At 52.6% G+C, this 98517-nt stretch carries 89 protein-coding genes, 1 tRNA gene and 1 pseudogene; 69 read left to right on the top strand and 22 right to left on the bottom strand.

Annotation, left to right across the window (positions count from 1 at the left end):
• Positions 1-457 precede the first annotated feature (457 nt).
• The 5 genes from XYCOK13_RS13515 to rbsK all read left to right on the top strand — a co-directional run bounded on the left by XYCOK13_RS13515 (position 458) and on the right by rbsK (position 7246).
• The gene (locus tag XYCOK13_RS13515; protein WP_213412686.1) at positions 458-1387 is read left to right on the top strand and encodes a nucleoside hydrolase; all 930 of its coding nucleotides are present in this window, start codon (positions 458-460) and stop codon (positions 1385-1387) included.
• 275 nt (positions 1388-1662) lie between these two features.
• On the top strand, positions 1663-3315 hold the full coding sequence (locus XYCOK13_RS13510) for a glycoside hydrolase family 9 protein (RefSeq protein ID WP_213412685.1): 1653 nt from the start codon (positions 1663-1665) through the stop codon (positions 3313-3315).
• An 83-nt stretch (positions 3316-3398) separates the two neighbouring features.
• Positions 3399-5114 carry a putative glycosyl hydrolase gene (locus tag XYCOK13_RS13505; RefSeq protein ID WP_213412684.1) on the top strand — a complete coding sequence of 572 codons (1716 nt, stop codon included), beginning with the start codon at positions 3399-3401 and terminating at the stop codon, positions 5112-5114.
• A 202-nt stretch (positions 5115-5316) separates the two neighbouring features.
• On the top strand, positions 5317-6300 hold the full coding sequence (locus XYCOK13_RS13500; RefSeq protein ID WP_213412683.1) for an aldo/keto reductase: 984 nt from the start codon (positions 5317-5319) through the stop codon (positions 6298-6300).
• Positions 6248-7246, top strand: a complete 999-nt coding sequence (rbsK, locus tag XYCOK13_RS13495; RefSeq protein ID WP_244865145.1) for a ribokinase — start codon at positions 6248-6250, stop codon at positions 7244-7246. Before XYCOK13_RS13500 ends, rbsK begins: the two co-directional genes overlap by 53 nt.
• Before the next feature lie 119 nt (positions 7247-7365).
• On the opposite strand, the gene XYCOK13_RS13490 is transcribed toward rbsK, so the two are convergent.
• Complete coding sequence (locus XYCOK13_RS13490) at positions 7366-9162, bottom strand: ABC transporter ATP-binding protein (RefSeq protein WP_244865143.1); 1797 nt, start codon at positions 9160-9162, stop codon at positions 7366-7368.
• A 210-nt stretch (positions 9163-9372) separates the two neighbouring features.
• The gene (locus tag XYCOK13_RS13485) at positions 9373-9813 is read right to left on the bottom strand and encodes a hypothetical protein (RefSeq protein ID WP_213412682.1); all 441 of its coding nucleotides are present in this window, start codon (positions 9811-9813) and stop codon (positions 9373-9375) included.
• Between the two features lie 187 nt (positions 9814-10000).
• Here XYCOK13_RS13485 and XYCOK13_RS13480 point away from each other — a divergent pair, with 187 nt between their 5' ends.
• Together XYCOK13_RS13480 and XYCOK13_RS13475 are read left to right on the top strand one after the other, a co-directional pair.
• Positions 10001-10378, top strand: coding sequence for a DUF423 domain-containing protein (locus tag XYCOK13_RS13480; RefSeq protein WP_213412681.1), 378 nt, complete (start codon positions 10001-10003; stop codon positions 10376-10378).
• A 192-nt stretch (positions 10379-10570) separates the two neighbouring features.
• Positions 10571-12094, top strand: a complete 1524-nt coding sequence (locus tag XYCOK13_RS13475; RefSeq protein ID WP_213412680.1) for a putative bifunctional diguanylate cyclase/phosphodiesterase — start codon at positions 10571-10573, stop codon at positions 12092-12094.
• A gap of 173 nt (positions 12095-12267) precedes the next feature.
• Here XYCOK13_RS13475 and XYCOK13_RS13470 read toward each other — a convergent pair whose 3' ends face one another.
• Entirely contained in the window at positions 12268-12771 is a 504-nt protein-coding gene (locus tag XYCOK13_RS13470) for a hypothetical protein (protein WP_213412679.1), read from the bottom strand.
• A gap of 161 nt (positions 12772-12932) precedes the next feature.
• Between XYCOK13_RS13470 and XYCOK13_RS13465 the strand changes: the two genes are divergently transcribed.
• Complete coding sequence (locus XYCOK13_RS13465) at positions 12933-13238, top strand: YunC family protein (protein WP_213412678.1); 306 nt, start codon at positions 12933-12935, stop codon at positions 13236-13238.
• A 148-nt stretch (positions 13239-13386) separates the two neighbouring features.
• Here XYCOK13_RS13465 and mtnA read toward each other — a convergent pair whose 3' ends face one another.
• Both mtnA and mtnK read right to left on the bottom strand, forming a co-directional pair.
• The gene (gene mtnA, locus XYCOK13_RS13460; RefSeq protein WP_213412677.1) at positions 13387-14469 is read right to left on the bottom strand and encodes an S-methyl-5-thioribose-1-phosphate isomerase; all 1083 of its coding nucleotides are present in this window, start codon (positions 14467-14469) and stop codon (positions 13387-13389) included.
• Positions 14470-14472: 3 nt separating this feature from the next.
• Positions 14473-15693, bottom strand: coding sequence for an S-methyl-5-thioribose kinase (gene mtnK, locus XYCOK13_RS13455; RefSeq protein WP_213412676.1), 1221 nt, complete (start codon positions 15691-15693; stop codon positions 14473-14475).
• A gap of 164 nt (positions 15694-15857) precedes the next feature.
• Between mtnK and XYCOK13_RS13450 the strand changes: the two genes are divergently transcribed.
• From XYCOK13_RS13450 to XYCOK13_RS13420, 7 genes are all read left to right on the top strand, one after another.
• Positions 15858-16436, top strand: coding sequence for a DUF1802 family protein (locus XYCOK13_RS13450; protein WP_213412675.1), 579 nt, complete (start codon positions 15858-15860; stop codon positions 16434-16436).
• Between the two features lie 223 nt (positions 16437-16659).
• Positions 16660-17487: a Fe-S cluster assembly ATPase SufC gene (sufC, locus tag XYCOK13_RS13445; RefSeq protein WP_213412674.1), complete on the top strand. Its 828-nt coding sequence runs from the start codon at positions 16660-16662 to the stop codon at positions 17485-17487.
• 22 nt (positions 17488-17509) lie between these two features.
• Positions 17510-18814, top strand: coding sequence for a Fe-S cluster assembly protein SufD (gene sufD, locus XYCOK13_RS13440; RefSeq protein ID WP_213412673.1), 1305 nt, complete (start codon positions 17510-17512; stop codon positions 18812-18814).
• Complete coding sequence (locus tag XYCOK13_RS13435; protein ID WP_213412672.1) at positions 18811-20037, top strand: cysteine desulfurase; 1227 nt, start codon at positions 18811-18813, stop codon at positions 20035-20037. The genes sufD and XYCOK13_RS13435 overlap by 4 nt, the downstream gene beginning before the upstream one ends.
• Positions 20024-20476 carry a Fe-S cluster assembly sulfur transfer protein SufU gene (gene sufU / locus XYCOK13_RS13430; protein ID WP_213412671.1) on the top strand — a complete coding sequence of 151 codons (453 nt, stop codon included), beginning with the start codon at positions 20024-20026 and terminating at the stop codon, positions 20474-20476. The genes XYCOK13_RS13435 and sufU overlap by 14 nt, the downstream gene beginning before the upstream one ends.
• A gap of 17 nt (positions 20477-20493) precedes the next feature.
• Positions 20494-21891, top strand: coding sequence for a Fe-S cluster assembly protein SufB (sufB, locus tag XYCOK13_RS13425; RefSeq protein WP_213412670.1), 1398 nt, complete (start codon positions 20494-20496; stop codon positions 21889-21891).
• Positions 21892-22170: 279 nt separating this feature from the next.
• Positions 22171-23364 (top strand): C40 family peptidase, encoded by a 1194-nt coding sequence (locus XYCOK13_RS13420; RefSeq protein ID WP_213412669.1) that lies wholly within the window; start codon positions 22171-22173, stop codon positions 23362-23364.
• Between the two features lie 134 nt (positions 23365-23498).
• Here the strand turns inward: XYCOK13_RS13420 and XYCOK13_RS13415 are convergent, their stop codons facing one another.
• From XYCOK13_RS13415 to XYCOK13_RS13405, 3 genes are all read right to left on the bottom strand, one after another.
• Positions 23499-24548, bottom strand: a complete 1050-nt coding sequence (locus XYCOK13_RS13415) for an HD-GYP domain-containing protein (RefSeq protein ID WP_213412668.1) — start codon at positions 24546-24548, stop codon at positions 23499-23501.
• A 133-nt stretch (positions 24549-24681) separates the two neighbouring features.
• Positions 24682-25710: a ThiF family adenylyltransferase gene (locus XYCOK13_RS13410; RefSeq protein ID WP_213412667.1), complete on the bottom strand. Its 1029-nt coding sequence runs from the start codon at positions 25708-25710 to the stop codon at positions 24682-24684.
• The gene (locus XYCOK13_RS13405; protein WP_213412666.1) at positions 25707-26450 is read right to left on the bottom strand and encodes a molybdenum cofactor biosynthesis protein; all 744 of its coding nucleotides are present in this window, start codon (positions 26448-26450) and stop codon (positions 25707-25709) included. Before XYCOK13_RS13405 ends, XYCOK13_RS13410 begins: the two co-directional genes overlap by 4 nt.
• 153 nt (positions 26451-26603) lie before the next feature.
• Here XYCOK13_RS13405 and XYCOK13_RS13400 point away from each other — a divergent pair, with 153 nt between their 5' ends.
• From XYCOK13_RS13400 to XYCOK13_RS13355, 10 genes are all read left to right on the top strand, one after another.
• Positions 26604-28073: a bifunctional metallophosphatase/5'-nucleotidase gene (locus XYCOK13_RS13400; protein ID WP_213412665.1), complete on the top strand. Its 1470-nt coding sequence runs from the start codon at positions 26604-26606 to the stop codon at positions 28071-28073.
• Between the two features lie 15 nt (positions 28074-28088).
• A complete protein-coding gene (bacA, locus tag XYCOK13_RS13395) occupies positions 28089-28913 on the top strand; it encodes an undecaprenyl-diphosphate phosphatase (RefSeq protein WP_213412695.1) in 825 nt (274 codons plus the stop codon).
• Positions 28914-29043: 130 nt separating this feature from the next.
• Positions 29044-30168, top strand: coding sequence for an HD-GYP domain-containing protein (locus XYCOK13_RS13390; RefSeq protein WP_213412694.1), 1125 nt, complete (start codon positions 29044-29046; stop codon positions 30166-30168).
• Positions 30169-30458: 290 nt separating this feature from the next.
• Positions 30459-31568: a radical SAM/CxCxxxxC motif protein YfkAB gene (yfkAB, locus tag XYCOK13_RS13385; RefSeq protein ID WP_213412664.1), complete on the top strand. Its 1110-nt coding sequence runs from the start codon at positions 30459-30461 to the stop codon at positions 31566-31568.
• A 318-nt stretch (positions 31569-31886) separates the two neighbouring features.
• The gene (locus tag XYCOK13_RS21935; protein ID WP_244865149.1) at positions 31887-32045 is read left to right on the top strand and encodes a spore coat associated protein CotJA; all 159 of its coding nucleotides are present in this window, start codon (positions 31887-31889) and stop codon (positions 32043-32045) included.
• Positions 32046-32247: 202 nt separating this feature from the next.
• Positions 32248-32511 carry a spore coat protein CotJB gene (locus XYCOK13_RS13375; protein ID WP_280520900.1) on the top strand — a complete coding sequence of 88 codons (264 nt, stop codon included), beginning with the start codon at positions 32248-32250 and terminating at the stop codon, positions 32509-32511.
• 12 nt (positions 32512-32523) lie between these two features.
• Complete coding sequence (locus tag XYCOK13_RS13370; protein WP_213412662.1) at positions 32524-33093, top strand: manganese catalase family protein; 570 nt, start codon at positions 32524-32526, stop codon at positions 33091-33093.
• 335 nt (positions 33094-33428) lie between these two features.
• A complete protein-coding gene (locus tag XYCOK13_RS13365; protein WP_213412661.1) occupies positions 33429-33668 on the top strand; it encodes a hypothetical protein in 240 nt (79 codons plus the stop codon).
• Positions 33669-33787: 119 nt separating this feature from the next.
• A complete protein-coding gene (locus tag XYCOK13_RS13360; protein WP_213412660.1) occupies positions 33788-34585 on the top strand; it encodes an N-acetylmuramoyl-L-alanine amidase in 798 nt (265 codons plus the stop codon).
• A 182-nt stretch (positions 34586-34767) separates the two neighbouring features.
• Positions 34768-35448, top strand: coding sequence for an HAD family hydrolase (locus tag XYCOK13_RS13355; protein WP_213412659.1), 681 nt, complete (start codon positions 34768-34770; stop codon positions 35446-35448).
• Positions 35449-35503: 55 nt separating this feature from the next.
• On the opposite strand, the gene XYCOK13_RS13350 is transcribed toward XYCOK13_RS13355, so the two are convergent.
• The 4 genes from XYCOK13_RS13350 to XYCOK13_RS13335 are packed head-to-tail and all read right to left on the bottom strand — an operon-like array spanning position 35504 to position 40502.
• A complete protein-coding gene (locus XYCOK13_RS13350; protein ID WP_213412658.1) occupies positions 35504-36601 on the bottom strand; it encodes a YheC/YheD family endospore coat-associated protein in 1098 nt (365 codons plus the stop codon).
• Positions 36602-36635: 34 nt separating this feature from the next.
• Positions 36636-37760 carry a YheC/YheD family endospore coat-associated protein gene (locus tag XYCOK13_RS13345; RefSeq protein ID WP_213412657.1) on the bottom strand — a complete coding sequence of 375 codons (1125 nt, stop codon included), beginning with the start codon at positions 37758-37760 and terminating at the stop codon, positions 36636-36638.
• Positions 37760-39127, bottom strand: a complete 1368-nt coding sequence (locus XYCOK13_RS13340; protein WP_213412656.1) for a YheC/YheD family endospore coat-associated protein — start codon at positions 39125-39127, stop codon at positions 37760-37762. Before XYCOK13_RS13340 ends, XYCOK13_RS13345 begins: the two co-directional genes overlap by 1 nt.
• 22 nt (positions 39128-39149) lie before the next feature.
• Positions 39150-40502, bottom strand: a complete 1353-nt coding sequence (locus XYCOK13_RS13335; protein ID WP_244865142.1) for a YheC/YheD family endospore coat-associated protein — start codon at positions 40500-40502, stop codon at positions 39150-39152.
• Between the two features lie 134 nt (positions 40503-40636).
• Here XYCOK13_RS13335 and XYCOK13_RS13330 point away from each other — a divergent pair, with 134 nt between their 5' ends.
• From XYCOK13_RS13330 to XYCOK13_RS22155, 3 genes are all read left to right on the top strand, one after another.
• On the top strand, positions 40637-41803 hold the full coding sequence (locus XYCOK13_RS13330; protein ID WP_213412655.1) for a DUF445 domain-containing protein: 1167 nt from the start codon (positions 40637-40639) through the stop codon (positions 41801-41803).
• Between the two features lie 126 nt (positions 41804-41929).
• Positions 41930-42211 carry a hypothetical protein gene (locus tag XYCOK13_RS13325; protein WP_213412654.1) on the top strand — a complete coding sequence of 94 codons (282 nt, stop codon included), beginning with the start codon at positions 41930-41932 and terminating at the stop codon, positions 42209-42211.
• Positions 42212-42253: 42 nt separating this feature from the next.
• Positions 42254-42382 carry a hypothetical protein gene (locus XYCOK13_RS22155; RefSeq protein ID WP_280520899.1) on the top strand — a complete coding sequence of 43 codons (129 nt, stop codon included), beginning with the start codon at positions 42254-42256 and terminating at the stop codon, positions 42380-42382.
• A gap of 2 nt (positions 42383-42384) precedes the next feature.
• Here the strand turns inward: XYCOK13_RS22155 and XYCOK13_RS13320 are convergent, their stop codons facing one another.
• The gene (locus XYCOK13_RS13320; RefSeq protein ID WP_213412653.1) at positions 42385-42597 is read right to left on the bottom strand and encodes a hypothetical protein; all 213 of its coding nucleotides are present in this window, start codon (positions 42595-42597) and stop codon (positions 42385-42387) included.
• Between the two features lie 198 nt (positions 42598-42795).
• Here XYCOK13_RS13320 and XYCOK13_RS13315 point away from each other — a divergent pair, with 198 nt between their 5' ends.
• Complete coding sequence (locus XYCOK13_RS13315; RefSeq protein ID WP_213412652.1) at positions 42796-44124, top strand: DRTGG domain-containing protein; 1329 nt, start codon at positions 42796-42798, stop codon at positions 44122-44124.
• Between the two features lie 490 nt (positions 44125-44614).
• Here XYCOK13_RS13315 and XYCOK13_RS13310 read toward each other — a convergent pair whose 3' ends face one another.
• Complete coding sequence (locus XYCOK13_RS13310) at positions 44615-44920, bottom strand: YtpI family protein (RefSeq protein ID WP_213412651.1); 306 nt, start codon at positions 44918-44920, stop codon at positions 44615-44617.
• Positions 44921-44961: 41 nt separating this feature from the next.
• On the opposite strand from XYCOK13_RS13310, the gene XYCOK13_RS13305 reads away from it, so the two are divergent.
• Positions 44962-45114 carry a hypothetical protein gene (locus XYCOK13_RS13305; RefSeq protein WP_213412650.1) on the top strand — a complete coding sequence of 51 codons (153 nt, stop codon included), beginning with the start codon at positions 44962-44964 and terminating at the stop codon, positions 45112-45114.
• Positions 45115-45152: 38 nt separating this feature from the next.
• Here XYCOK13_RS13305 and XYCOK13_RS13300 read toward each other — a convergent pair whose 3' ends face one another.
• Both XYCOK13_RS13300 and XYCOK13_RS13295 read right to left on the bottom strand, forming a co-directional pair.
• Positions 45153-45656 (bottom strand): sporulation membrane protein YtrI, encoded by a 504-nt coding sequence (locus XYCOK13_RS13300; protein ID WP_213412649.1) that lies wholly within the window; start codon positions 45654-45656, stop codon positions 45153-45155.
• Complete coding sequence (locus XYCOK13_RS13295) at positions 45653-45988, bottom strand: YtrH family sporulation protein (RefSeq protein WP_213412691.1); 336 nt, start codon at positions 45986-45988, stop codon at positions 45653-45655. Before XYCOK13_RS13295 ends, XYCOK13_RS13300 begins: the two co-directional genes overlap by 4 nt.
• Before the next feature lie 178 nt (positions 45989-46166).
• Between XYCOK13_RS13295 and XYCOK13_RS13290 the strand changes: the two genes are divergently transcribed.
• The 8 genes from XYCOK13_RS13290 to XYCOK13_RS13255 all read left to right on the top strand — a co-directional run bounded on the left by XYCOK13_RS13290 (position 46167) and on the right by XYCOK13_RS13255 (position 55878).
• Complete coding sequence (locus XYCOK13_RS13290; RefSeq protein WP_213412648.1) at positions 46167-49772, top strand: DNA polymerase III subunit alpha; 3606 nt, start codon at positions 46167-46169, stop codon at positions 49770-49772.
• Positions 49773-49846: 74 nt separating this feature from the next.
• Positions 49847-50317, top strand: a complete 471-nt coding sequence (locus XYCOK13_RS13285) for a phosphatidylglycerophosphatase A family protein (protein ID WP_213412647.1) — start codon at positions 49847-49849, stop codon at positions 50315-50317.
• A 93-nt stretch (positions 50318-50410) separates the two neighbouring features.
• A complete protein-coding gene (locus tag XYCOK13_RS13280; protein WP_213412646.1) occupies positions 50411-50602 on the top strand; it encodes a glutamate decarboxylase in 192 nt (63 codons plus the stop codon).
• Positions 50603-50661: 59 nt separating this feature from the next.
• A complete protein-coding gene (gene accD, locus XYCOK13_RS13275) occupies positions 50662-51528 on the top strand; it encodes an acetyl-CoA carboxylase, carboxyltransferase subunit beta (protein WP_213412645.1) in 867 nt (288 codons plus the stop codon).
• A complete protein-coding gene (gene accA, locus XYCOK13_RS13270) occupies positions 51521-52483 on the top strand; it encodes an acetyl-CoA carboxylase carboxyl transferase subunit alpha (RefSeq protein WP_213412644.1) in 963 nt (320 codons plus the stop codon). The genes accD and accA overlap by 8 nt, the downstream gene beginning before the upstream one ends.
• A 57-nt stretch (positions 52484-52540) precedes the next feature.
• Complete coding sequence (pyk, locus tag XYCOK13_RS13265; protein WP_213412643.1) at positions 52541-54295, top strand: pyruvate kinase; 1755 nt, start codon at positions 52541-52543, stop codon at positions 54293-54295.
• Positions 54296-55020: 725 nt separating this feature from the next.
• Positions 55021-55479 (top strand): acyl-CoA thioesterase, encoded by a 459-nt coding sequence (locus XYCOK13_RS13260; RefSeq protein WP_213412642.1) that lies wholly within the window; start codon positions 55021-55023, stop codon positions 55477-55479.
• Positions 55480-55482: 3 nt separating this feature from the next.
• Positions 55483-55878 (top strand): FxsA family protein, encoded by a 396-nt coding sequence (locus tag XYCOK13_RS13255; RefSeq protein ID WP_213412641.1) that lies wholly within the window; start codon positions 55483-55485, stop codon positions 55876-55878.
• 24 nt (positions 55879-55902) lie between these two features.
• On the opposite strand, the gene ytvI is transcribed toward XYCOK13_RS13255, so the two are convergent.
• Entirely contained in the window at positions 55903-57033 is a 1131-nt protein-coding gene (gene ytvI, locus XYCOK13_RS13250) for a sporulation integral membrane protein YtvI (RefSeq protein WP_244865141.1), read from the bottom strand.
• 175 nt (positions 57034-57208) lie between these two features.
• Between ytvI and XYCOK13_RS13245 the strand changes: the two genes are divergently transcribed.
• The gene (locus tag XYCOK13_RS13245) at positions 57209-59284 is read left to right on the top strand and encodes an RNA degradosome polyphosphate kinase (protein WP_213412640.1); all 2076 of its coding nucleotides are present in this window, start codon (positions 57209-57211) and stop codon (positions 59282-59284) included.
• Between the two features lie 33 nt (positions 59285-59317).
• On the opposite strand, the gene XYCOK13_RS13240 is transcribed toward XYCOK13_RS13245, so the two are convergent.
• A complete protein-coding gene (locus XYCOK13_RS13240) occupies positions 59318-60847 on the bottom strand; it encodes a Ppx/GppA phosphatase family protein (protein WP_213412639.1) in 1530 nt (509 codons plus the stop codon).
• A gap of 282 nt (positions 60848-61129) precedes the next feature.
• Between XYCOK13_RS13240 and citZ the strand changes: the two genes are divergently transcribed.
• The 9 genes from citZ (at position 61130) to XYCOK13_RS13195 (ending at position 71373) form a co-directional block, all read left to right on the top strand.
• Positions 61130-62242: a citrate synthase gene (citZ, locus tag XYCOK13_RS13235; RefSeq protein ID WP_213412638.1), complete on the top strand. Its 1113-nt coding sequence runs from the start codon at positions 61130-61132 to the stop codon at positions 62240-62242.
• Positions 62243-62413: 171 nt separating this feature from the next.
• Positions 62414-63712 (top strand): NADP-dependent isocitrate dehydrogenase, encoded by a 1299-nt coding sequence (gene icd / locus XYCOK13_RS13230; protein WP_213412637.1) that lies wholly within the window; start codon positions 62414-62416, stop codon positions 63710-63712.
• A gap of 87 nt (positions 63713-63799) precedes the next feature.
• Positions 63800-64744 (top strand): malate dehydrogenase, encoded by a 945-nt coding sequence (mdh, locus tag XYCOK13_RS13225; RefSeq protein WP_213412636.1) that lies wholly within the window; start codon positions 63800-63802, stop codon positions 64742-64744.
• A gap of 76 nt (positions 64745-64820) precedes the next feature.
• Positions 64821-65243, top strand: a complete 423-nt coding sequence (locus tag XYCOK13_RS13220; protein ID WP_213412635.1) for a hypothetical protein — start codon at positions 64821-64823, stop codon at positions 65241-65243.
• Between the two features lie 162 nt (positions 65244-65405).
• Positions 65406-65987, top strand: a complete 582-nt coding sequence (yfbR, locus tag XYCOK13_RS13215) for a 5'-deoxynucleotidase (RefSeq protein WP_213412634.1) — start codon at positions 65406-65408, stop codon at positions 65985-65987.
• A gap of 114 nt (positions 65988-66101) precedes the next feature.
• Positions 66102-67643 (top strand): fumarate hydratase, encoded by a 1542-nt coding sequence (locus tag XYCOK13_RS13210; protein WP_213412633.1) that lies wholly within the window; start codon positions 66102-66104, stop codon positions 67641-67643.
• A gap of 7 nt (positions 67644-67650) precedes the next feature.
• Positions 67651-68685, top strand: a complete 1035-nt coding sequence (locus XYCOK13_RS13205) for a bile acid:sodium symporter family protein (RefSeq protein WP_213412632.1) — start codon at positions 67651-67653, stop codon at positions 68683-68685.
• Positions 68686-68766: 81 nt separating this feature from the next.
• Positions 68767-70560 carry a two-component system histidine kinase PnpS gene (pnpS, locus tag XYCOK13_RS13200; RefSeq protein WP_213412631.1) on the top strand — a complete coding sequence of 598 codons (1794 nt, stop codon included), beginning with the start codon at positions 68767-68769 and terminating at the stop codon, positions 70558-70560.
• 90 nt (positions 70561-70650) lie between these two features.
• The gene (locus XYCOK13_RS13195; RefSeq protein WP_213412630.1) at positions 70651-71373 is read left to right on the top strand and encodes a response regulator transcription factor; all 723 of its coding nucleotides are present in this window, start codon (positions 70651-70653) and stop codon (positions 71371-71373) included.
• 18 nt (positions 71374-71391) lie between these two features.
• Here the strand turns inward: XYCOK13_RS13195 and XYCOK13_RS13190 are convergent, their stop codons facing one another.
• Complete coding sequence (locus tag XYCOK13_RS13190; protein ID WP_213412629.1) at positions 71392-72279, bottom strand: AraC family transcriptional regulator; 888 nt, start codon at positions 72277-72279, stop codon at positions 71392-71394.
• 140 nt (positions 72280-72419) lie between these two features.
• Here XYCOK13_RS13190 and XYCOK13_RS13185 point away from each other — a divergent pair, with 140 nt between their 5' ends.
• The 16 genes from XYCOK13_RS13185 to XYCOK13_RS13110 all read left to right on the top strand — a co-directional run bounded on the left by XYCOK13_RS13185 (position 72420) and on the right by XYCOK13_RS13110 (position 90874).
• Complete coding sequence (locus XYCOK13_RS13185; RefSeq protein ID WP_213412628.1) at positions 72420-73505, top strand: Gfo/Idh/MocA family protein; 1086 nt, start codon at positions 72420-72422, stop codon at positions 73503-73505.
• A gap of 126 nt (positions 73506-73631) precedes the next feature.
• Positions 73632-74180 carry an RNA polymerase sigma factor gene (locus XYCOK13_RS13180; protein WP_213412627.1) on the top strand — a complete coding sequence of 183 codons (549 nt, stop codon included), beginning with the start codon at positions 73632-73634 and terminating at the stop codon, positions 74178-74180.
• A complete protein-coding gene (locus XYCOK13_RS13175) occupies positions 74161-75096 on the top strand; it encodes a hypothetical protein (protein ID WP_213412626.1) in 936 nt (311 codons plus the stop codon). The genes XYCOK13_RS13180 and XYCOK13_RS13175 overlap by 20 nt, the downstream gene beginning before the upstream one ends.
• 138 nt (positions 75097-75234) lie before the next feature.
• Positions 75235-75987 (top strand): phosphate ABC transporter ATP-binding protein PstB, encoded by a 753-nt coding sequence (pstB, locus tag XYCOK13_RS13170; protein WP_213412625.1) that lies wholly within the window; start codon positions 75235-75237, stop codon positions 75985-75987.
• Positions 75988-76792: 805 nt separating this feature from the next.
• Complete coding sequence (locus tag XYCOK13_RS13165; RefSeq protein ID WP_213412624.1) at positions 76793-78067, top strand: methyl-accepting chemotaxis protein; 1275 nt, start codon at positions 76793-76795, stop codon at positions 78065-78067.
• A gap of 118 nt (positions 78068-78185) precedes the next feature.
• Positions 78186-79238, top strand: a complete 1053-nt coding sequence (locus tag XYCOK13_RS13160; protein ID WP_213412623.1) for a PstS family phosphate ABC transporter substrate-binding protein — start codon at positions 78186-78188, stop codon at positions 79236-79238.
• Between the two features lie 129 nt (positions 79239-79367).
• Positions 79368-80297: a phosphate ABC transporter permease subunit PstC gene (gene pstC / locus XYCOK13_RS13155; RefSeq protein ID WP_244865147.1), complete on the top strand. Its 930-nt coding sequence runs from the start codon at positions 79368-79370 to the stop codon at positions 80295-80297.
• Positions 80298-80328: 31 nt separating this feature from the next.
• Positions 80329-81177, top strand: coding sequence for a phosphate ABC transporter permease PstA (gene pstA, locus XYCOK13_RS13150; protein ID WP_213412688.1), 849 nt, complete (start codon positions 80329-80331; stop codon positions 81175-81177).
• An 18-nt stretch (positions 81178-81195) separates the two neighbouring features.
• Positions 81196-82002, top strand: coding sequence for a phosphate ABC transporter ATP-binding protein PstB (gene pstB, locus XYCOK13_RS13145; protein WP_213412622.1), 807 nt, complete (start codon positions 81196-81198; stop codon positions 82000-82002).
• Between the two features lie 36 nt (positions 82003-82038).
• Complete coding sequence (gene phoU / locus XYCOK13_RS13140) at positions 82039-82701, top strand: phosphate signaling complex protein PhoU (protein WP_213412687.1); 663 nt, start codon at positions 82039-82041, stop codon at positions 82699-82701.
• 631 nt (positions 82702-83332) lie between these two features.
• The gene (locus XYCOK13_RS13135) at positions 83333-85126 is read left to right on the top strand and encodes a bifunctional diguanylate cyclase/phosphodiesterase (RefSeq protein WP_213412621.1); all 1794 of its coding nucleotides are present in this window, start codon (positions 83333-83335) and stop codon (positions 85124-85126) included.
• Between the two features lie 115 nt (positions 85127-85241).
• A complete protein-coding gene (gene polA / locus XYCOK13_RS13130; RefSeq protein ID WP_213412620.1) occupies positions 85242-87893 on the top strand; it encodes a DNA polymerase I in 2652 nt (883 codons plus the stop codon).
• A gap of 57 nt (positions 87894-87950) precedes the next feature.
• Positions 87951-88820 carry a DNA-formamidopyrimidine glycosylase gene (mutM, locus tag XYCOK13_RS13125; protein ID WP_213412619.1) on the top strand — a complete coding sequence of 290 codons (870 nt, stop codon included), beginning with the start codon at positions 87951-87953 and terminating at the stop codon, positions 88818-88820.
• 73 nt (positions 88821-88893) lie between these two features.
• Entirely contained in the window at positions 88894-89568 is a 675-nt protein-coding gene (gene ytaF / locus XYCOK13_RS13120; protein ID WP_213412618.1) for a sporulation membrane protein YtaF, read from the top strand.
• Positions 89569-89687: 119 nt separating this feature from the next.
• Entirely contained in the window at positions 89688-90284 is a 597-nt protein-coding gene (gene coaE, locus XYCOK13_RS13115) for a dephospho-CoA kinase (RefSeq protein WP_213412617.1), read from the top strand.
• Entirely contained in the window at positions 90281-90874 is a 594-nt protein-coding gene (locus XYCOK13_RS13110; RefSeq protein WP_213412616.1) for a lytic transglycosylase domain-containing protein, read from the top strand. Before coaE ends, XYCOK13_RS13110 begins: the two co-directional genes overlap by 4 nt.
• Before the next feature lie 59 nt (positions 90875-90933).
• Here the strand turns inward: XYCOK13_RS13110 and XYCOK13_RS13105 are convergent, their stop codons facing one another.
• Entirely contained in the window at positions 90934-91158 is a 225-nt protein-coding gene (locus tag XYCOK13_RS13105) for an alpha/beta-type small acid-soluble spore protein (RefSeq protein ID WP_213412615.1), read from the bottom strand.
• A gap of 125 nt (positions 91159-91283) precedes the next feature.
• Between XYCOK13_RS13105 and nrdR the strand changes: the two genes are divergently transcribed.
• From nrdR to XYCOK13_RS13090, 3 genes are all read left to right on the top strand, one after another.
• Positions 91284-91760: a transcriptional regulator NrdR gene (gene nrdR, locus XYCOK13_RS13100; protein WP_213412614.1), complete on the top strand. Its 477-nt coding sequence runs from the start codon at positions 91284-91286 to the stop codon at positions 91758-91760.
• A gap of 699 nt (positions 91761-92459) precedes the next feature.
• A tRNA-Ala gene (locus tag XYCOK13_RS13095) sits at positions 92460-92535 on the top strand.
• A gap of 319 nt (positions 92536-92854) precedes the next feature.
• Complete coding sequence (locus XYCOK13_RS13090; RefSeq protein ID WP_213412613.1) at positions 92855-93529, top strand: hypothetical protein; 675 nt, start codon at positions 92855-92857, stop codon at positions 93527-93529.
• A 444-nt stretch (positions 93530-93973) separates the two neighbouring features.
• Here the strand turns inward: XYCOK13_RS13090 and XYCOK13_RS13085 are convergent, their stop codons facing one another.
• Together XYCOK13_RS13085 and XYCOK13_RS13080 are read right to left on the bottom strand one after the other, a co-directional pair.
• Positions 93974-94573, bottom strand: a complete 600-nt coding sequence (locus XYCOK13_RS13085; protein WP_213412612.1) for an HD-GYP domain-containing protein — start codon at positions 94571-94573, stop codon at positions 93974-93976.
• Between the two features lie 2 nt (positions 94574-94575).
• Positions 94576-95703, bottom strand: a complete 1128-nt coding sequence (locus tag XYCOK13_RS13080) for an HD-GYP domain-containing protein (RefSeq protein WP_213412611.1) — start codon at positions 95701-95703, stop codon at positions 94576-94578.
• Between the two features lie 210 nt (positions 95704-95913).
• On the opposite strand from XYCOK13_RS13080, the pseudogene XYCOK13_RS22360 reads away from it, so the two are divergent.
• Positions 95914-96459: pseudogene (locus tag XYCOK13_RS22360) on the top strand (ATP-binding protein); the annotation flags it as partial.
• Between the two features lie 273 nt (positions 96460-96732).
• A complete protein-coding gene (locus tag XYCOK13_RS21930) occupies positions 96733-97977 on the top strand; it encodes a LuxR C-terminal-related transcriptional regulator (RefSeq protein WP_244865140.1) in 1245 nt (414 codons plus the stop codon).
• Positions 97978-98517 lie beyond the last annotated feature (540 nt).

Here is a 98517-nt window from a genome sequence, read left to right as displayed (position 1 = left end):
TTCGGTTGGCAGTCATTCTCCGGTCAGCAGCAAGACATTCGGTAAGCGGTCATTCTCCAGGCACTGATCAAGACAACGCGCGAGCAGGCGGCCATTTGCTGGGCATCACCCATCACACAAAAAAAGGAAGCTTCCCTCTGAATTGGTGGGTTATTTTATAGGTTCGTATGAATTTTATGCAATGTTGCCGATACTTTGTTGACTCATTAGCCAAAGCTCTTTAATATTCGTAATAAAGGAAAATGGATACGCGTATGCTTGGATGACGAAGCTTGCTGTCAAGTGGTATGAACACGCGTTCACATGCACAGTATATCAAAACCGCAAGAGGTGCCCCTTAGATCCTTGCTGTCTCGCAAGCTGGGAGAAAGAAGCTGCCGAAAATCTAGTCCTATATATGCTGTTTGCAAAACGTACGAAGAATATTGGATATTCCCATCAACAGGAGGAAGCTGCCATGAACTTTCCAACGATTACTGAAGAACAAAGATTCGCCCGGCTGCAATTTCCGCAGGGCAAGGTTCGCATGGTTCTGGACACAGATACGTACAATGAAATTGATGACCAGTTTGCTGTTATCTACTCATTGTTGTCGGGAGAGAAGCTGCAGGTGGAAGCTTTCTATGCGGCGCCCTTCCACAACGAGAAGTCCAGCGGGCCGACAGATGGCATGCAAAGAAGCTACGACGAGCTCTTGCGCATTCGTGATCTGATGAAGCTGCCGGAGCATCCGCCTATTTATAAAGGCGCAGAACGGTATATGCCGGGAGCAAGCGAGCCCGTCATGAGCGATGCGGCTAGGGACTTGATCCGGCGTGCCCTAGATTCATCACCGGAAGAACCACTCTACGTAGTGGCGATCGGGGCGATCACGAACGTGGCATCGGCCATTGTGCAGGAGCCGTCGATTATCAACAATATCGTAGTTGTCTGGCTTGGGGGCCATGCCTTGAATTGGCCGGATACGCGTGAATTCAATTTGAAGCAGGATCCGCATGCGGCGCGAATTATACTGGATAGCGGTGTTCCGCTTGTGCTTGTTCCATGCATGGGCGTGGCAACGCACCTGACCACGACTTTGTCGGAGCTCCGCGATTATGTGAAGGATACCGGTCCGGTCGGCAGCTACTTGTATCACTCATTTGAAGAAACGGCTGCGGACCATAAAGGCCACTCCAGAGTAATTTGGGATATCTCGACAATTGCTTGCCTGCTGGATGAACGCTATGTCGAATCGGATTTCGTGCATAGCCCGCTGCTTACGGAGGAAATCACGTGGGGCCATGACACAACGCGCCACATCATCCGCTGTGTGCGCTTTCTGCATCGTGACCGAATATTCAAGGATCTGTTCGACAAATTGGAGCAATTCGGCAAGCGCAGCTAGCTCGAAAAATGTCATGAAACTGTTCGATGGGTCACCATTCTGTGTGGCATCGGTTTCACCTGTTGTGTATACTTGTGAAGGCGTTAGGGCCTATTAGACCGGAAAACGTTTCAGCAATACCATCATTGCGCTTTTCTCATTTCGCCATAGGTGAAGATGCATGTTGCAGGGCATTTTTACTTCGCAAGGGGCTTCCGAAGCTCAACGTGCAGGAGCATAGAGATAAATTTGCAAGGGTAACAACTTGCGGAAAAAGATAAGGAGAGAAGAGACTTATGACAGAAACGAACCGTTCAATCAGGCTGGGTCAGCTTGGTTTTCATCCCGGCGAGCATAAGATGGCTGTATTTCTGCAAGGGGAAGAAGGCGGTGCATTCGTTGTAGAAGACGCGGCAAGCGGCAAAGTCGTATTTCGCGGCAAGCTGCGCGGACCGATTCAGAGCGAAGCCAGCGGCGAGCAGCTGTATCAGGCTGTGTTCAGCGAGTTGGATCAGCCGGGAACTTATCGCATGAAGGGATCGCAAGGCGAGGCTTCAGCAGTGTTCGCCATCGGCGAGGAAGTGTTTCATGACGCACATCAGGCAATGCTGAAAGCTTTTTACTATTTGCGTTGCGGCATGGAACTGGAGGAGAAGCATGCTGCACCGTGGACGCACAAAGCGTGCCATCTGACGCCGGCAATTGTCTACGGTCAGGAGGACCGCCGGATCGACGTGTGCGGCGGCTGGCATGATGCCGGGGACTTCGGCAAGTATGTCGGGCCTGGCGCCAAGGCCGTAGCGGATTTGTTGCTTGCTTATGAAGATGCGCCTCAGGCTTTCGCGGCGCCGGTGCATATCCCGGAATCAGGATCGGGCGTGCCGGATGTGCTCTCCGAATGCCGTTATGAGCTGGAGTGGATGCTGAAGATGCAGGACACGGAGACCGATGGCGTGTTCCATAAAGTGACGACTTTGAAGTTTCCGAGCTTCAGCTGTATGCCGGAAGACGATTTGGCGGATCTATACTTGTCGCCGATCTCCGCAGCGGCGACAGGATGCTTCGCCGGTGTGATGGCGATGGCGGCGCGCGTGTATAAGCCTGTCGATCCGGCGTTCGCGAAGCGCTGCCTGGACGCGGCTATTCGTGCGTGGGGATGGCTTGTGCGCAACCCGGAAGTGCCGGGCTTCAAGAACCCGCCTGAAATCAAAACGGGCGAGTATGGCGACAGCAACGACCGTGATGAGCGGTTCTGGGCGGCAGCGGAGCTGTATCGTACGACGGGCGAGAGCGAATATCATGCCGCGTTCCGCAAGCTTGCGGAGGAAGCGAATTTCTACCTGTACCGCCTGGGATGGGCGGACATGGGCGGGTACGGGGTGCTGGCCTACCTGCGGCTGCCGGCTGCACAGCAAGATGCGGCGCTCGCAGGCAAGCTGAAGCAGGGCTGGATTGCCCAAGCGGATGATTTCTTGAAGCGCAGCGAACAAGACGGGTATGGCATCTCACTGCTGCCGAGCCATTATATCTGGGGCAGCAACATGCTGGTAATGAACCACGCGATGACGCTGCTGATTGCGCATCAATGGACCGGCAAGGAAGCGTACCGGGCATGCGCCTACAATCATCTGCAGTACATCTTCGGCTGCAATCCGGTCGATCTGAGCTACGTGACAGGGGTGGGCAGTCGGTATTTCATGGAGCCGCACTATCGTCCGGGTATTGGCGACGGCATCAAGGAGCCGGTTCCGGGCATGGTATCAGGCGGACCGAACAAGGGGCTGCAGGACGAGGTCGCGAAGAAAGAGCTTTCCGGCCAGCCGCCTGCCAAGTGCTTCCTGGACCATTCCGAAAGCTACTCGACCAATGAAATAACGATTTACTGGAATTCGCCGACCGTATATGTAACTGCGCAATTCACGAAATCCAGAGTAGCCGCGCATGCCTAGAGCGGCACCATATCTTTTCAAATCTTAAACGGTAACAGGAATCGCATCTTGAGAGAAACACCTAGAGGGAGAGGAGCTTGCATATGTCACAGTCTTACAAGAACTTTGATTTGGCGATTTATTGTACAGCAGGGGATCTGGAGAAGATCACCCGGGAGCAGCTGGAGAAGGATTTGGCTTTTTTCCAGAAGCATCTGAAGCTGTCCAAGGTTTACATTGAGAATCACAGGGGAGAAATCCATCTTTCCAGGGAGCGTCTGCAAGAGCTGAAGGAAATCTTCGAATCCAAAGGCATTGCCACGGCAGGCGGCATCACGCCGACTCTGCCGGCCTCCTATCGTCCGGGCTACAATCGGTTGTTCGGCGGCATCTGCTATACGGACGAAGCGTCGCGCAAGCAGTTCCAGGATGCGGTGGAAACTGCGGCAGCCGTGTTTGATGAAGTAATTTTTGACGACTTCTTCTTCAACAATTGCGCGTGCGATACCTGTTTGGAAGGCAAAGGCGAGCGGACTTGGGAGGAATTCCGCCTGGAGCTGATGACCGAGGTTTCGGAAAATCTGATTATCAAGCCGGGCAAGGCTGTGAATCCGAATGTGAAGCTCGTTATCAAATATCCGAACTGGATTGAGTCGTATCAATCTACCGGTTACAATACCGAAACACAGCCGAAGCTGTTCGACGGTATTTATACCGGTACGGAAACGCGCAATCCATACAACAGCCAGCAGCATATTCCGCGTTATGCTTCCTATTCGCTTATGCGCTGGATGGAGAACATGAAGCCAGGGCAAAACGGCGGCGGCTGGTTCGACAGCCTGGACTGCACATACATCGATTACTATTTGGAACAAGCGTACCTGACCGTCTTCAGCAAGGCGAGAGAGCTGACCTTGTTCTGCTACGGACTGCTCAAAGACTCGCTGTACATTCCGCCGCTCGGCTTCCAATTGGACAAGCTGGATGAACTCGCGCCCAAATTGGGCGAGGCTGTAGGCTTGCGCGTATATCAGCCGCATCACGCACGCGGTGAGGATCATCTGTACAACTATCTTGGCGGACTGGGCATTCCGTTCGAGCCCTCCCCTCACTTCCCTGAGAATGGCGAGAAGGTGCTGGTAGCGGCCGATGCTACAAGAGATCCGGACATTCTGGAGAAGATCAAGCGTCACATGCAGGCAGGCGGCGAAGTGATCATGACTTCCGGCTTCCTGGAGAAAATGGAAGGCAAGGGCGTGGAGCAGCTGACGACGCTTCGCACGACAGGCAAGCGCATTTCGGTGCAGAAGTATGGGATGGACACGCGTATTTGCACGTTCGACCGCTTTGCAGAAGGGGCTGAGCCTGTGCTGTTCCCGGTGCTGGAGTACAGCACGAACGGCACTTGGCAGATGATTATCGGCTTCAACAGCGACTACAACCTGCCTGTGCTGATGTATGACAACTACGGTAAAGGCAAGCTCTACACGTTGACAGTACCGGACAATATGGCCGATTTCCGCAAGCTGCCGCAGGAAACGCTGAATGCCCTGCGCCGTGCTTTGGTCGGAGAGCTGCCATGTGTGCTGGAAGGCAAGAATGAAGTAGGCTTGTTCGTGTACGACAACGGCACAGTTATAGTGGAATCGTTCCGCACGGAGCCGGAGCGCTGGGGAATCCGGGTGCCGGCTGACAGCGAAGTGGTGCGCGCGAAGACGGGCGAACCGGCGAAGCGCATCCGCGAGGAGGACGGTGCGGCAATCTATGAAGCGCTGCTGTACCCTTCCAGTTTCGAGGCTTTCCAAATTGTGAAGAAGTAAACAACCACAGATGATAGGGGAAGCTGCCTGCTCGCTCGTGCGGGGCAGCTTTCTCCGTTTTTCCGAAAGCTTGCTAGGCCGGGAGAGCGCTTGGTCGCATCAGTTACCTCGAAGTGAGCAAGTAAAGGCAACTTGATTATTTTACAGTAAGCGCTGTCAGTCTATAATGAAGAGGAGATTCAAACCAAGGAGGCAACTTGAAATGGAATATAGGGAACTGGGTTCAACCGGATTGAAAGTCAGTGAAATCAGCTTCGGCACATGGGCGATTGGCGGCGGCTGGGGGCAAGTCAACGACGAGGAGTCCTTCAAGGCGCTGCAGCGTGCGATGGACGCAGGCGTAAATTTTTTCGATACGGCGGATGTATACGGGGATGGCCACGGCGAAGAGGTTGTGGGCAAGGCGACGAAAGGATTGGAAGGCAAAGTGCATATCGCCACCAAGTTTTGCAGACAAGGGGATATTCATGATCCGAACAACTACGCCGAAGCGGCTGTCCGCAAGTACTGCGAAGACAGTCTGCGCCGGCTTCAGCGCGAGGCCATCGATCTCTATCAGGTGCACTGTCCGGCTACGCAAATTCTCCGTGACGGCGCAGTATTCGAGGTATTGGACAAGCTGCAGGCCGAGGGGAAGATCCGCCACTATGGCGTCAGTGTGGAAACGGTAGAGGAAGGCTTGATCAGCCTGCAATATCCGAATGTCAAGGCTATCCAGTTCATCTACAATATTTTCCGCCAGAAGCCGGAGCAGGAGCTGTTCCCGAAGGCGAAGCAGCAAGGTGTAGGCATCCTCGTGCGACTGCCGCTCGCGAGCGGTCTCCTGACCGGCAAGTTCAAGGAAGATACCGCCTTTGAGGCAGACGATCATCGCAACTTCAACCAGAACGGCGAAAGCTTTAATGTTGGCGAAACGTTCGCCGGTCTGCCGTTTCGCAAGGGCGTGAAGCTGTCTCGCCAACTTGCCTGGATTGCAGAAGGACGTGGCAGCATGACGCGTGCGGCTCTGCGCTGGATCTTGGATAATCCGCACATTTCTTGCGTCATTCCGGGCTTCAAGAACACGGAGCAGGTGGAAGACAATCTGGCGGCGGCGGATGTCCCATCCTTCACCGTGGAGGAGCGCCAGCGGCTTGCCGCGTTCTATGAGCAGGAAGTCAGGGACCACATCCGCGGGCCGTATTGAGATGGCGGCAGACATTCGGCAAGGCATTGCCGTCATTGGCAGTGTCAATATGGATATCGTCAATCGGGTGAAGGCGCATCCGCAACCGGGTGAAACCATTCATGGATTAGGCACTTCCTACTTTGCCGGCGGCAAGGGGGCCAATCAAGCCGTGGCCGCTGCACGCAGCGGTGCGGCAGTATGGATGGTCGGCGCAGTGGGAAAGGATGACTTCGGCAGGCAGCTGATGGATGGCCTGCAGAAGGATGGCGTTCAGGTGACCGCAATGGAGGTCAAGGAAGGCCATTCTGGCATGGCGTTCATAGCTGTAGATGATGGCGGAGAGAACAGCATTATTTTGTCCCCAGGCGCGAATGGAGAAGTGACTGCGGAGGATGTGGTCAAGCATTGGCCGGTTGTGCTGGAGCACTGCCGCGCCATCCTGCTGCAAAACGAAATTCCTTGGCCGGCAACGGCAGCGGCGATTCACGCTGCAGCCGAGGCCGGGGTGAAGGTGTATTTGAACCCGGCCCCTGCCTGTGAGGTGCCTGCCAGCGAGCTGTCCCGGATTGATGTGCTGATCGTGAATGAGAGCGAAGCGGCGGCGATTTGCGGCATCAGGCCGCATGATGAAGCAACTGCGCGGCATGCCGCGGCGGAGCTTGTACGCAGCGGCGTGAAGACAGCGATTGTTACGATGGGCGAGAGGGGAGCTTGCTATGCGGATGTCCGGGGCCAAGCTGCGTTTGTCCCGGCTTTCCGTGTCCAAGCCGTGGACACAACGGGCGCCGGTGACACATTCATCGGGGCTTTCTGTGCCGCCTATGAGACGAAGGGGATGCCCGTTCCCGAGGCGATGCGCTTCGCGGCGGCGGCATCGGCCATAGCTGTAACACGTTCCGGCGCGCAGGCAGCGATCCCGCGCGAGGCAGAAATCATTCGCTGGCTCGCAGCGCATGCGCGATAAATATAGGAGTGGAAACAGTCTGAAACGAACGGGGCTGGTTTCCTCTCTTTTTCAACGGCTTCCTCTGAAACAGCTGTCAACATAGAATATCTCGAACAACGCAAAAACAAGCGCGCTGATTACAGCGCGCTTGTTTGCAATGCTTCCATTTCATAAAATTCACCGCGGCGTTGAAGCAGCTCGTCATAGGTGCCGGATTCGGCGATCTGACCTTTCTTCATCACCACGATGCGGTCTGCATCGCGGATAGTGGACAGACGGTGGGCAACGACGAATGTCGTTCTGCCCTTGATCAAGCGGCGCATAGCTTGCTGCACCTTGTGCTCGGAGATGTTGTCGAGCGCCGAGGTAGCCTCATCCAAGATAATGATGCGCGGATCGCGGATAAGAGCGCGGGCAATGGCAATCCGCTGGCGCTGTCCGCCCGACAGCCGTCCGCCGTGCTCGCCGATCAAGGTGTCGAGACCGTCTGGCAGCTGTTCGACTACATCGCGCAAATTCGCCATATCGACAACTTCCCAGATTCGCTCTTCGCTAATGTCAGGCAGGCCGTAGGTGATGTTGTCGCGGATGGAACCGGAGAACAGGATGCTGTTCTGCAGGACAACGGCCAGTGATTTGCGGTATTCCAGCATGTCGAGCTCATTCATCGGGATGCCGTCGATGGAGATTTGCCCCTCGGTCGGCTTGTAGAAGCCAATCAGCAGATTCAGAATCGTCGACTTGCCGGCGCCGGATTCGCCGACGAAGGCTACGGTCTCGCCTGGCTTCACATGCAGGCTCATGTTGCGCAGCACGTGCTTGTCCGAATCCCGGTAGCTGAAGCTGACCCGCTCAAAATCAATTTCACCGCGGATTTGGCCAGGCTTGCGCTTGCCCTTGTACTCTTCCGTATCCTCGTTCAGCAAAATTTCTGTAACTGAGTGTATGGACTCGAATCCTTTGGCAATCATCGGATAGACGTTCAGCAGCTGGTTCACGGACATCATGATCATGTTAAAGAACCCTTGATAGAGAACGATGTCGCCAACGGGAATGGAGCCCCTATAGGCCAATACCGACGTGAAGCCCAGACAAGCCAGCTGAAACAGCTGAAAGGTAACCCAGTTAGAGGAGGAAAAGTAAGCCTCCAGCATGTCCAGACGAATGCCCCGTCCCTTCAAGCGGCGCAAGGAAGTGTCGACCTTGTCGATGGCGACTTTCTCCAGGCCGTGTGCACGGGTAACAGGGAGCATCTCCACCATTTCCGAGACGGTCCCGGACATCTCCTCGATTTCCTTCCGGAATTCGTTGTTCGTACGGCGAATGCGCTTGCGGAATTGGGAAATCAAGAAGACCGATGTCGGTATAGTCATGAAGAAAAAGGCGAACACGCTAACACTGTGCGTGTAGACAATAATGAGCGATACGGCCATATTCATGACGGCAGACAATACCGAGATCATCATCTGCTTCGAGAGAAATTCGATCGCTTCCACATCGCGCAGCACCTTCGCCTGAAGCTTGCCTGACTTCAGCTCGCCATGAGCAGCCATCGACAGATGCTGCAGCTTGCGCACCAGCGTGCTCCGCAAGCCGGCTTCCACGAAGCGGATCGCCTTGCTCGCAAAATGAATGTATAGCGAATGGGTAGGGATATTTTGAACCAATACAACAGCCATCACTATCAAGTTGATCCATACCGCTTTCATGCTGTGTTCATCCGGATGCGTGGCGATGTTGATCAGGTTGGCTGTGACGATCGGCAGCGCCCACGCGGGTGAGCTCTTAATGAGAAAAAAGAAAATCGACAGCAGGATTTTGCCAAGATGCGGCTTATACAGCGTCATCAAAAATTTGGCAGGTCTGCCTACGGCCAAAGAGCGGTCGTCGAACATTCGCTCCATGTCCAGCGTTTCGTTCAAGCTTCTATCCAAGGTTGATCCCTCCACAGGTGCGGCTTTTCTCTAGTCTTCAATTACTTAACCACGGAACAGGTCGCTTGTAAAGGGGAGAAACTTACACAAAATTCGAACCTGAGGATGTTATGCCGAAAAGCGTTCCAAACAAAAAAAACGCGCAGCCGGCAAGCCTGAATGGACAGGTTTGCCGTTGCGCGCATTCGCTTGAACCATGGAGCAAAGGCCTCAAGCGATGGAAGCTCCGATAATCGTATAGAAGAGAAACAGCACCAACGGCACTGCGGACAGGACGGTACCCAATATGGGAAACAGCTTCTTGCGCTGCTTATTGAACAAGCTGATAAGACCCATAATGATGCCGATGAGCGTAAGCAGGCCGCCGCCCAGGAAGCACAGACCAATCAGACCGAGCACCATGACGACCTGCTGTTCTTCGGCGGTCAAATTATAAGGATCGGCGATGTCTGGATCGAAGCTGCCCAGAATATCCTGATTGCTAAGCGCCATGCCAAAACCGATCATCGCCAGAATGATGGCGAGCACCCCAAGCACAGTAGCGGCTATTCCCAGGCCGGAATGCTTCTCAGGCGCCTGCATGCCCGATGCTGAAGGGGCTTCGGAAAATGCCGGCTGCTGCCCTTGCTGTTGCTGTTCATTAGATTCCATTACGTGTTGACTCCTTCCTTTTTCGGTGAACCGTCATTTCAGTTGTCGGATTCCCACTCTCGGATTTCTTATTTAACATTGTCTTACATTCTCGCAACAAATGCAAAATCCTGCTTGCGATTTATTTTTCGTCGATGATTCGTTATGATGGAAAAGAATACGGGACAATAACAGGAGGTTGAGAATTATGGCTGCCAAATTGATGTTCTGGGCAAGTATGCTGGCAATGCTGGCGGTAGCGCTGGGCGCATTCGGCGCGCATGCCCTCGAGGATCGGGTATCGCCGGAGCGGATGGGAACTTACGAAACAGCCGTGCAGTACCAGTTTTATCATGCGATTGCACTGTTCTTGACAGGCTTGGCTGCCAGAGGGCAGAAGCCGTCTTCACCACTGGTTTGGGCGGGGCGTCTGTTTGTTGCGGGGATAGCGCTTTTTTCTGGAAGTCTCTATATTTTGGTGGCTACAGGCGTGACCTGGCTTGGCGCCATTACGCCGCTGGGCGGTGTATCTTTCATTCTTGGATGGATTCTGCTCGGCTTGAGTGTGAAAAAATCAGAATTGTAAATAAAGAATATGATATTTTGGCGAGGAAATAGCAGGAATTTGTCAAAAAAACGAGAATAAGTGGTAAAATGGACTTGGAAAGCGTTTATCAAACAACCACTGCAGCGCATCCGAATGGGAGAAAGGAAAGAGGCTGGCAAGGAAGGCCGCTTTTCGAAGAGCGATTGTATTGGAGGGACAGGGGGGGTTCCATTGCGGAGGAAGACACGTAACCTGTACTTCCTGCCAGTTCTGGTTTTATATTTGCTGGGCAGTGCAGCGTGGGTATACTGGCAGCTGCAGCATGCATGGTTCGTCGGAATCACGGCAGCGGCTTGCCTGTACTTTATGGTGCTGTTTGCCCTGGATGCGAAGGAGAAGCGCCAGAAGGAACTGGATCACAGGCGGTCTGAGGCCAGAATCAAGCACATGGCCTATTACGACGACATGACGGGACTGCCCAATCGGCGCATGTTTCGGGAGAAGCTCGAGGAACGCTTGCAAATGCTGCGAAATCAGAACGAAACCGTTGTCGTCATTTATCTCGACATTGATCGCTTCAAGCTGATCAACGACTCATTAGGCCATGACAGCGGAGATATGCTGCTCTTGCAAATCGCCGAGCGGTTGACGCACTGTGTAGGGGTGAAAGACTTCCTCTCCCGTATGGAAGGGGATGAATACGCGATATTCTACTCGGGTGTGTACAGGCAGGAGGATATCGAGGAGCTGGTATCTGCCATCACAGACAGGCTGGAGCCAGCGTTCCAAGTACAGGATTATTCCATACATATCAGCGCCTCTCTGGGCATCTCCATGCGCATGGAAGATGACGATACGCCTGAGCTGCTGATGAAATATGCGGATCTTGCTTTGTCTCGCGCGAAAGAACAGGGAAGGAACAATTACCAGCTGTATACCCACAGCATGAACATGCGCTCCATGGAACGACTGCAAATGGAAAACGACATGCGGCGGGCGCTGGCGGACGAGCAGTTTATCCTTCATTATCAACCGCAGGTCAACGTGACGACAGGCGAGGTAATCGGGATGGAGGCTCTGCTGCGCTGGAAGCATCCGGAACGCGGGATGATACCGCCTGGACGGTTCATCCCTGTCGCCGAAGAAAACGGGATGATCGTTCCAATCGGGAAGTGGGTGCTGTATCAGGCCTGCAAGCAGAATAAAGAATGGCAAGATCTCGGCTATGCGAAGGTGCCGGTATCCGTGAATTTATCTACACGGCAGTTCGTTCAGCAGAACCTGCCCGAACAGGTGGCAGAGGTGCTCAGGGAAACCGGACTGGAACCCCGCTATCTGGAGCTGGAGCTGACCGAGAGCATGACTTTGGATGTGGAGTATACGGTCAAGACATTGGTGCAGCTCAAGCAGTTGGGCATTCAGATCAGCATCGACGATTTTGGCACAGGCTACAGCTCGCTCAGCTATTTGAAGAAGTTTCCGATCCACAAGCTGAAGATTGACCGCTCCTTCGTCCGCGACATCATGGATGATCCGAATGATGCTGCGATTGTCGCTACGATTATCGCCATGGCGAGGCACTTGAAGCTTCAGGTCATTGCAGAAGGCGTGGAAACAGTAGAGCAGCTGCACTACTTGCGCGAGAATCATTGCCATGAGGTGCAGGGGTATTATTTCAGTGAACCGATCCCGAAGGATAAGGCGGAAAGCTTCTTCAGCAATTGGAATGAAGTGGCAGCGGGTCTGCACTTGTAGCCGTGGTGCCAAGCGGCAATCGCGTCACAAGGCGTCCGGCAGGAAGGAACGGCCATAGAACAACAAAGATCTGTCCCCCCGGCCATAATGGTCCGAGGACAGATCTTTTGCATCCGGGAGGGCAACCAGAGCAAGACTGGCTGTCCTTCTTTTTTTTGGTTGATCAAGCTTCATCAGCTGATGCCGAAATCATCGATTTCATTCACATGCACGGTGTAGACGCATTTTTCATCTACATGATAAACCGCAACCAATCCGGTATTCTCATCGAAATTCAGAATACGGCAAGGGATGCTTTGCCGGACTCCCTTGCCCTTGAGCACAGACAGCCGGACGAGGGTATTGTTGTCGCGAAAGTGATATAGCAGCTCGGAGATTTGCCGATTGTTGTTGGCATTTTCCGGTTTGGATTCAGTGGAAGCGGCCTTGGAACCTGTCGGATTGGCAGCCGGCTCGGCTGCTTGAGTCAGAGGCAGTTCGGGCGCTTGCTTGAGCGACGCCTTGGCTTCTTGGATCAGGCTGCCTACTGGCACACCTGAGGTGATTTTATAATCGACAACTGCTTCTTGGTTCAGGATAGTAGAAACTTTTTGCATGGCTTCCTTCTCGTTGGATGCTTCCACGAGGAGTTCCAGGGTGAACAAATGATGGTTTTTCTTTCGTTGCACATGGCTCACTAGTCTTCAGCCTTTCTAACAGTTTGGTGTTCTGTAACACTTGCTTCTATCATACACCGAATGGGCGGGAGAAGGAAACACGATCGTCCCATTCTCTCATATACTAAAATGAACGATGGCGTCGGGTGCAGGTCAGACAACAGTGAAAGGAGATGGTGCCGATGATGCAGGTACAGCCGATTTCATTGGATGAAAGCAGCACAGTCATAGGGATCGAAGTCAAATTGCCAAAAACGACTTTGCTGGTTATTACCTCCGACAAAGGCTACATTATGTGCGGAGCGCTGGATGTAGCCCTGTTAAACGAGAAACTCCAGGATCGAAAAATCATCGCAGGAAGAGCAACGGGAGTCCGTACACTGGAACAATTGCTGGACGCACCGTTGGAGTCTGTAACGACAGAGGCAGAAAAGATGGGGATCGTGAAAGGGATGTCCGGAAGAGACGCTATGCTGAAGATGCTCTAGCTGGTGCAGGGGTCGGAAAGGAAGACGCGGTTGGCATAATAGCTTAAAACGATACTCCGATACGACTGAGTCAGTATTCTCGGCTGCACGCGCCGTGCGCATGACAGCTGGGCAGACTCAGCAGTCGTATCGGAGTTTTTACAGACGCTTACGAAAACAGCTTGGGCAGATTTTCCTGATAGGAAGGATAGACAATGCCCTTTTCTGTGATGATGGCCGTGACATATTCGTGCGGCGTAACGTCAAATGCGGGATTGTACACCTTGACCCCGACAGGCGCGGTGCGCTTGCCGAAACCGACTGTGATTTCATCCTCATGCCTTTCCTCAATCGGGATCTCCTTGCCTGTTGGCGTGTTCAAGTCGATCGTAGACATGGGGCAAGCTACATAGAATGGAATGCCGTGCGCTTTGGCGAGAACGGCAACGCTATACGTGCCGATCTTGTTCGCCACGTCGCCGTTGGCCGCAACCCGGTCCGTTCCGACGATAACAGCCTGAATCCAGCCCTTGGACATGACCATGCCGGCCATATTGTCGCAAATAAGGGTTACATCCACACCCGCTTGCTGCAATTCGAATGCCGTCAGGCGAGCGCCTTGCAGAACCGGTCGAGTTTCATCGGCAAATACCTTCAATGGCATGCCCTTCTCCTGTGCGAGATAGAAAGGCGCCAGCGCTGTTCCATATTTGGCGGTAGCCAAGCCGCCGGCATTGCAGTGCGTCAATACCCCCATGCCGTCCTTGAATAAAGTCAGGGCATGTTCGCCGATCAGCCGGCATGTTTCCTCATCTTCGGCTTGAATCTGGATCGCTTCTTGCAGCATCGCCTGCTTGAATGACTCTGCTTCCAGTCCCGCATCCTGGGCAAGGGAAGCTGCCTTTCCCTTCATGCGGTCCAATGCCCAGAACAAATTGACCGCAGTTGGCCTTGAAGTAGCGAGATAACTGCACGCTTTCTCCACTGCCTCCCTCAGTTCCGCTGTATTGCCCCGAGCGTGCTGAATGGCCAGATATACGCCGAAGGCAGCGCTGATGCCTATCGCAGGTGCGCCGCGCACCTTCAAGTGGCGAATGCCTTCCCACACTTCCTCGGGTGTGCGAAGCTGCAAATAAACAATTTCTTCAGGGAGAAGACGCTGGTCCAGCATTTCCAGATGGTCAGATGCCCAGCGAACCGATTGCAGCCCTTCTGTTTGTTGTGATGGTGTAGTCACCTGCTCATTCCCCATTTCTTATTTTCCCTGCTCGATGGCCGACCATTGCGTCTGGACGATATCCAACACTTCGTCAATGGAAGCGAGCGAACGGTTGCGCTTGATGAGCGTTTTGCCGATGGCCAGAGCCAGTCGCTGCGCCTTTTCTTTGCGGGAAGCGTCCGGTATTGTGTCAATATCGGCAACATGGGACAGACCGATAATGCGGCGTACCATCTTGCACCCGGCAAATCCGACTGTGTCCTGCAGCAGCTGCTTCATATAATGCTCCTTGTAACCGGGGGTAGCAGCCATCCGGTCAACAAGCTGCTCGTCCCAGAGCGAGGAAAATTTGACATGGAATTGTTCCCAGATGGAGGTCGCGGTCTGAAGCAGATACGAGCGGTAATCCGCCAGATCTGCGCCTTCCTTCCAGCCTGTCTGAGCGGCATAATTGAGCAGTAAATTGGCGATGATCGCTCCGACATCGAAGCCCATCGGCCCGTAATAGGCAAATTCCGGGTCAATGACCTTCGTGGATGTTTCCGTGACGAACACGCTGCCGGTATGCAAGTCTCCATGCAGAAGGGCTTGTCCTTCAGTCAGGAACTTCTGACGCAAGAGCATGACTTCCAGATGCAGGGCGCTGTCCTGCCAGATTCGTTCCACTTCATCGCGAATCGCTTCATCAAAGGAATTGTTCTCCGAATCGGTATAGGGATCGTCGAAAATCAAGTCTTCGGTTATTTTGCACAGCTCGGGATTGATAAACCTTCCCGTCTGGATTTTCTTCTCCTGTTGGTTCATTCCAAGATCCGAGGTGAAGAACAGGGTCCGCGCCAGAAATTCGCTGATGTGCTCGGCAAAGTGCGGATAGCGGCGTCCTTCTATCAGTCCGCGCCGCATGATGACGTGATCGCTGAGATCCTCCATTACGGTCAGTGCCAGCTCCGGCTCGTAGGCAATAAGCCTAACGGTAAGCTCCGGACACAAGCGTCCCTGAACGGCGAGGGCCTCGCTCTCAATGCGGGCGCGATCCAGCGTGAGCGGCCACGACTCTCCCACTACCTTCGCATAAGGCAGCGCTTGTTTCAGAATGACGCTTTTGCCAGAGCCCTGATCTTGAATGTGAAAAACGAGATTCAGGTTGCCGTCGCCGATTTCACGGCAGGAAAGCTCAGCGTCTGGCGCAAAAAAATCAGGAAGGCGTCGAGCGTATGCGGTCGCTTCCTGCTCACTTAAAGCATGGTATGAGCTCATAAGGCTGAATTCCTCCTCCGGGTACATTCCCTCTATTCTTTTTCTTAGTATAACGAATTCAGGATTTCTCGCAATCCCTGAAAGGGATCTCGGCATGGAGGATGTTTGCATTCCTTCCTGACATACCCCTATAATGAAGGTTGACAAGAGGGGGGAAAAACCAGATGCAAATGCCGAGAATAGCCTTGAAGGAGTGGGCGGCCGCTGTAAAAGCATTGGAGCAGGGAAAGCAGATGCTGCTGATGCGCAAGGGCGGAATTGCGGAAGAGACCCGGGATTTTCAATTGCAAAGCCGATATTTCAGTCTGTTTCCTACCTATGAACATCAGAAGCAACATCTAATTAAGGAAGCGGACCGCCACATCCTGGATGCGACACTGGAGGAATGGCCGAAGGATGAGAGCCGCTGGCCGATAACGATTGTGGCGGAAGCGGTCGAGGATTTGCTCATTCACGACGCGAATGAACTCCAAAAGCTGCAGGACGAGCATATTTGGACAGAATCATTTGCCGAAGAGCGCTTGCGCTGGAAGAAGACACAACCGCTTCATGTGCTCGTACTTCGCGCACACCGCTTGCGGGAGCCGATCTTCTTGCCGATGCTGGAGCAATACGGGGGATGCAAATCGTGGATTGAGCTCGCGGGAGAACTTCCGGAAAGCGTGGAGACTGAGCCGGTTCTGGATGATGCGGAATTTAACAAGAGATTGGATCGAATCCGGCGTGCTGTGGGCAAGATATAAGTGGAAGTTCCAAAAAAAATCCCGCGCAGCCCTTTATTCGACAGACAGGTTTCGTTATAATAGTTTTAATTAATGAGAATCAGTGAGAATCAAGTAAGAATGATTCTTATTAGATATAGAGCATAACTTCCCCGTTAGCCAGTTTCCGCAGACATGTGCTGAGGGCGACTGCCGATGCGGGGCAATGCCATTTACAACTATTCAATTCTGGAGGGAATATAAGATGAGCAACGTGCAATTTACCATCCAAGGCCTGAAGGCGCAGATAGAGGGCAAGGACATTTTGAAGGGTGTAGATATTGAAATAAAAGGCGGAGAAATTCATGCCATCATGGGCCCGAACGGTACAGGCAAAAGTACCTTGGCCTCTGCCATTATGGGTCATCCGGCTTATGAGGTCACAGCAGGCAGCATTACCCTGAACGGGGAAGACGTGCTGGAGATGGAAGTGGACGAGCGCGCAAGAGCAGGGCTTTTCCTGGCCATGCAGTACCCAAGCGAAATTGCGGGTGTTACGAACGCGGACTTCCTGCGCAGCGCGATTAACGCTCGCCGCGGCGAAGGCAATGAGATTTCCTTGATCAAGTTCATTCGCCAAATGGAGGCGAGCATGAAGAGTCTGGCCATGGACCCCCAATTCATGCATCGCTATCTCAACGAAGGCTTCTCTGGCGGGGAGAAGAAGCGCAACGAAATCTTGCAGATGGCCATGCTGGATCCGAAAATTTGCATTCTGGACGAAATCGACTCGGGTCTGGATATTGACGCGCTCAAAATTGTCGCAGACGGCGTGAACGACATGCGCAGCGAAGAACGCGGATTTCTGATTATTACGCATTACCAACGCCTGTTGAACTATATTACTCCTGATTTCGTCCACGTCATGATGCAAGGACGAATTGTACGCTCCGGAGGCCCCGAGCTTGCCCAGCGCCTCGAGAATGAAGGCTACGAATGGCTTAAGGAAGAGCTTGGCATTGAGGATGAGACCGTAGGTCAGGAATCCGAGGAATTCCAGGTGCCTATGAATACGACTGCCCCGAAGTATTAATTGAATCAGGAGGAATCGAAGGATGACAACCGAAACAGTATTGCCAGCTAACCGCGATTCCATTCAGGCCGCATCGAAAGCAAACGGTGAACCGGAATGGCTGATCAACCTCAGGGTGAAGGCGCTGGAGCTTGCGGGCCAGCTGGAATTGCCGAAGCTGGAGAAGACGAGAATAGACCGTTGGCAGATCGACGCTTACGGAGCCAACAAGGCGGCGCAGCCGGTAGCCGAAGCAACCGGTTTGCCCGAGATTGCGAAGGACTTGCTGCCGGAGAATGAAGCAGGACATCTCATTGTCCAGCACAATTCCGGCGCTGCATATACACAAATATCCGATGACCTGAAGAGCCAGGGCGTGATCTTCACGGACATGGCCACGGCAGCTCGCGAACACGGCGATCTGCTGCAGCAGTATTTGCACACCGTCGTGAAGCCCGAGGAGCACCGCTTGACCGCATTGCATGCGGCTGTTTTCCAGGGAGGCATCTTCATTCATGTTCCGAAGAACGTTCGTGTGGAGCTGCCGCTGCAAGCGTTGTTTATCAGCGATGACGCGGAAGCATCCTTCTCGCCGCATGTGCTGATCGTAGCGGAGCAAGGCAGCGAGGTGACCTATGTGGACAATGTCGTATCTGCCGGACTTCGTTCTGAGCTGGTGCACAATGCGGTAGTGGAAATTGTAGCAAAGCCGGGAGCGACGGTGCGCTTCGCCTCTGTTCATCGACTGGGCAAGGAAGTGACAGATCTTTCGACACGCCGGGCAATTGTGGAGCAAGATGCGCGCGTGGAATGGATTCTCGGGGAGATGAACGACGGCAACTGCATGTCCGATACGACGTCGATCCTGAAGGGCAACGGCTCTTCTTCCGATCATAAAGTGATTTGTGTGGGGACAGGGGATCAGAAGCTGAACATTACGACGAGAGCGGTGCACTTTGGCCGTCAGTCTTCGAGCGATATGATCACACGCGCGGTTATGCGTGATGAAGCAACGGCCATCGTCAACGGCATCACGAAGATTGAGAAGGGTGCTACCGATGCGAACGGAGAGCAGACCGAGCGCGTGCTGATGCTCAGCCCGAAAGCCCGCGGCGATGCGAATCCGATGCTGCTCATTGACGAGGATGAGGTTAAGGCCGGTCACGCGGCAAGCGTGGGACAAGTGAACAAGGATCAGCTGTATTATATGATGTCGCGCGGCATATCCAAGGATCAGGCGACCCGTCTGATCATCTACGGCTTCCTGGCGCCGGTAGTATCGGAAATTCCGCTGGAAAGTCTGGAGAAAAAGCTTTCCGAATGGGTAGAAAGGAAGCTCGGGCAATGAACGCCGCAGAGATTCGCAAGCAATTCCCTATATTGGACCAGGAAGTGAACGGTCATCCGCTCGTTTATCTGGACAGCGCTGCAACCTCGCAGAAGCCGCTGGCTGTCATTGAAGCAGTCGAGCGTTACTATAAAATGGACAATTCCAATGTGCATCGGGGTGTGCATACCCTTGGATCACGGGCTACAGATGCCTATGAAGGGGCAAGGGAGAAGGTGGCGCGCTTTCTGAATGCGCCTTCCGCCAGCCAAATTATCTTCACGCGCGGCACGACGACGGCGATCAATCTGGTAGCCTCAAGCTATGCACGGTCGGTGTGCAAGGAAGGCGACGAGATCGTTATCACGCCGATGGAGCATCACAGCAATCTGATTCCTTGGCAGCAAGCTGCCAAGGCGACAGGAGCAACGCTCAAGTATATCCCGTTGCAGGAAGACGGCAGCATCGCGTTGAAGGATGCAGAGGCAACCATTACGCCGAATACGAAAATGGTAGCTATGACGTATGTTTCCAATGTGCTTGGCATCATTAACCCGGTCAGGGAGATCATCAAGCTGGCGCATCGGCATGGCGCCAAGGTGCTGCTCGATGGCGCCCAGAGCACTCCGCACATGGCTGTTGACGTGAGCGAGCTGGATTGCGACTTTTATGCGTTCTCGGGTCACAAGATGTGTGCGCCTACCGGCATCGGAGCGCTATATGGCAAGCGAGAATTGCTTGAGCAGATGGAACCGATTGAATTCGGCGGAGAAATGATCGATTTCGTGGAGCTGTACGACTCCACCTGGAAGGAGCTGCCGTGGAAATTTGAGGGGGGCACGCCGATTATTGCGGATGCGATCGGTCTTGGCGCGGCCATCGATTTTCTCACGGAAATAGGCATGGATCGAATTGAGCAGCATGAGAAGCAAATTGCTGCATACGCTATGGAGAACATGGCGAAGATCGAGGGGCTGACAATTTATGGCCCCAGACGTGATCGGGCGGGTCTGGTGACCTTCAACCTGGATGATGTCCATCCTCACGACGTCGCAACCGTGCTGGACTCGGAGGGAATAGCTGTGCGGGCCGGGCATCATTGCTGCCAACCGCTGATGCGCTGGTTAAACGTATCTGCTACTGCCAGAGCAAGCTTTTATCTGTATAATACAGAGGAAGATGTTGATAAGCTTGTTGCCGCGTTAACCAAAACAAAGGAGTATTTCGGCCATGCAATTGGATGAACTATACCGGCAAGTCATCATGGATCATTATAAGACACCTCGCAATCGCGGTATGCTTGATGGGGAAGCCGTATCGGTTCAATTGAATAATCCGACATGCGGAGACCGCATCGAGCTGCAGATGTTCATCGAAGACGGCAAGGTGAAGCAGGCCCGTTTCGAAGGAGAGGGATGTTCCATCAGCATGTCCTCGGCGTCGATGATGACAGACGCAATCAAGGGCAAGACGCTGGAGGAAGCATTGAAGCTGGCGGAACAGTTCTCCCAGATGATGCAGGGACAGGAACATGAAGAGTTCGAGTATGAAGACATGGAGGCTTTATCGGGTGTAACGAAATTTCCAGCCCGCATCAAGTGTGCGACATTGGCTTGGAACGCGCTGCGGAAAGGGATCGTGCAGAGCAAGCACGAGCTGGACGGCGGATCAAATGAATCTTAAGAAGGAGGTAGGGACGAATGGCTAAGCAAATGCCCGAAATTGGCGAGTATAAATATGGGTTTCGCGATGAGCATAAAGCGATCTTCCAAACGGGGAAAGGGTTGACTCCAGAGATCGTTAGAGAGATTTCCCGCATTAAGGGTGAACCTGCATGGATGCTGGAGTTCCGGCTGAAATCGTTGGAGCAATTCAACAAAATGCCAATGCCAAAGTGGGGAGGAAACCTGGATGAGCTAGATTTCGACGACATCCAGTATTATGTCCGCCCATCCGAGAAGCAGGGGAAAACTTGGGAAGAAGTGCCTTCGGAAATCAAAGCGACTTTTGACAAGCTGGGAATCCCCGAGGCCGAGCAGAAATTTCTGGCAGGGGTTTCCGCGCAATATGAGTCTGAGGTTGTGTATCACAGCATGCAGAAAGAACTGGAAGATCAAGGTGTCATCTTCTGCGATACGGATACGGCGCTGCGTGAGCACCCGGAAATTTTCCGTGAATATTTCGGCACAATCGTTCCGCCGTCGGACAACAAGTTCGCCGCGTTGAACAGCGCGGTTTGGTCTGGCGGTAGCTTTATCTATGTGCCGAAGGGCGTAAAGTGTGAAATTCCGCTACAGGCTTACTTCCGGATCAATTCTGAGAATATGGGGCAATTTGAGCGGACGCTCATTATCGTTGACGAGGATGCGTTCGTGCATTATGTGGAAGGATGTACAGCTCCTGTGTACAGCACGAACTCCCTGCACAGCGCCGTCGTCGAGATTATCTGCCGCAAAAATGCCCGTGCGCGTTACACGACGATCCAAAACTGGGCGCCGAACATCTATAATCTGGTGACAAAGCGTGCGGTAGCCGAAGAAAATGCGACAATGGAATGGGTAGACGGCAATATCGGCTCGAAGCTGACGATGAAGTATCCGGCAGTTGTGCTGAAGGGCCGCGGCGCGAAGGGCAGCGTGCTTTCGATCGCTGTTGCCGGCAAAGGCCAACATCAGGACGCAGGCGCCAAGATGCTGCACCTTGCTCCGGAGACGACTTCGACGATTGTCTCCAAGTCCATCAGCAAGCATGGCGGCAAGGTCACTTATCGCGGACTGGCATCCTTTGGCCGCAATTCGCAAGGGTCGAAGGCGAACATCCAGTGCGATACGCTCATTATGGATAAGGAATCCACGTCGGATACGATTCCATACAACGAGATTCTGAACGACAACATTACGCTGGAGCACGAGGCGACGGTATCCAAAGTCTCCGAAGAGCAGTTGTTTTACCTGATGAGCCGTGGATTGACTGCTGCCGAAGCGACGCAAATGATTGTCATGGGCTTTATCGAGCCGTTCACGAAGGAATTGCCGATGGAGTACGCTGTTGAGATGAATCGTCTGATCAAGTTTGAGATGGAAGGCAGTATTGGTTAATTCCAATATGTAATTAATTTCAATATATACGTGTCTGCGCAATAAAGCTGCGCGGACACGTATTTTTATTTTGGCGCGATGTTTGCTTAGTGTAAATATGATGTGCTTTTCTAAATCTGTATGATTTGGAATATGCAAGTTGGAAATTCTGACCTCATTAGTACGCTTTTTCATCCAAGTTCGCGCGTCGTTACCCGCATATTTGAACGCCAATCGCTTCATCCTATGATCAGGACGGAAGAGGTATCCGGACCCCAAATCAATGAAGGAGCGGTGAATATGAAGCGATTATTGCGGGCCATGGGTATCAGCTTGGTTGCGCTGTCGATCGGCGTCGTGAGCGCTTGCGCCAATACAAATCAAGACCAAGCACGCCAGCAGTCAGTGGAAGACAAGAACCAAAAGCAAAAGAATAAGAATGGGAAGTCAAAGCAAGCACAGGAAAAAGGAAATCGTTCTAATCAAGCTACTTCCAAGAACAAGAAGTCTCAGGCTAACAACAAGGGCAACAAGAAAAGAAGAATCCTCGAAAATGACGGACTTTCTAACCAAAGACAATTCAATTTGATGCAAACACCGCAACAAGCGATCCCGATTCGAGACCAGCAGAACGAGGTGCGGGACGATCAAGTTTCGGTTGTGGAAATGAACGGAGAGGTCTACGCTCCTTTGCTGCCGCTTATGCGCAAAGCGGGATTCCGATTTGTCCAGCAGGATGCGGAAACAGGTGCTTTTCAAATTGGTGATCACGATATCGTCTATGTGCTGCGAAGCAACAGCAATCAGGCCATGAAGGAGGAAGCTACTGTTCAGCTTCCTGATGCAGTACGAGAAATCAATGGTCAGCCGTATGTATCGATCGAGAGCCTGCAGCAATTGTTCGGCAACGAAATAACGGCTGAATGGGATGGAAGCGATCGTATCCAGCTGCAACCGGCACCGGATCTGATGCCGAATGACACCGCTCAGGATCTGGATTTCGCCGAAGATCCGACAGGAGAGGACACGGAGGTTTGGCAGTCCTTAGACTCAGAGATATGGGAAGCAGAAGCGGAGCCGGTCCTGAAGAACATCAACATCGACAGCATGATTAATGAGGCGAGGAAATACTTGGGCGTGAAATACAAATTCGGGGCGAAGCCCTATTCGAGTTCAAACAAACGGTTTGACTGTTCTTCCTATACCCGGTTTATCTTCGACAAATACGGGGTGGATTTGCCGCGCACGGCGCGCGCGCAGGCGAGGAAGGGCACGACGGTCAGCAGGAAATCTCTGAAGAAGGGCGATCTGTTGTATTTCTATGTGCCGGGAAGGTTCAAGAAGGAGAAGACGATTGGCCATGTGGGCATTTACATGGGCAATCAGAGGATGATTCATTCTTCGCCGGAACCAAAGGATGGAGTGCAAATTACAGATATCAATAAATCGTATTGGAAAGAAACCTTTGTCACAGCCAAGCGCATCGTAAAATAAGCCTTGTCGAAGCCAGAAAGTTGTGGTTATCGAATTGTCTTAACAGGCTCTTCCTGTCCAATCAAGGATACAGCCTGTTTCATTGCCAAAAGGAAACAGGCCTCACCTTCATGCATGCACTAGAGCCGGAACGGTTACACATATACGTTGGCCACCTCATATTGCATTTCGGCAGAAAGATCAATAAATCGATTTTCTAATCGAATAAGCGGACGGAAAAAATCGGAGTTGTTGATCATCACGATAATGCCGACCTCTCCGGTTGTAAGGCGTAAGCGCTTTCCGATAAAATTAGGAATCATGTGCTTGATAAACACTTGTACATAATAGGGATCAAGCTCCTCGAAGCTAAGCCGGTGCAGCTCTTTCAGAACGGCCAGCAGGTCGCGCTTCTCCTGATATACCCGAGTGGAGATCATCGCGCTGTATACGTCGGCAACGGCAACAATACGCGAGTAAGGATGAATGGCTGTACCGGCAAGTCGCCTCGGGTAACCGCTTCCATTCAACCGTTCATGATGCTCCAAAGCTACGAGAGCCAGCTCCTTTTCGCGGAAGCTATGCGACAGTATTTCGTATCCGTGCAAAGTGTGCTTCTTCACTTCTTCGAATTCTTCCTGGGTCAGCTTGGATGGCTTGAGGAGGATATCCTCGGAAATCAGGCTTTTTCCAATATCGTGCAAGTATCCGCATTTGCCGACCAAGTACGCTTCCTTCTCCCTAAATCCTGCCCATTTGGCCAAATAGTATGAAATCATGCCGACTTGCACGCTGTGCTGGTACGTGTAATCATCCTTGCTGTTCAGCGAAAGCAGCAAATTGACAACATCTTGCTCCTGCTTGAAATGCTCGATTAATGGGTTTAGCGTTTGCTCGACCTCAACGCCGTCAAGCTTTCCTTCGGCGCGTACTTGTTCGAACATGCCCCGGATCGTTTGAACGGCATCGCCGAAATCATCATGAAGCTGCTGCGAAATTTCACGCTTGGCGACATCTTGAAAGGGATCATGATCCGAGCTGGTGCGCGGCAGAATATCGACATAATCGACACGTAAAAATTCGAGCCGGTCAATATCCTGCCGATTCAATACGGCATTAGCGGAAAGGATCAGTATGCCGTGATCATTGAATATGTCTTTTTCAAGGCGGTCTCCCGGTTGCAATTCTGTTACATGAATGTTCATGGTTTTGTCACCCTGCTACTCTTCTGAATTTTGGAAATGAGGTGTCTTTGAAGTCTCTGAATATTTCATTCTACACAAAGCGACAAAAACCTTTTCAAATGCTCAATTTTTTCATAAAATCATACAGTTTTAGTCAATCTCCGACATATCGGCTATATAAGCTTCTGGCCATAGTAGGGTCCTCGGTACCCTGAATCAGGGCCCGCCCATCCGGGAACAGAACCAGCGTATGGGTATCGTCAGGCATAAAACGCAATAAAAATGGCGTCCGTTCGACTCGTCCGACCGGAGAAAGTTTTTTTACCATTGCATCGAAATCAAGCGAGGCCGGCTGCGCTGGTCGAATTTGAACCGAATTTCTCCCGCACATAGTCTGGGACCAGCCGACAGCTGTTTGGTCGTCCAAAAATTCGAAGCGCCGTTCTGCGCATGCCGGACAATCAGGCCGCTTGGCCTGAGACACATCGATCTGCGACCAGTGATTGCGCCAAAGGTCGAGCTGTACCAGCTGCTTCTGTACTGCATCCAAATCGCCCACAAGGCATTTCAAGGCTTCTGCCATCTGCATCGCCGTAATCGCGTGGATGATCGGAGAGATCACGCCGGCAGTATCACAGGTTTCCGCAGTTCCTCGCTCGGGCGGATTGGGGAACAGGCAGCGCAAGCACGGCCCGCGTTCAGGCAGAACCGGATAACAGACACCTCTGGAGGCTACTGCGCCGCCATAAATGTAGGGGATGCCCATCTTGATCGCATAATCATTCAATAAATAACGGACGGTAAAGTTATCGCTGCCATCAAGGATGAGGTCCGTGCCATGCAGCAGCTCCTCGGCATTGCCTGCATGCAAATCGGCCACGCGGGGGATGAGGCTCACTTCAGAATTGATGGCAGCGAGACGGATTGCAGCCGCTTCAGTCTTAGGCAGGTAGCGGCTGGCATCTGATTCATCATATAGCATCTGGCGCTGCAAGTTGCTGAATTCCACGAAATCCCGGTCGATCAGGCGAATTTCGCCAATCCCGGCCCTAGCCGCCATGTCCGCCAATGCGGAGCCCAGGGCTCCCATGCCGACGATTGCGATAGATGCCCGCGCTAATTTCTCTTGTCCGCTTCGCCCGATTGGAGCGAATAGATGCTGTCGCGAATAACGCTCGTTCATGTGGATTCTCCTTGAATAGGTGCTGCAGTCGGGTCCCAGGGGCCGGTTTGCGCGCCCTTCCATTCCGACCCGTCCTCCCATATTTCTTTTTTCCAGATGGGCACGATTTGCTTGAGCCGGTCAATGGCGTATCGGCTCGCTTCGTAGCAGGCAGCGCGATGCGGAGAAGAGACCGCTATAACGACGCTTGCTTCGCCAACGGCAACTTGGCCGAGACGATGGGTAATCGCGCAGAAAGCGCCGTTCCATTTCGCGCTGATCTCCTCTCCGATTTGGGCTAATGTTTGCAGGGCCATGGGGATATAGGCTTCATATTCCAGCATGACGGTCTTCTGGCCGTATGTATGCTCGCGGGTAGTCCCGACAAATAACAGCTCTGCGCCATGATCGGGATGTCGAACCATTCCCGCAACCTGTTCAATATCAATGTGATCATAAGTGATGCAAAACCGGCCGCCGGGGTCCGTATAACGGGCGCCGGTCTCCCCGCCGGAAACTGGAGGAATGAATGCCAGCTCGTCTTCGGGCATAACTGTATCCTCCTCGCGCGCATAGGCGCGATTTCTGGCGACAAAGCAGGTCGCGATCAGACTGCCGGCCTTGGGATGCCGTTCAGCTGCGGCTTGCTTCAGCTCAGCCGCGGTTAGCGCATCGGCTGGCAGCTCCAGCTCGATCAGGTTCGTGCCTGCCTGATCGGCGACCGCTGCAAAGCATTGGATTTTCCACGTTCTCGATTCCAAGGCAAACACCTCAACTACTCTATTCTACTCATTGTCTTTGCTCCAAGCATACCACATTTATGGCGCAAATGTTATGCTTAGGAGGACATGTGTTGGACAATTCGGACGTATACTTAGTAAAGTCTACTGCCGCAAGGATCAGGAGGGGACGGTATGAAGACGCTGCATGTGAAAATCGTACATACAAATGACATCCACAGCCACCTCGAGAACGCAGCCAGGGCGGCGTCAGCGATACGCGCTATCCGCAGGGAACACGAGCAGGACGGGATACTGTTGATGGACATCGGCGATCATATGGACCGCATGCGACTGGAGACCGAGGGCACAGATGGACGGTGCAATATTGCGATGATGAATGCCATCGGCTATGAGGTATTCGTTCCGGGGAACAATGAGGGCCTGACCTTTACCAAGGGCGAATTGTACATGCTTTCCCGCCAGGCGCAATTCCCGATAGTTGCCGGCAACATGAGGGAGCTTGAGAGCGGAAAGCTGCCGGATTGGATCAAGCCTTATGTTGTGATCGAGAAAGCCGGCGTCACCATCGGCATCATTGGTGTAACGGTGAATTTCAACGCCTTCTACAACTTGCTTGGCTGGGACATCGGCGAGCCGCTTGCATGCGTGAGAGAATGGGCGGCACAATTGCGGCCTCATGTGGATGTACTGGTTGTCTGCTCTCACCTGGGACTCGGAAGGGATGAGCAAATGGCCGCAGAAATTCCGGGCATTGATTGTATTTTGGGCGGTCATACGCATCATCTGCTGGAGGAGCCCCTGCTTGTCGGTTCAACCCGAATTTTCGCCGCGGGAAAGCTGGGCGCATATGTTGGCGAGATCGACATACAAGTGGATAGAGAGACCAGGCAGCTTGTCATAGAGGGCCGATGCATCGCGGTGGAAAATTACGCGCCGGACCCGGAAATAGTTGACCTCATACAAGTGCATCGTACTGCTGCCAAGCAGGCGATGGGCCAAACGGCAGCCGTTGCCGACAGAGACTTGCGCATATCCTGGACAGAGGAATCTCCGCTGGCCAACTTGTTGGCGGCGGGGCTCAGACGGTGGACGAATGCAGATGTCGGCATTGTGAATGCGGGTCAACTGTTGAGGAACGTGGAAAAAGGCGGAATTTCCCGGGAAATGCTGCACGAATGCTGTCCATCCCCGATAAATCCATGTCGAATGACGCTGACCGGCGCCGCGATCCGGCAAGCATTGGAGGAATCCTTGCTGGAGGACAGGATTCATATCCCGATACGGGGATTTGGGTTTCGCGGCAAGGAACTGGGTGTGCTGGCAGTAGACGGTGCGACTGTCTATTATGATCCGACCCGGCCATCCTACGAGAAAATTGTGCGTGTAGAGATTCAAGGCCGTCCAATGGAGGCTGATCAAACCTACTCGGTTGGAACGATTGACATGTTCAGTTTTGGCATCGGGTATTTATCCCTGAAGGGAGGGGGAGAAATTCGCTATTGGCTGCCCGAATTTATTCGGGACGTATTGTGCAGTCAATTAAACGAGCCATCGGAGGTCGAAAGAAGCGAACGGAGCAGATGGCGCAATGTGCATGAAATCAAGGAAATGGGAACCAGCATTCCCGATACAGGAGGGTGATCGATGGCAGATTCGCTGCGGGACCTGATCATTGCGGTCATTCAAGGGATTGTGGAAGGGTTGACGGAATTTCTGCCTGTCTCCTCAACCGGCCACTTGATATTGAGCGGACATCTGTTAGGCTTTACAGGGGAGCGGGCGGCTACATTCGAGGTCGTGATTCAGTTGGGCGCTATTCTGGCTGTAGTCATATTGTACTGGCAAAGACTGCTCGGTCTGATCGGCATCCGCAAGCGGGAAGATGCGCAGCCGAGTATAGAGGGGAAGAGGCTTAACCTGCTTCATGTGCTGCTGGCTATCACCCCTGCAATGATACTGGCCTTTCTGGCATACAGCTCGATCAAAACCTATTTGTTCTCTCCCGGCACTGTACTGATTGGCCTGGTTGCGGGAGGAATCTTCATGATCTATGCGGAAAAACGGCAGCCAGCAGTCACGGCCAGGGAAATCGATGAGCTGTCCTATAAGCAGGCGCTTCAGATTGGCTTCGCCCAATGCTTGAGCCTGTGGCCGGGCTTTTCGCGGGCAGGCGCCACCATTGCGGGGGGCTTGCTGTCCGGCGCAGCCTTGAAGGCATCGGCGGACTTCTCCTTCTTGATTGCGGTCCCGATGATGGTTGCGGCTAGCGGGTATGACCTGCTGAAGAGCTGGGACCATTTGACTTTAGCGGATATCCCGTTGTTCGGCGTTGGCTTCGCAACCGCATTTATTGTCGCTTGGCTGGCTGTTGTTACATTTTTGAAACTGCTGCACCGGGTCAAGCTGACCACGTTTGCCTATTATCGGTTCGGGCTCGCAGCCGTGTTCTGGCTTTACATGTCCTATACAAGTCTGGCCTAGATGTCGAATGCGTGTCGAAAAAAGCAAAAAAAAAGCGTTTCTTCTCTTGCCCTTTTGGCTAGCATCTTATACATTAAAAGGATAAGGGCAACACGGAAAGTATTTTTTCAGGAGAAACGGGTGTGTGATAATGCGACTAATCGCTATACAGCAATGCCGGCCGGGCATGACCTTGGCGAGAAACATCTACAACGAGAGCGGTTTGGTTTTGCTTGGTACCGGGGTGGAGCTGACCGACACCTTGATCCGCAGGCTGTCTGAGACTGGGATAGATTTCATATACATTGCAGATTCGCGTACCGAAGATGTCGTCATTCCAGAATTGCTGGACGATGATACCCGGATTCAATCCCTGGAAGTCATCCGCTCCTCCTTCAAAACATTGATGGAGGAAAATCATCGAAAACGTTATTCCGGGCACAAAGAGCTAGGGAAAAATTTCCGACAGGTTACCACGATGATTATGGACGATTTGTCCCGACATCCTGATGCGCTGATCATGCTGTCGCATATGCAGGCGTTGGATCATTATTTGTTCAGTCATTCGATGAATGTCTGCGTCTATGCGACGATGCTGGGCATGTCGCAGGGGCTGTCCAAAGATGAGCTGTACCAGCTTTCCCTTGGCGCACTGCTGCATGACATTGGCAAAACTAGCATTCCGCAAGCCATCTTGCAAAAGCCTGGTTCCTTGACGGCAGAAGAAATGGAAATTATGCAGAGACATGCCGAAATTGGCTACTATATGCTCAAGGATGAGCCGAATATTCCCCTCTTATCTGCTCATTGTGCCTTCCAGCACCATGAACGGCTGGACGGGAGCGGGTATCCGCGCGGGATTACGAGCGAAGATATTCACGATTATGCCAAGATTCTGGGGATTGTAGATTCCTATGATGCCATGACCTCCAATCGCGTATACCGCAAGGCGCTCCTTCCTCATCAAGCAGTGGAGATTCTATATTCCGGTGCAGGCAGTCAGTTCGATTTGAAGCAGTTATCTCTGTTTCGGGACAAGGTGGCTATCTATCCGATCGGACTGCCTGTTGTCATCAATACTGGCGAGCGGGGCATTGTGGTCGACCTTAACCCGAAAGTTCCGCATCGCCCGGTGGTGCGCATTCTGGAGGATCCAGAAGGACAAATGCTGCCAGCGCCGTATGAATTGGACTTGTCGCATCATCACAACATTGTGATTACGGACATTGAGTCAGGGAGCCCAACGGGTACGGAACAAAAAAGCGTTCGGGTTTGAGGCGTTATTGGAGCTGCCAAGGGCTATCACTCTATTCAAATGCGCTGGGTCGTCTAGACGATCTGGCTTGTTTTATTTTTTTGGCGAAAGAGGCCTATGCTCGGCGGAGTCCTCTGGTGCCGGCTTCGACATTTCTATGGACTATGAAGTGTTTAGGATTTCGCGTATGATGGTAGAGTACAAGTATTGCTGCTTGGACAGGCGAATGCGGTCGACCGTTTCCCCGGTGGAACTGGTCAGCCGCTCGCCGGGATAGAAAGACTTGACTGGATAGAAGGTGTGGATTTTCGATGAATGCCGTACAATACGATCCTTGGGATCCGATTCACGCTCTGCGCCGCCATGGTCGGTATGCGTTGACCAGCGTGGAGTTTACCGTTACACACTTGTGCAATATGCGTTGCGAGCATTGCGCAGTCGGCGATGCGCTGACCATGACAGAGGGAGATACGCTGCCGGTCGACCTCATGCTTCGGCGACTGGATGAAGTCGAGCATCTGGAAACGATCAGCCTGACTGGCGGAGAGCCTACATTTCGGGAAGCAACAATCCGCGAGGTGATGCTGCCGTTGCTGCAGTATGCCAAAAGCCGCGGAATCCGGACACAGGTCAATACGAACCTGACGCTCGATCTGGAAAGATATGAGGTGCTGGCGCCTTTGGTGGATGTCATGCACATTTCGTACAATTATACGAGTCCCGACGATTTCCATGAGATGGGCTTTGCCCGGGCGGGTCATCCTGTAGCCGCACGAACGGCGTGGATGCTGTATGACCGCATGCTGGACAATGCCCGTCAACTAAGCCAAGGGGGGCTGTTCCTGTCCGCGGAATCGATGATCAACTACCGGACCCATGAGCGGATTGGCGATATGCACCGCACGATTGCAGACATGGGCTGCAAGCGGCATGAAGTGCATCCGATGTATCCGAGCGCCTTCGCAGCAGCCTTGCCGAAGCTCTCGCTGGAGCAGGTGCGCGCGGCCATCCATCGGCTGCTGGATGTCCGGGATGATCGGCTGTGGGTGCTGTTCGGCACACTGCCGTTCTTCGCCTGCAGCGACCGTCCGGAGGAGCTTGAGCTGTTGAGACGGCTGGCTGACACGGAGCAAGTGAGCGTGCGCAACGATCCGGATGGACGGAATCGATTGAATGTCGATATGTTCAATGGCAATGTGCATGTGACCGATTTCGCTGATCTGTCCGCATTGGGCAACATCCGGCAGGACCGTCTGGAGGATGTGTTTGCCCGGTGGCTGGAGCATCCGCTCTCCCATACCGTCTCCTGCTATTGTCCGGATGCCGGCTGCTGCGGACCGAATGTGCTGGTCAAGTCGATGTATTACGAGGATACCGACTTCACTGTGCGCGCGGCCAAGCTGAAGCTGGGGGCTTCCTGAGAATAAAGAAGGATAACCGCATATTATGCAGCAGAAGCTGCCTCCTTTAGTCCAAACGACTGGGAGGCAGCTTTTTATATATAGGCAGAGCACATGGGGCCAACCGCCCATTTTGGGCGTTCGTCTATAACCAATCGTAGGCATTTATCATACAGTATAGGGATTGATTCGATCGACACAAGGAGGAAAGCGCAAGTGGAAAATCAAAAATCAGCGAAAGCGCCGGTGCCGGTCCCCTCTAATGCTCCTTACCCTACGGCTCACGGAAGCTTTCCGGCTTCAGCCCAGTTCAGGTATTATACGCCGTATTACAGCCCGCTGGATCCATGCCCGCCGATAAGAGTCAGGCGCTATAATACGCCGCCCAATTTATTTGTGGGCTTCCAGCCGATGAATTTGCCGCAGTTTCGACCGGAAGAAGCGTTGAGACGCGGCACACTGTGGCCGATCTTTTACGCGCCGTACCCTCCGAGGTAAGCGGAATGTGCATCAGGCATGCCAGTGGCGTGAATGCGATGTTGCCTGTGAATGAGAAGCAGCCGAAGCAGTCGGACCCCGCTGCCTTGCGAACGTCTGCATGTCGGCAATGCGCCGCATGCCGGCGGATGAAGAACCCGGCAGAGAACACGCGAGGGCGTTCCGGGCAAGCGGGCCAAAAACATGGGAAGGAGTGACCCAATTGGATAAACAGATGGATGCTGCCTATTATCATTTGTTGCATGAGCTGCAAGCTGTAGATTTCGTCCTGGTAGAGTTGAATTTGTACTTGGATACACACCCGAATGATTTGAAAGCCATTGAAGAATACAATCGCTATGCGGTGAAGCGAAAGGAGCTGGCCTGCGCTTACGAAGAGAAGTACGGTCCGCTTATGCACTTTGGTCACAGTTACTCGAAGTATCCTTGGCAATGGGCGGATGAGCCATGGCCGTGGCAAGTATAAGGAGGTACCCGCATGTGGATTTATGAGAAAAAGCTGCAGTATCCCGTGAAAGTGAGCAAGTGCGATCCCCAAATGGCGAAATATCTGATTGAGCAATATGGCGGCGCTGACGGCGAGCTGGCCGCCGCTCTCCGTTATCTGAATCAGCGTTATACGATTCCCGGCAAAATCATTGGATTGTTGAACGACATCGGGACAGAAGAATTCGCGCACCTTGAAATGATCGCGACCATGGTTTACAAGCTTACGAAGGACGCCACGCCGGAGCAATTGAAAGCGGCGGGTCTTGGTGCCCATTATGCGAATCATGACAAGGCGTTGTTCTACAATAATGCCGCGGGAGTCCCTTGGACGGCCGCATACATCCAAGCCAAGGGCGATCCAATCGCCGATCTCTATGAGGATATCGCTGCAGAGGAGAAAGCCAGGGCGACTTATCAATGGCTGATCGACATGACCGATGATGTGGATTTGCAGGACAGCTTGAAGTTTCTGCGCGAGCGGGAAGTCGTCCACTCCCAGCGTTTCCGGGAGGCCGTGGAAATCCTGAAGGAAGATCGGGAGACGAAGAAGATCTTTTAGCTGCTTGTCAATCTGTGAGACCGCATATGCGGGCAAGGTAAGTTGCCGCGGCAAGCTGCTCCTCAGACAAGACCAGGGGAGCAGCTTTTTATGCCAATTTGGCCCTTCCTGTTTGCGGGTTCGCTTTGAGCGGGACTTTCCATCTTGCAACGATGCCCTATATATGAGCATCGGGCGCACAGAGATGAATAGCGCGGCCAACTATACTTTAGGAGGGACTGTCACAGGAGGCAGAGGAGAGCGGTCGATCTTGTTGTCCCGGGAAGAGTCATAAAGGAGCTTGCCCGAACGCCAGACTGCTTTTCCGCATAGGATAGAGCGAGAGGGTGATGGCGATGGAATTCCAAGCGTATGATGTGGCGCTGGTGCCGCTGATTGTTTCGCTTGTCGGTGTTTTTCGCGCCGCTGGATTACCCGTTCGCTGGCTGCCTTTCACCGCCATTGTGCTGGGGCTGGCCGCCGGATTTGTGTACATTGCGCCGGAAGATCCCAGACAGGCTGTCCTGTTTGGATTGATTATGGGAACATCCGCGATAGGCGCATACTCCGGTTGTAAAAATACGTTCCGCAAATAAGGGGACCGGCAGCAAGGCAACGATGGGGGAAAGCTGCAAACAGTCGAAAGCCGAAATCAGCGAGATGGCTTGAAATGCTGGCTAGCGAGCAGATGGAAACCAAAAAGGGAGGCGAGACTATGGCAAAGCCGATCTTAATTTTGGATCCGGGACATGGAGGCAACGATCCGGGAGGCGGTTCGAACCGCCATTGGATTGAGAAAAACATGACTCTGCAAATCAGCCTCTATCAATATAATCGATTCCGTGAGTTGGGTGTGCCCGCAGCGATCACGAGAAGCGAGGATGCCACGCTTCCGCCAGAGCAGCGCACCCGCATTGTCCGCGACAGCGGCGCCGCCTATTGCTTGTCCAATCATATTAATGCTGGCGGAGGGGATGGCGCGGAGATTATTCACTCTATTTATGAAGGCAAGGATTTGGCGGAGCGGTTGGCTCAGGAGTTGGCCAGGGAAGGTCAGAACGTTCGCCGTGTCTTCACCCGGACCTTGCCTGACAATCCGGGACGGGACTATTATTATATGCACAGGGAAACGGGTTCCGTTAATACGATGATTATCGAGTATGGATTCGCGGACTCCAGCGGAGATGACGTTCGGCTGCTGCGGGATCATTGGCGTACGTTGGCAGAAGCGATCGTCCGGGGGTTTTGCCGCCATATCGGCCATGCTTACAGCCCGCCGCAGAATGGAAGTGCGGCTAATGGGCGCAATCCAGACAGAGGCCAGGGGGTGACAGACGGCATGCCGCAGGTGCAGCGCAGCGTGGAAGTAGTGAATGAAGACGGGACGGTATTGGCTAGCGGCTTCCTGATCGGGGATCGTGCCTATGTTCCCATACGGGAACTGGCTGAGGCGATGGGATTTGCGATCACTTGGAACGGTCAGCAAGCAGTGTTGCGCCGAGAGGACGAATAGAAAGACAACGGTATGGGATCTGATTCATGAAATTTTTACGATAGCGGGGATTTGCAGCAGCCTTGCGCGATCCGTATGAGCCGCATGAGAACGCCGCCAGGCGTTTTTTCTTTTGTTCGCGATAGTCCGATTGACACAAGGGAGGGAATTTGTTTTGATGAGGGAAAAGGAGTGGAGCTGACATGAGAGAAAAGTGGGAGAAGCCCGAGGCGATCCTGTTTGACATGGACGGTACTTTGTTCCAGACAGAGACGCTGCTGATACCGGTCCATGAACGATTGTTCGACAGATTGAGGCAGGATGGGTTGTTTGAAGGGGATACCCCTTCAGTGGAGATTATGTTAAGCAGCTTGGGCATGCTGCTGGCCCATATTTGGGAGCGTGTTATGCCGGGAGCAGGAGCGGAGGTGCATAAGCGAGCGGATGACCTGCTGCTGGAGCTTGAAATTGAAGGTCTGCGCAGGGGAGAGGGCGAGCTGTATGCAGGCGTTCGCGAGACGCTCGAAGCCTTGTCCGGCATGGGTATCCGTCTGTTCGTAGCCAGCAACGGCCTGCCGGAATATGTAAAAGAAATTGTGGAGGTCAAGGGGCTTTCTCCCTATATAGAGGAGAGCTACACTGCAGGGGAATATCAAACGGCTACGAAGGCGGACTTGGTGCGGCTGCTCCTGGATAAGCACAACATACGCCATGCTTGGATGGTCGGAGATCGTTCCTCGGATGTCGAGGCGGGCCATGCCAACGGCTTGAAGGTGGTGGGCTGCGCCTATGCGGGCTTCGGCAAAGAGGACGAATTGGCGAATGCGGATCGGACTATTGCATCCTTGAACGAGCTGGAGCTTTGGCTGACAGGCGATGAATAAGATGACGATGCTTTTTACCTAATATAACGGAAAAAAAGGCTTTCGCATGTATGCGCTAGCCTTTTTTTCGATTGATTTGATAAAGGGCATATTCGAGCGGACGCTTGACTGCAGTCTGGTACGTATGATGCTCGCCAATCTTGCGGAACACTTCTCTCGCAGGCTTGGGATTGACCTCCAGCAGCCAGATGCGGCCGTTTCGGTCAGCAGCAATGTCCAGCGCCAGCTCGCATAGCTGCCCGTATCGTTTTTCCAGGTAGGCTGCCGTTTCGAAGGACAGAGCAGCCATTTCCTGCTTCACCCGCTGTTCCTTGGAGGTCTGCCTGTAGCATTTGCGAAGGAGCCGGTCGAGGCCGGCAGCCGTGCCTCCGCCATGCAGATTTGAGGTGACGCTGCCCTGTCTGCCGATACGGCCTGCCCCGCCGGTCCATTCCCAATCGCCGCGCGCATTTTTCTGGATCAGAATACGAAAATCAAAAACGCGCCCGTCCGGCAAGGTGCAATCTATCCCTTGCTGGGCCAAGTACTGGCCGGTTTTGGCCAAGCGGCTTAATTTGGCCAGCAGTCCTGAGCGCCCGAGTTGAACCCTGCGCAATATGCGCCGATCCATGCCGCGCCCGGCAAGCTGAAAGCTGGACGGGCCCAGACGATGGATACGCATGATGCCGCGTCCGCCAGTGCCGTTAATCGGCTTGAGATAGACCGTGGGGTACTTTTTCAGCAAGGCCAGAACCTCGCTTCCTGCCGTCACCTTGACTGTATCCGGCTGGTACTTCGCTAACCGTTTGCTATTGACGAAATCCAGGTAAATGTTCCATTTGTTCGCCAATGGTCGGTTCAGGTACAGAAGATTGGGATAACGCTGCCTGAAAGCCTTGAGCTGCCTGAACCGGTTGGTTGGCTGGTAGCGGCAGCGGTCGAGAATGGCATCAGGGAAGCCGACCCGCTTGCGTTTCCAGCTTTTTGCCCGAACATCATAGATTTGGGCCTGAATCGAATTCGTAGCGAAGTTGACATCTTCCGGGGTGAAGACGGTCACCTCGAGGCCGAGAGCGCGGCCGACCAGCGTCATTTTTTGGAAAAGGCTGCGTTCTTCGATCTGTTTGCGGTCGTTCAAATACAAGGTCATGATCCCGAGATTGGGTCTTGGCATGATATCCTCCTCTCAAGGGTTGGCAGGTTCGCTGTTATGCTGAGCCGTTTCGTTTGCTGTTTGCCAGGAAAGCGGCGTAATCGATCAAGCGCCGCAGAGAAAGCTCGCGTATGGCCGGCTCATCGAATTTCATCGGCTTGGCATTTGCTTCAAAAAACCAGATGTTCCCCCTCTTGTCTACCCCCAGGTCCATAGACATTTCACCGTGCGATCTTCCGGACGCTTTCTCAATCTGCTTGGCAATGTTTAATCCCGACAGTCGGACACGTTGATAGATGTTTTTTCCGCGCGCCGGCCCGAACGAGGCACTCAGAAGGCGTACCGGCTCCCCAATCCGCCCTCCTTGCGGGACGTGAGTGGTAATGCTCGATTCCCCTGCCACACGCGCGCCAACTCCGGTCACAGCCCAATTCCCTTTTCTGTTTTTCTGCAGCAGCAGGCGCAGGTCGTAGGGCCGGCCCTTGCTGCTGCAAAGGTCGATTCCTTGCTGGATAATGTAGTTCTCGCCTTCGGTCCGCTTGCGAATGCTTGACGTCATCTCCTTAAGCGTTGCGAACGATTCCGAGGTCGTCTGCCGCATATCCTGCGCGTATAGCGTATACGGCTTGCTGCCTCCCGTGCGCTGTACCCGAAGAATACCTTTGCCGGCTTTGCCGTGCTCCGGCTTCAAATACAGAAAGCCGTACTTGCGAAGCAGGGGGAGCATGCGGGTTGAGGCCGTATAGCGCTTCGTTATTGGAATCATTTTTTTGGTTTTTGGGGAGCGGCAGAGCCATCTTTTCATGATCCACTTGTTGAAGAAGGACGGATTGAACAGCTTGACCCTGGAATTTCGCATGCATTCGCGCAGCATTTCCCGAACGTGCGGAATCTGCTCATCCTCTCGCTTGGGAATGCGGTTGTACAGCACCCTTGGCAGCGGGATCCAGCGGGGGACCCAGTCCCCCTTGTCTTCCCGGTATGCGTAAGCTTTGATGCGCGATTCGTGCAGGGACAAATCATCCATGGTCACTACATAAACCTCCGCTCCTCTTGCTCTGCCGGCCTTGACGATATCGGCGAAGTTTTTGTGATTGCCGCGAAACTTTCGCTTCGGATCGGACATGGTCAGGATGCCCATGAGCGGACGTGCTTCAGATCGGTAAAGACGAACATCCATTATGCATCGCCTCCGTTAAATCCGCTGAGATACGTGCAATAGTCAAAAAGCAGCTTCAAGGTTGCACGGCCTTCATTTTTCAAAGCCGGATGCTTGTAGATCGACCTGCCGGGCTTGGCATTTGCTTCAAACATCCAGATGCGCCCGTCTTTGTCGATGCCCAGATCGAAACCGAGCTCGCCCACAGGATGACTGGATTCGCGTTCAATCGCTTCCGCAAGCTGGATGCTGACTGCTTTGGCTTTATCCAGAAGATCCTGGGCCCGCGAAGCTGAATAGATGCGGCCGAGCGCCTGCCCGGGCGTCAAAAGCTGCCCGCCGGTTCGCACGTGGGTAGTCACGCTTCCCTTGCCCGCTTTCTTGCAGCCTATGCCGGCTACAGTCCACCGTCCTCTGATGTTCTTAATCAGGTGAAACCGGAAATCGATGGGGCATCCGTCGATTTCGAGCAGGCGGATGCCCTGCTGCGCTACATAATTGCGCAAGCGCCCCTTGTCGATGCCAATCATGCGGGCCAATCCGGAAAATTTGGCAAAGCGAAGCACCCGATTTCGGCCGGACAGCCTGTATCGGACGAAGTAGCCTTTGTGGGGCTTGTAGGTAAGACGGTAAATGCCCTTGCCCAAGCTGCCGCCGGTTGGCTTTAAATAGACGAAATCGTGATTGTCCAGCATCCCTTTCAATTGCCGGGGGGACGGGTTCAATATCGATTGGGGCACATGCTTGTAAGCCTCTCCTGCCGGCTCCAGCAAGCGGTAAATATCCCACTTCTCGAAGAAGCTCCAGTTGAACAACGGAATGCCGGCATGAGTCAGGCGATATTTCAGACTCACCAAGTTTGCGGATTTTTCTGTTTTGCGGCTGGGCATGCGGTTATAGATCACGTCCGGCAACGGCGCTTTACGCCTATACCAGCCCTTGCCCGGACTGTAGAAATAGCCGGTGACCGATCTCGTTGCCCAGTCGATGTTTTTGGGAGCAAAAGCAAAGCAGGTGCCGGCTTGGCTGCCGCTTGCGACGAATTGCCGAATCAGTGAAGTGCGGGTGCCGAAAGGGCTTGTCGCAGATGGGTTCGCGGTTGTCATGATGCCGAACAGCGGACCGATGCGCAAGCTGCCGTTCGACGATTTGACTTTGAATGTACCGATATGCGGCAGCAGCAGCTGGTTTTTGATGTTGAGCGGAACGTACAGCTTGCTCCCGCTTTTTTTGACGCTTCGCAGTGTGACAGTGGTTTCTGCTTTTCCGAATGAGATCCGAACGGTCTTACCCGGCTTGAGAGACAACGATTTGATGAGAGCGGAGGTTGCATACAAGGCGCGTGCCGGCCGCTTTGTCACAAGGACTTGACAGGTTGAAATACTCATAGTTGGTACCCTCCTAGTTGCGTTACAACCCCGCCAAATGGCGTGAATATTGGATTAGCCTTTTGACGGAAGGCCGGATTTTCTGATCGGATAAAGGGGTGCTGTCATTTTTGGCCGGTTTGGAGTTTACTTCAAGCAGCCATACTCTGCCCGCGGTGTCTACGGCAAGATCGACACCAAATTCCCCGAACTGGGCGGGAATCTGATTTTCGACCCCTTGCGCTACATTCAGAGCTGCCTTCTTCAAGCGCTGAAGCACAGCGCCGGAAGCTTTCAATCCTGCTCTGCTCAAGGCTTCCTTGGCGGGACTCAGAGTGCCGCCTCTAGCCAGGTTGGAGACGAAGTGATTGCTGCCCGCAATGCGTCCAACGATGGATGTGAGGCTCCATTTTCCATTTTCGTCCTTATGCGTAAGCGCACGAAAATCCACAGGCCTTCCGCCAATGCGAATCAAATTCAAGCCTTGCTGCGCCTGGAAGCGCGAAGACTTCGCTCTTCCCGCAATCAAGTTGTGGACCTGCTTCGTGCTGGATGCTGATTTTTGAGTCACGCCATTTAGATGAGAGAAGTGGCAGGTGAACCCGCCGGCGGGATTTTGTGTAATCTTGATAATCCCCTTGCCCAGACTGCCGCGTTCGGGCTTGAGGAAGACAGTGCGGTATTTGCCGAGCATATGCTTCAATGTGGCATAGCCCTTGTATTTGCAGGAGTAAGGCAAGTAGCTTCTGGCACCGGCATCTCGCCGCAATGCCGTAAAAACCTCGATTTTATCCAAATACCTTTCGTTGAAAGTGGCAGTGCCGTAGCGGGATTTTACTTCACGAATAAAATGTTGTACGCTTGGGTTAGCTTCCAGCTTTCGGGACATGAGGCGGTTGTAGACAACTTCCGGCATCGGAAATGATGCCTGGTACCAGCCGTTGCTGTAGCTCCAGCCCCGAATGCGTTTTTCGCGCCAATCAATTTGCTTCGGCGTGAAGAAATAGACGAACCCGCCGTACAGCTTTCCGGCCTCGACCATTTCCATGCAGAACGATGTGGTGCTGCCAAAAGGACGGCTGGCATTTTGAGAGGTGCTGCCCAGCAGGACGCCGATGACAGGGCCGAGGTGCAGCGTTTTTGTTTTTGGGCGGTACAAGGCGCGGAGGGATGTTCCCGGCTTTAAGCCCAGCCTGGAGGCGAGTCTCTCCGTCATGCGGATGCCGTCTTGGCGGGAAGCCGAGGCAATGCTTACAGCTTGCTTGGTGGAACCGTAACGGAGGATCACGCTTCCAGGGATCTTCCACTTCTTTATTAACGAATCCCGCAGCACGATCGTATGATCGGAAGGGAATGCGTTATGGGAAATTTGGAGATTCATTTTTAATGAGGACACGAATGCAGTCTCCTTTCGGCGGCCAATACCGGAATAAAATCGGTTAATCCATCATATGACAGCCTGCTCAGCTTGGTGCGCGTGCACCATAGTTGCATGCCGGCTTCAAATCAGCGATTAGACGGAGGACAACGATGCACACATTCGCGTTGATTGCCATGAGTGTGGGGATTGCCGCGCTAATAGGCGGGATTACCAACCATCTGGCCATAAAAATGTTGTTTCACCCCCGGAATGCTGTCTACATCGCCGGACGAAAGCTTCCGTTCACGCCCGGCATTATTCCGAAGCGCAAGGATGAAATAGCGGAATCGCTCGGGCAAGTGGTCGGCGATTATTTGGTCACCTCCGAAGGTTTGGCCGGACTGCTGCGGCAGCCGGAATTCCAGTCCCGGATCGAAAACAGGTTGAGGGCGGTATTGCAGGAGCTGGCTCGGGAGGACAGAAGCCTCAAGGAATGGCTGACGGACAAGCTCGGGGAGGAAGAAGCGGAGAGGGTGTCGGAGCAAGTCGAAGCAGGCCTGGTTCACGGTACGGATCGGCTGATGCAATGGCTAGTCGAGGAAAAAGGCGTGCTGCAGCGACCATTGGAGGCATGGCTGCCGGGAGATGCGGAGTCAAGGAAAGAGGAATGGTCCCGCCGGCTCGCGGATTTGCTGGTCAAGGAGCTGAGCCGTCAGCTGCTTTCTCCTTCCGGCGCCCATTTGATCCGTTCATTGGCGGACAAGCTGATGGATCAGGCTGGCGGCGTGCTTGGCATGCTGGCCGGGATTTTTATGGACCCGGATCGCATGGTTCAGAAGGTACAGCCGGTTGTGCTGGAAACGCTGCACTCTCCGGAGGTGCGCAGCGCGTTGGCTGAATTTATCCGGCAGCAGTGGGATCGGATTGAGAAGAAAACGCCTGAGGAAGCGATTCGCTACTTCGCGGAAGGAGAGCCAGCGGATGTCCTGCGCGGATGGGTCCGGAAGCGGGTGCCTTGGCGGCGTTGGGTAGACGAAGCGGCAAGTCGGCCCATATCGTCATGGGCGGCGCCTATAATGCCGAAGCTGGAGGAGAAGCTTCCGCGCGCAGTGGAACGCGGAATGGATGTGGCCGCCTCTCAGATGGACAAGATTGTCCGGGCTCTGGATTTGCCAGCTCTTGTAGGGCAGCAGGTGAAACATTTTCCTGTGGAGCAGTTGGAGCAAATTGTGCTGGCTGTATCGGGCAAGGAGTTTCGTGCGATCACGTGGCTGGGCGCCGTCCTTGGCGGCATGATCGGACTCTTGCAGGCTGTTTTGTTCACGGTGATGCGCTAAGCAATCGATTCGGGCGGGCTGCGCAAGCGAGCGAATAAGCCTGAGGAGTCTTTTTTGCTGGTAGGGAAGTTTCATATTTGTCCAACGCGGCGCATAGGATAGTGTAAAAGCAGAAGGAGGAAGACCATGAAAAAAGGAATCAGCTCCGTTGTCGGTTTGGCGCTGGGTGCGGGTCTGCTGCTATACGCGATTCCAAGGCTGGATGTTGGACAGGGGTGGACGGCTCCGTCTCTGTTTGCCGCTGTATGGCTCGGCATGATGCTGGTCATTGTATCGGCATACCTCTATGATTTGCTGGGAGTAGACGAAGAGACGCGCAAAGAGCTGCAGCATGTCAAGCGCATGCGCAGGTGGAAAATGGAACAGCGACTGCGCAGCAAGCTCGTGGTGCGGGATACAAAAAGATAGGCTGCGCTGGCCGCTTCAGCAGCAGGGAGCCATGCGAGATCCATGCGGATCGAAAGTTGGGGTGTCGTCTATGTATCGAGCAGTCGCAATCCGTTGCGGACGGAAATTTCTCAACTGCAGCCGATTGCGGCATTTCTCTGTTTGGGCAGCAGCAGCGGGAAGAGACTGTGAGGTTATTCTGCACCCAAGCGACGCATAGTTTGATCCGTCAGTGCTTCGATGTGCCTGGCCGTATGGGTAATTTCATCGGCCATTTCTTTGATCAGACGCTCCTGGCCTGCGTCGTTGTTGGAATGGATTTCGTCCAGCCGATTCCGGTAATGGAACAAGACGCTTTGAATGGCGATAGTCAAGTATCGGGAATCAATACAGGTGGTTTTATCCATGCTTGCTAACCTCCTATCTCCTTTTCCAGACGGCATGTATCTTGAACTTCACATGTTATTGTTTCCAGATTAATACATAAGATTCTGCTTGAAAACCCAATTCACGCACGCGAAAATTTCTTTACGAAAAATCGTGGTTGATATATAATAATATGTTAATTTCGATAGTATTCCCAAAGATTGTAGGCGACGGTTGCGATGAGAGAGGATACTTCTACAAAGCATGAGCAAATCTTGCAATATATTGAGGAACTGGATGTCGGTCAGCAGATTTCCGTCCGGCAAATTGCGAAGGCGCTGCACGTCAGCGAAGGGACCGCATATCGCGCGATCAAAGATGCGGAGAATCAAGGCCTTGTGCAAACCCGCCCCCGCATTGGCACGGTTCGGGTGGGCAAGCGGCACCGGTATCGCATTGACCAGCTGACGTTTCGGGATGTCGTCATGATTGTCGACGGCGAGGTGCTTGGCGGACAAGCCGGCCTGGATACGCCGCTGCACAAATTTGTCATCGGCGCCATGGAATTGGATGATATGATGAAGTACATCGACGCGGGAAGCCTGCTCATTGTCGGCAACCGTGAAGGGGCCCATCGCTTGGCGTTGGAGCAAGGGTCGGGTGTGCTGGTAACAGGCGGTTTCCATACGAGCGACGATATCCGCGAACTGGCCGACGCATTAGGCTTGCCGATCATTACTAGCGGCTATGATACCTTCACCGTGGCATCCATGATTAACCGTGCGATTTATGACCGGCTGATCAAGAAGAAAATTATTTTGGTTGAGGATTTGATCCATGACAAGGAACCGCCTGTAACGGTCAAGGCAAACCAGACGGTCAGCGACTGGATTAAATTTGTGGACAGCACCGGCAACAGCCGTTTCCCCGTTACGGACGAATGGAATCGGGTCATCGGGATGGTGACGCCCAAGGATGTTCTGGATGCGGACCCGAATCAGACGCTGGATCGTCTGATGACGCGAAATCCGCTAACGGTCGGCGTTCAAACGTCCATCGCTTCGGCCGCCCATATGATGGTATGGGAGGGCATCGAGGTGCTGCCCGTAGTAGACCATAATCGCAAGCTGCGCGGCATTATCAGCAGGCAGGACGTCTTGAAGGCGATGCAGTACAGTCAGCGGCAGCCGCAAATGGGCGAGACCTTCGAGGATTTGATGTGGTCGACGTTCGAAGAAATACGCGACGAGACGGGACAGGTGCGGTTTCGTGGCAGCATAACGCCGCAAATGACCGGCGATTTGGGCGTTGTGTCTGAAGGGGTGCTGGCGACTCTGATGACGAAAGCCGCCTTCCAGGTAATCAAGACAGAGCGCAAGGGGGATTTGGTGCTGGACAATGCGTCCACCTATTTCATTCGCCCGCTGCAGCTGGACACGTCGGTAGACATCATTCCCAATGTGCTGGAAATCAGCCGGAAGTTTGCGAAGGTGGACGTCGAGATGTTCCATGAGCAGGTGCTCGTGTGCAAGGCGCTCTTGACTGCGCAGGTGCTGGAGCAGCGGTGATGCAGGAGCAACCTGGCGGCAGGAGCAGGGAGCAGCCGGTGCGCTGTCCGAAGGCCGTGAGATGTTGACGCAGTGTGGATTCATGCAGGGTGCAGCGTTGGTGCACAAAAAAAAAGTGGTTGCCGGGTCTGCAACGCTGATCGAAGGCCGCGACACCCGCAGGGCATCTCCGCGGAAGACACGTGTGTTTGGAGACTGACTGCGGAAAGCCGGGGTGTCAGAGCGTTGAACGCTGTAACGGAAATAGGAGACGTTATTGGATCGAAATAGACGAATGTGGAATTGTAACGGAAGCGAGAGACGTTATTTAGCGGATTTCGCAAGGTATATCCCCGAAATTGCTGGAATAAGGTCCGTGAGTTCCGTTAGATTTGGAAATGCGCGAAAAATGGGCAACTAGTGGCGCTCAGTTCCGTTAGCGTGCAAGGGACAACGTGCAAGGGACAAGCTTAGCGGCCAACGGCCTCTCTTTTTTTTGCGTTGGCTACGCTTACTGTTCCTTCATGCGATTGAACGCTGAATGGTTGCGGATGCCGGCGAACAGGTTGAACAAGCCCAGCAGCAGAAAGATCGTGCCTACAATTAGACGAATGGTAGAGCCTTCGAACAGCATGAGCTGGATCAAGGCGATTATTATCAGCATCAGTCCCATACAGATGTTCGTGCGAGCCCCGTATATGCCTCTCAGCTTCACTGTGTCAGCCCTGCGCGACTTGGTGCTGAAGTAGAAGGAAGCGCCCGCGGCGATAATGGCGGAGAAGGAGAGGGCAGTTTGCCAGAAGGAGATGTCTATCATCAGGATCGTTTCCTTTCACTAAGTTTCCTTCTAACTGTAGCTTGTACCGATCCAGATTGCAAGCCGGCCAGCATGAGGCTGCCGTTCAACCGCGGCTGCCGCATCAGCCGGAAGGCGATGGGCGGCTCAAGCGGCAGGAATGCGACGCTCAAGACCTGCCGGAGTGGTCGGGCGGCCAGACCGGACCGGAATGACCCAGGTCTGACTTGACTGGCCAAGATGCATTATCCCCTTACGTGCTTCCAGGCTTTATCTCCTCTACTTCAATCCATACACGCAATTCTCCGTATATGACGAACAACGAACTGATGCGGACCATATAATCCTTCCCGTCTTGATCGCGGATTAGCTGGCTGTACAAGCTTTTTACATGTTGCGCGCCGGAATCCAGCACGGAGATTTTTTGGCCTACCCATATATCGCGAAGCTTCTCCCAGACATGGTGGCGTATGCGATTTTGGATGACCTCCTCCAGCGGTTTTGCGCCCGGTTCGGCTTCGATCCGTACGTCGATCGAGCGGATGACCGTTTGGCTGTTTTTATGTTTTTCCAGATCGACGATGTCCGATTTCAGCTTGTTGTTTTCCTCGGTAAGCCGGCTATTGTCTTCCAATATCAGATGAAAGTTGTGCTGCACGATGCTCATGAATACGGCGGCGCCCACAATGGCTCCGCACAGAAAGATCGCCCCCAGACGAATGCGGTGCATCCACAGGGAAAAGGGCGGCACCCTCATCCCTCTCCTCCTCCCGCGCAGATCCATTGAATGAGCCGGGTTCCCATGGAAGCGCCGATAAATGCGCTGATGATCAAGAGGATTTGCTTGAGCGCCAGTATATACTGGCTGTCGCTAAAGTTGGTTTCAATCATGCGGAAAGGGTCGATCGTCCCGCCGATTGCGGCTACAACCGCCCAGATTTTGATTTTGTCGGCTATCGACTCCATGTGCAGTTTGGGAGATTCCAGAGTCAAGATGGCCGCGATTCCGCCCAGCATGGCCGCGCCCAGCACGACACCGAACGCTTGCAAGAAATGATAGATCAGCTGTTTGATGAAATAGGCGTTCATGGACAGACCTTCCTTCGTTTTCGAGACTGGTGTTCCGCCAGACGGCCGCATCCGCATGCCGGCTTCGACCGCCTTTAGTATATGTATAGGAAAGGCTGTCCCGATTATGATAAAATAGTTGTTAACGAATAGGAGTTCGCATAGCTGTCGGATTTGAAAGAGAATGGAGCCGATCACAATGGGCGAATTTGTACATCTGCACGTGCATAGCGAATATAGTCTGCTGGATGGCGCCGCCCGCATTTCAGATCTGGTCAAACAGGCTTCGGCACATGGCATGAAGGCGCTGGCTTTGACCGATCACGGAGTGATGTACGGCGCGATTGCGTTTTACCAGGCGTGTCAGGCGCACGGCATCAAGCCGATTATAGGCTGCGAGGCTTACGTCACCGAAGGCTCCCGCAAGCAGCGGGGCTCGCGCCAGGATCAGCGTATCTACCATCTGATTTTGCTGGCGCGCAATTCGGAAGGGTACCGCAATCTGATGAGGCTGTGCTCGATCGGACACCTGGAAGGCTTCCATTACAAGCCGAGGGTGGATCTTGAGGCATTGGCGGCTCATGCCGAAGGCATCACGGCGTTAAGCGCCTGCCTGGGCGGCGAGGTTGCGCAAGCCTTGCTGGCTGACCGGATGGACATGGCAAGAGAGGCCGCGCTGCGCTACCGCGGCATCTTCGGCGAGCATTTTTATTTGGAGCTGCAGGATCACGGATTGATCGAGCAAAGGAAAGTCAATCAGAAGCTGATCGAACTCAGCCGGGAGACGGGCATTCCGCTTGTTGCGACGAACGATGTGCATTACCTGCAGCCGGAGGATCAGACCGTGCAGGATACCCTCATCTGCATTGGCACGGGGAAGACGGTCGAGGATGACGACCGGCTGAAGATGCACACGAACCAGATGTATCTGAAGAGCGGCGCAGAAATGGAGAAGCTGTTCCCGCATTGTCGGGAAGCCTTGGAAGCGACGGTGCGGATAGCGGATGCGTGCAATCTCGATCTGACGTTTGGCCGCACTGCTTTGCCGCATTATTTCCCTGTGCCGGAAGGGCAGGGATCGGGCAGCTTTTTGCAGCAGCTGTGCGCGCAGGGACTGAAGGAACGGTATGCGGCTCTGCCGGAATGGCAGGATGGCGGCTGGCGCGCTCAAGCGGAACAGCGGCTTGCCTATGAGCTTCAGGTAATTGGCAAGATGGGCTATGAAGATTACTTCCTGATTGTATGGGACTTTATCCGCTATGCGAAGGAGCGGGGGATCGCCGTAGGTCCGGGCAGAGGTTCCTCGGCGGGCAGTCTTGTCGCGTACGCGCTTGCGATTACCGATGTCGATCCCCTGAAATACGGACTGCTCTTCGAGCGATTTCTCAATCCGGAACGGGTGACGATGCCCGATATCGATATCGATTTCAGCGATGAGCGCCGGGACGAGGTCATTGATTATGTGGCGGACAAGTACGGAACGGATCGCGTAGCTCAAATCATTACATTCGGGACGATGGCTGCCAAGGCTGCTGTGCGAGACGTTGGCCGCGCGCTGGGCTTCAGTTATGCCGACGTGGATCGGATCGCCAAGATGATTCCCGCCCAGCTCGGCATCACCATTGACAAGGCGCTGGAGCAATCGTCTTCCTTGCAGGCAGCGGTCGAGCAAGACAGCAAGGCGCGCGAGCTGATTGAAGTGGCGCGCAAAGTGGAAGGGATGCCAAGGCACGCATCCACCCATGCCGCGGGAGTCGTCATCTCGAAGGATGCGCTGACCGATCATGTGCCGCTGCAGACAGGTACGGAGAAGGTTGCGCTCACCCAGTATTCGATGGAACACCTGGAAGCGGTTGGCCTGCTGAAGATGGATTTCCTTGGCCTGCGCACTTTGTCTATTATCGAACGCACCTTGGATTGGATAGAGAAGCTAGGGGGCGGATCGATTGACTTGCGCAGCATACCGGATGATGATCCCGCCACATACGAAATGCTGTCGCGAGGAGATACCACCGGCATTTTTCAGCTCGAATCCGCCGGTATGAGAAGGGTGCTGCGGGAGCTGAAGCCGTCCTGCTTCGAAGACATCATCTCGGTGCTCGCGCTGTATCGACCGGGACCGATGGAGTTTATCCCGCGCTACATCGAAGCGAAGCATGGCCGAGCCGACGCGGACTATCCGCATGCCGATCTGGAACCGATCCTGCGGGATACGTACGGCATTATCGTGTATCAGGAGCAAATCATGCAGATCGCGTCACGCATGGCGGGCTTCTCCCTAGGCGAAGCGGACTTGCTTCGGCGCGCCGTTTCCAAGAAGAAGCGGGAAGTGCTTGACAAGGAACGCGAGCACTTTGTGGCAGGCAGCCTGAAGCAGGGCTATCAGGCGAGCGACGCCCATCTTGTCTATGACATGATCGTCCGCTTCGCCGACTACGGCTTCCCCCGCGCGCATGCGACAGCATACGGCGTCCTGGCTTATCGCACCGCATACTTGAAGGCGAACTACCCCGTGCCATTTATGGCGTCTATGCTGACCTCGGTAATGGGCAATCACCGGAAGATGGCCGAATATGCGGATGAATGCCGGCGTATGCGGATTCGCGTGCTAGGTCCGGATGTGAACGAAAGCAATATCAGCTTCACGCCGCTGGCGGGTGCGCCAGACGGCGATATCGGGGCAATTCGCTTTGGCCTCGCGGCTGTGAAGAACGTTGGCACGCAGGCGATGGAATCGATCATTAAGGAAAGGAAGAGCGGTCCGTACAGCAACTTGGCGGATTTTTGCAATCGTGTTGATCTGCGGGTTTGCAACAAGCGTGTGATCGAATCCCTGATTCTGGCCGGGGGCATGGACGCGATGGACGGCCATCGCGCCCAGCTGCTGGCAGCTCTGGACGAAACGGCGGACACAGCGGCGAAGCGGAAGAAGGAACGGGACGAGCTGCAGCTCGATATGTTCGGCTTTCAGGAAAGCGTCAACTGGCAATTCGAGCTGCCCGACGTCCCGGCTTTTAGCCGTGCGCGCGAGCTGGAGCTGGAACGTGAGCTGCTCGGACTTTACTTGTCCGGACACCCGCTTGATGATTATCGCGACAAGATGGAGGCTCTGGGCGTTGTGCCTCTGCATGAGCTGGAGCATGCCCCGGACAATCGAATGGTAGAGGTAGCCGGCAGGGTGCTGTCGGTGAAGCCGATTGTCAGCAAGAAGGGCAAGGCGATGGCGTTCATGGAGCTGGAGGATCGGATCGAGCGCGTGGAGGTTGTGGTTTTTCCGGAGACCTGGTCGCGCTACGGGCCGGAAGTGGAGAAGGGGCGGCTGCTCTTCCTGCGGGCGCGTGTCCAGCAGCAAGATGGGGAGCAGCAGGTGAAGCTGCTTGCGGATATGATCTGTTCCCTCGACGAGGCGGAACCGGGAAGTGCGGCCGTTCGTCCCGACAGGCAGCCCCGGAAGCGGCACCAGCAGGCGGGAGCCGCGTCCGTTCGAAACAACGCGCCGGGCAGACAGGAGCCGCCGGCGGCAGCCCCTTCCAGGCCGGCACGCTCTCACGCAGCCGCTCCTGCGGCAAGCGGGGCCAAACAGAAGGTCTTTGTCAAAATTGCTGCGGACAAGGAAACGCCCGCGCTGCTGAAGGAACTTCAGGTTCGCCTGCAGCAGCATCCCGGTCCGTTGCCGGTCGTGCTTTACTATGAACGCGAAGGGCGCACGCTTGTCCTGAACGAGCGGTACCGCATAAAGCCTTCGCGGGAGCTGTTCGCAGCAATTGAGGAGCGCTTTGGCAAAGATACGGTAAAGGTGAAATAATTCGGCTGTCCCCCGCATACATTGTTCTTACATCCTCGCACCGGGACGAGGACAGAAGACAGGGGGATTCGCCCATGGATGATCAGAAGAAGATGATTGCCTTGCTGGAGCGCAGAGGCGTACGCGTCGAGCAGATCGCTGATATCGTCTTCCGCCTTCAATATCCATATCATCCCCAACTAACGCTGCAGGATTGTGTGGAAAGCGTCAAGGCTGTGCTGACCAAGCGGGATGTGCAGTACGCGATCTATACGGGCGTGGCGTTGGACGAGTTGGCTGAACAGAAGCTGCTGCCCGAGCCGCTCCAGTCCATTATGGAAAAAGACGAGTCGCTGTATGGCGTGGACGAGGTCATGGCGCTTGGCATCACGCATGCTTACGGGATGATTGGACTAACCAGCTTTGGCTATCTGGACAAAAAAAAGATCGGCATTATCCGCAGTCTGAATGACGAAACCGCACGGATTCATGTGTTTCTGGACGATTTGGTGGCCGGTGTTGCGGCAGCCGCCTCGGCGCGCATTGCCCACAGGCAGCAGGGGTAACGGCAATCTCAGGGCTTTTCTTGCTTGAAAAAGCGCACTTATGATATCATTAATCCATTGCAAAGCCTTGACCTTAGGGAGGGTTTATAACCCATGTGGACGGTAATTTACATCGCCCCTACCGCCAAGATCGCCGAATCGATCAAACAAAAGCTACAGGACGAAGGGTTTCTGGTTCAGTTACGGCCTATTAATCTATCGAAACAGCAATTTGAAGTGTTGGTCCCGGAGGCTGAGGTGGAAGAAGTGCAGGATGTTCTGAACGAATTGTTTAACAAAGGATAGTTCCGAATAGTCCGGCTGCTTGAGCCGGCAGGAAGGTCCGCCTTGTGGGGTGTGAAATCATGCTAAAAGATTTTTTTCATAAAAAACGCAAATATGCAGTGATCCCATCGGAACAGACGAAACGGGATATTCCCGAAGGACTGATGAGCAAGTGTCCGAAGTGCGGCGCCATTCAGACGAGCAAGGAGCTCGATAAAAATCTGAAAGTGTGCCCGTCATGTGGGTATCATATGAAACTGAATGCGAGAGAGCGGATCCAGATGATCATGGATGAAGGACGGTTGTTCGAATACGATGCCGATATGATCTCCGAAGATCCGCTCGAATTTCCGGGCTATGCGGACAAGCTGGTGCAGCAAGCAGAGAAGTCCGGCTTGAGAGATGCAGTGGTTACGGGAGAAGGAACGATCGGCGGCTTTCCGGTCGTTTGTGCTGTCATGAGCTTTGATTTCTTCAGCGGCAGCATGGGCTCGGTCGTTGGCGAGAAGATTACACGCGCCGTGGAACGCGCCACGCAGAAGGGCTACCCGCTCATTGTGTTCTCGACTTCCGGCGGCGCCCGCATGCAGGAGAGCATCCTGAGCCTGATGCAGATGGCGAAGACGAGCTCGGCGCTGGCCAGATTCAGCGACAAGGGCGGCTTGTTTATTTCGGTCTTCACCGATCCGACGCTCGGCGGCGTTACCGCCAGCTTCGCGATGCTGGGGGATATCATCTTGGCTGAGCCGGGTACGATTGTCGGCTTTGCGGGCCGCATTGTCATAGAGCAGACGATCCGCCAGAAGCTGCCGGACAACTTCCAGACGGCCGAGTTCAATTTGCAGCACGGCCAGCTGGATAAAGTGGTGAACCGGAAGGAGATGCGCAGCACCCTGATCAAACTGCTTGATCTGCATACGGTGAAGGAGGGAGTTTCGCGTGGCTAACGAATTGCCGTTTGAGCAGCCGCTGGAGGAGTTGCGGAGCAAGATTGAAGAACTGCGGAGGTTTGGCTCAGAGAAGCAAATTGATTTCTCAGAGGAAATCGCCCGCTTGGAAGAACGTTATGCCCAGCTGCAAAAAGAAATATTCGTGCAGCTAGTGCCTGCGCAAAAAATGCAAATTGCCCGCCATCCGCAACGTCCAACCTCGCTTGATTACATACAAGCGATTTTTGACGATTTTATTGAGCTGCATGGAGACCGGGCCTTCGCGGACGATTTGGCGATCGTCGGCGGAATTGCCAAGCTCAATGGCGTGCCGGTCACGGTTGTGGGCCATCAGAAAGGGAAGGATACGAAGGACAACATTGCCCGCAACTTCGGCATGCCTCATCCTGAAGGCTTCCGCAAAGGCTTGCGTTTGATGAAGCAGGCGGACAAGTTCGGACGTCCCATCATCACGTTCATCGATACGCCTGGCGCCTATCCCGGCGGCGCTGCGGAAGAACGCGGCCAAGGGGAGGCCATCGCCAGAAACTTGCTGGAGATGTCCACCTTCGGCGTCCCGATTATTTGTGTCGTCATCGGAGAGGGAGGAAGCGGCGGCGCTCTCGCGCTGGGAGTCGGCAATCGGGTGCTCATGCTGGAAAACGCGATTTATTCGGTTATTTCGCCGAATGGCGCCGCATCCATTCTGTGGAAGGACGCCTCCAAAGCGGACAAGGCTGCGGAAGCGATGAAGATAACCGCTCAGGATTTGCAAGAGATGAACATCATCGACGATATTATCCCCGAACCGAGCGGCGGTGCGCACCGTGATCCTGCCCAGCAGGCTGAGGCAGTCAAGATCTCGTTAACCCGGCACCTGGAGGAGCTGCGCCATTGGGACAGTGACCGGCTTCGGCAGGATCGGTTCGACAAGTACAGGCAAATCGGCACATTCACGTACTTGCAGGGCTAACAGCAACGAAACCGAATTCAACCAGACAAAGAACATTTCTAGGAGGAAAAAGAAACCATGCGAAAGACCAAGATTGTTTGTACGATTGGACCTTCCAGCGAAGCGCTGGACATGACGAAAAAGCTGATCGAAGCCGGAATGAACGTGGCGAGATTGAACTTCTCCCACGGTGATTTCGAAGAGCATGGCAACCGGATCAAGAACATCCGGATAGCGTGCAAGGAGTTGAACAAGACCGTTGCGATCCTGCTTGATACGAAAGGGCCGGAAATTCGGACCGGCAAGCTGAAGGAAGAGCCGATTGATCTTGTACAGGGCGAGCAGCTGATCCTCACTACAGAGGAAATTTTGGGCGATGCGAGCCGTCTCTCTGTTACATATGAAAACCTGCCGAAGGATGTCGAGGTAGGTTCTACGATTTTGATTGACGACGGCCTGATTGGCTTGACCGTTGAAAAGGTAGAAGGAACGGAAATTTACTGCCGGATTGTCAATGGCGGTCAAATCAAGAGCAAGAAGGGCGTCAATGTGCCGGGAGTACGCATTTCCCTGCCGGGCATCACGGAAAAAGACGCGAACGACATCATTTTTGGCATCGAGCAGGGCATTGACTTTATCGCGGCTTCCTTCGTTCGGAAGGCCAGCGATGTGCTGGAAATCCGCGAGCTGCTCGAAAAGCACAATGCCTCCCATATCCAAATTATCTCCAAGATCGAAAACCAGGAGGGCGTGGACAACCTCGATGAAATTCTTGAGGTATCCGACGGTCTTATGGTAGCGCGCGGCGATTTGGGCGTTGAAATTCCGGCAGAGCAAGTGCCGCTCGTCCAAAAGCAAATGATCAAGAAGTGCAATCTCGTCGGAAAACCGGTTATTACGGCGACGCAGATGCTGGATTCGATGCAGCGCAACCCGCGTCCGACACGCGCTGAAGCCAGTGACGTGGCTAATGCCATCTTCGACGGAACGGATGCGATCATGCTGTCCGGCGAAACGGCGGCAGGAAAATATCCAGTGGAATCGGTTGAAACGATGTCCCGCATTGCAGAGAGTGCCGAGTCTGCGCTGGAGTACCGTGAAATTTTCGTCAAGCAAAGCCTGGCACAGCAGACGACCGTAACGGAAGCGATCAGTCAAGCGGTGGCGAATTCCGCTTTGGATTTGAACGCGCAAGCGATTATCACATCGACAGAGAGAGGCTTTACTGCGCGCATGGTTTCGAAATATCGGCCGAAAGCGCCGGTTGTCGCGGTTACTCCAAACGCTGATGTCATGCGCCGTTTGTGCCTCGCTTGGGGGGTAATTCCGGTGTTGGGACGTGTCGCGCAAACAACGGACGAGATGTTCCAGCTAGCGCTTGACAGCGCGATGGAAGCGAAGGCGATTAAGCTGGGCGATCTGGTCGTCATTACGGCAGGTGTGCCCGTCGGCCGCTCTGGCACGACAAATCTGATCAAGATTCACCATGTCGGGGAGATGATCGCCAAAGGCCAAGGCATTGGCAATCAAAATGCGACGGGACATGTCGTTGTAGCCAAAACAGCACAGGAAGCGCTGGAGAAGGTAACAGAAAACAGCATTCTGGTGACGGTGTCTACAGACAAGGAATTTGTCCCGGCCATGAAGAAGGCAGCGGGCATTATTACCGAGACGGGCGGCATTACGTCCCATGCAGCAGTTGTGGGATTGGAGCTTGGCAAATCGACCATTATCGGTGTGGCCAATGCGACCTCTCTTTTCACCGACGGCATGGAAATTTCGATGTATGGCGAAGTGGGCGTTATCAGCTCCGGACGTGCTAACGTACTGTAAACGACCGGTGGACCGGGAGCTGCTGCATGCTGGTGTACAAGCAAGCGGCCGGCGGCGTGGCGCAACAAGGCAAGAACAAGAGCGAGCAAGCGGATGATTCCGCAGCCGCTCTTTTTTTACAATCAGGCCCCCGCGAAAGTAATCGGAATACGCTTCGAAGTTGCGTTTCACATTCGTGAGTTAATGGGGGTCCCGCGAAAGTCCAGGAATACGCTTCGAAGTTGCGTTTCACATTCGTGAGTTAATGGGGGTCCCGCGAAAGTCCCAGAAACACGCATCGAAGCTTCGTTTCACATTCACGGGTTAAGAATGGGGTTCCCCCGCCGAGGCGGTATTCAGGTTGTCGTGGTTGCAATTATTCGCGATTTGAACGAAAAATCGTATATAGTTTCCAGAATAGTAGGCGCTAATAACGTTTTTGAACGAAAAATCGTATAAAACCACGAGCTGCCGGAGGTAACACCCATTTTTTGAACGATAAATCGTACAAAAGTTGAAAAAAACCATCATGTGAGAACGAGTTTGAACGAAAAATCGTACAACTGGGCAAGTCAATGAGAGGTCCCAATGAATTGCCAGCCCGAAGAGGAACGTGAAGGACTCCAAACATGCATCGAAGCATCGCTTCACATCGTGGGTTAAGAATGGGGTTCCGCGAAAGTAACAGGAACACGCTTCGAAGTTGCGTTTTACATTCGCGGGAAAACTAAAAGGAGGAGGCAGCCATGAAGGGTTATGCGGTTGAGAGCAGGTGGTTTGAGCATACGATCCGCGTACGCTACCAGGAAACGGATCAGATGCGGGTCGTGTATCATACCCATTATGCGAATTGGTTTGAATGGGGTAGAGCAGAGATGATACGGGAAGCCGGCATGCCGTATCGGGAGATGGAAGACCGTGGGCTCATGTTGCCGGTCACAGCGCTGGACGTGGCGTATCGGTTACCGGCTCGCTATGATGACGAGGTGTGTATTCGGACGAGGCTTACCGCATTTTCTCCGATACGTCTGGCGTTCGGCTACGAAATTGTGAGAGAAAAGGAGTTGCTGGCAAGCGGCAGTACCGAGCATATCTGGTTGAACACAGAGTGGAAGCCCGTGCGCTTGGACCGCGCAGCACCTGATATGTATGCGCTGCTGCTGCAAATCGTTTTCGGCGAAAGCGAAGGCAAGGAAGGGGGTTAGACGATGTTCAAGTTGTTGCTGCTATTGCTGATCGTCGTTCCTGCAATTGAAATTTGGCTGATGATTTTGATTGGCGGACAGATCGGAAGCTGGAACACGCTGCTGCTTATTCTGCTTACAGCAGTAGCAGGCGCTTATTTGACCAAACGAGAAGCGAGCCTCGTCTGGTCACAGGCTCGCTTCGAGATGGAGAACCATCGGGTGCCAGGGAGGCACCTGTTGGATGGCATTTGCATTCTGATTGGGGGCGTGCTGCTGCTCGCGCCTGGTTTTTTGACAGATGCCGTGGGGTTTCTTTTGATTTTTCCCCCGACCCGGCTTTGGTTTCGTGTGCTGCTCATGCGCGTACTGCAGAAAGCGCTGTCCAAAGGCACCATTCGCTTCATTCACCGCCGGTAAAGATCGGGATGTGAGACTGTGGGCTCACTTCCCCGTATGTATGGTTGAGCCGTGTTGAATGTAGCGCCATACATCCCTGAATACGCCGGCTTTCTGGATAGTCAGCATCAGGACTAGTGTAACCGGGCCGATGATCAGGCCGAGCACACCGAACAAGCCCAAGCCGACAAACATGGCAATCAGCGTAGCCAGCGAGTTCATGCCGATGCTGGTTGCCAGCACTTTCGGTTCGATGATGGATCGGGTGACGAGCACAACTCCATACAGAATGGAGAGCCCTATGCCAAGCGGAATATTGCCGCTTATGAACGTATAGATGATCCAGGGGATCATGGCGGCGCCAGTACCCAGGTAGGGAAGAAGGTCAACAAGCCCGATCAGCAGGGCAATCGTGACAGCATAATCGACTCGCATAATCATGAGTCCGATCATGATGAACAATGCGGTAATCGAGATCATGATCAATTGCGCCCGCAAATACCCGAACAACGCCCTGCCAAGTCCAAACCACACGGTGCCGAAAGGCTGGCTGATGCGGCTCGGGAACACACGCTTCAACCAAGCTTTGATCTTGTACCAATCCTTCGCAATAAAGAAGGCAGCCAGCAGCGCGACAATAATTACAAAAGCCATGCTGGGCAGTGATGCAGCCAGATTGACGATGCCGGTCACAAAGCCGGTCAGCAGTTTTGTCGTTGTTTCGGTTACGCGATCACCGAGTGTTGTCAAATTAGAGTCGATGGTCGTGTGGTAGCGTTCATTTTGCGCATAGAAGCGGCTGAATTGAGCCAGCGTGTTTTGCCACTGTTCGGATTGGATGAGGGCAATGACGTTGTTGACCCATCCCTCGATATTGGCCTCGACATAGGCGACCAGCTTGCCAATTTGGACTACGATGCGGCTGACTATAAGCGTCAGCAACGCCATCACAATGCCGACGAACAGGATAAGCGAGACCGTAACGGCCAGCCACCTGGGAAAACGGGCTTTGCCCTCCAATACATTGGTCAGCGGGATGAGCGCAAACGCGATCAGCCACCCGATCAGGAAGGGGTATACTAACGGCGTTACATAGATGATGGCCAAGACAATGGCCGCTGCAACGATGAGCACCCATATGGCCCGCAAGGTCTGGGCTATGCGTATCGAATCCAAGCGTTCACCTCCCCGTATATGTTTGGTTTGATTTATTTTACCACAGCTACTGCGCAATGACACGCGAGCGGAGAACATCCCGGACAAGTCTTTTAACCCACAATTTACAATTCCTTAACATGGGGTTAACAATGTCGAATCATAATGAAATAAGGAAAAGGATGGGGGGAAAACCGTGGATAGAGCTTCCGAACGGAACAAAAATCAGCCAATTTACTTGAATCGAGATTTGAGCTGGATCGAATTCAATCGACGTGTCATGGAAGAAGCTCAGGACCATACTACGCCTCTGCTGGAGCGGGTGAAATTTCTGTCCATTGTGTCCAGCAATTTGGATGAATTTATGAGTGTTCGCGTAGCGGGAGTTCAGGACCAGGTGAAGGCAAAGTATACGAAGGAGGACTTTACCGGCTATACTCCGCAGGTGCTGCTGAACAAAATTATGAAACGCTCCTCGCAGATGGTTCAAGCGCAGTACAAGACATACCGGGAGCTGATTCGGCTGCTGGCGAAGGAGCAGGTCATACTTACAGATTATGAAAGCTTGAATCAATCGCAGCAGCGGTCGTTGGATGAGTATTTTCATGATATTGTATTCCCTGTGCTGACGCCGATGGCGGTGGATCAGAGCCGCCCCTTCCCGCTTGTGCACTCGCTGGGCATTTATTTGGCAGTGGTGCTGCGCCGCGATGAAGATTCGACGGAAGAAGAAGAGCCTTATTTCGCCATTGTTCAAGTCCCTTCCATTTTAAATCGATGCATAGAAGTTCCGGTGCGGCAAAACAGCAAGAAGCGGGAATATATTCTGCTGGAGCACTTGATCAAGCAGCATATCCACACGTTATTCAGCGGATATACGCCTATAGCTGTGCATGACTTCCGAATTACAAGGAATGCAGATCTGACCCTGAACGAAGAAGGGGCGGAGGACTTGCTGGAGGAAATTGAGAAGGAGCTTCGCCGCCGCCGCTGGGGAGTGCCGGTACGCTTGGAAGTAGAAAGAGGCATGCATCCTTATTCGCTGGACATGCTGAAGGATGAATTTGAGATTGAAGATCATGTGCTTGAGATTGATGGACCATTGGACTTGACCTTTCTGATGAAGTTCAGCGCGCAGGTGCCCGGTCTGGAACATTTGCGTTACCCGAAGGTGGCGCCTGTTTATCCGAGGGAATTCGATGATTCCGATGATTTGTTTGCCGTGCTGCGGCAGCAGGACGTGTTGATTCACCATCCTTACGAGTCCTTTGACGCGGTGAACGATTTCCTGGAACAAGCGGCAGAGGACCCGAAAGTGCTGGCGATCAAGATGACGCTGTACAGGGTAAGCGGCAACAGTCCGATCATCCGGTCGCTCGCCAAGGCAGCTGAGGCAGGCAAGCAGGTAACCGTAGTGGTGGAGCTGAAGGCCAGGTTTGACGAGGAGCGGAATATTGCTTGGGCGCGCCAGCTGGAGAAGACAGGATGTCATGTCGTATATGGACTGGTTGGGTTGAAGACGCATGCCAAAATTTTGCTCATTGTCCGACAGGAAATGAACTATTTGCGCAGATATGTGCACGTGAGCACGGGCAACTACAATGACAGTACGGCACGTCTTTATACGGATACAGGGTTGTTCACGACTCACCCGATAATTGGTGAGGATGCGTCAGCTCTGTTCAATGAAATCACAGGGTATTCATCGCCGCATGAGTGGCAGGCGTTCGCTGTGGCGCCTGACGGTTTGCAGGACAGGCTTTTTGAGCTGATTGACCGGGAAGCCAAAAATGCGCGCAAGGGCAAGCCGGCCAAAATTATAGCGAAGATGAACTCCTTGAGCAACCAGGCCATGGTGGATCAGCTGTACAAAGCGTCGCAGGCAGGGGTGCAAATCGATCTGATCATACGAGGGGTGTGCTGTTTATGTCCGGGTGTGAAGGGATTAAGCGAGAACATCCGCGTGTACAGCATCGTGGACCGTTATCTGGAGCACTCCCGCATTATATTCTTTGAGAATGATGGGAATCCGGAACTGTACTTATCCAGCGCAGACTGGATGACACGCAATTTGACGCGAAGAATTGAATTGATGTGTCCAGTGTTTGACTATCGGCTCAAGCAATCGCTGATCAACTTGCTGGAGCTGTCCCTGCGCGACAATGTCAAGGCGCGGAAGCTGCTGCCCTCCGGCCAGTACGCCCGGGTGGAGAACAACCAGCCTCCGCTGCGCAGTCAATTCGCTGCGGAAGATATCGACAGCTGGAAGTAGGCATGTCAAGAAGGAAGCGGCGGGTCGGAGGAGTCAGCCTTCCCGCCAGAGCGGGGCAACCTTCCAGCTTTTCTTGAAGTCTGAGGCGACGGCCTCGACTTCGCGGGCTTCGATGGAAGCGTTCCAGCGCGTTTTGACATTAAGCGCCAACTGCTTGTTCTGCAGCTTGCACGACATCGATTCGATTGGCTGTGTTTCGCTTCGGTCCAAAGCGACAGCCAGTTGCAGAACGGTCCCCAACTTCTCGCATACCCCGAGGTCTTCTTCGCTGAGGATATCGCGATAAGGAGCTGCTGCTTTCTTGCAGCGGCTCTTTGATTTGTATGAGGCGATCAAAGCGACCATAAGCGTTTCCCGATGGGACAGCCCATAGATTGCGGAATGCGCGATCAGGTAAAACGTATGCTTCTGGTAATCGTATAGATCGACGGAAATCCCGATGCGGTACAGCAGGGAAGCAGCATGAAGAAGCGTCGCTTCGCGCTCTCCGTAGCCATGTATCGGCCGCAGTTCGCTGTACAGCTCCTGGGCCAGCTTGTTCACTTGATTGACGTGATCAAGGGAAACCGCCGGGTGCAGGCTGATCAGATTGCGCACGCTGTGTTCCAATACGTTGGACAGCGCATTCGCTCCCGGGAAGACGGATTCGTAAAATACGCCGTTTCTCAGTCCGGCGCCGCAAACCACATAATGACTGGCATGGATTTGCTCAAAAATAGTATGCAAAATGGTCAATCCCGGCACAATAAGATCAACCCTGTCCTTGGACAGGCCTTCCACTTTTTTGCGCTGCTCATAGGAAAGCGAGGACAGTTGAGTAAGCATCGCAGCAACAGTTGGCGCGTCCATCTCATACTGATGTGTTTTGGCAAGGGAATATTTGCGCTGTTTTTGGTCGATTTTACATATATTGCGGATCGTCCCGCCAAGCCCGATGAGCGGAAGGCCGGGATGGACAGCCGCCCAGGCATGCTGCTGCAACTCTTCGGAAATAAACTGCCTCAGCTTGCTCAGGCCATCCGGGCTAAGCTCGCCGTTTTCCGTGAAGCGCTTGCTCATATTCACTGCGCCGAAAGGAAAGGAGTGGCTTTCCAGCACCGTCCGGTTCCGGAAAAGAGTAAGCTCCGTGCTGCCCCCGCCAATATCGAGCAGAAACCCTTCCTGCATATCCAGTGTCTGCATGGCGCCGAGAAAGCCGAGTCTCGCCTCATCCTCGCCTGACAGCACTTCAATGTGCAGGCCGCTTGCTTCTTCCAGGTAGGCGCGGATTTCCCCGCTGTTCGCGGCATTGCGAATCGCTGCAGTTGCTGTGGCGCGAATGCGCTCAGCGCCGTTCACACTGCAGAGCAGCTTGAAATGCTGCAGGGTGTCGACGAGGCTGTTCAGCGCTTGAATGGGGATGCTGCCGTCAGCCAGCACCTTCCCGCTCAGGCGGACAGAGGCCTTGCTCTCATCGATCACGCGGATGCGCCGCTCCAACACGGATGGCGTGTATTCATATATGACCAGCCGAACAGAGTTCGAGCCTATGTCGATGATGCCGATGCGTTTGGTTTCGCTCAATTCAAGTCTCTCCTTTTTGACCTGGGGAAGGGGTGTCCCGCTCACCTGGCACGAGGTCTTCTGACTATTTTAGCATGTGTCAACCAATGAGCAAAAGCATGTCGAAAGCAGGAACGCGAAAAAAACTTTATTGTAGTGATAATAAAGTTTAATGTGTGCTTTTGTTCCTTTCTCCATCGAAATACCTTATTATAAATTTAAGGCTGTTTATAGGAAAAATTTATCCATAGTCTATTAGTTTTATCACAGACAGCGCATTCGTTTAACAAAGGAGAGAAAACGATGACTGCTACCAAGGGTCTTGAGGGCATCGTAGCGACAACTTCGTCCATCAGCTCGATCATAGACGGAGTGCTGACGTATCGCGGAATCAACATCGATGACCTCGCGGAAAAAGCCTCTTACGAGGAAGTCGTGTATCTGTTGTGGTTTGGCAAGCTGCCCAACCGTGCTGAATTGAATGATCTGATTGCGAAGCTAAGCCAAAACGCGGCTTTGCCGGAGCAGGTGCTGGACTTGATCCGCGCTACGCCGAAGAATGTCAATACGATGGCTGCGCTGAGAACGTTCGTCTCTGCATTGGCTTTGTACGATGAAGAGGCCAATGATATGGACGTGGATGCGAACGTACGCAAGGCGATTCGCCTGCAAGCACAGCTGCCTGCGATCGTAGCAGCCTTCTCCCGCATTCGTGAAGGCAAGGAGCCGATCGCGCCGAAGGAAGGCGCAGGCATCGCGGAAAACTTCCTTTATATGCTGACCGGTCAAGAGCCGGAAGCGATTGCTGTAGAAGCTTTCAACAAAGCATTGGTACTTCATGCCGATCATGAATTGAATGCCTCTACCTTCGCATCCCGCGTTACGGTTGCGACGCTCTCGGATATCTACTCCGGTGTTGTCTCGGCAATCGGCGCTTTGAAGGGCCCCTTGCATGGCGGCGCCAATGAAGCCGTAATGGCCATGCTGGAAGAAGTCGGAAGCATCGACAATGTCGAGCCATACATTCAGGACAAGCTGAACAATAAAGTGAAGATTATGGGCTTCGGCCACCGGGTGTACAAAAATGGCGACCCGCGTGCCAAGCATTTGCAGAAGATGTCGGAGCAGCTGGGCAAGCTGACGGGCAACACCAATTGGTACGAAATGTCCGTGAAGATTGAAGAGCTCGTTACCGGCATGAAGGGGTTGAAGCCGAACGTGGATTTCTATTCCGCGTCCGTCTATACATCGCTTCAAATTCCGCGCGACTTGTTCACACCGATATTTGCCGTAAGCCGCGTATCGGGCTGGACTGCGCACATTTTGGAGCAGTATGAGAACAACCGCCTGATCCGCCCGCGTGCGGAGTATACCGGGCCATCGCATCAAGCTTTCGTTCCAATCGAACAGCGCTAAGCTGAATTTGCCGCATGGTCGCATTTGGGACACATAGATCAAGTATACGGAACAAACGGGCGTAACCGGTCCTTGCGGCCGGCAGCACCCGTTCGTCTTCATGCGCATGAAGCTCATGTGTCATGACATTGGATAGAGATGCTGCAAGCAATTAAAGGAGGAAACAATACTATGCCGCAATTCAAGAAGTTTGAACAACCGACACAAGGTCAACCCATTACCCTGCAGGGCGGAAAACTGAATGTACCGAACGAACCAATCGTGCCTTTCATCGAAGGAGACGGAACTGGACCGGACATCTGGGCAGCTGCGCAGCGCGTATTGGATGCCGCAGTAGAGAAAGCCTACAAAGGCGAGAAGAAAATCGCTTGGTACGAAGTCTATGCAGGAGAGAAGTCCAATAACAAATACGGCGAATGGCTGCCTGAGGATACGCTGACTGCGATTCGCGAATATCTCGTTGCGATCAAAGGACCATTGACAACGCCAATCGGCGGCGGAATCCGTTCTTTGAACGTTGCGCTTCGCCAAGAGCTGGATCTGTATGCATGCGTACGTCCGGTTCGCTATTTCACTGGCGTGCCTTCTCCGGTCAAGCGTCCGGATCTGGTAGATATGGTCATCTTCCGTGAGAACACAGAGGATATCTATGCAGGCATCGAATATCAATCCGGAAGCGATGAAGTGAAGAAGGTCATCCAGTTCCTCCAGCAGGAAATGGGAGTGAACAAGATCCGCTTCCCGGAAACGTCCGGTATCGGCATCAAGCCTGTGTCGTCTGAAGGCTCCAAGCGCCTCATTCGCGCAGCGATCGAATATGCAATTCAGCATAACCGCAAATCTGTTACCCTTGTACATAAGGGGAACATCATGAAATTTACCGAAGGTGCCTTCAAGAACTGGGGCTATGAGCTGGCTGAGCAAGAGTTCGGCGACAAGACATTCACATGGGGACAATATGACCGCATCAAGGAAGCGGAAGGCGTAGAAGCAGCGAACAAAGCGCAGAAGGAAGCGGAAGAAGCGGGCAAAATTATTATCAAGGATGCTATTGCGGACATCGCTCTGCAGCAAGTCCTGACTCGCCCTCGCGACTTCGACGTGATCGCTACCCTGAACCTGAACGGCGATTACTTGTCCGATGCATTGGCAGCGCAAGTCGGCGGCATCGGCATCGCGCCGGGAGCCAACATCAACTATGCAACAGGGCATGCAATCTTCGAAGCAACGCATGGTACTGCACCGAAATACGCAGGCCTGGACGTTGTAAATCCGGGATCGGTTATCTTGTCCGGCGTTCTGATGCTGGAGCACCTGGGCTGGCAGGAAGCGGCTGACCTCATTTACCAAGGCATGGAGCGTTCCATCGCGAACAAGACCGTCACTTATGACTTTGCCCGCTTGATGGACGAAGCAACTGAAGTAAAATGCTCGGAATTCGGCAACGAAATTATTAAGAACATGAACTAAGATCGAACATGAATGCAGAAGGAAGGGCAAGCTCGGCTTCCCTTCCTTCCGTCGTCCTGAACCACGGAAAGGAGGAGCGATTCACCGATGGCAATTACGCGCAGGAAAATTACGGTTGTCGGCGCAGGCTTTACCGGTGCGACTACGGCGCTTATGCTGGCTCAGAAGGAGCTTGGCGATGTAGTGCTGGTTGATATTCCGCAACTGGAAAATCCGACTAAAGGCAAAGCGTTGGATATGTTGGAAGCGAGTCCTGTGCAGGGATTTGACAGCAGCATTGTCGGCACTTCCAGCTATGAGGAGACCGAAGGCTCTGATCTTGTGATCATTACGGCAGGCATAGCCCGCAAGCCGGGCATGAGCCGGGACGATCTGGTGAACACCAATGCCGGCATCATGCGATCGGTTTGCGAGAATATCAAGGTGAAGTGTCCGAATGCCTATGTCCTGATTCTTAGCAATCCGGTGGATGCCATGACCTACGCGGCTTATGAGTCGCTCGGCTTTCCGAAGAACCGGGTCATCGGCCAGTCCGGTGTTCTGGATACGGCTCGTTACTGCACATTCATCGCGCAAGAGCTGAATGTCTCCGTTGAAGATGTTCGCGGCTTCGTGCTAGGCGGCCACGGTGATGATATGGTTCCGCTTGTCCGGTATTCCAGTGTAGGCGGTATTCCCATCGACAAGCTGATTCCACAAGATCGGATTGAAGCCATCGTGCAGCGGACGCGCACAGGCGGGGGCGAGATTGTCAACCTGCTTGGCAATGGCAGTGCATACTATGCGCCGGCTGCTTCGCTTGTACAAATGGCAGAGGCGATTCTAAAGGACAAGAAGCGCGTGCTTCCGGCGATTGCTCTGCTTGAAGGCGAATATGGCTATGATGAGCTGTTCATGGGCGTGCCTGTTTTGCTTGGCGGCGACGGTATTGAAAAAGTGTTCGAGTTGGAATTGACAGCAGAGGAGAAGGCCGCGCTCGACAAGTCGGCACAATCGGTTACGAATGTGATCAATATTGTAAAAGGCGGCTAATGGGAACACCCCGACCCCGGATCAGCAGGGACCGCATCCTTGCATCCGGGGTGATTTACATGAGAGGAGGCATACGATGTATCAGGCCAGTTATTTTATTCACGTGCTATCGGCCATTGTCACCCTGTTTTATCTGCTTCTGCCCTTTCTGATTACTTCCGGCCTTCGGGCGGAGGGCAACCGGAACAAGACGTTCGGGTTTCTGGTTACGGGCAATCGCATTGGGCAATATGTTTTGATTCTTGTATTTCTTTCCGGCGGATACATGTCAAGCAAGGCGGGCGTTTCCATCGCCTGGACCATTGTGGCTACCGTCTTGATTCTTGCCATGTTCGCCATGACCGGAATTATGTCGAAACCGCTGAAGTCCATTCGCAGCGGCTTGCTGGATGCGCAAGCATTGGGACAAGCGGCAGGAAAGGCACGCAAGCTCGGCTGGATTAACGCTCTGGTTCTGGTGGTGCTTGTGGTGCTGATGCTGAACCCGACACTTTTCTAGGTAACAAAAAGAAAATAGCAACAGTATCCCGCGATTATAAAGGTAACGTTTTTTTTGTGTATTGATCTGATCGCCGCTTGCGATGAGTCAAAGCCACAAAGTCATACGTACTGTCGCGGGTTCTTTATTATGCATAGACAAAGATTATGGGGGAGTGATGTAATGGAGCATTATGCGTTCCCGGCCCTACTGTATCGCATGAAGGACATTCACCGTTGGTCGCTTATGCGCAACACCCAGCAGGAGTCTGTTGCCTTGCACTCCTATTATGTTGCAGTGTGGACGCATCTGCTGTGCACGATCGGCAACGTCGTATATGGCAAATCACTGCCAGTGGAACAGATTGCGTCCAGGGCTCTGTTCCATGATGCAACGGAGGTGTTTGTCGGTGACGTAGCCCAGCCGGTCAAACACAGCAATCCGGGCATACTTCAGCACTTCCGGGATATTGAGCGCGCGGCAGCCGAACGGATGGCGGATATGCTTCCTGATGGTCTGCAAGAAGTGTACCGTCCTCTGATTAGTCCGGATAAAGGGAGCTACGACCACTATGTCAAAGCGGCTGATTTGTTGGATGCTTACCTGAAATGTGTTTCGGAGCTCTCGGCAGGGAATCAGGAATTCAAGGTGGCTAAACAGCAAATCGAAGATCAGTTGAAGCGATTGGAGCTCGAGGAGGTGGACTACTTCCTCCAGCAGATGGCGCCTGCCTTCGAGAAGACGATCGATGAACTGTCGATCTAAGCGCAGGTTGGAAGGAGAAGCACCTTATCAAGCAGTGTGGAGTGTGCTAATATGGAAAGAGAATCTTTTAGCATATGGACCCTAAATATTGTTCGGGAGGAGCAGCGATAGACCATGAAACAATTCGAAGAAAGCATGTATCAGCTAATCGTGGAAACCTCGACCGTACTGCCTGCGGACGTGCGCGATGCCATTCGCAAAGCCCGGGAGCAGGAAGATCAAGGCACACGCGCCGCATTGGCGCTTTCGACTATAGCGGGAAATATTGATTCGGCAGAGACGAATGTTTCTCCGATTTGTCAGGATACAGGCATGCCGACGTTCGTCATTCATACGCCTGTCGGCGTCAATCAGCTGGAGATCAAAAAGCACATCAAGCATGCGATTCAGCGCGCAACCGCAGACGGCAAGCTGCGCCCGAACTCTGTAGATTCCTTGACAGGGGCCAATTCGGGCGACAACCTCGGTGCGGGAACGCCGGTCTTTCACTTCGAGCAGTGGGAAGAGGATCAGATTGAAGTGAAGCTGATCTTGAAGGGCGGCGGCTGCGAGAATAAGAATATTCAGTACAGTCTGCCGATGGAATTGGAAGGCTTGGGCAAGGCCGGAAGAGACCTGGACGGCATACGCAAATGCATCATGCACGCTGTGTATCAAGCGCAGGGACAGGGCTGCAGCGCCGGCTTTATCGGTGTAGGCATTGGCGGCGACCGTACGAGCGGCTATGAGTTGGCGAAGCAGCAGCTGTTCCGCGAAGTGGACGATGTGAATCCGAACGAGGATTTGCGCAAGCTGGAGGAGTATGTGATGGAGCATGCCAACCAGCTGGGTATCGGGACGATGGGCTTTGGCGGACAGGCGACACTGCTTGGCTGCAAAGTTGGCGTCATGAACCGCTTGCCGGCAAGCTTCTTTGTATCCGTTGCTTATAACTGTTGGGCATTTCGCCGTATGGGCGTCTTGGTTGACCCGCAAACCGGCGAAATTTCGAAATGGCAGTACAAACGCGGCAAGGGCAATGCGATGGCGGCTGCAGACGAGGCAGCCAAGGAAGAGAAGCAGCCCGAAAAGCGGCGCGAGGTAGTCCTGCAAGCGCCTATTACCGAGGAGCAGATTCGCGATCTGCGTGTCGGCGACGTCGTCGTCATCAATGGCCTGATGCATACAGGACGCGATGCGCTGCACAAGTATTTGATGGATCACGATGCGCCGGTCGATCTGAACGGTCACGTTATTTATCACTGCGGCCCGGTTATGATGAAGGATGAACATGGCGAATATCACGTCAAGGCGGCAGGACCGACTACGAGTATTCGGGAAGAACCGTATCAGGGCGATATTATGAAGAAGTTCGGCATTCGGGCCGTGATCGGCAAGGGCGGCATGGGCGCCAAGACGTTGAAGGCTCTCCAAGAGCATGGAGGCGTATATCTGAATGCAATCGGCGGTGCTGCTCAATACTACGCGCAAACGATCAAGAAGGTGGAGGGCGTTCACTTCTTGGAATTCGGCATTCCGGAGGCGATGTGGCACCTGCAGGTGGAAGGCTTTGCAGCAATCGTGACGATGGACTCTCACGGCAACAGCCTGCATGCAGACGTAGACAAGGACTCTCTGGAGAAGCTGGCCGAGTTCAAAGAGCCGGTGTTCGCGTAAGACAAACATGTCCGCAGCATGGGAGCGCATTACCGCAGCGGCATTGACCGTCAATGCCCGGTTTGAGTCCAGCATGATGCTTCTAACCCCGGCGGCGCTTGCCGTCGGGTTCTTTTGTACTGCGACCTTGGACGCCTATGTACCGACTGTGCCCTATCTGTTTGCTTTCATTACGTTTGTGATGGCGCTTGGCTGCGGCTTGATCGATTTGAGGCAAGCGCTTCACAGGCCCGGACTGATCGCAGCAGCGCTTGTATTGGCGCACATCGTTCTTCCCATGATTGCTTTCGGCACAGGAGCGCTCCTATTCGGGGCTCATTCCCCTTATACCCACGGCTTGGTGCTGTACACAGCTATCCCGCTGGGGGTGTCCTCCGTAATCTGGATTGGCATGACCGGCGGACAAATCCCGCTTGCGCTTGCTCTGATCGTATTGGACTCTATCTTAAGCCCCTTCATTGTGCCTGCAACGCTGAAGCTGGCGTTCGGGACAGAATTGGCATTGAACGCGCAAGGGGTATTTGTTGATCTGCTGTTGATCGTTGTGCTGCCGACACTGCTCGGCGCCACACTTCGGGACAGAAGAAGATCGGCGGCTGATTCCATCCGGCCTGTCGCCTTGCCTTTGTCCAAGCTGGCATTTCTCGCCGTATTGGCATTGAACGCAGCAGCGATTGCCCCTTATGCGTTGGAATGGAAAGCAGATTTGCCGCTTCTCTTGCCGGGCATTGTGCTGCTAATCGCGATTGGCTATGCTGTTGGGGCATGGACGGTTGGCAGGACGAAGACGATGCAGGCAGCTGAGGAAGAAGCGCCGCGCCTGACGATGGCCTATGCGATAGGCATTCGCAACATATCCTTGGGACTGGTCATTGGATTGGCTTATCTCAGTCCGCAGGCCAGCGTGCCGATTGTGCTCGCGATATTGCTGCAGCAACCGGCTGCGGCCTTGGTCAAGCGAATTACAGACACTCGAAGGCTGAATGAAAGGGCGGCTGAGAGACAAGCAAGGGCGCAAGATGATCCTGCAGATGCTCAATAGGGTACCGCGATAGCGATAGGCGTAAGCTGCGAAGCTTCCCTTTTACTCTCGTGAGTGATATAGAAAAGGAGAGGAGATTCGGTGAGGCGCTTTCGGATCAGACTGACCATGATATTAACGGTGATGATCGGCATTACTGTGCTGGGAGCAGGGATATTTGCCGCCAATGAACTGCGAGCCTCCTATATTCAATCCTTGGAGGACAGCCTCATACGGGAACTGAATTTGATTCTGATGAGCTCGTTCTGGGATGAGGGCATGGCTGCGGGCGACCCTGCTGCATATTTCACCGCATTATCCCGGCAGCTGCGTCAAGAGACCTACTCCCGTGTCACGTTCATCGACCGGGATGGCATCGTTCTGGGCGATTCGGATCACGACCCGGCCCAAATGGACAACCATCTAGCGCGCGAAGAAATTCAGGATGCGCTCAGGCAAGGGGATGCGGGCTCGACGATCCGCTACAGCAATACGGTGAAGGAGAACATGCTGTATACCGCTGTGTCAGTGCATAGAGATGGCGAACTGCAGGGATTTATCCGCATGTCGAAATCTATCCAGGAAGTGCACGCCTACGTAAAGCAGCTCTGGTCTTACTTGCTGCTTGGCCTGCTGCTTTTGTTCCTGGCCGCAACGTTGGTCAGTTATCGAATCGCCCATGGCCTGACCCGTCCGCTTGAGAAAGTGATGCAGGTAGCAGGTCAAATTTCCAATTCCAATTATCTGGCTCGTGTTCCGCTGAAGAGCAGAGATGAATTTGGCCAGCTCGGGCTGGCGATCAACACGATGGCGGACAGCTTGCAAAAGCAGATGAACCACATCAAAGAGAATGAAAGCCGGCTGGAAAGTGTCCTTGAAAATATGAACAGCGGCGTCTTTATGATTGATCGTTCGGGCAGGCTGGTCTTGATTAATCGCTTTGCCGAAGAAATTCTCGGATACGAGGCCAAGGAATTGTTGAACAAGACGTATACGGATACCCATCACCACCATGAGCTGAGCGAGCTTGTCGAGGCTTGCATCGCCGATCGTTCAGCCGTCCGGGAAGAGGTGACGTTCTACTATCCGACGGAGCGCATCCTTGATATTCATCTGGTTCCGCTATGGCATGAGGAGCAGGAATGGGGCGGACTCGTAGTCGTTATGCACGACATTACCGCGATTCGCCGTCTGGAGAAAATGCGCAGCGAGTTCGTCGCGAATGTATCGCATGAGCTGAAAACGCCGATTGCGGCAGTGAAGGGATTTGCCGAGACACTGCTGGCTGGCGCGGTGCAGGACCCGAAAACAGCGGAATCCTTCCTGCAAATTATATATGATGAAAGCGAGCGGCTGGATCGCTTGATTGTGGACATTCTGGAATTATCGAAGATTGAGTCGAAGCGAATTCCGCTGCAATTTTCTCCGCTTCATCTGAAGAGCTTTACGGAGCGGATCTTCCATGTGATGAAAGCACAGGCGAACAAGAAGCAGATCGAGCTGGAGATGGACGTCTCAGATGATATTTATCTGGAGGCGGATGAGGATCGGCTGCGGCAAATTTTCATCAACCTTTTGTCGAACGGCATCAACTACACGGGTGCGGGCGGACGAGTGAAGGTGAGCGCTGTCTGCAAGGCCGAACCGGACACGCAGCAAGAGTATGTTCACTTGTCCATAGCCGATACAGGGATTGGCATTCCGAAGAAGGATCTGCCCCGCATCTTCGAGCGGTTTTACCGTGTAGACAAGGCACGATCGCGCAGTTCCGGCGGAACCGGACTCGGACTGTCGATTGTCAAGCATCTCGTTGAGCTGCATAAGGGGCGCATTCATGTGGAAAGCGAGCAGGGGATGGGGACGACTTTTGTCATAGAGCTTCCGGTCCTGCAATAAATACATTTTAACGATGGCTTTACAAAAAATTTACACACATTTTACAAATATGTGATAGGATGAGTTTGTCCACATTAGGGGGGATCTGGCTTGTCGCACAAAATCTTGGTTGTTGAGGATGAACCGACGCTGTCGAGACTGCTTTCCTACAACTTGTCCCAGGAAGGCTATGAGGTCAACGTGGTAGAAAACGGCGCGGACGGGTTGCAGGAAGCCGTGGATGGCGATTATCAGCTCATTGTGCTCGATATTATGCTGCCCGGGATGAACGGCTTGGAGGTGCTGACCAAGCTGAGACAAAAGCAGGTTCGCACGCCTGTCATTATCCTGACAGCACGCAACGCCGAGGACGAAGTCGTCCAAGGTCTGAAGCATGGCGCAGACGATTACATGACGAAGCCTTTCGGGGTTGCCGAGCTGTTGGCGAGAGTGGCGGCGGTGCTGCGCCGCACGCAAGGAGAGTCTCAGACGGATCATCAGCCGGAGTCGGAGGAAAAAGTGATCGAGCTGGGGGAATTATCCATCTATCCGGAGAAGTATGAGGTTGTGCTCCATGGAGAGTCGATCCCGCTAAGGCCGAAGGAGTTCGAGGTGCTGCTGTATTTGGTGCAGCGGCCAGGCGTAGTGGTGACAAGGGACGATTTGATGAACATGGTGTGGGGCTTTGATTATATCGGCGGACAGCGTACGGTTGATGTGCATGTCAGTTCCCTGCGGAAAAAGCTGGAGATGAATCAGGAAACGGTGCAGATTGATTCCATACGCGGCGTAGGCTACAAGCTCGTAATCAAAAAGAGCGGCAGACCAGCTTGAAGAAAGCGGCCTGCCGTATTAAGTCGTGCCATCCTGCACGGGCTTTTGCCATGTTTTCATGTTTTTACGATATTCGTTGGGCGAGCAATGATTGAACTTGCGGAAGATCTTGTAGAAATGAGCCATGTTCGGCATGCCGATCAGCTCGCCTACATAGGATACGCTGTGATCCTGGGTCAGCAAAATGCGTTCGGCGTGCTTGATCTTGCGAAAGTTCACATAATCGGTGAAGGACATGCCCATGACACGCTTGAAATACTTCACGAAATAGTAGTAGCTCATATTAATCATGCGGCAGCTGTCCTCCACTTGGACCTTGTTTCCAATATTGCTTTCAATATAATCGAGGACCGGCTTCAGCCGTTTCATATCCGGAGTGCTCACAGTCAAGAGCACTTTTTTGTTGTCATGGCGCAGCAGCAGCAGGAAGATGCGCTGCACTTCGATCATGATCGCAATCTCGTAGCCCTCCTGCTTCTCGGTCTCTTCCTTATGAATACGCAGCGCGCTCTCCAGGATTTGCTTGCGGATGTGCGGCTGTTCCTGGACGATATAATTCAGACTGCTGAGAGGAAGAGAGGTGTCCGCGAAATGACGGATGTAAGGCATGGCGGCGAAATCGAAAAATTTGGCCGGATCGAACTGCAGGACTACATAATCAATGCCGCCGCTTGAAAGCACCCTGTCGCGATGCAGCTGATATGGCCCGATCAGGAGCAAGTCGCCGTCGTTGAGAATCGTGGTACCGTTTTCAAAATGAGCTTCGAGCGTACCGCTTAGCACGGCAATAATTTCTGTCTCTTTGTGGTAATGCCACTTCAGCATATCATGGCTGCGATGTGTGGGTCTGAGCACGCGCATGCTGAGCAGCGGGTTGTCATAATCGATTTTTTCATTTACATACATGTCTTGGGACCTCACTAGAGCAAAATAACATAAAAGCTCGCCCAGATAGTGGCTTTCTTTTTGTTCTAAGGTTCACTATACTACATGTAGTATAAAACGAACATACCCGATTTGATTTTATTCGACCAGGAGGTAGAACAATGGCTAATCAGAAGTTGAGAATAGGGATTATTGGTTGCGGCGGCATCGCCAATGGCAAGCATATGCCGAGCTTGAAGAAGCTGGATAATGTAGAGATGGTTGCGTTCTGCGATATCGTGGAGGAGCGTGCGCAGAAAGCGGCCCAAGAATATGGCACAGCAGACGCGAAGGCCTATGTCGACTATAAGGAGCTTCTGAAGGACGCTTCCATAGATGTCGTACATATTTGTACGCCGAACAATTCGCATGCGGACATCGCGATTGAGGCGCTGGAAGCAGGCAAGCATGTCAATTGCGAGAAGCCAATGGCGAAGACGGCAGCCGATGCGCGCCGCATGTATGAAGCTTCCAAGAAATCAGACAAGCTGCTGACAATCAGTTACCAGAACCGCTTCCGTCCGGACAGCCAATTCTTGAAGCAGGCTTGCCAGGATGGCGAGCTGGGCGAAATTTACTTCGCCAAGGCGCATGCGGTTCGCCGTCGCGCTGTTCCGACTTGGGGCGTGTTCCTGGATGAAGAGAAGCAGGGCGGCGGTCCGCTGATCGATATCGGCACGCATGCGCTGGATTTGACCCTGTGGATGATGGACAACTACAAGCCGAAGATGGTAGTCGGCAAGGCGTACCATAAGCTCTCCTCCCGTGAAAATGCGGCGAATGCATGGGGACCGTGGGATCCGAAGGAATTTACAGTTGAGGATTCCGCTTTCGGCATGATCATCATGGAGAATGGTGCGACGATCATGCTCGAATCCAGCTGGGCGCTGAATACGCTGGAAGTGGACGAGGCGAAATGTACGCTGTGCGGCACTGAAGGCGGAGCTGACATGAAGGACGGTCTGCGCATCAACGGCGAGAAGCATGCGCGCCTGTTCACGAACCACATCTCCACCGATACAGGCGGCGTTGCGTTCTATGATGGCGAGAAAGAAAGCGAGGCTGTAGTCGAAATGAGACAATGGGTGGACGCGATCCTGAACAACAAGCAGCCAACCGTGACGCCAGAGCAAGCGCTTGTCGTTTCGGAAATTCTGGAAGCCATTTATGAATCCGACAAAACCGGCCAGCCGGTATTCTTCAATTAATCTGTTGCTTTGACGACAGCGATGCGGGTGTTCTCCATCTTGGGGGACACCCGCTTTTTGCGATGGTTTGGGAAGCAAAGGGAACTTCTTGGCAGGTCCGCTGTCTAATAGGGTGGAGGTGAGCAGATGGAACCGGATTATCTCAAGCATGCGGAGACGCTCGGCAGCGAGGAGATGATTGAGATCATGTCGACGTACGGCAATGATGTCCTGCGCTACGCTTATGCAATCACGGGGCAGGAAGAGCTGGCAAAGGATATTGCCCAGGAAGTATTCGTGAAGGCTCACCTGCACATTCGCACGTTCAGAGGGCAGTCGTCATTCAAGACATGGCTGCTTGCGATCACGCGCAATCAGGCATTGAATGAGCTGCGTTCAGGCTATTTCCGCAAGGTGCTGCTGTTCGGTAGCGTGAGAAGCAAGGAGGAGGCACGATCTGCCGAAGCCGATTGGATCAGCGAGCAATCCGTTACTTACATTTGGGATACGATAATGGGACTCTCCCGAAAATTGCGCGAGGTGCTGGTCCTTGATTTGGAGCATGATCTCACCATTCGGGAGATGGCACAGCTGCTGCAGATCTCAGAAGGCACGGTGAAGTCCAGACTGTTCCGCGCCCGCCGGGAAGTGGAACGAAAGTTGAGGTGTTGGGAGCATGAAGAATTCGAAGCCTGACTGGTATGCTTTGGTCAAGAACCAGCCCGGTCCCGCTATTCGCTTTGACGAGGCGATGAAGGCAGCGGTGATGGATCGTATTGGGAAGCGGTCCGCAGACAAAACCTTCATCATCAAGCGGAAGTGGAAAGTGGCGGCCGTATGTTTGTTGGTCATTTTTGCCGGATTGTATGCCAGTACTGCTGGCTGGCTGCAGCAAGAGCATCGATGGCAGCAGGGAGCGGGAGAAGAAATTCCTCTTGTTTTTACATCGCTGGAAGATGCCGCGGAACTGCGGATTGCAGGAGAGCGGCAGCGCAGAGCGCTGCAGCGTGTGCCTTTGTCGACTGTCGAGATAACGGCAGAATCTGCCTTTGATGAAATCGGACGTTATGTGACATACGTGCGATTGCAAGAAGATTCTCCCCCCTATGATGGACTTATTTTAGAAGATCATTCAACAGCGGATACGGGATATGTGCTGGAATATGGGGTTGGCGGGCTGACTGAGGTCCAGCTAACGCGCAGCGAGGCGTTCGGGGAGTTCGATTACCGGTTGACCGGAAGCTGCGGTCCATCTATGGTGTGCACGCGCTGGTTCAGTCTGGAAGGCGATCAAGTCATCAGTGAATTGGCCCTGCACTCGCCCGCTTACGAGCGAGATTTGGATGGGGACGGCGTCAAGGAGATTGTGCTGGCGGGAACCCCCTATTTCCGCGAAAGGGTTTATGTGTTGAAGAAACGCAACGAGCGGATCGAATACATCGACATGAACGACGCATTGCAGGTAGAGCCGCCGTACAAACTCATCTACGATGACGCGAACCAGCTCTTCCAGGTTCGGGTTGACGGGGAGATAGTCGAGGTTTACCGCTACGCCGAGGGCGAAGACAAGCTGCTTAAGCAGGTACAATCGGACGGAATCCATGCGCCATAGACGCAGCCGATCGGGAACAGGGGCCAATTGTAAAGATTCCAACCTGTTGCATTGCCCTGCATCTATGTTAGAATAACGTAGTAGTTTTGCATGAGCGACTATTTCTGATGACGAATCCGACAAAGGGGAGCGTATACGATGAATATTGTAGAAGTCGAGGGATTGGACCTGTACTATTCCGAATTTCATGCCTTGAAGAACATTTCGATGACAATGCGTTCTCACGAGGTTACCGCATTTATCGGACCGTCGGGATGCGGGAAATCGACTTTTCTGCGAACGCTGAATCGGATGAATGATCTGATCCAAGGCGTGCGCATTACCGGAAAGGTGAAGATCAAATCGCAAGACATCTACGAATCCGGCATCAACCCCGAGTTGATTCGCAAAGAGGTAGGGATGGTGTTCCAGCAGCCCAACCCATTTCCCAAGTCCATTTACGACAATGTGGCTTATGGACCCAAGATTCACGGGATACGAAATAAAGCGGATTTGGATCTGATTGTGGAGCAAAGCCTGCGGAAAGCCGCACTTTGGGACGAGGTGAAGGATCATCTCAAGAAGAATGCATTCGGCCTATCAGGCGGTCAGCAGCAGAGGCTGTGCATTGCCCGCGCCTTGGCGGTCAATCCCGACATCCTGTTGATGGATGAGCCGACTTCGGCTTTGGATCCGATCTCCACCTTGAAGATTGAGGAGCTCATTCAGGAATTCAAGGAGAGCTACACGATCATCATCGTGACGCACAATATGCAGCAGGCGGCGCGAGTATCCGACAAAACGGCATTTTTCCTGAATGGGGAAGTAGTGGAATTCGGAGATACTACGCAGATCTTCTCCACGCCGACAGACCAACGTACAGAAGACTATATAACCGGACGATTCGGCTAGATGAATGTCGGGGTCCTCATAGATGCAATGCTTCAAAACCGTTCTGAGCGAACGGTTTTTTTTTTGTTGTGCCGCAAAGTTTTACACAAAGTTTACAAAGTCACGAAGATCAGATGATCTTGGCTTGATATGCTGGGGGAAGTTGGACCTATCAAATCTTAGCGCATCCAAGAGAAACTTGTCGAATGATGTCCAAACCAATCTGGAGGAAGGAGTGGTCATGCGACTCATTTCCTATATCCGTGCAACAAATAGAGTTGGTTGACTAGAAGGATGGTAGAGAGCTACACCAACAATGACAGATCAGATTCGGATGGAGGGTGCAGATTGATCACGACTGTATGGAAGCGAATCAATCAAGTGAATCCGCGAGCTGTTTCCACATCGGATCGGCAAGGAAGCGCTTGGGGCAATCGATTCAGCCAGATTAGCTTGCGAAATCGATTATTGATTTTATTTATTGCGTTGCTGGTTCTATCGACGCTTGCTGTGGGTGCGAGTTCCTACATGAAAGCGCAACAGACTTTGATCCATACGGTGGAGGACCGTTTGGAGCGGGAAGCGGATGTCATATCCTATGTGGTACGAAATCTGAAGTTTGTTTATGTGAGCGATGAGCAGTACTTTCTCAATCAGCTGCAGATGAGCATTTACGAGCAGAAGCGGCAGTTGGAAAGCAATGGTTTCATCCCGGCATTTTTCTCCTTGGTCAACGGAGAAGTCGTACCGTTCGATGCGAGCAAAGACAGTTCCATCCAGTTGTCCCCTGCCTTCTTGGATGAAGTGAGCAGCGGGGGGGGACAGGGTGTTCCACAGCAAACTGCAAGGAATAGATTACACGGTTGCAGTAAAGACTATGCCGGAAATAGACGGGAAATATGTGCTGCTGGTGGAAACCAGTTCATACCTGGGTCCCATCTATCAGATGGCCCAATTTATGCTGTTTATTATAATGGGCTGCATAGCGGTATCGATATTGCTCATTCTATGGTTCGTTCGCAGTCTGACCAGGCCATTAACGCAATTAAAGCGGATCATGGAAGGCGTCAGAAACGGCAATATGCAGCAGCCGATCTCGATTCGCACCAAGGTGCCCGAGATTGTGTCCTTGCAATCAAGCTTTGCCACAATGCTTGATCAGATGCGAACGGTCATTGGGGAACTGAAAGATACTACGAACGATCTGAATGCTGCAGGAGGCAAACTGAGCGAGACGTCAGAAGAAGCCTTGTCCTACAGTCAGCAATTGATTGAATCGATCCATGTGGTGAAGGATGGCGCCGCCCAAACGGCGGAAGGCTCGGAGACGAGCTTGGCCCGCTTTCACGAAATGAAGGAAAAAATCGAATCCATCATGCAAAGCATGAGCGAGGTATTCGTCCGATCCGTGCAGATGGACGATTCCGCCAAGCAAGGGGAAGAGAGCGTGGCCAGCTTGATGGATACCATACGCAAATATGAAACGGAATTTACGCATATGATGAATACGGTGGAAGAGGTCAAGAAGCATTCGTCGTCTATATCGGGACAAGTTGGGCTCATTCAAGAGGTCGCCAGTCGTACCAAGCTGCTTGCGTTAAACGCTTCTATTGAAGCCGCGAGGGCGGGCGAAGCGGGAAAAGGCTTTTCTGTTGTCGCGACAGAAATCCGAAATCTTGCCGATCAATCCTCCGTTGCGGCAGAAGTCATTACGAAATCGATACGGAACATGGAGCAGGTTGCCTCGGAAGCGATGGAGGAATTTCACCGCATGATAGGAAAGATCGAAGTGCATCTTAAAGATGCCGATCAATCCAAAGGTGCATGGGACAATCTCTTGGATCATATTGATACGGTGAGCTTGCGCTTGAAGGCGATGCAGGGCGAGCTGCAAGGACTTCAGCAATCCGTTCCATTATTGCAGGAGGTCATGATGAATTTCGCCTCCGTCTCGCAGGAGACGTCTGCCAGCGCGGAACAGATATTGTCGTTAAGCTATGATCAGATGGCACAGATGGAAAGCACCCATGTAACGGGCCAAGAGTTGACGAAATTGGCGCATTCGCTCAGCGCAAAGACGAAGCGATTTCAACTAAACTGAAGCGTCCAATGAAATTTTACATTCCGTTAACATTCTATTGATAGAGACATAACACTGGCACAGTATGATGAGAAACGTTGAGAGAAACATATAAAAAACGAGGAGGAAGTTGTGCGTTATGAAAAAGCTTGTGAAATCTACTGGGGTCGTCTTTTTGGTTGCTGTACTTATGGCAGTCGTCGTGGCTTGCGGCGGCGGAAATAACAGCGGCGGCAATGCAGGCACTAACGAAGGAGCGCAAAACAACACGCCAAGCACTGGCAATAACTCTGCTGCAAATTCAGAAGAGCCTGTCGAAGAAAATCTTTCCGGCGCAGTTATCATTGACGGTTCCGGTACTGTGTATCCGCTCATGGCTCGCATTGCAGAAGAATACATGTCTACGAAACAGTCTGGCGTAAGCGTACAGGTAGGACGTGCCGGTTCCTCCGCAGGCTTCAAGAAGTTTATCCCGGGAGAGCTTGACTTCGCAGATGCATCCCGTCCGATTAAAGACGAAGAAATTGAGCAGCTTGCAGAAAACGGTCTGACAATGGATGACGTCATTGAGATCAAACTGGCTTATGATGGATTGACGATGGTTATCAACAAAGAGAACGACTGGGCTACGGAAATGACGAAAGACGAAATCGTGAACATGTACCTGTCCGGTCATTATGCTGCAGATGATGTTGTCAAGTGGTCTGATATTCGTCCTGAATGGCCGGAAGAAGAAATTAAATTCTACGGTCCGAACGAAAATCACGGCACATACGAGTTCTTCTACGAAGTTATTTTGGAAAAGCAAGACTTGGTTGCTACAGCTAACCTGCAGCAGGAATATTCCACGCTGGTAGATCTGGTTTCGAAGGATAAGAATGCGATTGCTTTCTTCGGATTTGGCTACTATGTAAGCAATACGGACAAGTTGACAGCAGTGAAGGTTGACTTTGGCAATGGTCCGGTTGAGCCGTCGCTCGAAACAATTGGCGAGGATCTGGCATACGCTGAATTCACTCGTCCGGTATTCACTTACCTGAATGGACAATATGCAAAAGAAAAGCCGCAAGTTCTTGACTATGCTTACTATGTGCTGGAAGCCGCACCTCAATTCGCAGGCGAAACAGGCTTCGCACCGATGCCGGACGCCATTCTGGCAGAATATAAATCACAACTGGATGCATTGAAATAAGATTGGTCGTTCAAGCATACCTTATGTAGATCAAGGTGTGATGGTGAAAAGATGAGAGCAGGCCATGCTTTCATCTTTTTGCCCGTTAAAATGAAGTGACTCTCAAAAAAGAAGGCGGTCATTCCTTTGGTGAACAATAACTTGGGTGTTAAGGAACAGATCCAGCAAAATTTGCAGAAGCGAAATAAGCGACTGATGGAAAAAGCGGTACCTGCACTGCTCTTTACAGCAGCGTTCATTTCTGTGCTAACAACAATAGGCATAGTCTTAACGTTGGTTTTTGACACCATGCAGTTTTTCAGGCATGTGCCCTTTTGGGAATTTTTCACCAGCACGAAATTGTCTCCGCTGAGCAGGGAACCCTCTTTTGGTATTTTGCCATTGATTAACGGAACGATTATCTCTTCCTTGATCGCCATGTGTGTAGCCATTCCTATTGGCTTGACATCAGCTATTTACTTGAGCGAGTACGCATCGGAGCGGGTTCGGAAGTTGGTTAAGCCGATGATGGAAGTGCTCGCAGGCATTCCGACGATTGTTTACGGTTTTTTTGCCTATTCCTTTGTTACGCCACTGCTGGCTTACATTATTCCTGATCTGGGAGCAAAGAACGTGCTTAGCCCGGGGATTGTCATGGGAATTATGATCATTCCTCTGGTTGCTTCCTTGTCGGAGGATGCCATGAGCTCGGTGCCGAATTCGATGCGCGAAGGCGCGCTCGCATTAGGAGCCACCAGACTGGAAGTCACGATGAAGGTCATTATTCCAGCAGCGATATCCGGCATAATCGCGTCGTTCGTGTTAGCCGTATCCAGAGCAATTGGTGAAACGATGATTGTGACGATAGCAAGTGGCAGTTCGAAGAACTTCACTTTTGACATAACGGAATCCATGCAGACGATGACTGCTTATATTGTCGAATTTACGAGCGGCGATGCAGGAAGCGGCACCGTGGGCTATTATAGCTTGTATGCCGTAGGATTTACGCTGTTCGTCTTTACGCTTGTCATGAATTTGATCGCGCAATACATCTCTCGCAAGTTTAGGGAGGCATATTAAGTTGAAACAAAACACAGAGCAAGTGAGCAGAATGAAAAATCGGTTGCTCCTGAATCAAGTCATGAAGTATACCTTTTTCTTATTGACACTCGTGGCATTGGGAGTCCTGGCTGTACTGATTGTCCAGGTTTTTACCCAGGGTATCGGGTGGTTGAATTGGAGCTTCTTGACCAGCAAGCTGTCACTTAACCCCGAGAGAGCAGGGATTCTGGGTGTTATCGTCGGGACGGTCATGCTGATGATTGTTGTTGGGCCTGTGACCATGGTACTGGGGATTTGTACCGCCATATATTTGGAGGAATATGCCAAGAAGAGCAGGTTTCAATCCTTCATCCAAACCAATATTTCGAATTTGGCCGGTGTTCCTTCTGTCATCTTTGGTCTATTGGGATTGACCGTATTTTCACGCATGTTCGGTTTGGGATCAAGCATATTGGCCGGTGGATTGACGATGTCCTTGCTCGTCCTTCCCATCGTCGTGGTCGCCAGTCAGGAAGCGATTCGGTCCGTTCCGCAATTTTTGCGGGAAGCCTCCTATGGCATGGGCGCAACGAAATGGCAGACCATTCGCAGAATCGTCCTGCCTGCAGCCTTGCCGGGCATCTTGACAGGTATGATCTTGTCCTTGTCCCGCGCAATCGGAGAAACCGCACCGCTTGTTGTTCTCGGCATTCCTGTACTGATTATGCCGATTCCAAGCAGCATTATGGATGACTTTACAGCTTTGCCTATCCAGATTTATTACTGGACGCTCGATGCTGTTTTGACGCCGGAATACGCCAACTTAGCAGCTGCAACCATTATCGTCCTCTTGATTGTTTTGTTCGTGATGAACTCTGCAGCTATCTTCATTCGCAACAAGTTTCAGAAGAGATATTAAAAAGGAAGGGTTGCCCGTATGATACGAATTAGCGAAAAAGAGGGCACTGCGGTGGTTGCAGACGCCAAAAGAGAAATCGTGATTGATACGAAAGCATTGAATTTGTGGTACGGCCAGGATCAAGCGCTGAAAAACATCTCCCTGCAGATGAGCGAAAAACAGGTCACCGCCATCATTGGTCCGTCCGGCTGCGGAAAGTCCACTTATATCAAGACATTGAACCGGATGGTGGAGATGAATCCGCTTGTCCGCATCAACGGGCAAATTTTGTTCAAGCAGCGGGATATCTTTCACAGAAATTACAGTGTGGAGGAATTGAGGACGCAAGTGGGGATGGTCTTTCAGAAGCCGAATCCGTTCCCGAAGAGCATATATGAAAATGTGGCCTATGGACCCAGAATTCATGGCATACGCAAAAAGAAGCTGCTCGACGAAATCGTGGAGAGAAGCTTGAAGAACGCAGCCTTGTGGGACGAAGTGAAGGATCGGCTGAACGAGAATGCCTACGGCTTGTCCGGCGGTCAGCAACAGCGGCTTTGCATTGCGCGGACGCTGTCGATTGAACCGGAAGTGATCCTGATGGATGAGCCGACCTCGGCGCTTGACCCGATTTCAACCTTGAAGATCGAGGAGCTCGTGCAGGAGCTGAAGAAGGACTACACGATTGTCATCGTCACGCACAATATGCAGCAGGCCGCAAGGGTGTCTGACCAGACGGCGTTTTTCCTCAATGGAGAAGTGGTGGAATTCAACGATACCGTCACCTTGTTCTCCAATCCGAACGATCAGCGCACGGAAGATTATATTACGGGCCGATTCGGCTAATAGGTTTTTCTAGAAAGGGGAGGAAAGCGAGTGCCAATGAATACGAACCGCCAACAATTTGATGAACAGCTGAACACGCTGCGCAGTGCGCTAGTAGAAATGGGGCGCATGGTAGAGGAGGCGATTCTGAATTCCGTCAAGTCACTGAAGGAGACCGATCTTGAGCTGGCGCAGCAAATCGTAAATCAGGATGTGGCCATTAATGAAATCGAGGAGAAAATCGATGAAATCGGCACGACGCTGATCGCTACCCAACAGCCGGTAGCCAAGGATTTGCGGCGCATCCTGGTCGCCTTCAAGATATCGAGCGATCTGGAGCGAATGGGCGATCTGGCCGTAGATATTGCGAAGGTCGTTATGCGGATCGGCAACGAAGAGCTGGTAAAGCCGCTCGTGGACATACCGCGCATGGCGGAGATTGTACAGCTCATGATTTCCGAATCGATTCAGTCCTACATGGAAGAGAATGTGGATCTCGCTTACAAGATGGCGAAGATGGATGATGAGGTCGACAATCTGTACAGCCAAATTTTGCGGGAGCTGTTCGTCTTCATGGTGGACAATCCCAAAACAGTTAACCAGTCGCTGCAGCTCTGCTTCGTCAGCCGCTATCTGGAACGTATGGCCGATCATGCAACCAATATCGGCGAGAGCGTAGTCTATCTGGTACGCGGCCATCGTCCTGATCTGAATCAATAACCTATAGACACTATTAGGCTTTAGTGTGAATGCTCTGCTCGAATGGGTCCTCTTTGCCCCATCAGCATGCCGGATTGGTGTGTTGCGCTGGTGGTTGTGCTCTGGGACGGATTTCGTTAGACAGGCATCTTGCATCGAATACTGGCCTAATAGTGTCTTTTTTTATTGCACTGGAAAAGAAACGGACCGGCCCAATCCGTGCTCCTTGAGTTGACGTCAACTTGCCGTGATTGCGAAATAACGGGAATGAACGGGCTTATTTCATCCCAACTGCAAACGTATGCGGAATTAACGGAACTTGCTGGACTTATTGATGCCCTTTTCACTGAACGGAAGGTGAAGGAGCCGGAATAAGCCCGCGGAGTACCGTTATGCATTGCCGGGCGCGCTATTCGTTGCAATAAGTCCGTTATATGCCTCTAATAGGGAGTGCTGATTTACCTCTCTGTGCTTTTGAAACCTTGGTGGGGGATTCTGGACAAAATTTCGACGGATTTCGCTATTTTTACACAAATTTAATAGAAAGCTGTATATCCGTTGACAAAGACTTGCTATGCTGTTTGCACAAGAGCGGCTGAATAGGCTGATGGGAGCAGCAATGCTAAGGACGGTCCGAAGGAGAGGGGTTCGTATGAATAGCATCCCGGGCAATGTCGAGGGAAATGAGGAGCTTGCAGCCTTTTATACGATTTTACATACCGCGTCCATTTGGTCGGTTTATCAACCGATCGTGTCCTTGAAGGATGGGACGGTTTTCGGGTACGAAGCGCTGACGAGAGGACCGGAGCAGTCCGGCTTCCGTTCCCCGCTCAAGCTGTTTCGGATGGCTGAGCAGGAAGGCAAGCTGTACGAACTGGACAAGCTCGCCAGAGAGAAGGCGATTCGCGGTTGCCGCAATTTGTCTGCGGATCAGAAAATCTTTATTAACATACCGGCCTCCGTCATTCTGGAGCCGGATTTTACGCCAGGCCAAACGATGCGCCTGCTGCGTGAATGCGGGTTGAATCCGACGAATGTGGTGCTGGAAATTACCGAGCGCACCTCTGTAGAGAATTTCGAAATGGCCAAGCGCGTGCTGGAGCATTACCGCAAGCAAGGATACCAGATCGCGATCGATGACGCCGGAGCCGGCTATTCTTCACTGGAGGCCATCGCCGAGCTGCAGCCGGACTATATCAAGATCGATCGATCGCTGACCGAACAGATTCATACAAGCCGTGTGAAGGAATATATTGTAGAGACGTTCGTGACGTTCGCGACAAAGATGAATATCAGCTTGATTGCGGAAGGGATCGAGCGGCTGGAGGATCTGGACAAGCTTATGCGAATGGGTGTCCATTATGTGCAGGGCTACTTGCTCGGAAGACCGGACAAGGCTTTGCTTGTGCCAGACGCAGATATTCATCAGTTCATTCAGAAGCTGTCCGACAGTATGGCGCGCTCGCCGTACCAGAAGAACATTGGCGACCTGGCCGCCCATACCGGCTGCTTCAAGATGGGAACCCCAATCTCGGAGGTTTCTCTCTATCTCCGTCATCATGAAGCGGAGCAAGGGATAGTCGTCGTCGATTCCTCCAACAAGCCGGTCGGACTGATGATGCGGGAGAAGCTGTTCCAAGAGTTGTCCGGACAATACGGCATCGCCTTGTTCTGGAGCAAGCCGGTTGAACAGCTTATGGATAACCGTCCGTTGATCCTCGACGAGCATACGAGTCTCGAACGTGCCTCCAAGCTGGCGATGGCTCGAGAGATGAGACGCCTGTACGATCTGGTCATCATTACGAGGGAAGGCAAATTGCAGGGAACGGCCTCGGTCCGCTCCATACTGGAGCACATTACGCATATGCAGATGGAAGCGGCACGCGTGTCCAATCCGCTTACCGGCCTGCCCGGGAACAGAGAAATCCAGCGCGAAATCCGGACCAAGTGGTCCTCCTCCTTACCATTTGCCGTGATTTATGCGGATTTGGACCATTTCAAGTGGTACAACGATCATTTCGGGTTCCAGCAAGGGGATGAAGTGATTCAATATACGGCCTCTGTGCTTAGGCAGACGCTTCAGCAATATGGAACGAGAGAAGACTTCATCGGCCATATCGGCGGGGACGATTTTATCGCGCTCACCTGCGTGAGTGAGCCGGAGCAGCTTTGCAAAGAGATTGTGGCCCGGTTCGAGTCGGGGATCGACAGATTTTATCATGGCAAGGAAATTCGCTATGTGCTGGATCGGGAAGGGAGAGCGGTGGAGCAGAACGGTGTCACCCTTTCGATTTCGCTGATCATCTGCACGGAGCGGGAAGGGTTTATGCCGGAGGCGCTTGCCCGAACAGCGGCAGAGTTGAAGAGCAAGGCGAAGGCGCTGAAGGGCAATGCCGTCTGCGTAGAGCGTCTGGACCGGCTGCTGCATGCCAAGGGCCAGCGGTGAGGCAAGTCATACAAGGAAATGCGAAGGATGCTTCTGCTGCTGGCAGGGGCATTTTTTATTGCGGTATGCTATGATTAGAGGAAACGGATTTGTCCAAAAAAATGAGGTGTCGGTATTGAATAAAATCGTGTTAATCGACGGGAACAGCATTGCCAATCGGGCATTCTACGCGCTGCCGCCGCTCAGCAATTCCGCCGGCATGCAGACGAATGCTGTTTACGGGTTCACCACGATGCTGCTTCGCTTGCTGGAAGAGGAGCAGCCTACACATTTCCTCGTGGCGTTCGATGCAGGGAAGGCGACTTTTCGCCATCAGGATTATAAGGAATACAAGGGGCATCGCATGAAGACGCCGCCGGAGCTGTCGGAACAATTTCCGCTGCTGCGCGAGCTGCTGGATGGCTTGAGCATTTCTCGCTTCGAGCTGGAGGGCTATGAGGCGGATGACATTATCGGCACCATCTCCCGGCTGGCGGAAAGTCAGAAGTGGCAGGTGCTGATCGTAACCGGAGACAAGGATATGCTGCAGCTTGCCTCGAATCAGGTGACGATTGCGCTGACTCGCAAGGGCATATCGGAGATGGAGCGCTATGGACCGGCGGAAATCCAGGAGAAGTATGGATTGGCGCCGAAGCAAATTATAGATTTGAAAGGCTTGATGGGGGATGCCTCCGACAACATTCCCGGCATTCCCGGCGTGGGCGAGAAGACAGCGCTGAAGCTGCTGCATGAGTATGGCTCCGTAGAAGAAGTGCTGACCCATGCCGACAGCCTGAAGGGCAAGCTGAAAGAGCGGGTAACCGAGCATGCGGAGGATGCCCGGATGAGCAAGGATCTGGCGACGATTTTCCGCGAGGTTCCAGTGGAGCTCAAACTGGAGGACATGAGCTACGGCGGCTATGATCAAGGCGCTGCGCGCGAGCTGTTCCGCAAGCTGGAGTTCAAGTCGCTCTTGGAGCGGCTGGGCGATGCCGGGGACGATGCGGGTTCGCCGCAGGAAGTGGAGTCGCTGCAGCTTGTTCGCGCCGATGTCGAGGGAAGCGAACAGCTGGAGAGCGCACTGGAGCGCGTTCAGGCCGTCCATCTGGAGGTGATCGGCGAAAATCCGCATGAGGCGGAAGTGATCGGCATTGCGCTCGATACCGGCGATGCTGTTTACACAGCAGCGTTCGATTGGCTGAAGCAGTCGGAGCAGGCCGCTTCCTTACGTCAATGGCTGGCCGATGCCGAGAAGCCGAAGCATATTTATGACAGCCACAAGGCGATTGTGGCCTTGCACTGGCATGGCCTATCTCTTGAGGGAGTAGCAGTGGATGTGCTGCTCGCCGGTTACTTGCTGGACCCGACCCAGGGAGATGACACCTTGAGCGGGTTGTCGCAGCGATACGGGACAGGCTGGCTCGCTTCCGATGAAGAGGTGTTCGGCAAGGGAGCCAAATTCAAAGTTCCAGACGAAGCGATCACGGCCAATCACCTGGCGAGAAAAGCGAGAGCCGTCCTCAAGCTGGCTCCGGTTCTGAAGGAGAAGCTGGAAGCGGATGGCATGCGCTCGCTGCTCGAGGATGTAGAGATGCCGTTGACGCGCACCTTGAGCCGTATGGAGACTACGGGCTTCAAGGTGGACAAGGCGGGGCTTGTCGCGTACGGCCAGGAGCTGACTGCTCAGCTGGATACAATTGTGAAGGATATCTACGCCCAGGCTGGCGAGGAATTCAACCTGAACTCGCCCAAGCAGCTCGGAGAAATTTTGTTCGAGAAGCTGGGACTGCCCGTAGTGAAGAAGACGAAGACCGGATATTCGACGGACGCGGAAGTGCTGGACAAGCTGGCTCCGCATCATGAGATTGTCTCGCAAATTGTCCATTACCGCCAGCTGGCAAAGCTGCAGTCCACCTACATCGAGGGACTTGTTAAGGAAATTCGCGAGAAGACCGGCAAGATTCATACGTACTATAGGCAGACGATTGCGGCAACCGGTCGGCTGTCCAGCCAGTTCCCGAATTTGCAGAATATCCCGATCCGTATGGAGGAAGGGCGCAAAATCCGCAAAGTATTCGTGCCGTCCGAGCCTGGCTGGCAGGTGCTGGCAGCCGATTACTCGCAGATTGAGCTGCGCGTGCTTGCCCATATTTCCGGGGATCCCCGGTTGAAGGAAGCGTTCATTCATGATATGGACATTCATACGAAAACAGCGATGGATGTATTCGGCGTGCATGCGGACGAGGTCGATGCCAATATGCGGCGCCAGGCTAAGGCTGTTAACTTCGGCATCGTATACGGCATCAGCGATTACGGGCTGTCGCAGAACTTGAATATTACCCGCAAGGAAGCGGCCCAGTTCATCGAGCAATATTTCGCCGTCTTCGAGGGTGTGAAGCAGTTCATGACGGACATCGTCAAGCAGGCGCGGAAGGATGGCTATGTCTCTACCCTGCTGCATCGCCGCCGCTACTTGCCGGAGATCAAGGCATCGAACTTCAACCAGCGCTCGTTCGCAGAACGGACAGCGATGAACACCCCGATCCAGGGTACCGCCGCTGACATCATCAAGTTGGCGATGGTGCAAATGGAAGAGAAGCTGCGTGAGGAAGGGCTGCGCAGCCGGATGCTTCTCCAGGTGCATGATGAGCTTGTGTTCGAGGTGCCGGAGGAGGAGCTGGGCATCATGAAGCAGCTTGTGCCGCAGGTCATGGAGCAGGCAATCGAGCTGGACGTGCCTCTGAAGGCGGATGTCAGCTATGGCCAAAATTGGTATGAGGCGAAATAGCGTCAGGACTGGGCAGAAGTTTCGCCCCCCGTTATAATCAGGTTGAGGTGAGGGACAATGCCGGAATTGCCGGAAGTAGAAACAGTTCGCCGCACATTGATTCAACTCATTGTCGGCAAGACGATAGAGCAAGCAACAGTCAGCCTGCCGCGCATTATTCAAAAGCCGGATGATACTATGCTGTTCGAAGAGGCGCTGGCTGGCCGCACGTTTATGGAGATCGACCGCCGGGGCAAATTTTTGCGTATGGTGCTGGACGGAATCATTCTCGTTTCCCACCTGCGCATGGAAGGGCGTTATGGCGTATACGCGCATCATGAGCCTGTCGAACCGCATACGCATGTCATCTTCCGGTTCACGGACGGCAGTGAGCTGAGATATCGGGACGTGCGTCAATTTGGCACGATGCATCTGTTCGCCCCGGGCGAGGAGTGGACGTCCCCTCCGCTGAACAAGCTGGGGCTGGAGCCATTGAGCGACAATTTTACATGCGAGGCGTTCCGCTCCGTGCTTGCGCACCGTTCGTCGAAGCTCAAGCCGCTGCTGCTCAACCAGGCATATGTGACGGGGCTCGGGAATATTTATGTGGATGAGGCCTTGTACGAAGCGCGCATCCATCCGGAACAGACCGCCGATTCATTAAGCGCGCAGGAGTGGCAAACCTTGCATCAAGCGGTGGTGAAGACGTTGAGCGAGGCGGTTCGCCAGGGTGGATCATCGATCAAGTCGTATGTGAACGGTCAGGGCGAAATGGGCATGTTCCAGCAGCAGCTGCAAGCATACGGACGCAGCGGCGAGGCATGCGCGCGCTGCGGCAACCCCATTGTGAAGATTGTGCTGGCGGGCAGGGGGACGCATTTTTGCCAAACATGCCAACGCATGAAACGGTCTCGCAAGCGGACGGCAGCCTCCGTCAAGAAGGGATGATACGGCTCTCCAACTAGTCATGCACCCATGCTGTTTCCTCTCCATATGATGGGAGCAAGGGAGAGTGAAACACATGCTGTCACTGATTTCGCTGCTGCTGCTTGCTTTGGCTGTCAGCCTCGACGGGTTTGGCGTCGGAGTCATGTACGGGATTCGAAAAATACGCATACCTGCCGTATCTATCCTGATCATAGCAATTTGCTCTGGTTTGGTTATTTGGTGCTCGATGCAGATTGGCGCTGTCCTGCTTCATTTCCTGAGTCCGGCAGTGGCCAAGATGATTGGCGCTTTCATCCTGATCGGAATCGGCATTTGGGCGATTTGGCAAATGATTGCTCACAAAAACAGCAACGCATCCGAGTCCCCGCCCGCTCAGCCTGATCCCAAGCGCGATTCGCCCAAGACGGTTATTCATGTGGAAATTCGCCAGCTTGGAATTGTGATTGATATTTTGCGCACACCTGTGAAAGCGGATATGGACCGGTCGGGTACGATCTCGGCGACAGAGGCAGGGCTGCTGGGTCTGGCTTTGTCCCTCGACGCATTGGGAGCCGGACTGGGTGCGGCACTGCTCGGATTCTCTCCGCTTTGGACATCGCTATTGATCGGCATAACCTGCGGCGCATTTATTGCGACAGGTCTGCAGATCGGATTTCGGCTCTCCGGATTGGCGTGGGTTCGCAAGCTGGCCGCTGCTCCCGGTGTCATTCTGATTTTGACGGGCGTAGCCAAATTGTTCGATTTATAGGGCGGAAGTCGGTTCCGCCCCTTTCACGCAAATCGGTGTATGCGCCCTCAACCCGCGATACAGAATAAGACGGGCTGCTGCAACATCTAGAACAAATTCAGAAGAAAGCGGGGGATACGATGAATATTGGATTGACTGGCGGCATCGCTTGCGGCAAAAGCACTGTTGCGGACATGCTGGTGGAAAAAGGTGCGGTGCTGATTGATGCGGATCGGCTGGCGCGAGAAGTGGTTGAGCCGGGCACGCCGACGCTTGCACAAGTAGCGGATACCTTCGGACAAGCTGTTCTGCTGCCTGATGGTTCGCTGGACCGCAAACGCTTGGGCCAGATAGTGTTCGCGGATGACGCTGCCCGCAAAAAGCTGGAAGCCTTGCTTCACCCGCCAATCCGCGCATTGATGCGCAGCCGTATGGCGGCCTATGAGCAGGAAGATCCAACACGGCTTGTTGTAGTGGACGTGCCTTTATTATATGAATCAGGACTGGTCGATTATTTCTCCGAAGTTATGGTCGTATATGTGCCGCCTGCTGTCCAGTTGTCCCGCCTCATGGAGCGGGATGGCATGGATGAAGCCGCAGCGAGGCAGCGCATTGCCGCCCAGCTGCCGATTGAGGAGAAGAGGAAGAGAGCGGATATCGTTATAGACAACTCTGGATCATTGGCGGAGACGGCCAGGCAAGTCGATCAATTTTGGGATAGTCGGGTCGGCACATGAGCATGCTACGCAAGAAGCGGCTTTATGCAGTAATTTTTATCGGTACGGTACTGGCTTTATTCTCGTCCCAATGGCTGGGGTATTTGATTTATCCCATTCATTATGAGCAAGAAATTCGGGAAATCGCGAAGGACTATGGTGTGGATCCGCTGTTCATGGCGGCGATTGTGCGGGTTGAGAGCAATTTCAAACCGGATAAATCATCGAAAAAGAACGCTATGGGCCTGATGCAAATCATGCCCGAAACCGGGGAGTGGGTATTGGAGCAAGCGGGCTTCCGCGACAATACCATTGGCGATTTATATGAGCCCACCTTAAACCTCAAGACTGGCGCCTGGTACTTGCGTTTTTTGCACAATATGTATGATGGATTGGAAGGAGAGCGCACGGATCGCGACCGCATGGCACTGGTTGCTGCGGCTTATAATGCAGGTCCGGGCAAGGTGCGCCAGTGGCTCAACGAAGGGGTTTGGGACGGCAAAGAAGCTACGCTGTCGGAGGTGCCTTTCGGCGAAACCCGCCACTATGTGCATCGCGTGCTTTATTATTATAAGAAATATGAGGCTCTTTATGCGGAGGACTGGTCGTAGCGAAGGAGAAAAGACACTGGAAAGCGCAGAATCGCGCTCTCCAGTGCCGGCAAGCATGATTACTTGAATTGACCAGCCAGTTGCTGCTCAGCGATTTGCACCAGACGGCGAGTGATGTGACCACCGATCGCACCCGTGTCGCGAGTAGCCATGTTACCGTAGTAACCGTCTTGAGGGATAGCGATACCCAGCTCTTGCGCTACCTCATATTTCATTTGATCCAACGCTGCATTGGCTTGAGGTACGACGAGTACGTTACTGGAACGAGATTGTCCTTGACCCATTGCTTGCTCACCTCCTTGTCGTTGGTAGTCCTATTATGTTGCGTATGCATAGCGTTCATACAGGTAACGTTTGGCACTTATTGATGCAGGGAAATGATTAAGGGAAGAAGGAAGGGTGCAAAGAGATGAAATGTCCTTATTGCTCTTATGACGGAACGAAGGTGCTGGATTCTCGGCCAGCGAACGAAAATCGATCGATTCGCCGCCGCCGCGAATGCGAACAGTGTCAGCGAAGATTTACGACGTTTGAGATGGTGGAGGAAGCGCCGCTCATTGTCATCAAGAAGGATGGCAGCAGGGAAGAATTCAATCGGGACAAGATGCTGCGCGGCTTGATCCGGGCATGCGAGAAGCGTCCGGTTTCGGTAGAGCAGCTTGATTCCATCGTCTCTACTGTAGAGCAAGAGATCCGGCGATTGGCTCACGCGGAGGTGGACAGCCGCGAAATCGGCGAGCTGGTCATGGAGCAGCTGTATCCAGTGGATGAAGTGGCCTATGTGCGGTTTGCTTCGGTCTACAGACAATTTAAGGACATCAATATGTTTATGAAAGAGCTGAGCGGCTTGCTGCAGCGGAACCAGATCGGCGGCGAGAAGGGATAGGCTTTGACAGGATACTGCGATTGACGAGGTCGCACCTCTCACTGCGCGCAATTGTGCACCGGGGACAGCGTCGGCTTGGTTAAGCGACCCTGGCATTGTCGTAGCTCGTGGTTCGGGAAAGTGGCTTATTGTTCGCAGTTCATTAGTGTGTAGTCCGCAGCGGCGCTTTCACCGTTATTCAGCTCGGATGTCCGCCCACAATGGGCAATCCGCAGCCCGTAGGCTCGCGGTTCGCTAGGCTAACGGAACTCAGGGGCACGAATTGTCCTTTTTTTCGTGATTTTGCAGGCTAACGGAACTGAGCGACACTATTCACCTTTAGTCGGCTCATTTATCGCAACGAACAGCCTAATAAGGTCTGCGGCTTCCTTTTAGATTGAAAAGCTTTCTTAAAACCGCTCATAGCGACTGTGAGTTCCGTTAGAAACGTCGAACCACCGGCTGAGCGGATACTGCACACATGAGCCCCCTCCGTTCGCTAATTTTAGCTTACGCCTGGTTCAGTTGTGCTCAAGTGTTCGAATGCTCCGTTCGTATAGCAGTGGCAGTCGGGCGCTTCTGTAGTCGTACCTTGCGTTGCGATTCTTGATCGGATACATGACTGGTTCATCCAATCTGTTGGTGAATGGTTATTGACAGCGGTTGGGAGGCTGTGCTATGATAAACAACGTTCGCTGCAAAACATCAATCGCATATTATGGGGCCATAGCTCAGCTGGGAGAGCGCCTGCCTTGCAAGCAGGAGGTCAGCGGTTCGATCCCGCTTGGCTCCACCATCATTTGACTCATCGTAGCAGCTATTCAGGCTGTTTTTTTTATGATAAAGTCCCGATTTGTGTGATTTGTCGTACAAACTGCACCCCTCGTCCATGAAATTACCTGCTTTGTACGATTCATCGTACAAAATCAGAGGTTTGAATGATTAGACGATTAGATGTATACTATAAATCGTACAAACGTCTTAAATCTATAGGTAAAGCATCATTTTTGTGTGATAAATCGTACAAAGTCAATTTGTGGCGAAGCACGCCCCGTTCATTTCTGCCTAAGCAGGAATATTCGGGGCGTTTTTTTTATTCGAAGGAGGTAGAAATGATGAGTTTTCAAACGGAGCATGAAAAATGGATCAAGCGCCACTTGAATCAACGGCAAGGAGAACGAAAGGATGCATTGAAGCGAGGGCACGGCTACGGAAACCGATTGTTTGCAGAGAAAATCTGGTGGCCATTGGTAGGGAATTTTCAAAACCTGCATCCGGAATACGAGGTGCTGGATTGGCGAGGACGATCGTATTTTGTGGACTTCATGTGGATATTGGGAGCGCTTCGTTTTGCATTCGAGATTATGGACTATGGCTCACACGGCAAAGATCGCACAAAATATCGGATGGATCTGAATCGCGGTCTGTTCCTTCAGTCACAGCAATGTCACCTGATATTGATTTCGCTTGATGAAATGAAAGAAAATCCTGTGTTCATTCAATCCATGCTGCGTAGTATGCTGGCCCCTTATCTCGCTTCCGGGAAGCCTGTAATGGAATCGTTCACAAAAATAGAACGAATGCTGATACGATATGCATCAAGCCATAACCGAGTGATCAGACCAGCGGAAGCGGCCATCGAGCTCGATCTGCACAAGCAAACGGTCATCAAGTACTGCCGAGAGTTGGTAGGCAAGGGAAAGCTTCGTCCTGTTCCTGCCGGGAGCTCGAACAAAATTTATGCGTATGAGCTTCTGGGATCTATTTTTCATTTCGAATTGCTGATGTAATCTTACATCCTCACATATCCACCAAACTATGTGAAATGTGCAGTTTCTTTAGTCTTCCCTTATAACAGGGGCTGTGGAGGTTTGTACGATTTGTCGTACAAACAACACCTTCATGCAGTGAATTTGTCTGCTTTATACGTTTTGTCGTACAAAATCGAAGTTTTGCATGAGCTGACCATGATTTTTGTATGATAAATCTTACAAATTGTCTGGAATCACCGAATTCACGACGGTATTTGTACGACAAATCGTACAACATGATAGCATGAGCGAAGCACGGCCCGAGCATTTCTGTCCCCGAACCCTGAATTGTCAACTGGACCTGCCCCAAAACAATTGTCGAATGACCAGGCATCTATCCTCTAGTATCCTTGAAATATGTGAAGGCGCAATTGAAGTTTTGGTTTGGCGAGGGTATCTTTTTGGACGCCCCGGCTTCCGATCCTAGATGCAGTATTGAATAAAGCAACGAACGACATGTGGATCAAATTGCGTACCGCTATTACGTTTGAGCTCAACAATGGCATGACTAGCAGATAAACCTTTCCGGTAACATCGATCAGATACCATGCTGTCGAACGCATCGAGTACAGCGCATATTCTCGCAAAATATGGAATGTTTTCGCCGGATAAGCCGTCAGGATATCCTCGGCCATCCCAACGCTCATGATGAAAGAGGATGGTCTCAAGAACACGGTTGTCGACCTCTTCGGCAAAGGTCATTGCAATGCGAGCGCCTTGAACCGGGTGCTTCTTCATCGAGTTCCATTCATGATCATTCAATGCCCGTTCCTGATTCAGGATTGAAATCGGGGTGGACAGCTTGCCAATATCATGCAAATAGCAGCCTTGAATAAGTTGGATACGTTCTTTGTCGCTTAAACCTAACACGGAGGCGAATTTGTCCGCGAGCTTCGCCAATCGAATACTGTGCTTGTAAGTACAAGCGCTTTTTCTTTTCAGTTTTGTCATATACGACCTTGCACGATCCGAAAGAAGGGCTTGTATTGTCGATGTCTCTCTCTTTTCTGTTACAGTCAACATGGTCAATCACGTCCTAAATGTTCTTTTGCGGTCAGTTTGGATTCAATCCTTCTGTCTTCGTGCAGGTCCGTATCATTTCGCGTCTGTGCCAAATCGAAGTCAAGGGAAGAAGCAATACTTGAGCGGTCTTCTTCTCTGCATATTCCACCAGCTGGACGATGAACAATAGAGGGGCTGTACGATTTGACAATACCGGTCTGGCCGTTGCTCAGTCTGATTACGTGGGTTACAGGATACACATTGATCAATTTAAGAAAAATATTCACAAGGTCGGCGCGAAAATAATGATTTCCTGCGGCATAAAACAGCTCAATGGCATCGACAGCTTTATATGGGCTCCGATACGGCTTGGGCGAGATGAGTGCATCATATAGATCCGCGATGCCAACTATCTGTGCGTAACAGGGAATGTCCTTGCCAGTCAGTCGATAAGGGTAACCTGAGCCGTCGAATTTTTCATGATGAAGCAGGGCGCATAACGCAGAGCGTTCCGGCACGCCATTGATATTGCGCAACATGTGGTACCCGTCGACAGTATGGTGCGTAAGCAGCTCTCGCTGCTTGCCTGTCAGATGCTTGTCGCTTCGCAGAATAGAAGCAGGGACCTTGAGCATCCCGATATCATACAGCAGCGAACCGATGAGCAGTTCCAACATTCCAGCATTGTCGAAGCCGTACTCTGTCCCTATCATTCCGGATAATATGGATACGTTTACGCAGTGCTCCAGTAGAGATGGTTCGCTCTCATGCAGTTGATTCAGCAGTTCCACTACCATGGGCTCATGAGAAATATCTAACATCGTTTTGCGGTATATGCGTTTAAATGCGGATTCCTTTCTTGCATGAAATGGGAATATAGAAATCGATGGATGCTCCAGCTTATGAATAATAACATTGATGATGTTTTCTTTTCGATGACGCAATGGCTTGATGCGAGCTTCCTTCATGCTTGCTTCTGGTTCTGGCTCACAGTCTACATATACATCGGAGATTCCCCGTTCGATCAGACGTTTTATATAGTGCTTGGTCAGTATTGTTCCGCCGCTGAGCATGACAGTGCCATTGTGCGTGACAATCGATTCAGCAAGTTTGTCGCCTTCCCTTAATTGATGAACGCTGACTTTGATCATTCAATATCCTTCCTTTCGCTGCGAAGCGTATGCTTTGCGCTATTCATGTTCACAGGATATCATCGGGAGGGTCGATTTTATATTCTCACATCGGATAGAAAAAGGTATCCTTAAGGATACCTTCTTTCTTACAAATAAAACGGTGTCGAAATCATACCAAATGGTGTAAAATATGAGGGTGTCCAGTTTACAGCAAAACAGGTGATCGATATGTACAGAGAGAGCGTGCCCAATCATGCCGATAATTCGTTGCTAAGTGGGCGAGAAGATGAAATCGCGGCATTTGTCAACGAATTAACGAAGTCAAGCGGCAAAAGATTAATCAACATTTATGGAACAGCCGGAATCGGCAAAAGTTATCTTATGGAAGAACTTGTCCGTCAAGCGCGTATGAGAGACACGCTCGTATTCTTTCTGGACGGCGATAGTTTTGCAGTAAGTCCCAGTTCATTTTGTAAGCAATTGTGGACATGCATGGGTAACACAGCTTCTGATGATGATGAATCGTGGTTTGACAGATGTTTGATCGAATTGTGCAGAATTGCGGAGAAGCAGCGTGTCGTACTTTTTTTGGACGCCTACGAGAGAATGGATGAAGTGGACCAGTGGCTTCGAAACTACTTTCTCAAGCACCTCCACCTAAACGTTCTGATCGTAATTGCAGGGAGAAGCCCGCTATCGGAGCCATGGCTTTTGTCTCCTGTATGGAGACAGATTATCTTGCGTATACAACTAACCGAACTGACATATGAAGAAGTGGAGCATTATGCAGTCAATAACGGAATCCGCAACAACGACGACATTCATCGGTTGTGGCGTTATTCGCAAGGGCATCCGTTAACCATGTCGCTCTTTGCATTCTTTTTGCAGGAGAAAGACAGGGCTGGATCGGCCATGGAATTCAGCGACCATGAACCCTTGCACTATATTATCGAGCAATGGCTTAGAGAGGTTCCAGGCGTCGGCATGAGGCCAATTATCGAAGCGGCTTCCGTGTTAAGATATTTCAATCAGGAGAGCTTGTCTTTCGTGATTAACGAAGAAATTTCGAACGCCGATTTCCGTCGCCTCGTTCGCTTCTCATTCGTGAGAAAAGTTGACCGTGGCTGGACAATTCATCCCCTAATGAGAGATAGCATCAATAAGGAGCTCTTCGCAAGAGCACCGAAGCACTATGAGCAAATTAGGAACCATGCCATGCGATATTTTTATCAGAGTCTGCTAGAGAACCATTCGCTGGGATCAGATGACTCGAAGGAAATGTATGAGCTGCAGAGCTTTATAGGAGATGCGCTCATAAGGAGTTTTTTGAACTGGTTTGAGGTGGAGCCCCGACGATTCGAGCCGATTGGAGAGTACGGCTTGGAAGAGCTCGAGCGTTACGTGGAACGGCGCTTCAAAGAGGCGAAGGATTCGCAGATAGAGCTTTATGATCTGCATTCGAATCAATACTTTCGCTATCACATTTCGAAGAAAGAGGCATGCTATACCGCGAAGTGGCTCGACTTCCGCACGCTTTTTTCACTTGGTTATGATGTCATTCGCGTTATGAGGGATAATGACGGCAGTATCATCGGACTTGCCACTATCATTCCGATCAACCGGAAGACACTCCCCTATTTACGGGAATGTCCAAGGGGGAAGGCTTACTTCACTGGTCTGTCTGAGGAGCAGGTTCGTCGCTTCGCCGTTCCGGAAAATGAGCGAGCCGGTTGGTTCATCGAGACGATTGATACAGTGGATTATTCGGATAAGTCGCAGCAAACAGCGGTCGGTTACCTGCTCTATTCGGTATTGTTGTCAGGTGAACTTGTCATCGAATCGCCTGCGCCCTTGCCATACTATATAGATACGCACCTCAGTCTGGGCTTTGAAATTGTACCGCACGGCACGCATACGAATTATGATGGTATTACCCCAACGCCAACCTTCGTCCTGAACCTGGATAAAAATAAACTGCTGCGCAAAGCCCAAAAGATGCTGCAAATCAGTCAGCCGTTGGGCGATTTGATGAACGTTGAAACTTTTCAAGTTTCTCCTCAAAGCGCTGCGCACGAAATGACACAGACCATGCAAGGCGACAACTTACATGCTTCACTTACCGCACGCGAGAGAGAGGTGGCCAACCTGCTTGAAGAAGGACTTACGAATCTTGAAATTGCTTCAAGGCTCTTTGTAAGCGAGGCCACGGTGAAAAAACACATGAAGTCGATGCTCCACAAGTTGGGTGCTGCCAATCGTACGCAACTGCTGAAAAAGCTTATGAGACATTGAATTTCCAGCCGTTGGTGGGCTTGGGTAGTCTATCGAAGAAACGGTCTCCCCAATGGAAGACGTTATGACCGAGGTTTTCAATGAAAAACGGAAATAACCGTTACACGGTGAATATGGCGCAGTATGCGCATTAAATTACCTGAGGAAATAGCGTTCTTTTGCTGGAAGACTAACAGGGCTCCTTCTCGGCTCTTTCATGATGTTCTTACATTTTTGCACCTGTTGGACTGTCACTAGAGATTGTGTATAATTTATACGATTTTTCATACAAACCACTCGCTTATCCGAGTGAGTTTTTTTGTTTTGTACGATTTGTCGTATAAAATCAGAGGCTTGCCTAGATGGATGATGATAGTTGTATGATAAATCGTACAAATCGTCATGAAAATGCGAATCCAGTGCAGGTTTTGTATGACTAATCGTACAAAGTTATATTTTGATGAAGCGCGTCCCGGTCATTTTTTCCTGAGTAGGAATGACCAGGGACGGTTTTTTTTAACCAACAAGGGGCGACAACGAGAGTTGAGTCCGTATAATTGT

This window comes from Xylanibacillus composti (genome assembly GCF_018403685.1).
GTDB lineage: Bacteria > Bacillota > Bacilli > Paenibacillales > K13 > Xylanibacillus > Xylanibacillus composti.
The sequence above is the reverse complement of the archived record's forward strand: the minus strand, read 5'-3'. Positions and strand labels throughout refer to the sequence as shown.

Coding starts and splice junctions, on each gene's coding strand:
- mdh (WP_213412636.1), top strand. CDS start 63,800: ATGGCAATTACGCGCAGGAAAATTACGGTTGTCGGCGCAGGCTTTACC.
- XYCOK13_RS13320 (WP_213412653.1), bottom strand. CDS start 42,597: ATGGATAAAACCACCTGTATTGATTCCCGATACTTGACTATCGCCATT.
- pstB (WP_213412622.1), top strand. CDS start 81,196: ATGATACGAATTAGCGAAAAAGAGGGCACTGCGGTGGTTGCAGACGCC.
- yfbR (WP_213412634.1), top strand. CDS start 65,406: ATGGAGCATTATGCGTTCCCGGCCCTACTGTATCGCATGAAGGACATT.
- XYCOK13_RS13330 (WP_213412655.1), top strand. CDS start 40,637: ATGCACACATTCGCGTTGATTGCCATGAGTGTGGGGATTGCCGCGCTA.
- pstA (WP_213412688.1), top strand. CDS start 80,329: ATGAAAAATCGGTTGCTCCTGAATCAAGTCATGAAGTATACCTTTTTC.
- XYCOK13_RS13310 (WP_213412651.1), bottom strand. CDS start 44,920: ATGATAGACATCTCCTTCTGGCAAACTGCCCTCTCCTTCTCCGCCATT.
- XYCOK13_RS13315 (WP_213412652.1), top strand. CDS start 42,796: ATGAGAGAGGATACTTCTACAAAGCATGAGCAAATCTTGCAATATATT.
- ytaF (WP_213412618.1), top strand. CDS start 88,894: ATGCTGTCACTGATTTCGCTGCTGCTGCTTGCTTTGGCTGTCAGCCTC.
- yfkAB (WP_213412664.1), top strand. CDS start 30,459: ATGAATGCCGTACAATACGATCCTTGGGATCCGATTCACGCTCTGCGC.
- XYCOK13_RS13175 (WP_213412626.1), top strand. CDS start 74,161: ATGAAGAATTCGAAGCCTGACTGGTATGCTTTGGTCAAGAACCAGCCC.
- XYCOK13_RS13450 (WP_213412675.1), top strand. CDS start 15,858: ATGCAAATGCCGAGAATAGCCTTGAAGGAGTGGGCGGCCGCTGTAAAA.
- XYCOK13_RS13085 (WP_213412612.1), bottom strand. CDS start 94,573: ATGTTGACTGTAACAGAAAAGAGAGAGACATCGACAATACAAGCCCTT.
- XYCOK13_RS13510 (WP_213412685.1), top strand. CDS start 1,663: ATGACAGAAACGAACCGTTCAATCAGGCTGGGTCAGCTTGGTTTTCAT.
- mutM (WP_213412619.1), top strand. CDS start 87,951: ATGCCGGAATTGCCGGAAGTAGAAACAGTTCGCCGCACATTGATTCAA.
- mtnA (WP_213412677.1), bottom strand. CDS start 14,469: ATGGGGAATGAGCAGGTGACTACACCATCACAACAAACAGAAGGGCTG.
- sufD (WP_213412673.1), top strand. CDS start 17,510: ATGACAACCGAAACAGTATTGCCAGCTAACCGCGATTCCATTCAGGCC.
- XYCOK13_RS13505 (WP_213412684.1), top strand. CDS start 3,399: ATGTCACAGTCTTACAAGAACTTTGATTTGGCGATTTATTGTACAGCA.
- XYCOK13_RS13090 (WP_213412613.1), top strand. CDS start 92,855: ATGAGTTTTCAAACGGAGCATGAAAAATGGATCAAGCGCCACTTGAAT.
- XYCOK13_RS13435 (WP_213412672.1), top strand. CDS start 18,811: ATGAACGCCGCAGAGATTCGCAAGCAATTCCCTATATTGGACCAGGAA.
- XYCOK13_RS13290 (WP_213412648.1), top strand. CDS start 46,167: ATGGGCGAATTTGTACATCTGCACGTGCATAGCGAATATAGTCTGCTG.
- XYCOK13_RS13350 (WP_213412658.1), bottom strand. CDS start 36,601: ATGCCAAGACCCAATCTCGGGATCATGACCTTGTATTTGAACGACCGC.
- XYCOK13_RS13255 (WP_213412641.1), top strand. CDS start 55,483: ATGTTCAAGTTGTTGCTGCTATTGCTGATCGTCGTTCCTGCAATTGAA.
- XYCOK13_RS13465 (WP_213412678.1), top strand. CDS start 12,933: ATGATGCAGGTACAGCCGATTTCATTGGATGAAAGCAGCACAGTCATA.
- XYCOK13_RS13105 (WP_213412615.1), bottom strand. CDS start 91,158: ATGGGTCAAGGACAATCTCGTTCCAGTAACGTACTCGTCGTACCTCAA.
- XYCOK13_RS13110 (WP_213412616.1), top strand. CDS start 90,281: ATGAGCATGCTACGCAAGAAGCGGCTTTATGCAGTAATTTTTATCGGT.
- XYCOK13_RS13220 (WP_213412635.1), top strand. CDS start 64,821: ATGTATCAGGCCAGTTATTTTATTCACGTGCTATCGGCCATTGTCACC.
- coaE (WP_213412617.1), top strand. CDS start 89,688: ATGAATATTGGATTGACTGGCGGCATCGCTTGCGGCAAAAGCACTGTT.
- sufU (WP_213412671.1), top strand. CDS start 20,024: ATGCAATTGGATGAACTATACCGGCAAGTCATCATGGATCATTATAAG.
- XYCOK13_RS13080 (WP_213412611.1), bottom strand. CDS start 95,703: ATGATCAAAGTCAGCGTTCATCAATTAAGGGAAGGCGACAAACTTGCT.
- XYCOK13_RS22155 (WP_280520899.1), top strand. CDS start 42,254: ATGCGGATCGAAAGTTGGGGTGTCGTCTATGTATCGAGCAGTCGCAAT.
- XYCOK13_RS13415 (WP_213412668.1), bottom strand. CDS start 24,548: ATGAACATTCATGTAACAGAATTGCAACCGGGAGACCGCCTTGAAAAA.
- XYCOK13_RS13410 (WP_213412667.1), bottom strand. CDS start 25,710: ATGAACGAGCGTTATTCGCGACAGCATCTATTCGCTCCAATCGGGCGA.
- XYCOK13_RS13420 (WP_213412669.1), top strand. CDS start 22,171: ATGAAGCGATTATTGCGGGCCATGGGTATCAGCTTGGTTGCGCTGTCG.
- XYCOK13_RS13500 (WP_213412683.1), top strand. CDS start 5,317: ATGGAATATAGGGAACTGGGTTCAACCGGATTGAAAGTCAGTGAAATC.
- XYCOK13_RS13485 (WP_213412682.1), bottom strand. CDS start 9,813: ATGGAATCTAATGAACAGCAACAGCAAGGGCAGCAGCCGGCATTTTCC.
- XYCOK13_RS13260 (WP_213412642.1), top strand. CDS start 55,021: ATGAAGGGTTATGCGGTTGAGAGCAGGTGGTTTGAGCATACGATCCGC.
- XYCOK13_RS13325 (WP_213412654.1), top strand. CDS start 41,930: ATGAAAAAAGGAATCAGCTCCGTTGTCGGTTTGGCGCTGGGTGCGGGT.
- XYCOK13_RS13185 (WP_213412628.1), top strand. CDS start 72,420: ATGGCTAATCAGAAGTTGAGAATAGGGATTATTGGTTGCGGCGGCATC.
- XYCOK13_RS13355 (WP_213412659.1), top strand. CDS start 34,768: ATGAGAGAAAAGTGGGAGAAGCCCGAGGCGATCCTGTTTGACATGGAC.
- XYCOK13_RS13400 (WP_213412665.1), top strand. CDS start 26,604: ATGAAGACGCTGCATGTGAAAATCGTACATACAAATGACATCCACAGC.
- XYCOK13_RS13295 (WP_213412691.1), bottom strand. CDS start 45,988: ATGAACGCCTATTTCATCAAACAGCTGATCTATCATTTCTTGCAAGCG.
- phoU (WP_213412687.1), top strand. CDS start 82,039: ATGAATACGAACCGCCAACAATTTGATGAACAGCTGAACACGCTGCGC.
- XYCOK13_RS13160 (WP_213412623.1), top strand. CDS start 78,186: ATGAAAAAGCTTGTGAAATCTACTGGGGTCGTCTTTTTGGTTGCTGTA.
- mtnK (WP_213412676.1), bottom strand. CDS start 15,693: ATGAGCTCATACCATGCTTTAAGTGAGCAGGAAGCGACCGCATACGCT.
- XYCOK13_RS13390 (WP_213412694.1), top strand. CDS start 29,044: ATGCGACTAATCGCTATACAGCAATGCCGGCCGGGCATGACCTTGGCG.
- XYCOK13_RS13515 (WP_213412686.1), top strand. CDS start 458: ATGAACTTTCCAACGATTACTGAAGAACAAAGATTCGCCCGGCTGCAA.
- icd (WP_213412637.1), top strand. CDS start 62,414: ATGCCGCAATTCAAGAAGTTTGAACAACCGACACAAGGTCAACCCATT.
- XYCOK13_RS13205 (WP_213412632.1), top strand. CDS start 67,651: ATGTCCGCAGCATGGGAGCGCATTACCGCAGCGGCATTGACCGTCAAT.
- XYCOK13_RS13280 (WP_213412646.1), top strand. CDS start 50,411: ATGTGGACGGTAATTTACATCGCCCCTACCGCCAAGATCGCCGAATCG.
- sufC (WP_213412674.1), top strand. CDS start 16,660: ATGAGCAACGTGCAATTTACCATCCAAGGCCTGAAGGCGCAGATAGAG.
- sufB (WP_213412670.1), top strand. CDS start 20,494: ATGGCTAAGCAAATGCCCGAAATTGGCGAGTATAAATATGGGTTTCGC.
- XYCOK13_RS13190 (WP_213412629.1), bottom strand. CDS start 72,279: ATGTATGTAAATGAAAAAATCGATTATGACAACCCGCTGCTCAGCATG.
- XYCOK13_RS13210 (WP_213412633.1), top strand. CDS start 66,102: ATGAAACAATTCGAAGAAAGCATGTATCAGCTAATCGTGGAAACCTCG.
- XYCOK13_RS13480 (WP_213412681.1), top strand. CDS start 10,001: ATGGCTGCCAAATTGATGTTCTGGGCAAGTATGCTGGCAATGCTGGCG.
- accD (WP_213412645.1), top strand. CDS start 50,662: ATGCTAAAAGATTTTTTTCATAAAAAACGCAAATATGCAGTGATCCCA.
- pstB (WP_213412625.1), top strand. CDS start 75,235: ATGAATATTGTAGAAGTCGAGGGATTGGACCTGTACTATTCCGAATTT.
- XYCOK13_RS13285 (WP_213412647.1), top strand. CDS start 49,847: ATGGATGATCAGAAGAAGATGATTGCCTTGCTGGAGCGCAGAGGCGTA.
- XYCOK13_RS13360 (WP_213412660.1), top strand. CDS start 33,788: ATGGCAAAGCCGATCTTAATTTTGGATCCGGGACATGGAGGCAACGAT.
- nrdR (WP_213412614.1), top strand. CDS start 91,284: ATGAAATGTCCTTATTGCTCTTATGACGGAACGAAGGTGCTGGATTCT.
- XYCOK13_RS13365 (WP_213412661.1), top strand. CDS start 33,429: ATGGAATTCCAAGCGTATGATGTGGCGCTGGTGCCGCTGATTGTTTCG.
- pyk (WP_213412643.1), top strand. CDS start 52,541: ATGCGAAAGACCAAGATTGTTTGTACGATTGGACCTTCCAGCGAAGCG.
- citZ (WP_213412638.1), top strand. CDS start 61,130: ATGACTGCTACCAAGGGTCTTGAGGGCATCGTAGCGACAACTTCGTCC.
- XYCOK13_RS13300 (WP_213412649.1), bottom strand. CDS start 45,656: ATGAGGGTGCCGCCCTTTTCCCTGTGGATGCACCGCATTCGTCTGGGG.
- XYCOK13_RS13340 (WP_213412656.1), bottom strand. CDS start 39,127: ATGAGTATTTCAACCTGTCAAGTCCTTGTGACAAAGCGGCCGGCACGC.
- XYCOK13_RS13135 (WP_213412621.1), top strand. CDS start 83,333: ATGAATAGCATCCCGGGCAATGTCGAGGGAAATGAGGAGCTTGCAGCC.
- XYCOK13_RS13370 (WP_213412662.1), top strand. CDS start 32,524: ATGTGGATTTATGAGAAAAAGCTGCAGTATCCCGTGAAAGTGAGCAAG.
- XYCOK13_RS13345 (WP_213412657.1), bottom strand. CDS start 37,760: ATGGATGTTCGTCTTTACCGATCTGAAGCACGTCCGCTCATGGGCATC.
- XYCOK13_RS13180 (WP_213412627.1), top strand. CDS start 73,632: ATGGAACCGGATTATCTCAAGCATGCGGAGACGCTCGGCAGCGAGGAG.